Genomic DNA, 115,343 nt, shown 5'->3' with positions numbered 1-115,343 from the left:
TTCTTGCGAAAAGGCAGGTGTACTGTCTGAAGTACGTCGTCGTGAACACTACGAGAAGCCAACCTGGGTTCGTAAGCGTAAAGCTGCTGCAGCTGTTAAGCGCCACCTGAAAAAGGTACAGCGCGAACAGCGTAAGATGACTCGTCTGTACTAATCAGCGAATCAATCTTAGAGGTTTATATGAGCACACTGGTTACAACCGTTAAAGATGCTGTAAAAGACGCTATGCGCGCCAAAGACAAACCACGTCTGGGTGCGTTACGCCTGATTACTGCAGAATTCAAAAAGGTTGAAGTGGACGAGCGCATCGAAGTCGATGATGCTCGCGCTCTGACGATCCTCGACAAAATGACCAAGCAACGCCGCGACTCTATTGCTCAATATAAAGAAGCAGGTCGTGACGAGCTGGCAGAAGGCGAGCAGTACGAAATTGACGTAATCAGCGAGTTTCTGCCGGAAGCCTTGAGCGAAGAAGAGTTGGCCAAACTGGTGGCTGATGCCGTTGCACAGTCCGGTGCTGCAGGAATGCAGGATATGGGCAAAGTTATGGGCATCCTCAAACCACAAGTGCAAGGTCGCGCCGATATGGGCCAGATCAGTCAACTGGTGAAGTCTCAACTGGGCTGATTCCAGCGACAGGCATTCTTGCAATGTCATTTTGTACAAACGCCATCAATGAAAATTGATGGCGTTTTTGTTTGTCCGCTCCTTTAAAACTTCCTTAAACGTTTTCGAGGCAGCTTATGCAAGGCACAAAACAGGCGAAAAAGCGGAGTTTATGGGTTATAAATGAGCACTTTGAGGCTGTTTTTAACGCAGTAGAAGCAACGCAGATAGTTTTGATCAATGGCCGGACGTATCCCCCAAAGCTTTATTGACGACCTATTGTCCCGTGTCGATGTGATCGACGTGGTGGATAGTCGCGTCAAGCTAAAGAAGACCGGCAAAAACTACTCCGCCTGCTGCCCTTTCCATAACGAAAACACCCCTTCTTTTACCGTCAGCCCGGACAAGCAGTTCTATTATTGCTTCGGTTGCGGCGCCTCCGGCAGCGCGCTTAAGTTTGTAATGGAGTTTGATGGCCTGAGCTTCCCGGATGCAGTGGAAAAACTCGCCTCTGACGCCAATATGGAAGTGCCTCGCGAGCAGGTATCGTTTGAAGCTCGCCAGGAGCAACAGCATCAGCCGTTATTTGGCCAGATGAACAAAGCAGCCGAGTTCTTCGAGCAGATGCTGCGCAGCCATGAAGACAAAGGCAAAGCAGTGAGCTACCTGAAGAATCGCGGCCTGTCAGGAAAGGCAGCCAAATTCTTTCAGATTGGTTATGCCCCACCCGGCTGGGACAATCTGCAAAAACGTCTTGCGCCAAACAATGATAAAGACACCATCAAACAGCTGATCAGCTGTGGTATGTCGATTGAAAAAGACGAACCGGGTAAAGAGTACCGTACCTACGATCGCTTCCGTGATCGTATTATGTTCCCAATTCGCGATGCCCGCGGCCGGGTAATTGCCTTTGGTGGACGTGTTCTCGGCGATGAAAAACCGAAATACCTTAACTCACCGGAAACACCGATCTTCCAAAAGGGCCGTGAGTTATACGGCTTATACGAAGCTCGTAAGATCCGCCAGAAGCTGACCCGTTTTGTCATCGTTGAAGGTTATATGGATGTGGTGGCCCTGGCTGAGTTCGGCATCCATTACGCCGTCGCGACGTTAGGTACAGCAACCAGTGAACATCATCTGCGCCGCTTATTTAAAATCGTGCCGGAAGTAATTTTCTGCTTCGATGGTGACCAGGCTGGCCGAACGGCAGCTGCGCGCGCCATGGAAACCGTTCTGCCACTGTTACAGGATGGTTTACAAGCGCGCTTCTTATTCCTGCCCGACGGTGAAGACCCGGATACCCTGGTTCGGGTTGAAGGCAAAGACGCTTTCGAACAACGTTTGAACCAGTCGGATCATCTACCCGAATTTCTGTTCACTCATCTGAAAGAGCAGGTCGACTTCGACACACTCGACGGCAAAGCACGCCTTGATCAACTGGCCGCTCCTCTTATTAATCGCCTGCCAGACGGCATGTTGCGTCAATTGATGCGCCAGAAGCTGAAGGAAGAAACCGGAGTCGAGAGTCACGCTCTGACCAAACTGGAAGCCGAAGCTCCACCACCTGCTGCGGAGCAGGAAGCCGAGGACGACATTCCCCTGCCGTTTATCGATGCCCCTCCCATCGCACATTACGATGCTGAGCCCGCCAGTGATGCGTTAGCGCCGCAGGTTTATCAAGCGTTAACAGCCCTGGTACAAAACCCGGCCTTGGCACAGCAACTGGAAACTCCGGAATGTGACCCTGAGAGTGAAATTGAGCGCTTATTGTTCGAGGTGTTAAACAAACTGAAACAAGCGCCACAAAACAACAGTATCGGCCTGATTATTCAGTGGACTGGCTCACCGTTCCAGCTGCAGCTAAAAGAGATTGCAGAAAAAGCCGCTGAAGCCAGCGTAATACCATCTGCATCGACCATCGCCGATGTATTAAAGCGCCTTAATGCCCGCAAACTGGAAACCGAACTTGCGGGCCTTAAAGCCAAGCTGGCCAACAAAGAAAAACTCAGTGATGAAGAGCGCCAGCGCCTGCGGGAATTGCAGCGACATATGCATGAGCTGCAGAAAAAACGCACCGCAATTTACGCCCGTTAACACGTACTGACAATTTCACCGAACGCCTGCCTTGAATTCACCCAACTCGTCCCTATATTAAGCTCACCTCCCAAATAAAGGAGGCCGACTGCAGCAGCACAGCGCACAACGTGAACGCCCGCGGGCACATCGGACAGAGACGGCAACAAGCCACCGATTGACTACACACGTAACCTGGCTGAGATGTCGAAGTGAGCATCCAGAGTAATTAACCTCCCTACAGCCAAAAAAAGCGGGAACAAGCCCCGTGATTACTGGCCTAATGGCAGGTTAAAAGTTATACTTTGGCGTTTTTCTTCCGCCTTAAAAACACGGAACACAGGCTTCTATGTCAGCTAGCACGCAACAATCCCGATTAAAAGAACTGATCGCCAAGGGTAAAGAACAGGGTTACCTGACTTATGCCCAGGTTAACGACCACCTGCCGGACGATATCGCAAACCCGGATCAGGTCGAAGACATCATTCGTATGATTAACGATATCGGTATCCCGGTATCGGAAAACGCCCCGGATGGCGAATCCCTGTTTAACGACGCAGCCGATGATGCCGCTGCCGAAGAAGCTGCTGCCGCACTGGCACTGGTTGAATCCGATGTTGGTCGCACCACTGACCCGGTACGTATGTATATGCGTGAAATGGGTACCGTGGAGCTGCTGACCCGTGAAGGCGAAATTGTTATCGCCAAGCGCATCGAAGAAGGCATCCGTGAAGTGATGTCTGCCCTGGCCTATTACCCGGGCGCTGTTGGCGTCATTATGAACGCCTTTAAAGAAGCTGAAGAAGATCCGAATAAAGTCGGCGACATCTTCAGTGGTTTTATCGACCCATCTGATGAAGATCCGGAGCCAGGCCCACAGGCTGGCGCTGCAGCGGAAGCTGCGAAAGCAGAAGAATCTGACGATGAAGATTCTGATGGCGAAGATGGCGATGATGAAGACGACGAAGAAGAACAATCCGGCATTGATATGGCGGAAGTGGTTCGTCGCTTCACTGAAATTTCCGATGCTAACGATGCTGTAGAAGCAGCACTGGAAAATCACGGCCGTGCCAGCAAAGAAGCCGAAGCTGCGTTAGAGAAACTGGCTGAAGTATTTGCGCCAATTAAGCTGACGCCTAAATACTTCGATGCTTTAGTTGAAGAAGCACGCAGCTCGCTGAATGGCATTCGCACTCAGGAACGTCAGATTATGGTTCTGATGACCCGTAAGTGTGGTATGGACCGTAAAGACTTCATTAAAGGCTTCCAGGGCAATGAAGTGAACAACGAGTGGATTGAGACTCTGATTGAAGCGGATCGTCCTTACTCTCGCAAACTGGAAACCTATAAGCTGGAAATCTTCCGCTCCCAGAAGAAGATTAAAGCCGTTGCTGAGCGCGTATTGCTGAGCATTCCGGAAATTAAAGAAGTTAACCGTAAGGTTTCTATCGGTGAAGCTCGCGCTCGCCGTGCTAAGAAAGAAATGGTCGAAGCCAACCTGCGTCTGGTTATCTCGATCGCGAAAAAATACACCAACCGCGGCCTGCAATTCCTGGATCTGATTCAGGAAGGTAACATCGGTCTGATGAAAGCAGTGGATAAATTCGAATACCGTCGTGGTTATAAGTTCTCTACTTACGCCACCTGGTGGATTCGTCAGGCAATTACCCGTTCGATTGCGGACCAGGCACGTACTATTCGTATCCCGGTTCACATGATCGAAACCATCAACAAGCTGAACCGTATTTCGCGTCAGATGTTGCAGGAAATGGGGCGTGAAGCAACGCCGGAAGAACTGGCTGAGCGTATGGACATGCCGGAAGATAAAATCCGCAAAGTCCTGAAGATCGCCAAAGAGCCTATCTCCATGGAAACACCAATTGGTGACGATGAAGATTCGCACTTGGGTGATTTCATCGAAGATACTCAGTCTGAATCTCCGATGGATACCGCCACCAACGATGGCCTGACCGAAGCAACCCGCTCCGTATTGTCTGGCCTGACCGCACGTGAAGCGAAAGTTCTGCGTATGCGTTTTGGTATCGATATGAACACTGACCACACGCTGGAAGAAGTGGGCAAACAGTTCGACGTTACCCGCGAGCGTATTCGTCAGATCGAAGCCAAAGCTCTGCGTAAGTTACGTCACCCAAGCCGCTCAGATCACCTGCGCAGCTTTATCGACGAATAATCAGCCGCTTTTGCTGATTAATAAAAAACCGCCAGATGTTAAAACCTGGCGGTTTTTTTATGCTTGTTCGTTTTTCAACCAAGCGCTTTTTATTAGTTAAATCAAAGGGCTGGCGCTTATTACTAAGCGTGGTTATAATCTTGCCACTTCTCAGGGACGAATCATTCGCCCAACGAAGGGCCCGTAGCTCAGTTGGTTAGAGCATCCGACTCATAATCGGCAGGTCCCCAGTTCAAGTCTGGGCGGGCCCACCATTTTCACTTCTTATATTGCTATCCCAGTAATCCATCTCTGTAAAAGCAGCCTGCTGTTCCGGTGATTGTTATTTATTGTTAAGTAAACCACCCTCCATTTGATAACAATTCTCATTAACCTATAATTAAGCTTTTAGCCTGCACGGTCTATCCATGACATATCTGAAAGCACTGTTGCTATGGTCCGTATCATCCACGTTGCTGGCAGCAAACCTCCCTCCTCTCATGCTCTACAGCGCCAGAGAAGAAAGCCTCATCAAGCCACTACTTGAGCTGTACCAGCAACAGACAGGTCAGGAAATCAAGGCGGTTACAGCCAAGGCAGATGTTTTACTGCAACGGCTGAAAGCAGAAGGCAAACACTCTCAGGCAGATATTCTGATGACTGTGGATGCAGGTGATTTATGGTTTGCATCACGCCAGGGACTACTGGCAAAAACTCAATCTGCCATTCTGACACGGAATATTCCGGAGCATCTTCGTGATCCAAACAATCACTGGTTTGGGTTGTCAGTAAGAGCCCGTACGCTGGTATACAACACCGCCAACGTCTCAACAGATCAACTGGTTTCGTATCCGCAGCTGGCGGCCCCCCAATGGCATAAACGTCTTTGCCTGCGGACTTCCGGCAAAGTCTACAACCAATCTCTGGTGGCTATGCTGATCAACCAATACGGCGTTAAAACAACGGAGTCTTTTGTTAAAGGTTGGGTTAATAATCTGGCACAGCCGCCCCTTCCTAAAGACAGCGCTGTCATCAAAGCCATAGAATCAGGCATATGCGATGTCGGGATTATTAACTCCTACTACCTGGGGCGCCACCAGCTTAATAAACCGGATACCCTGCTTAAGTTATTCTGGCCAGCCAAAGAAGAAAATGGTGTACATATCAATATTTCCGGTGCTGGTATCACCCGTCATTCGCCTAATAAAGCAGCGGCCACTGAATTTCTTGAATGGTTAGCCGAGACACAAGCGCAGTACCTGTTTGCACGCCTGAATATGGAATACCCGGCAAACCCGAGAGTACCTGCGTCTGACATAGTCACAGCCTGGGGAGATTTCGATGCCGATCATCATAACCTTACGAATGCAGGCAGACTGCAAAAGTACGCGACACGATTAATGGAACGTGCGGGTTACAACTGATTTTATGTCATTTAATACGATTAAAAACCTTGGGTTTACTCTATTAACCCTGCTATTAGTTTTTGCCGTTACCGTGGGTATCTATTTCAGTCGCAGTACGATGCAGCAGCTCAATGCGCTGCTGGAAGAAAAAGCACCACTACAGGACATTGTGTATAAAACCAGTAGCGATCTGGATTCGGCGACTCAGCAGTTCTACAACTACATTCGTCGTCAGAAAGTTTTTCGTGAAGATGCCTTGTTAGCGATCAGCCAACTCGGAAATATGCTTTCGAATAGCAAAAAGGGCAACTATGCCGTAGCAATTTCGAGTTTAAAAAAGCAATTAAACCTGCTTTCGACCAGCTCATCGACACAATCTACTTTAGTCAGCCTTGAACAAGATTTTATTGAACAATTACTTAAAACAAACTTATCAATCAGAAGCGACCTGTCACTGGATGAGAAAACTAAAGCCGCGGCCGAAAATCAGGTAGTACTGATCGAAATCGCGTTTGTTCGTCTGCTTGAGAAAGAAGAGTCAAACCTCAACCCGGTTTTTTCTACCCTAGAGACAATTAAATCCAGACTGCAGAAATTACAAAAGATCGACATCCATTCCGCCATCGCGATTGATTATCTGTTAGCAGAACTCGACTATACGCATACTGCTTTACTGGAATATCGCGAAGTTACCCGTTATTCCAGTAACCAGCTGATGTCATTAACAGAAGCCGAAATCAATGTATTAGATTCGTGGTCAGGGATGCGCGATTCTGTTTCAGAGTTCAATAACAAATTGCGCCTCGGTATCAACAGTGCGCAGACAAACATGATTGCAACCAATCAGGATCAAAGTCAGTTTCTGCTATTAACGGGTTTGTTATCGGTTTTAGCCGGAACATTGATATCAATTATTATCGGGCGGATATTAGCCAAACGATTAAGATCGCTGGTTCTCGGAATTCGAAATATTACCGACGGCGACTTTAATTATCGCCTGAATATGAAAGGCAAAGATGAACTGGCGTTCTTAGCCAACAGTTTCGACACCATGTCAGAAAAGTTAAAAGTTAAGGAGCAAGCCCTGCTTGATCAGGCAAATATTGATAGTCTGACTGACCTTCCCAATCGCAGAAAGTTTCAGACCAGCATTAAGCAAGCTATCACAAATGCCGCTCGTAATCAGGACATGGTTGTCGTTATGTTTGTCGACCTCGATAACTTTAAACGGATTAACGATAGCTTAGGGCACGCAATGGGTGATGCACTGCTGACCGATGTTGGCCGTAAGCTATCTGAGAACCTGCGTGGCAGTGATATGCTAAGTCTGTATCGCAGTGCCGAGCATCATGCAGACTTGTACCGTCTTGGAGGCGATGAGTTCGTTATTCTGTTGCGTGATCTACATCAGGCCAGAGATGCCGCTTTAATTGCAAAACGTATGCTGACGGTGCTTTCCCAGCCAACCGTACTGAATGGTTACAATATTCAGGTCTCAGCAAGCATTGGTATCAGTGCATTTCCTCAGGATGCTAACGACGCCGATACATTGGTAAAACATGCAGATATTGCTATGTATTATGCCAAGGATGCTGGAAAGAATAACTACCATTTTTACTCAGAATCGATGAACCAGCTGGCCATACGCCAGCTGCAGTTGGAAAATAAGTTGCGGAAAGCCATTGAGAGCAACAGTTTTGAGCTGCATTACCAACCGCAGCTGGATGTTCATAGCAACAGCGTCAAATCGGTCGAGGCTTTAATGCGCTGGTACGACAATGAAGAAGGATGGATTTCCCCAAGCGAATTTATCCCGGTTGCCGAAAACTGCAATCTGATTGTCGAGCTGGGCAACTGGGTATTGGAACAAGCCTGCCAGCAGATCTGTAAATGGCAATCTTCGTTTCCAGATGTCAGAGTTGCAGTCAATATCAGCAGCCCACAGTTCAATAGCCCCGGCTTTATTAAAAAAATCACATCTCTTTTTCAAAAGTACCGGATCCTTCCCGAAATGTTCATTTTCGAATTGACCGAAAACATTGTAATGGAAGGCTCTGAGCGAAATATTCGCCAGCTTAATCAGCTGAAGGATCTGGGAGTGGAACTGTCCATTGATGACTTTGGTACCGGATATTCATCTCTGAGCTATCTGAAATTGTTTCCACTCGACGAAGTTAAAATTGATCGGAACTTCGTTGAGGATATTGTAAACGACAATGATAATCGCGCAATTTGTAACGCTATCATTGCCATGTCTAATGAGCTGGGGCTGCGTGTTGTTGCAGAGGGAGTGGAAACCATCGACCAACAGCGTTATTTGGAGGAGTGTGGTTGTGATGTGCTGCAGGGTTTCTTTTATTCTAAGCCACAGCCCGCTGAAAAACTGGACTATTCGTTATTTGATGTCAGCCATCAATATCCTGCTGAAGAAGGCGCCCGATAACACCCTTAACTCTGTTGCTGGTGACTACGAAACTGTTTCGGAACCTTCCCGGTCCAGCGCTTAAACGCCCGGATAAATCCTGCGGATTCGCTATAGCCTAATTTATCGGCGATTTGCTCGACGGTGAGCTGAGTTTTTTGCAGATAGTGAATGGCTTTTCGGCTGGACTCTTCGCTCACGATTTCCTGAAAGCTGATACCTTCCGCCTGCAATTTACGCGTGGCTGTGCGGCGCGTCATATTGAGTTGTGCAGCGATATCCTCCAGCTTTGGAATCACACCTTCGGTAGTACGAACAATCTTGCGAACTTTATCAGCAAACGATCCACTGATGACCAACTCAGCTTTCTGCACTTCACACTGCTCTTCGAGTAACTTTTGCGTCAGCGCATTAGCATGAGGTAAAGAACGGTTGAGATAACGACTGTCGAATAAAAGATCGTTATACGGCTGTGCGAATTTCACCTCACACTCGTAACATCTTAAATAATCATCTGCCGATTTCCCGGCTGAATCCTCTGGTGAAAAACCGAAACGAATGGATTTATACAAAGAGCCGGCACTGGAACGTGGAAATACATCCCGGATGGAGATCATAAAGAAAGCAAAATCACGCTCCAGATAGAAGCGCTTCAGGTGCTTCTCCAGCGGATAGAAATCGTTGAAACGCAGCACCGATATTTCTTCCTGTTTGATAAATTCGATATCAAACAGTGTGTAAGACAAGCGGATATATTTCAGAAAGAAGTTAATCGCTTCTTCAACCGTTCCGCACGCTGAAGCCGCCAAACCAATCGCACCAAAGGCATTAATACGGAATGCTTGCCCTGCTTTAAAAGCCAGTTGCGGATCATCGATTGCGTTCATCATCGCCTGAGTGAAATCGATGTCCTGCTGAACACTGATGGTCGCTTTTGGATCATCAAGCAGTGCCACTTCAATGCCAGCCTGGCTCAGAATCGATTCTGAAGATACGCCATAACTTTCGATCAGCTTCACCAATAAGGAAATGCCGATGATCGATTGTCGCTGATCTGTGGAAGCCAAAGTCACGTGTTGAATTAACCCTGATGTCTCAATCGGGCAATTATAGGTCCCCAACTGTCATTAACCAATTGCCCAACACTCCCTAGTATGCAGTCATCAAAGTTATAACTATAAGGGCAATACCATGAAGCGCTGGAATGGCTGGGGCGACGAAAAAAACAACCTCGATTTTCAACTGAGTAAAGCAGGTCAGGAATTTGTTGAAGGCCGCATCGGTAAGGCGGTCCCGCTGAAAGATGCCACCTTAGATCAGGTAATTGCTAAGGTCCCGGCTTCGCGTATGCCAGCCAGTGAGCTGATTAAATCCGGCCTGATCAGTATCGATGCGGAGACACGGGTACGTCATAGCCGTGGCCAGAGCATTCCCGATTGGCTGGCAATGCGCAGCGGTGAATTTGGTGTATTCCCGGATGCTGTGGCACAGCCAGAAACTACAGAACAAGTCGAGACCCTGATTAATTACGCCTACCAGAATGACATCGTTGTCATTCCATACGGTGGCGGTACTTCAGTGGTTGGCCATATCAACCCGGAAGAAGGTGACAAGCCAGTGCTGACCATCTCACTGGGCAAAATGAACAAGCTGATGCACTTCGATAAAACCAGCCAGATCGCAACCTTTGGTGCCGGCGCCTTAGGGCCGGATGTTGAGCGTCAGCTGAAAGAGCACGGTTATACCCTGGGTCATTACCCACAATCCTGGGAACTGTCTTCTATCGGTGGCTGGGTAGCTTCCCGATCCAGTGGTCAACAATCCCTGCGTTATGGTCGTATCGAAAAAATGTTTGCTGGCGGCACCATTGTTACCCCGCAAGGACTGATGGATATCCCAACCTTCCCGGCAACTTCTGCGGGCCCGGATGTACGTGAGTTGTTCCTCGGTAGTGAAGGCCGAATTGGTATCATCACCGAAGTGAAAGTGCGCGTCATGCCAGTGGCAGAAAAAGAAGCCTTCTACGTGGCTTTCTTCCCAAGTTGGGAGCAAGGCGTAGCGGCTACTCGTTCTATCGTGCAGAACAATATTCAACTGTCGATGATGCGTTTAAGTAACGGTATCGAAACCAAGACCCATATGACCTTAGGCTCTCCACCAGCGATTAAAAAAGTGCTGGATAAATACCTGGGTTTGCGCGGTATCGGTGACAACAAAGTGATGTTCACCTTTGGTACGACAGGCAGCAAAGAACAATGCCGCTCAGCATTAAAACTGGCTAACAAAGAAATTAAAAAATTCTCTGGAGTGAATACCGGCAGCCTGTTAGGTAAACGTTGGGAACACAGCCGTTTCCGCGCCCCTTATTTACGTCATGGCCTGTGGGAAATTGGTGCTGCCGCTGACTCGATGGAAACCTGTGTTGATTGGGCCGACGTCAGCAAAACCATGACCGACATGGAAAACGAAATCCGCGATGCCATTAAAGACGAAGGTGAAGTTCCGCATCCGTTCACGCACCTGTCGCACTTCTATGGTCAGGGTTGTAGTGTTTATACCACCTTTATGTTCCGTACTGCCGACAACTATGACGATACGCTGAAGCGCTGGCAGAAGTTAAAAGCCGCTGGCGCAAACGCCATTGTGGCTAACGGCGGCACCATCAGCCACCAGCATGGTGTGGGTAAAGATCACGCCCCCTATCTGGAAGCAGAAAAAGGGGAGCTGGGTATTAAGGCATTAAAAGGTCTGTACGATACCTTTGATCCGGAAAGCCTTATGAACCCGGGAAAACAGGTATAAACCACTCGCTCTGATACACACCGGTTTTACCTGCGATCGGCTGTGTCACCACAGCCAATCGCAATTATCAAGAGCATGATATGCTGGCCATCAATAATAACAACGACCAGCTCGCTGGCTTCCGGTAACTGCTCTATGCCACTTCATCTTCTGCGTTTCCAACATCAGCAAAACACTCACTGGGGTATCCAGCAGGGTGATTTCGTAAAGCCACTGAATATTCCTTGCACCACCACTTCAGAATTAATTCAGCTGGGTTATTCACAAATAGAAAAACTCAGCCATGAGACCGAGACATCGCTGAATATGTCTGACGTCGTATTACTCTCGCCCATTACCAGAGATGGCAAAGTCTTATGTCAGGGCGCTAATTATCGTCAGCATATGATTGACTCTGGCCTGGATCCGGATGCTCAGAATTACAATATGTTTTTCACTAAGTCGGCGGCATCGATTCACCATCCGGTTGGTGAAATCGTTCGTCCACGAGATGTTCAGCTATTGGATTACGAAGTTGAGTTAACTCTGGTACTTGGCCAGAGGACTGACCGCGCGGAGAACATAACCAACGAAAACCTGCATCAATATGTTGCAGGTATCTGCATTGGCAATGACGTGTCTGCCAGGGATATTCAGATTCCACAAATGCAGTTCCACAAAGGCAAAAGCTACCGCACATTTTGTCCGTTAGGCCCGGTTTTGTGTTTATTGGATAAAAAAGACATGCAGCAGTTAAATCAGCTGCAGCTCACTCTGAAAGTAAATAACGAAATACGTCAGCAAGACCACACAGCCAATCTGGTATTTAAGCCCGCAGAAACATTAAGTGAATATTCCCGGATTGCCGATTTTAATCCGGGCGATGTGTTGATGACGGGAACCCCAAGTGGTTGTGCGCTCGGGCTGCCATCGCCATTACTGATAAGGGTTGCGGCTTTATTACCAGAAAAGAAAAAATGGCAGCTATTTATTAAAAAACAACTGGCGCGCCCTTTTTATCTGCAGCTTGGCGATGTGGTTGAGTCCAGCATCCAGAGTGATGATGGCCAAATTAACCTGGGCGTTCAGCACCATCAGGTTATCAGCGAATAATTACGCCGCCAGCGTGTTTAATAATAAGCCTGCTGAAGTACGGCAGGCCTGACGCACATCTTTTAAATCTGAAACCGGAGAATAGGCTGCCACATTGGCATAAATTGAAGCGATACCACAGGCAACAGCATAAAGCTCATCGCGTCCAACTTCTGGTTTTTCCTGCTGAAGCTCATTCAGAATAAAAACCGAGAAACGCTCAATCCAGTTTTTAAGTTTGGCGGCTACTTCATCATTATCACCTGCAGCAACCACCAGCGCGTTTGCCAATATCGCTGTATGGGCATTACTGCTAACAAATAACTGGTCCAGTAAAGAAGGTAAACGTCCGGATTCCGGTAACTGCTGCTGCAACAACCGGATAAACTCATCGCACTTCTCGTCAAAGCGCAACAATAATCCCTTCATCAATTCATCGCGGTTACCCACATTGTGGCGAATTAACGGGCGCGCTAAACCTGCCTGGGTAGCAATGCGTTCGAGTGTTGCTCCTTCAACACCATAGCGGCCAACACAATATTCATAAGCATCCATGATTTGTTGGTAACGCTGAGTTTTTAGACTTGGTCGAGACACAACTCTCTCCCCTTTCTTGACTGGAAAATTACGACAACGGCAAGATAATAAAAGATACTTTGCTTATTACCAAATGTTTCTTTCAACTCATTAATGATAATTTTTTGCAGAGTTTTTAACCAAAAAAGAAAGAAAAGCTATCAATTTGCGACAACTTTGTTGGTGCCGGAGTAATAAAGGAAGGAATCAAAAACAAAAAAGCTCAGGCCTGCCGTGAGTGTCTGCAGAAACCTGAGCTGCTTCAGGAAAGAGAAAATTTCCCGGGATTAATCGAGCGATAAAAAGTGGCTGCGATAATGCGCCATCTCGTCAATGGACTCTTTAATATCGTCCAGCGCCAGGTGTGCGCCTTTCTTCTTAAACGAAGATACCACCTCTGGTTTCCAGCGCTTGGCCAGCTCTTTCAATGTGCTGACATCGATATTGCGGTAATGCATATACGCTTCCAGCTCAGGCATGTATTTCACCAGAAAACGACGATCCTGATGAATGCTGTTACCACACAGAGGAGAAGCGCCCTGCTTCACATGCTCGCGCAAAAATTCCAGTGTCTGCAATTCCGCATCGCGAGCGGAAACTTCGCTGTCACGTACCCGCTGGGTCAGGCCCGAGTTGCCGTGTGTTTTGGTATTCCAGTCATCCATGGCATCAAGCAGTACATCCGGCTGCTTAATAGCCAGTACCGGACCCTCTGCAATAATATTCAGATCCTTATCGGTGACCAGCGTAGCGATCTCAATAATCACGTCCTGCTCCGGCTCCAGACCGGTCATTTCCAGGTCCATCCACACCAGATTGTCTTTCTGACTCATATATTCCGCCTGTATTCAGTTGCGATAAGTCTAACAACTTGCATCACGCCCAGCCAGCTTGGACAATATCGCCCTGAATCTTTACCCCGGTATCCGAAGTTATATGGCCAAACGCAAACTGAACAAACGTCAGGCCTGGCGCATTGAAAAAATCCAGCAGGAAAAAGCCCAGCGAGCACAGCGTAAGGAACGCGATATATCGGAGCAACTGAATGCCGGGGAACTGGGAGAAGAAATCCACGGTCAGGTCATTGCTCATTTCGGCACCCAGGTAGAAGTGGAAGACCAGAACCGCGACAAATACCGCTGCTACTTAAGAGCAAACCTGGGATCTCTGGTTACCGGCGATAAAGTGGTATTCCGCCCCGGACCCGAGACTCTGGTTGTTACTACCGGCGAAACCGTTCGCACCGGTGTGGTCGAAACCGTATTAGAGCGCAGCTCCGAGCTATCACGACCAAACCCCTATAACGAGATTAAACCGGTTGCAGCCAACATCGATTTTATTGTGTTGGTGATTGCACCTGAACCAGAAGCTCATGCCAACCTGATTGACCGCTACTTGGTGGCCGCCGAAAACTGTTATATCGAGCCGATTATTCTGTTGAATAAAACCGACCTGCTGAATGATGTCAGCCGCCCGCGCTTCGATGACATGCTGTCGACCTATGAAGAGCTTGGTTACCGCACATTGAGGGTATGCAGCAAGGAAGAAAGCAGCCTGGGAGAGTTTAAAGAATTTCTTAACAACCGCGTCAGCGTATTTGTTGGCCAGTCGGGCGTGGGGAAATCATCGCTGATTGATACGCTGCTTCCGGAAGAAGAGTTAAAAGTTGGCGCTTTATCCCACGCCAGCAAGAAAGGCCGTCATACCACCACCACCGCACGTCTATATCACTTCCCCGCCGGTGGCGATCTGATCGACTCGCCAGGAATCCGCGAATTCGGCTTGTGGCACATGAATGAAGATGAGGTACTACACGGCTTTAAAGAAATCCGTCACCTCAGTGGCTACTGCCGTTTCCGCGACTGCAACCATGAAAAAGAGCCGGGTTGTGCGATTCTCGAAGCGGTCGAAAAAGGCGAAATCAGTGAATTACGCTTTAGCAGCTACAAACGTATTCTGGAAACACTGACCGAGCTGTAAGCTGTTAGTGATTCGGCAGCCAGTGTCAGAAAAACTGCACGGGCCTACCAGAATATCTCTTCTTTGTTGGGTGGGTTGTCGTAGCTGTTATTTTTGCTTTCGCGCTGCTTACGCAGTTCATCCAACAATGAACCCGCCTTGTTAATGGTCGGTTTACGCTCGTCCTCGGGTGGCGCTTCGCCATCATTCACAAACTCAACATCGGCACCACCGGCACGTCCACGTACATTGGCTTCCGATTGTTTATTTAACATCGTGATTGAGATACGACGGTTAACCGAATTGCCCGGATCATCAGCTTTTAACGGTGCGGTGTCTCCCATACCAATCACCTGAGCGATCTGCTGTTTCGGCACCCCGGCCTCCATCAGCGCCCGACGGGCTGAATCGGCACGCATGGAGGATAAACTCCAGTTCACATCGTCTTCCTCACGCAGACCCACTGCCCTTGAAGAGTCGGTGTGGCCACTGATCGATAAACGATGATCAAGGGTCGCCAGCATCGGCGCCAGTTCCCATAGAATGTCTTCGGAATAATATTTCAGCTGAGCACTGCCCGGATCAAACATCGGCCGCTTGGTCTGATCAACAATCTGTAATCTCAGGCCTTCGGTCGTGATATCCAGCAGTAACTGATTTTTGAACGGGCTCAGGGTTGGACTGGCGTCAATCCGCGCTTCGATCTTAGCCTGCATATCCTGCAAACGGCGTTGCTCAATCGCTTCTGCCAGATTTTCGATTTCACGTGCCTGGAGAATTTTCTCCGGATCAATGACTTCCGATTCCGCCATATTATCGGCTTCAGAAGGCGAACCACCCAGATCTATCACGTATTTCGATGGCACCTTGGTACCTTCTTCATAGGCCTGGGGATCCTGAAAATAGCCAGAGATGGCCGCTTTTTCCTGTTCATTCGACGAGTTAATCACCCACAACACCAGAAACAGCGCCATCATTGCCAACGCGAAGTCAGCCATGGCTACCTTCCAGGCGCCACCATGATCTTCGTGTTTTCCTTTTTTAATACGTCGAACAACAATGTTCTGATTCTGGCCAAGATTTTCCATCAGCGACCACGTATTTTACTTTCGACTTCAGTAAAGCTTGGGCGACCGTGGGTAAACAGCGCTTTACGGCCAAACTCAACCGCCAGCTGCGGCGGCACGCCATTTAACGACGCAACAATACAGGCTTTACTGGCCTCATACAGTTTGATTTCTTCTTCAGCCAGATGACGTAACGTCGAGCTCACCGGCCCCACCACACCATACGCCAGGAACACCCCGGAGAAGGTACCAACCAGAGCAGCGGCCACGTGCTTACCTATCTCCGCAACGTCGCCACCAATTGCTCCCATGGTAATGACAATACCCAATACCGCGGCAACAATACCGAAACCCGGAAGGGCATCTGCAACCTTCCCCACCGCAGTCCCTGGCTGCTCCAGCTCATGTAAGCGTGCATCAATTTCCTGATCCATCAGAGATTCGAGTTCAAATGACGTCAGATTGCCAGCCGCAATAATGCGGAAATAATCAGCAATAAAATTGGCCAGCTCTTCATTCGCCTGAATGGCTGGATAACGGGAAAAGATTGCACTGGATTGCGGGCTTTCGACGTCTCCTTCGATTGCCATAATGCCTTCACGCCGGGCTTTATTAAGAATGTCGTAGATGACACCCAGCACATCCATATACATGGCTTTATTAACCTTGCCGCCAAGAATAACCTGGGGCGTCAGCTTGAAGCACTGCAGGATCACATGCCACGGATTAGACAGTAGAAATGCACCAAACGCGGCGCCAACAATAATCAGAATTTCGAACGGCTGCCACAGCGCCAGCAACTGGCCATGCGACATCACATAGCCGTACAAAACGCTTCCAAATACAATAAACAGCCCAATTAGAAACAGCATTCATTCAGTCCTTAAGCTTCCTGATAACCCCTTATCGGCCGCAGCCACCAGATCGTGATCTCCGGTGAATCGTTATTATCGAATATGACCTTTATATAATTTATCCGGCGACGACAGGGAAAATGACTATAGTAAGTAAAGGTCACAATTCGCTGTTACACAAACTGAGACATGACACAATTATCACTGGTGCCACCTTCAGCAACCTCCTGGAAAGCGGTAAAAGAATTCCGCGACTTCCCGATTCTGGCCGAGAGCCGTGACCGGGTGCGCAAGCAAATGCGCAGCAATCAGGTTAACTTTGACGATCTGAGCAAAGTCGTAGAACAAGATCCTGCTCTATGCCTGCACTTGTTAATGTCGGCAGTCAGCCAGAACCCGGACTGCCGTGAGCAGATATCCGGTGCTGCCAGCTGCCTGTCATTGCTGGGCATGCAGGAGTTGGTTCGGCTAATCAAACAACTGCCGGTCGTCACTGCAAACAGCGAATCCCGCCAGCATCAGTTGTACCGCCGTGCGCTGCATTGTTCCGGTATGGCCGGTGAACTGGCAGCGCAGTGGGCCGCCAGCAAAGGTAGCAGCTCAGTGAGTTACGCTCGCTGGAGCACGATGTTAACCGCTGCGCCCATGTGGTTATGGTTGTTAAATGATGAATTATCCCAAAACTGGTTATACAGCCTGAGCCAGGGACAGGATCTGATTCCTGCCGCCAACAGTTGCTTTGGCACTCAGCACCTCAAAGACTGGCAACAACTCGCCAAACTGCTGTGCCTGCCACAGCTGGCCATTGACTGTTACCGCCCGCAAAACTGGTTGAAACAATCCCAGTGGCAATTGCTGCGCAAACACGATCCTCGTGACCTCGACGATCAGAGAAAATTACTGCATCAGATGCAAGAGCCACACATGATTGCCATCATGGCGAATAGCTTTGCCTGGCACTGGCATATCAGCCCACTCGGAAAGCGCTCAAAACGCTGGTTGTCTCTGGTGTGCCATTGGCTGGGGAAACCTGAAGCGATGCAACTGGCAGAGCTGCGCAAGATTCAACTGATGATCAGCCGAAGTCAGCAGGACGCGCTGTCCAGTGGTCTGGCTTTGCTACTCAGCCCGGAACTGACGGCCTTCGATTACCCGAAAATTGTGCCACAGAAGCCAGATCCTAAACCTGAGCGTGGCAGTGACGAAAACGCCGTTGCCAAAGCAGTTCCAACACCCGAGCCTGAACAACAAACACGTCAGCCTGACAGCGGCTATCTGAAGAAGCTGATGCAGCAATTGCAGCAACAACCAGACAGCTTTGGTGACTGGCATTATCTGATGCGTGGCGTATTAAAGGGTATTTGTCAGGGCGTTGGTTTATCCAGTGCCTGCATTGCCCTGCTGAATAAAGACAAAACGGTTCTGAAAGTGTTTTACGCTGAAGGCGTCGCAGAACAGGATCTGATCAGACGGCTGGCGATCGATCTGCGAAAAACCAACATCTTTGGCAAGCTGCTGGAAAAACCTGCCAGTTTATTAATTACATCAGAAAACCGCGCCCGGTTTATGCGTGGTTTACCGGAGCAAACGCAGCAACGACTGCCAGAGCAGTTAGTGACCATGTCGATTGATGCCGGTAACAAACCCATCGGGGTTGTGATTGCTTATAACGAAGACGGCAAAGAAAGTCTGACACCGGCAGAATATATGGCCTTCAAAAATCTGTGCCAGACAGCCAGCAGCAGTTTGGCCGAGTTGCGCAGCAATACTGAAAAGCAACGTAAATCCCGCACTGTTGGCGGCCGTTAGCACCGCCAATTCCTGACAAGTGTCTGCTGCTCAGATACACTACGGCTTTTCTGTGTGTGATAACACTAACTGGAAAGTTCTATGTCCACCCTGCCGTTATTGATCGAGCCAAAAGAGCTGGCAGCTCAGCTGCCACTGGCCAATACCCTGATTATTGATCAGAGTAAGCTGGATACCTATCTGCAACACCATATTCCGGGCGCCATTCATCTGGACTTCAAACGCCTGCAACTTGGCCAAAAGCCAACACCGGGTGCGTTACCGTCCCTCGACGATCTGAATGCATTATTCAGTGAATTAGGTCTGACACCGGATACCCACGTTATTGCTTACGATGACGAAGGCGGAGGCTGGGCCGGGCGCCTGATCTGGGCGCTGGACATGATTGGTCATTCACAATACTCCTATGTGAATGGCGGCATTCACGCCTGGCTGAAAGACGGCTTAACCACTGAAGCCGGAGAAAATCAGCCGGTTGCCAGCCAATTCAAGATTCAGTCGCTGCAACATGATTTTGCTTTAACTAAAGACGAAATCATCGAACGCATTGGCAAGCCGGATTTTGCTATCTGGGATGCCCGGTCCGCTCAGGAATACAGCGGTGAAAAAGTTATCTCTGCGCGTGGCGGTCATATCCCCGGTGCGGTGAATTACGAGTGGACCCGTGGTATGGATGCTGAGAATGGTTTGCGTATCCAGAATCTGGATGAGTTCCGTGAGCTATTAAAAGCAATGGGCATTGACGAAAACAAAGAGATTGCCACCCACTGCCAGACTCACCACAGATCCGGTTATACCTACCTGGTAGGAAAAATTTTAGGTTTAAATATCAAAGCGTACGCTGGCTCCTGGTCGGAATGGGGTAATGACGAAAGCACCCCAGTTAACACCGGCGAACAGCCCTGAGGAAAATACATTGAGTACTTCATTAAAAGATAAATTATTTATTGCCAGCCAATATCTGGTACCACAGCACTTATTATCTCGCGGTGTTGGTGCGTTGGCGGCTACCGAAATTGACTGGATTAAAAACCCGTTAATTCGTGCTTTTATCAAACAGTTTGATGTGAACATGAGCGAAGCTCAGCGTCAGAATGCTGAGGATTTCCGCTGCTTCAATGATTTCTTCACCCGTGAACTGCAGGACGGAGCACGTCCTTTAGCAAGCGGCGACAATATGATTCTGTCTCCGGCAGACGGCGCCGTATCGCAGCTGGGCCCTATTGAAAATGGCCGTATTTTCCAGGCGAAAGGCCAGGACTATTCCCTGATTGAATTATTAGGTGGCGACAGCGATCGTGCTGCGCCATTTATGGGCGGCCAATTCTCAACGATTTATCTGTCGCCTAAAGACTACCACCGTGTACATATGCCGGTTACCGGTACTTTGCGGGAAATGATTTATGTTCCGGGTGACCTGTTCTCTGTAAACCAGACAACCGCGGAAAATGTACCACGCCTGTTTTCGCGTAACGAACGTGTTGTGGCGATTTTTGATACCGAACTGGGTCAGATGGCCATGGTACTGGTGGGTGCGATGATTGTGGCTGCGGTAGAAACCGTATGGCATGGCCTGGTTACTCCACCGAAGCGTGAGTTACGCGTCACGTCATACCCTAGTCCGGAACCAATCACCATTGAAAAAGGTGAAGAAATGGGCCGCTTCCTGCTGGGCTCAACCGTTGTATTGTGTTTTGAAAAAGACAAAATGCACTGGCAGGAAACTCTGGAAGCCGGTTCACCACTACGCATGGGCGAAAGCGTTGGTATGACTCTGGAATAAACCGCCTTACCTTCAAAAAAAGCCGGACACCTCAGATGTGAAGTGTACCGGCTTTTTTATTTCTGACAGTAATCAGGCAGGTTCAACAGCGTTAGCGGCCTCAATCATGGTTGTCGCCAGAATGGTATAAACCTGAGTCCATGCCTCTTTAACTTCAGCCGTAAAAGCTTCACCAAGCCCTTGTTCCAGAGTCCATAACAGCGCTTCAGCAACAGTGGCGTAATGCTCGTCTTTGACCTGATAATCACGATGACGGCGCCCCATCGCCTGAATCGCAGGAACCACATCGTCCAGCTTGTTCAGCGCATTTACAGCAACATTGATCATATTCATCAGGCGTTCACCCTGAACTTTAATATCATCCTTAAATAACGGCCGTAGAGAAGGATCAAGTTCGAACAGGCGATTGTAAAACAGCTCGGCAGCCTGCTCAGAGATTGGCAACACCTGCTGCCATGAATCGGATACAAGCTTAATCTGGTTTTCGCTTAACATAGTTATTCCTTTTTATATTTTATAGTGATCTTCCGGCATATAGAGCGGATAGAGCGGATAGAGCGGATAGAGCGGATAGAGCGGATAGAGCGGATAGAGCGTTGATTCTTCCTGTTCGATACGATGCACCAGAACTTCACCAATGGTAATTAATTCACCAAGAAAGTTCTTTTCCATCTCCAGCGTCCAATCTTCTTTATCGTAGCGGGTTACAAACTGATTAACGGCCTTGCCAATCTGCATCATTTCACGGCGGAACGTCATAATGATTTCGCGATTTTCACTATCGCGAGCCAACTCTTTAGACAGGTAAACATAGAGTTTTACGTTCTCAGTCAATAAATGACCACGTAATATGGAGGTGAATTTTTTCAGATTTTTCCGGACGCTTTTGAAATCTTGTTTTTCCGCGCTGGTCTTAATTAATCCGAATAAATTTAATAAAGCCTGGTGCTCAGCATGAAACTGGTCGATTAAACCAGAGTCATAACTGATTCCCTGAGTTTGCATCGGCTGTGGTTGAGTATCCGCAACTACCTGCTTTTCACGGCGTTTAAAAAAACCAAACATGACATTCCCTTCAGTCGTATCCCTGGCGGATAATTAAATATCGAGATAAAAATCGAAAAATAATTTTAACTGATGGATGTCAATATTGTTTTCACTGCTTCACGCCAAAGCTACAACTTTTCAGGCCAGGCAGGAATTATTATCTGAAATTATGCTCTCTCCCAGGAAAAGCTGAGCACTTCGTCGATCAATCTTATATTTGATAAAACCATCAATATTCGATCCAGACCCATTGCAACCCCGGCACAGTCAGGCATACCAGAAGACATCGCTTGCAATAATCGCTGATCAATATCACGCCCTTGCGCTTCAACCATAAAACGTCTTTTCTGCTCTTGATGGTCCGTCAGTTCGTGATAGCCATTCGCTAGTTCAACGCCGTTTAAATACACTTCAAACCGTTCAGCAACGGCACCATTTTCGTCACTGCGAACTTTTGCCAATGCTGCCTGAGACTCCGGGTAATCATAAATAAAAACCAATGTGTCGCGAGGTAAACCCGGCTCAACCTGATGGCTCATAATAATGTCCAGCCAGCCATCGCGATCCAGCTCCAGGTCCACACCTGCAAGCTCAATACCTTTTGCTCTGATGGCAGCATCGTCACACGCTGGCCAGTTTAAGTGCGCAAACTGTTTCAAAGCGTCGGCATAACTGAGATCAATACGGGGAAACGGTTGCTTTAATATCAACCGCAATAATTCCGCCACTTCGTCCATCAGCTGCCAGTGGTTCCAGCCAACCCGATACCATTCCAGCATCGAGAATTCCGGATTATGGCGCTGACCCGCTTCGCCACAACGAAAGACTTTAGCGATCTGAAAAATATCACCGCTATCAGCGCACAACAGACGCTTCATCGCGTATTCCGGTGACGTATGCAGATAACGTCCCTGTGCCTGAATCGGCTCGATATTCGGATCCGTTACCGGTGCCTGACACAATAAGGGAGTTTCTACTTCCAGCACCTGTCGTTGATAAAAGAATTCACGAATCGCGCGGTTTAATTCCGCACGTAACTGCAGCAACTTATTGCTGGCTCCCGGACGCCAATCCTGCATGAAACAATTCCTGCGATGTAAAAAACAGCTCACTGGCTGCCAGAAAAAGAAAAGGGAGCCGATAGGCTCCCTTTCACTAAAATTAAGCCCAGGGCTTAAGCACGGCTGACATAGTCGCCGGTACGGGTATCGATACGCAGCACTTCACCAATGTTGATGAACAGCGGTACTTTAACAACAGCACCGGTAGTCAGAGTTGCTGGCTTTGAACCACCCTGAGCGGTATCGCCTTTCAGGCCCGGATCCGTTTCGGTCACTTCCAGTTCTACAAAGTTCGGTGCAGCAACGGTTAATACACCGCCGTTAAACAGGGTCACAACATAGGTTTCCTGCTCTTTCAGCCACTTAATGGTATCACCCAGCGCTTCCTCAGACGCACCGTGTTGCTCGAACGAGCCATCTTTTGCCATGAAGTGCCAGAATTCACCATCGGTGTACAGGTACTCCATGTCATATTCCATAACATCTGCACCTTCCAGAGATTCACCAGACTTAAAGGTGCGCTCCCATACGCGGCCGTTTTTCAGGTTACGCAGCTTTACACGGTTGAATGCCTGGCCTTTGCCCGGCTTCACGTATTCGTTTTCTACGATGGAGCAAGGATCTCCATCAAGCATCACTTTAAGACCTGATTTGAATTCGTTGGTAGAATAATTCGCCATTTTAAAACCTGATTACTTTTAGGAAGTCGTATCAAAGTGCATATCATAACCCGAACCAGCGACGCTGTAGAGCCACAAGATTGGCGTCAGATCCTGGCTGAGTCATATCGAGACCTTGATAAGCTGCTTGAATTCCTGCAAATCGACCCGGACGAACGCCTAAGCGCTAATATTGCCAGTCAGGATTTTTCCCTGCTAGTGCCCGGCCCTTATGCCGACCTGATTGAGCCGGGTAACCCGAAGGATCCATTGCTGCTTCAGGTTTTACCCCAGGCGGCTGAGCTGCATAGCCCGGATGGATACGTCACAGATCCACTGGCAGAAAAACATGCCAATATCCAACAAGGCATTATTCATAAGTATCGGGGGCGTGTCCTGCTACTGGCTGCGTCCGGCTGCGCGGTGAATTGCCGTTACTGTTTCCGCCGTCATTTTCCTTATCAGGAGAACCGCGTCAGCCGCCAGCAATGGCAGCAAACGCTGGAGTATGTCGCGCGCGATAGCAGCATTGAGGAAGTTATCCTCAGCGGTGGTGACCCGCTGATGCTGCAAGATCACCATTTGTCCGAGCTAATTGATCAGATAGAAGCCATTCCACATGTACAACGACTTCGGATCCACACCCGACTGCCAGTGGTGATCCCACAACGAATTACCCCAGAGCTGTGCCAACGGCTGAAAGACAGCCGCTTGCTCAGCAGCTGCGTGTTGCATATTAATCACCCTAACGAATTATCTGCGCTGCACCGGAACTACTACCAGGCACTTAGAGATGCCAACGTAACCTTGCTGAATCAGGCGGTATTACTGAGACAAGTCAACGATCAGCTCAGTGTTTTGTCTGAGTTAAGCAAACAACTGTTTGAATTTGGTATATTGCCTTATTACCTTCACCTGCTTGATCCGGTAAAGGGCGCCAGCCACTTTGATATACCCCAACAAGAAGCTGTGGCTCTGCATCAACAACTGATGAGTGAACTACCGGGTTATCTGGTTCCAAAGCTGGTCAGGGAAGAAGGCGGGAAAGCCCATAAAACGGCGATAATATAAAAAATGATTCTCACTACGGTAAAAGTCAGCGCCATAACGGAATGATGCGTTGGTTTTACACTGTTTTACCTTTAGCACCAGCAAATTTCCTGAGTGTTGGCATGCACTTACGGCAAATTGTCTATACTGTAGAACAGATACACTCGCTAAAAATTGGTTGATCGTTTGTTTTTTAATCAATAGTAGGAACGCATGGACAGCTCAAAAGCGCCAATCAAATTACATATCCCGGCAACGACACTGGCTCAACCCAGTATCTGTGCCGGCAATGTTGAAGGTATTACCCAGTGGGCCAAAGAGCTCCCGATGGCTAATACCGGGGAATCTGCGCGCCGTTTGTACCATGCCATCCGGGAGTTGAATCAGTGGGACACAGACCCTCTGCTGCGTTTCAAAGTACTGGAAGTGGTTCGTCCCTACATCTATTCCATTTGTACCCTGCTGAATAAACACTTTTTACAGTCATCGATCTCACTGAATGAGAAACAGCTGAAAATCGCTAACCTCAGCCAGGCTCTTCAGGCACATCTGGCTACCGGCTACAAGCTGGTTGTGGCGCACAGCATTGCCAATCTGGGGCCGACCGACAAACCCGCCAAGATAGTCACACTGGCGGTGCACCGTGCAATATCAGATACCAACCAAACCATCTTGCGAGCGTTCCAGCTCTACTGCCAGCCACCTGAACATGCCTGGCTGGAAATTAATCAGTTACTGCTGTTGGCAGAAATGCATGGCCTGACTCAATACAAAGTCAGCGATCGCCAGACACGCTTCCTGTCCAGCTCCACCATTAAAGACGTCTATATCCGTGCTCACTTACTGGGCACGGCAAAACCCAACAACCTTCGTCAGCAAGACCTGATGCAACTCTATGATGCCAGCGAACTCTGGGCTGAATTTGTTGGTTTGACGCAGGCTGAAGACGAATCCGCTTTATTTATTATCAATTTACATCGCGATCGTCCGGGCCAGTACCGCCAGCATTTGCGCGATGCACAAAAACCGTTGTTCCGCAGCCTGAATACCACAGAGCTGGTTAAGGCACTGAAGCTATGGGCTTCTAACCCGAATGGCAATAACACCATTACGGTACCGGGTAAGCTGTCGGATAACCTGCTGTCTCACGCCATTCAATCCTGGGGAATTCACTGGCAACGCTCGTTTCGTCGTGCTCCAACCGAAGGTTCACTGAGACTGTGCATCGGTCTGTCAGCAACGCATTATTACAGCGGCGGCATGCTCGATTTTGATTTAATGCTGGCGCGCTTTAAGCCCAAAACGATGCACGAAGACGTGCAGCAAGCTGCGGACACAGGCAAAGTCAGCTCGGACGATGTCTGGGCCGATGCGTTTGACGCCGGTGGTTCCAAGATTGCAGACAATCCTAGTCTGAACCTGGATACCATCGAGTTTATTAATAAGCACAAAAACGACGATGGCGAAGTTGAAACAAAAGCCAAATACCCCTCACACGCTATTGAGTTGATCAACACCAGTCCTGGCGGTTACTGTCTGCACTGGAAAGGCAATGTCCCACCCAGCATTCAGGCTGGAGAGTTGATTGGCATTCAGGAAAAAGGGGTGAAACACTGGTCTATTGGTGTAATCCGCTGGATTCGTCATCTGCGCGACCAGGGCACTCAGTTGGGTATTGAGTTACTGGCGCCCAAAGCACAAATTGGCGCAGCAAGAATTCTTCAGAAAACCGGTAACAACGGGCCTCTTATGCGCGCACTTTTGCTGCCAGCCATCAAGGCCATCGCTCAACCTGCAACACTGCTGTTACCCAGAATGCCGTTCCGAACCGGCAATAAGGTTGAGCTGATGTTTGAAACTGAGCAAGGTCGCTATCAGCTGACTAAACGGTTGACTTCAACCAGTAGCTTTGGCCAGTTCCAGTTCCGTATGGTGGGTGGTAATGCCAGTCAAAAGCAAAACACCATGCAACCTGCACCGGGTGTTACCGACGATGATTTCGACTCAATCTGGAATAAGTTGTAAAACCGGGTAAAAGCTGACCAGCTGCTTCGGATTATGACAATTATTGTCAGAACTGGACGTTTTTTTTTCTTCCCTAATACTTATAATCAGCAATCCCTTATCTTCAAGCTGGTAAATTTGTGAACCGAGATACAATCCACCTGCTGCTTCTGACCGAATCTCAGAATCACGCTGAAAATATCGTCAGTATGCTTCGCAACTCAGGCAGCGCAACCAGAGCTCATCAGGTCAGTTCTCTGGCGGATTTTGTGGATCAGTTACAGGATAAAAGCTGGGATCTGGTATTAGCACAGCCCCAGGCACAGAACATTCAGTGGGAAGAGTTACAGAGCCAGATCCAGCGCCTTAATAAAGATCTGCCGTTAATTCTGGTGACCAATGAAGAGCTCGATGCCATTACATTCGAGACCTGCTTCAAAAAAGGCGCCGCCACGATCATTCCTCTGGAAGAATCCAACGTGATGTTAATGGTGATTCAGCGTGAGCTGAAGCATCTGCAAGCACGCCGCGAAAAGCGCATGCTGGAAGTCAAACTGCGCGATGCAGAAAAGCGTGCACAAGCGCTGCTGGAAAGCTCAAAAGACGCCGTTGCCTACATTCATGACGGCATGCACGTTTACGCCAACCTCGCCTATCTCGAATTATTTGGTTACGACTCTGCCGAAGACCTGGAAGGCATGCCAATCATGGATATGGTGGATGCCTCTGGCCAGAAGCAATTTAAACAATTCCTCAAAAGTTACGACCAGGGTCAACAAGCCGGTGAACTGAAAACCTCAGGCATCAATGGTAATGGTGATGTGTTTGCTATGAGCATGCACTTTTCCCCGGCAACCTACGCCGACGAGGAATGTACTCAGGTAACTATTCGTGGTCAGGCGGACAGCCACGAACTGGAAGCACAGCTGGAGGCCATTCGCAGCCGTGACTTACTCACCAATTTATACAATAAAACCTTCTTTACCGAACGACTGGAAAATGCCGTCGACAGTGCCGTACTCAAAGGTGCCCGTGGTGCGGTTTTTTACATCAATATTGACCAGTTCAATAAAGTAAAAAGTGAAATTGGTATTAACCACTCCGACACAGTGATTACTGCCGTTGCAGAAAAGCTGCGCAAAAGCCTGCCGGACAGCACACACCTTGCTCGTATTGGTGAAGATATCTTCTCCTTTATCGGTATGGGCATTGATGCTGAGCAAGCGCTGGAACAAGCAGAGAAACTGCGCGATATCATCGAGCACCTGCTGATTGAAATCGACAAGCGCACGATTACGGTAACAACCAGCATCGGGATCGCACTGATTACTGAAAACAGCTCAAAACCGGAAGACATTCTGCAACAGGCTCACCATGCCTCGGATGATGTGCGTAAACAGGAAGGCCACAAACGCGGAAACGGCATTCACCTTTACCTGCCGAAGAAACCAGATGAGCCTGAAGATGGCGAAGTGAATATCGAAGCCCAGCTGGCAGACGCCCTAAAGAGCAACAGCTTCCAATTGTTATTCCAGCCTCTCATCAACTTACGTGGTGAAGAAACCGAACACTACGAAACCCTGCTACGTCTGCCACAAGCGGATGGCCAGGTCATTTCCGCCGGTGAATTCCTGAATAACCCGGACGTTAATGACGACCTGAAGCGCAAGATCGACCGCTGGGTTGTATTACATACCACCAAACTGCTCAGTGAACATCGCGCCAATGACCATAACACCCGCATGTTTATTAACCTGTCATCAGCATCGTTATCTGACGACAGCCTGGCGAGCTGGATCAGCGTTGCACTGAACGCTGCTAAGCTGCCAAAGGGAGCCGCCATCTTCCAGTTTAACGAGGAAGACGCCGGTAAGATGCTGAAGCAGTGCCAGGAGTTCAGCCACTCATTGCTGGAGCGTGGTATCCCAACGGCATTAAGCCGCTTTGGCTGCGCACTGAAGCCGTTCCAGATTCTCAAACATCTGGAAGTAACATACGTAAAAATTGATGGCTCCTTTACCCAGGAACTGGGCAACAATCCAGATGCTCAGAAACATCTGAAAGAGCTGCTCAGCCACCTGCACGAAGAAGAAAAGCAAACCATTGTGCCACTGGTAGAGAACGCTTCATCGGTTGCCAATTTATGGCAGATGGGCGCGCACTTTATTCAGGGCCATTATGTACAGGCTCCCCAGGCCGGTATGGCCTACGATTTTAACGACGAATAGCCATATCAGCCTTAACGGCAACAAAAAAGCCGCAATGAACATTCATTGCGGCTTTTTTGTTTTGGAGCGTCGATCGGATACTGATCAGCCAATATCGCGATCGCGATAACCCAGCAGGTACAGGATGCCATCCAGGCCCAGGGTAGAGATCGCATTTTTAGCATTCTCGCGCACCAGAGGCTTCGCCCGGAACGCAATCCCTAAACCGGCAATGCTTAACATCGGTAAATCGTTTGCGCCGTCGCCCACCGCAATGGTTTGCTCAAGCGTGATGTCTTCTTTTGCAGCCAGTTCGCGCAGCAGTTCAGCCTTGCGTTCACCATTGACAACTTTGCCAGTCACTCGTCCGGTGACAATGCCGTCTTCCATCTCGAGTTCATTAGCAAATACGTAATCGATGCCCAGTTTCTCCTGCAGGTAGCGACCAAAATAGTTAAAGCCGCCTGACAGGATTGCTGTTTTGTAGCCCAGAGAACGGAGGTTGCGGATCAGTCGCTCAGCCCCTTCGGTCACCGGCAGCTGTTCCGCAATTCCCTGCAGCACATCGCCATTCAGACCTTTAAGTAAGGCCACACGCTGTTCAAAGCTCTGATTAAAATCAAGCTCTCCCGACATCGCCCGCTCAGTAATATCAGCAACCTGCTCACCAACACCGGCAGCGGCTGCAAGCTCATCGATCACTTCCGCTTCAATCAGGGTTGAATCCATATCAAACGCAACCAAACGACGGCTACGGCGATATTTATCATCTTTCTGAAACGCGATATCGACTCCAAGGTCGTTAGCAACCTGCAGAAACTGAGCGCGCATCTGGCTTTGATCTGCCTCGCCACGTACGGAAAACTCAACACAGGCACGGGTATTTTCCTGTTCCTGATCCAGATCGACACGCCCGGACAGGCGGTTAATCTGATCAATATTGAGGTTGTGCTCTGCCACAATGACAGTGATCGCAGCAATCGCTTTTGCTTCGATGGCGCGCGCAAGCAGCGTAATAATATGACGAGGTTTGCCCTGTTGCGTTACCCAGCTCTGATAGCTCTCGGGAGTGACAGGTGTGAAGCGCACCGACAGGCCCAGTTCATGTGCCTTAAACAATACGTCTTTGAGAACCGGAGCAGACTCTGCCCGGGAAGGAATGGCGGCCAAAATACCCAACGTTAAAGTGTCGTGAATCTCAGCCTGACCGATATCTAAAATCGTTACATCGTACTGCGCCAGAATAGCGCTGATGTTAGCAGTTAACCCGGGCTTGTCGGCCCCAGTCACGCGGATTAGAACCAATTCAGTCACGGATAACCCCTGGTTTAAATTCGATTAAAGCTTATCTGTATCCGCTTTCGCAGCAGCAACTACGCCACGCAGCTCTTCAATCAGATCGACAGTTTCATGTACTGACAAAGCACGTACACGGTCCAGGCTCATCAGGTACAGACCTTTTTCCAACTGTTGCAGCTTATCTTGCAGAGACTGTTTCACATCACTCATGGTGGTTCCCCATCATCAACTATTTGGTCAAATAATACACACCACAGAACCTTGCTTCTGCTGGCGTTACTTCAGGCGGCGCATATAATACCATCATAAAGAAAAATTGTTTGAGTATCACAATGGCTAAACCCTCATCGATCTGGCAAAAATTGAATCTGAGTCAAGCCTTTGGCTTATTTACTGCCCTGATGATTCTGTTTACCGCAGTGGCCATCAGTGCTCTGACATTTCATACCCAGTCGAACAACAGCGAACAGGCATTGCAGCATCAATCGCAACTGCAGTTAAAACGCCTGGCGGTTGCATTAGCACCCAGCTTACTGAATGAAGATCGTGTCAGCCTTAACCTGACTCTGAACGAGTGGCAACGTGGCGAGTTTATTCAGGCGATCCGTATTCTTAATACCGATCAGCAGGTCATTGCCGAAACCGGACGCTTTGCCAGTGCGGCCATGACCACCAGCCAGAGCATCACTCAGGACAACCTGGCGATTGGTACCATTCAGGCTGCCATCGATAATGCGGTGGCAAGCCAGTCATTACGCCGCGATTTCGCTATGAACCTGCTGGCCAGCGCGCTATTCGCCTGTATTGGCGCCCTGCTGGCGTATCAGCTCAGCGAACGGAATCTGTCGTATCTGCGTCAGCTGCCACAAAAACTGAAAAACTGGCAGCACGGTGACAGCTTTACCCTGGAAGCGCCGCAGATTCAGGATCTGCAGCCGTTGCACGATTCATTAAAAGAAATAGCGGAAACAGAACAGCAACGACGTGCGGTAGAAAAAGCCCTTGGGCAATTTATTAATACGGAGCCCAACAATCAGGGACAACACTTCCGTTATCAGTCCTGTGCAATGTTGTATATCGAGATACAGGAGCTGGAAGTACTACAAAACCGGTTGAGCGCGGCGGAACTGTCGTCACTGCTGAATCAATACCACAAGCTTCTCAGCCAGGCAGCTAAGCTTTACAACGGTAAGCTCGACAGGTTCCAGGGGGATGGCATCGTTATGCTGTTCGGGCTGCCTGAATCCAGACCACAGGATGCACTGCACTGTTTATACGCGGCAGAATTATTTCTTGGATTAGTCAGTCATTTACGCGAACACGACAGTAAATTATTACCACTGGAATTTCGTATTGCGGCACACTTTGGCTCTGTTCTGCTCACTCCGATCGGAGAAGAACAGCATCTCCAGGGCAGTCTGGTTGGCGATACCATTCACTGGGCTTCTCATCTGGCTCAGCACGGCGAAGAGCGACGCTTACTGGCCAGCCAATCGATTCTCGATGAAATTGCGCAACACAGTGATATCGACTGGGATAGCGGCCCACAAATCTCTGATTTGCATGGCAAAGAAGTACCCAGCTACTGGCTGAACCAATTGCCGGAAAAAAATCAGTCGTTAATTCAGCGCCAGATCAAACACATTACCGCGATGACGGAACAAGCATAGCTCCGTAATATTACTTAGAAATAATGCAGTAATTATTTGCACTATTTTGGACCTTTACTAAGGTTTTATTAAACCAAAAAAGTGAGGGTTTATTCCATGATAAATCGCAAGGGACCGCTATTAGCAGCGGTTATGCTGGCGGGTAGCCAGACGGCTTTTGCAAATGATCTCAACATAAATGGATTTATGAGTGTTGGAGCAGGTGTGCTCACCAACAAAGATGTTACTTCATCCGGCTATGATGACGACCTCTCTTTCAATCAAGACACCATGGTTGCTCTGCAAGTCAGCAAGCAGGTAAATGATTCGACGTCGGCGACAACACAGTTTGTTGCTCGCGGTTCCGAAGATTATAAAACGGAAAACTCCTGGGCGTACGTCACTTATTCGGTTAATGAAAATACCGATTTACGCATCGGTCGCCTGCGCTCTCCTTTCTTCTATTACTCTGATTTTCTCGAAGTGGGTTACGCCTACAACTGGGTAAGACCGCCAAGTGAAGTGTATTCCCGACTGGATGTTTTCTCTTCAGTTAACGGTATCGACCTGACGCGCAGCTTTAGCGCAGGTTCGGTTGATGGCTCGGTCCAGGTTTATTATGGCCGTTTCAATGACACGTTTGCTCCGGTAAAAAAAGCTTTCCAGATTGAACTGAGAAACTTCGGTGGTGCAGTATTAAATCTGAGTCAGGGTAACTGGGGCGCACGTGTAAGTTATCACCAGGCCGACCTGTATATGCCTGACCTGGCTGCGAACCCTACCGGTGATCCACTCGAAGCACTGGTTGCAGGTGCTGTAGCCAGCGGCCTGTCAGATGAATTTTTACCTGACGGTGACACTGCCAAGTTCTACGAAGCAGCCATTACCTACGATAACGGTTCGACCTCTTTTATCACCGAATGGACCTCGCTTGATCATGAAACAGAGCTGTTCCTGAACGACACTGCGTATCTGGTCAGCCTGGCTCAACGCTTTGATGATACCACCGTACATCTGACTTATACCTCCGACAAAGACGAGAAACGTTCAGGTACGATCGGTACACTGCAAAACAATTTACGCGGTGAAGAAAACAGCATCATTTTAGGCGCACGCTTCGATTATGATGCAGGCACAGCCTTTAAGGTTGAGGCTCAGTACGTCGATGAAAAGCTGAGACTTGGGCAAGAAGGCGAGTCTGCAATGCTGTATAGTGTTGCTGTCGATCTGGTATTTTAAGGAGAATAAATATGAAATTAGTGAATAAATTCCTTAAAACCCTGGCCATTTCTTCAGTATTTGTTGCCAGTGTTGCCAGCGCCGAAGTCGCCGTTATTGTCAGTGCCAGTAATGGCAATGCTAATCTGGACCAGGATACGATTGCCCGGGTATTCCTTGGCAAAAGTAAAAACTTCCCGGATGGCAGTCAGGCCGTTCCGGTTGATCAGAATGCAGGCACCGCAAGCCGGGAAGCATTTAACAGCACAGTACTGGGCAAAAGCTCGAGTCAGTTAAAGGCTTATTGGTCACGCCTGATTTTCACCGGAAAAGGCACTCCACCTAAAGAGTCTGGTGATGATGCCACCGTGAAAGACCTGGTCGCCAATAATCCAAATCTGATTGGTTATGTTGACAGCTCCGTCGTAGACGGCTCAGTTAAAGTGGTTCATAAATTCTGAAACGAATAATATGAACTGAAATAAAACCCCCGCCATTTTCAATGCCGGGGGTTTTATTTTATAGCACCGTAATCACATCTTGCCGGGCCAAACGCGCTTTTGGCTTTCCATAATTATAATCTTCACCTTGTTTGTGATATCCCATCGCTAAGGCAACCTCACAAACATGTCCATCCAGTTCATCGTGAAATAATTCGCCAATCAGCTCAGAGTCAACACCTTCCATCGGAGTTGATGCAATGCCCAGACGCGCTAACGTGTGTAATACGTTACCCAATGCGAGATAAACCTGAGCTTTCGACCAGCCACCGTTGTATCCGTGCTCGTCGGTATTGTCTTCGGCAAACTCATAAGCTCCCATAAAGTTGTCATAATTCTCAGCAGCAAGGTGGCCAGAGCTCACTTCGGCATCAAGGCGTTTGCTGAATTTTTCTTTGGTGAATTCAGGATCATAGGCCAACAGTATGGTATGAGATGCTTCTTTCGCATGCTGTTGATTAAACTGATGCTTGTTTGCAAACGTATCATGTAGCCGTTGTTTGGCAGCGTCACTTTCAATAACGATAAATTTCCATGGTTGTGAATTAATCGAGGAAGCAGATAACCGTAATGCTTCAAGAATGATTTCCATATCATCGACTGATATACGCTGACTGGCATCGTATTTCTTGGCAGTGTAACGATTGTTAAGGTCAGTGATGATCTGATGGGACATGTTTGCTCCTGTCGGGTTAACAAAGGTGTATGACGTAACGTCGAACAGAGCCAGTATATTTATCCGCTTTATCTATAAAACCAGACTAAAATTAATTCAGAATTCGGGTTTTCTATATAATCACTGCTTAGCGGAACATCTCTTGGACATTGAAGGCATTCGTTTATTTGTTATGGCTGCGGATATGCTGAATATCAGTGCGGCTGGCCGCAAGCTGGACCTGGCGCCTGCCGTTGCCAGCGCAAGACTGGCCAAGCTGGAACAGCAGCTTGGTGCTGATTTGTTACATCGTTCAACCCGGAAAATTTCCCTGTCACTGGAAGGTGCTGAATTCCTGCCCTATGCCCGGGAAATTCTGGCACAACAGGCAGCAGCAAAAGCGGCATTGGGTCATGGTGTCGATGAAGTAAGTGGTACGTTGCGTTTTGCGTCCTCCAGTACCTTTGCTCAGGCCTACATCATGCCTCTGCTGGATGAATTTCTTGAGCGGTATCCCAAAATCAATCTGGAGTTAAAGCTGTCCGACATGCAGCTGGATTTAATCGAGGGTGGCTTTGATCTGGCATTGCGCAACTATGCAATCGAAGACAGTAGCCTGCGGGCACGGAAACTGGCGGATGATCAGAGAATATTATGCGCTTCGCCCCGCTACCTTAATCGTTTTGGCCAACCACAAAACCCTGAACAACTGTGCGACCACCGGTTATTAGTCTTCGGCAACGCTGAACCAAGAAAAATGGTGACACCTGATGGTGTCGCCAGTAGCTTTCCACCTCCAGGAGCCACAGCCAGAATTGTCTGTGATGATGGAGCCAGTATGAAGGTCGCTGCCTTGAGCGGCGTAGGCATTTCGATGCATACCTACTGGAATATTCATCAGGAATTAAAGGATGGCCGCCTGATTCGGGTATTACCGCAATACGAGATAGAAGATCAGTCGGCAATCTGGCTGGTATACCCAAAGTCGAATGTCTTAACGGCAAAAGTCCGGGTGTTTATCGACTTTTTATTGGAGAAAATTGGCGATCCCCCGATATGGAATCGCCAGAAAAATTAGCTTCGGGTTCGTTTGAGTTGCGCTGGCATGTTTTGTTGCTGCAATTCAACCATTCGCTCCAGAACATTAAGCACCGGCTGATAATCTCTGCCGTTATCGATAAGGCTCAATGCCGCAACCGTCGCTTCAATGGTCGATAAACCATCTGCGCGAGGTGATTTCCGAATCGCATAGCGGCTTAATGACTCTGGCGTTAACTGGATATACGGCAAATCTTTCAGCCAGGCATTCAAATGGAATAAACGTCGTACCTTTTTCCAGGTACCGTCCAACACCAGTAATTTTTTTATTCTGGTTTGTTGACCAGCCTGTAGTTGCTGTCCATTCTCTAACGGATACAACAAAGCACATTCAGACAAATCCGTAGAAGAAAAAACCTCTTCCGGGTTTAATTCATCAGCAATTAATAAACGACTATTAGTGATATTCAGGTGTAATAACGGGGCCGTCGACAATTTATGTTTTGCTTCGGTCGGGTCCTGCCAGATGATCAGCTCAAGCGGCGCCTCGATTTCAACCAAAGCATCACAAACACAGACTTTGACGGGCCTGTTGCATTTTGTGCACAGAGCCCGTTTTCCAGCGGATGCCATATTACTTTTTCGCAGCCAGCAAAGGCTTTAAGAATCGCCCGGTATGAGATGCTTTTTCTTTTACCACCTGCTCCGGTGTGCCTTCAGCAATAATGTAGCCGCCTTTCGAGCCACCTTCCGGGCCTAAATCCACAATCCAGTCAGCGGTTTTAATCACATCCAGATTATGCTCAATAACCACAATGGTATTACCGTGATCCCGTAAACGGTGCAATACCGCCAGCAACTGCTCAATATCATGGAAGTGAAGACCAGTGGTTGGCTCATCAAGAATATACAAAGTAGAGCCGGTATCACGCTTGGACAGTTCTTTCGCCAGCTTCACCCGCTGAGCTTCACCGCCGGATAATGTAGTCGCCGCCTGACCAAGCTTGATGTAACTCAAACCAACATCCATCAAGGTCTGTAATTTTCGTGCAACCGCAGGAATCGCATCAAAGAAAGTACGTGCGTCCTCTACCGTCATATCCAGAACTTCGTGGATATTTTTGCCCTTGTAACGAATATCCAGTGTTTCCCGGTTATAGCGTTTGCCTTTACACACATCACACGGCACATAAATATCCGCCAGGAAATGCATTTCAACTTTAATAACGCCGTCACCCTGACAAGCTTCGCAACGACCGCCTTTGACGTTAAACGAGAAGCGTCCGGCTTTATAACCGCGGGAGCGGGCTTCCTGAGTTCCGGCGAATAATTCACGTACCGGAGTAAAAATTCCGGTATAGGTTGCCGGGTTAGAACGAGGAGTACGACCAATCGGGCTCTGATCAATATCGACAACTTTATCTAACTGCTTCAGGCCATCGATTGCTTCATGATCCGACGCTTTTAACGTGGTCGCGCCATTTAACGCCGTTGCCGCCAGAGGGTATAAAGTACGGTTAATTAACGTTGATTTACCGGAACCGGAAACCCCGGTAACACAAGTCATTAAACCCAGCGGAATGGTTAAATCAACGTTGTTCAGGTTATTACCGGTTGCACCGGTTAACGTCAGAACTTTATTGCTGTCGTACGGAGTACGCTCAGCTGGCACTTCAATTTGTTTTTTACCGGACAGGTACTGACCGGTAACCGACGCGTTATTTTTAATAACCTGCTTCGGTGTGCCCTGAGCAATTACCTGACCACCATGAACACCAGCACCCGGGCCAATATCAATTAAATGATCAGCACTGCGGATCGCATCTTCATCATGCTCAACCACAATCACCGTATTTCCAAGATCACGCAGATGAAACAGGGTTTTTAACAAACGATCATTATCACGCTGGTGCAAGCCAATGGACGGCTCATCGAGGATATACATCACTCCAACCAAGCCAGCACCAATTTGTGATGCCAGACGGATACGCTGAGCTTCACCACCAGATAAGGTATCCGAGCTGCGGTTCAGGGTCAGATATTCCAGGCCAACGTTGACCAGGAATTGCAAACGTTCACGGATTTCTTTCAGAATTTTTTCTGCAATTTCACCCCGGTGGCCATCCATATGCAGGCCGGTGAAATATTCATGTGCTTCTTCTACCGGCATCGCGGTACAGGCGTGAATGGTTTTATCACCAACAAACACATGGCGCGCTTCAGTACGCAGACGTGATCCTTTACAAGTCGGGCACGGCTGAACGCTTAAATATTTCGACAGCTCTTCGCGTACCATTTGCGAATCGGTTTCACGATAACGACGCTCTAAGTTTGGCAACACACCTTCAAATGCGTGTTCTTTAAAGATCTGATCGCCACGGGAATTTACGTAATTAAAACGAACTTCTTCCTCACCCGAACCTTCCAGCAATATTTTCTGCTGTTTTTTCGTCAGCTTTTTAAACGGCTTATCGATATCAAAACCGAAGTGTTCTGCCACCGATGTAATCATCTGGAAGTAATACACACTGCGACGATCCCAACCACGAATAGCACCTTCAGCGACCGTCAGGCTGTGATCTAATACCACCAGATCCGGATCAAAGTATTGTTTAACACCTAAACCATCACAGCTTTGACAAGCACCCGCTGGATTGTTGAAGGAAAATAAACGGGGCTCCAGTTCCGACAAACTGTAACCACAATGTGGGCAAGAGAACTGCGACGAAAATAACAGCGGCTCAGCTTTTTCATCATCCATCGGCGCTGCCAGCGCCAGACCACCGCTGAGTTCAATGCAGGTTTCCAATGATTCGGATAAACGCTGCTCAATGCCTTCTTTGATTTTGAAGCGGTCAACCACCACTTCAATGCTGTGTTTCTTACGTTTATCCAGTTCCGGGACATCATCCAGGTCACACACCAGGCCATCGATACGGGCACGGATAAAACCTTGTGAACGTAAACTTTCGAACACATGCAAATGCTCCCCCTTACGATCACGAACAACCGGGGCAAGAATCATGTATTTGCTGCCTTCCGGCAGATCCATAATAGAGTCCACCATCTGGCTGATGGTTTGTGCTTCCAGTGCGACGTCATGATCCGGACAACGTGGCGATCCGACCCGGGCAAACAGCAGACGCAGATAATCGTAGATCTCGGTCACCGTACCAACGGTCGAGCGCGGATTATGGGAAGTGGACTTCTGTTCAATCGAAATCGCCGGAGACAGACCTTCAATCAGATCAACTTCCGGTTTCTCCATCATGGATAAGAACTGGCGGGCATAGGTCGACAAAGATTCAACGTAACGACGCTGACCTTCGGCGTATAAGGTATCAAATGCCAGGGAAGATTTACCGGAACCACTTAATCCGGTAATAACGATGAGCTTGTCGCGCGGAATGTCGAGATCAACATTCTTGAGGTTATGGGTACGAGCACCGCGAACCTGAATCTTATCCATAGAACGGCTTTCACATCTGTTTGAAAGAAAGTCCGCTATTGTAAGCTAACTAACAGGTTGGATCAGTAGCAAAAACCGGCTTTATTCCGCCATCTCATGCAACAGCTCGTCCATATTCTCCTGCGCCCAGTTCACAGCCTGAATACGGTTGCTGGCACCAATCTTTTTGAACAGATTGTAAATATGGGTTTTCACCGTGTGCATGCTGACATTGAGTTGCTCAGCAATTTCCGTGTTAGTTGCACCGGTCGCCGTCAGCTTGAGAATCTGCTTCTCGCGCTTGGTCAGTAATGCGGCATGGGCAGACATACGACGTGGCTTATGACGAGTGCGCTCCAGATACTGTGCCATTAACTGACGTGGCAACCAGTATTCACCGGAAAACATGCCCTGAATCCCCTTGCTCAGCTGCTGCTGCGAAGAATCGCGGTAGAACAGGCCATTCACCATCGGCCAGACAATCATACGCTCCATCGCATGACCCGGAGGGGTATTAAAGAAGGCAACCATCACATCCATTGGCTGTTCGTAAATTGCCTCAAGTAACTCCTGGATTTTCTCCGGACGAGCACTTTCAGCATCAATCAGCGCCAGGGTTTTGCACGGGTAGGTGTTCCATTCTTCACGCCACTGGGGTTGATTAACCAGTTGGCAATCAATATTAGTGCGTTGATGAATAAAACCGATCAGTATTGAGTTTTGCAGATTCTGCTGGCCAAACAGGATGATACGGCGGCCAGGGAGAGTGTTCGTCTTTTCCATAAGTGAACTCCTTGTAGTAGTGTATCCGTTAACTCTTATTGCTCCATGCTTCTGGTTATCCACAACCAGAATGGCTTGAGTGTACGCAATCTGACATAAATTGCTACACGGAAACGGCAATTTTTTGGTACTTTGTACTCAATTTGACGCATTAATGTCTTAATCCTTAAGTCTTTGCCCGACAGCAACTCTGAATGCCCTCCGATTCCCCAGTTAATGGCTAATCAAATCGGCCCTGAGCTGGTACACTAGCGCCCCTTTTTTAACTAGTCACAGAGCCGAACCGTTTTGACTCAAGCCGCAGTATTGTCAACCACAGAACGACGCGCCGTTATGTCGCTGGCATCGTTATATGCCCTGCGCATGCTTGGCCTGTTTATGGTGCTGCCTGTAATGATGCTCGACGGTCAGCAACTGGAAGGTGCAACCCCACAGCTACTGGGCTTAGCGATGGGGATTTATGGCCTGACACAGGCGCTGTTGCAGATTCCGGCGGGTAGCTTATCCGACCGCATCGGCCGTAAACCGGTGATTGTGGGTGGCTTGATCGTGTTCGCGGCTGGCAGTCTGATTGCGGCAAATGCCGACAGTGTTTATGGCGTTATTATTGGCCGCGCCCTGCAAGGTGGTGGCGCAATCGCCAGTGCCATTATGGCGCTGGTTACCGACCTGACTCGCGAAGAAAATCGCATGAAAGCGATGGCATCCATTGGTGCCAGTATTGGCTTATCGTTCTCCGTTGCTCTGGTGTTAGGCCCATGGCTGGCCAGTATGGGCGGCCTGAGTACCATCTTCTTTATTACTGCCATTCTGGCCATTGCTGGCGTGTTCGTTACCTTATTTGTTATCCCTAACCCGGCACAGCTGCCGCATCGCGACTCAAGCGCGGTGCTCAGCGAAGTCAAAAAGCAGCTGAGTAATCGCCAGCTCTGGCCGCTCAATATCGGTATTTTTATTCTTCACGCCTTGATGGTGGCTATTTTTGTTGCCATTCCGCTGCAGCTGAAGCAACAAGGTCTGGCAGCAGAGCAACACAGCTGGGTGTATCTGCCGGTTCTGGTTGTAGCGTTTATCCTGATGGTGCCTTTTATTATCATCGCCGAGAAGCGCCGTAAGATGAAAAGCGTGGTGCTGACAGGTGCCGGCATTATTGCCGTAACCCTGTTTCTGATGAGCATGGCGAACAGTCTGTGGCATTGGGTAGTACTGCTGCTGCTCTATTTCTGGGGCTTTAACCTGATGGAAGCCAGTTTACCGTCCTGGTTAAGTAAAATTGCTCCGGCGGGTGCCAAGGGTAGCGCCATGGGTATTTATTCCAGCATGCAGTTTCTCGGCGCATTTGTTGGTGGCAGCCTGGGCGGCTGGATACTGGCCGATTTCAACAGCGAAATCCTGTTTGTCGGCCTGGCCCTGTTAATGATATTTTGGGCGCTGATTATCTGGCGCTCCTCACCACCACAACATCTGACCAGCGTACGCTTGGCTGTGAATGGTGAAACCAGCGCACAACAGCTTAAACAACTTATGGCACTGACCGGTGTTTCGGAGGTCAGTCTGCTCGCCAGTGAAGGCGCCATTTATTTAAAAGTCAGTGCTGAAGCCTTTGATATGAAAGAGGCCTCAGCCATCATTAATTCTGAAAACGGAGAACAGCATGGGTCGCAGCGTTAATAAAGTGACACTTATCGGTACTCTGGGTCGTGACCCTGAAGTTCGTTTTATGCCAAACGGCAATGCCGTTGCCAATCTGTCATTGGCAACTGACGAAAGCTACAACGACAAACAAAGCGGCCAGAAGGTTGAACAAACTGAATGGCACCGTATCACGGTATACGGCAAGCTGGCTGAGATCGTACAGCAATACCTGAAAAAAGGTTCCAAAGCCTATTTCGAAGGTAAACTGCGTACCCGCGAGTGGGAAAAAGACGGTGTAAAACGTTACACCACTGAGATCATTGCCAACGACATGTTGATGCTCGACAGCCGTGGCGACAATATGGGTGGTGGTATGGGCGCACCTGCCGGTGGTTTCCAGTCTGCAGGCCAGATGATGAACCAGGGCTCAGCACCAATGGCTGGTATGGCTGCGGCGCCACAACAGGCACCTCAGCAAGCACCGCAACAAGGTGGTTATCAGCAACCGGCTCCACAGCAAGCGCCACAACAGCCAATGAACCCGGCCGGAGGTTATCAGCAGCCTGCTATGGCGCCACAGCAAGCACCTCAGGCCGCACCGCAGCAACGCCCGGCACCGCAACAGGCTCCACAGCAAGGTGGTTATCAGCAACCACAACAGGCGCCACAAGCGGCACCTCAGCCAAATAACAGCTTCGATGATTTCGACGACGACATCCCGTTCTGAGAATCATCTGAATAAGCCGTTATAACAAAAGCCCTTAATATTAAGGGCTTTTTTGTGCCTGTTATTCAGCCACAACGGCTGTCATTTCACTGCATTTACTCCCTGTATCTTCTTGGTAGAACGCTTAATGTCTGCGCGCTTCTTTTCTCAACACTGAAGGCGACTTCTCAAACCAGCGTTTAGCACTGCGGGTAAAGGCCGACGGATTTTTAAAACCGAGAATGTCACTCAGACGGGTTAACGGAATATCCGTTTCGGTAAGAAATCGCAGCGCCGCCTGCTTGTAGATATCTTCCTGGATCTGTTCGAACCTGGCATTTTCAGCACTCAAACGACGCTGTAATGTTCTCGGATGCATACCCAGCATGTCAGCAATGATTTGTTTAGTCGCGCGCTGTTCTCCCAGAGTGCGTGGAATTGCGCGACGAACCTGATCCGCCACCGACAACTTTCCTTTGTGTGCTGCAGCGGAGATCTGCTCCAGCGCCAATTGATGAAAACGGGTATCAAAGGTTTTAAGCGGCAAAGATAAGGCTTCTTTCGGAAAATGCAGCCCGGCATAGGCCTGTTCAAAATGAATAGGCACACCAAAAAAGCGCCGGTAGGCATGTTCATTTCCATCTGCTGCATGGTGCAAAGATACCCCTTTTAACGGTACCGGTTCGTCCGTCAGAAGCTGCAAAAAACGCCACATATATCCCAGAGCTGCATCAACCGCCTGACGCTGTGTCGCAAACTCCGTCTGATGCATGGTTAAGCTTGGTGTGACACAACCTGCGTAAAGATCACTCTCAGGCTTCATCGAAAATTCCATCGCCGGGCTGTGCAGAAACAAATAGCGCACGGCACTTTTTATGGTCTGTTGGAGAGTCGGAGCACTGCGAATAATCATAGCCACCGCGCCTAACAGACCAGCATCCTGACGCGCGGCCAGCTGTAACCCCAGCGTTGGACATTGGCAAAGCAGCGCACTTTCCTCCAGCAACTCAGTTGCGTCGGTCATGGAGATAAGTTCATCGACATTAGCTAACGAGGCGGCAGCAATGCCATGCCTTTCCAGCAGTGCATAAGGATCTTGCCCCAGCTCTTTTATCAAAGCTTCAAAACCCTGTAATCCACCAGCACGAATCAATGACTCCATAATCTGGGCCGTTTCAATTTGTCTCGAAATGGTAATTCTAAGCCAACTCCACTCCGTAAACTAGGCTCCGGTATTTCCATCAATAACGGCACTGGAGAACAATCACCATGCATCTAATCAAAAATACCAACGCCGCTTCGTTTGCCCTGCGCTACATTGGCCGGCGTCTTTTTAAACCGTCCGAGCCTGCTTCACTGAATGAAGCAGGGTTATTTAGCGGCCAACCGCAGCATCAGAATTTCTGCAGAATCGATCAGCTGGCCCCGGTAAGCCGAATGCCTGCCTCTTCCAAGCCGTATTTTTTTCCACAAAAAAACAGCATTAATTTGCCAGAACATTTCTCCTTTGAAGGAGAACAACGTTCCACCGAACAATTCCTGATCGATACCGATACCGCCGCGTTACTGGTACTGGTGGATGGTGAAATCCGCTATGAACGTTATCTGTTAACCGGTGGCCGTGAAGTTAATTGGTTAGCGATGTCGGTCTCAAAAAGCTTTATCTCAACCCTGGTAGGCATTGCATTAGAAGAAGGCTTTATCAGTAGCCTGGATAAAGCCATCAGTGATTATGTACCAGTCAAAAAAGGCTCCGCCTACGACGGCGTAACCATCAGGCAAGTATTACAAATGTCGTCCGGAGCACGCTGGAACGAAGACTACAATGATGAAGATTCTGAAGTTTTCCAGATGGGACAAGCGGCACTGAACCCTGTCATGGGGCTGAACAAATTTGTTGCTCAAATGGCGAAAGAACACGAACCCGATTCATTGTGTCGCTACAACTCGGGTGACACACAAATTCTTGGTGCTTTGCTAGAACGCGCTACCGGCCGCACCGTTTCATCTTATATGAGCGAGAAACTGGCTGAACCACTGGGCTTCGAGTCACCCGGCTACTGGATCACCGATATTTATGGCACCGAGCTGGCCTTCAGTGGTCTGAACCTGACCGCGCGCGATTACGCTAAATTTGGCGAATTATTCCGTAATAAAGGGCGCTGGCAGGGTAAACAAATTATCAGTGAAAACTGGGTAAACGCTGCAACCAGCATCGACTCTGCCGTTCGTGACGTTGGCCAGCCCGTTGTTGCCGGGCACCCGATAGAGTTGGGTTATGGCTATCAATGGTGGATACCGAAGGGCAACAAAGGCGACTACAGTGCCGTCGGGGTTTTAAATCAGCTGGTCTATGTTAATCCTGAGAAAAACACCACAATTGTGAAACTCTCGGCCAATCGCAAATACGGTACCGCAAAAGATGAACGCACCGATCAGAATATCGAAAACATCGAATTCCTGCGTGCGATTGCAAACAACATTTAGGCTCTGGTCAGATTCGTAATTGCCAACAATAAAAGCCCCGGGTGGAGTTTATCTACCAGGGCTTTTTCTTAACCATCAGCCACGACATAATAGCCCAAGCGTAACGGAACCCACGAGGTCATCATGTCATCCTGGCAGCTGATTATTCAGCAACAGATTGTTAAACCATTACAAACCCGGGAAGGAACCTTCAGTTTATTAGCCAGCCTGGGGGTCTGGGTTTTATTCCTGTATTACCCAATCCGAAAAAGTGCCGAAGCATTAGCTGATCCACACAGTCCGGTGGAAGGTATTTTAACGACCTTAGGTCTGGAAAACCTGGCGAACTGGGTATTACCGGAGCTGGGGGCTTATTGGGCTCTGGCGTTGTATGTGTTACCACCCTTTGCCATTTTGGTAGCCGCCGATCAAATGATCAGTGAGCGCCTGCGTGGCGGTCTGCGTTTTTTATTATTACGCGCCAAACGGGAAGAAATATTTTTTGGTCGTTTTACCGGGCAACTGATCATCCAGTTGCTGTTAATTATCGCGACAATTTTTTCTGCCACTCTGATGGGCGTATTACGCAGTGGCGACTCCGGATTTTTTCTGCACCATATTCACACTCTGCTGATTGCCGGTGTTCAACTGTTTATTGTTGTGATGCCATTTATTGCACTGATGTCGCTGCTATCAGTACTACTGAATAAAGTCCGTACCGCCACCATTGTTGCCATGTTGTTATTTGCGTTTGGCGAAAGTTTATTTCGCTGGTTAGGTACAAAAGTTCCGGGCCTGGATTATCTGGCGTTGTTAGTTCCCGGTAATCAGTTATCCCAGATGCTGAATAATTTACCGATGGATAGCTGGGCGTTACTCGCCTATCCAATTGCACAAACCCTGGTATTTATGATTGCCGGTTATCTGCTGTTCCGGAGACAAAGTGTATGACGGTATTAATTCGTTGCCAGAACCTGAGCAAATCGTATGGTGCAACCAAAGCGCTGGATGATGTCTCGTTCGAAATATCTGCCGGCAGCCCGGTAGCCTTGGTTGGCCCTAATGGCGCGGGCAAAAGCACGTTATTCAGTATTTTATGCGGCTACCAAAACGCTTCTGCAGGGGACGTGGAAATCTTTGGTGAGACACCAACAGCCGCCACATTATCCGGCAAGCTGGGAGCCTTACCTCAGGATGCATTGTTCGACCCGGATTTAACCTTACTGGAGCAATTGGTGTTTTTTGCCCGGTTACAGGGTTTTGATCACAAAGCAGCTAACAATGAGTGTCTGCGGGTGCTGGAATTAATGGGCTTGCAGGACAAACAAAATACTCTGCCACCGGCGCTGAGCCACGGCATGCGTAAACGTCTGAGTATCGCCCAGGCCTTAATTGGCAGCCCTCAACTGGTATTACTGGACGAGCCAACCGCCGGACTGGATCCGGAAAATGCACGCAATATTCGCGAAGTGATCCGCGAGCTGTCGGATAAGACCACATTTGTCATCAGCTCTCACAACCTGAATGAGCTGGAACGGTTGTGTAATCAGGTGCTGTTTCTGGAACAAGGTCGCTTGCGGCTGGATCAGAATATTGAGCAACAGGCTCAGGGCAATATCACATTACGCTTGTGGCAGGAAAACCATCAGATCATCACCGCAATACGTCAGTTATCCGGTGTGCAGCAGGTCAACGCCGAGCGCGAAGAAATATTTATTGATTACGACGCCGTGATAAATCCAATTGTCGACCAGCAACTATTGCAGTTACTGGCCGAGCACCAGCTGGGTTATCGCCAGCTCAGCCATGGCCGCTCGTTAGAACAGCAGTTGTTCAGCTGAACAGGACTGCTCAGCTGACAGAGGTAGTGACTTCAATCACATCAGCGAGACGAGCGGTCAACTGATCGCCGCTTTCCAGCGGCCCTACTCCGGCAGGTGTACCCGTTAATACGATGTCACCGGGATTCAGAGTAAAACTCTGACTGATATGAGCTAACAAGGGCAGGATCGGAAATAACATGTCACGACTGTTACCGTCCTGCTGCAGCTTGCCATTGCGGATTAACTGCAATGGAATGTTTTTCCAGTCACTGATTTGATCGGCACTGACAAATTCGGAAACCGGGCAGGCACCATCAAATGCTTTGGCCCGCTCCCACGGATGACCTTTATCTTTTAACTGCGCCTGTACATCACGAAGCGTTAGATCCAGCGCCAGACCGACCGCCTGAATCGACTTTTCCGCCTGCTGTTCATCCGCCTTACTCAGCGTTTCGCCAATTAATAATGCAATTTCCAGTTCGTGGTGCACACTGCCCTGATCCGCAGGAATATTCAGTGCCTGGGCCATATCAACAACCGAGCTGGCGGGCTTCATAAACAGAATGGGTTGAGAAGGAATGGGATTGTTCAGCTCTTTGGCATGTTCGGCATAATTTCGCCCGACACACACAACTTTGCCAATGGATGGTCCGGACTGAGCGTCACGGATTACAGGAGAAAATACAGCAGTCATAACAGCCCCCGGAAAATTGAGGCTGCAGTATAACGTATCAGGTGGTTTTTGGTGGCAGTTGACGAGTTAGTGGTTGCGAATCAACTCACCCAGTTCGCGATTCATCTCGGCCGGATCTTCCAGGTTGTATTCCAGCAGCCGGCGTAAGGTTGTCATGCTATCAAGATCCATTGAATCGGAAGCAAAACCCACAACATCGTCATCAATATGCACCAGTGAACATTCCATCTGAATGGTTTCATCTTCTGACAATACCAGGCTGACACGCACGTGTTGCTCCAGATGCCAGTTAACCCCTTCAGGACGTACCAGCAAAATGCCGCGTAAACTGATATCAAGACAATGGGTTTCCAAACGCTGTTCATGGGTTGTTACCTGAACGCGCTGAAAGAAGTGGACACGCTTAAACTGGCGCTGCTCCATGGAAATAAACTCTCAACTGATACTTATGACTTAGGTTTAGCTGATTTAAGGGAATTAGCAAACGAGTGTTATGTATTGGAGGGAAAAGAATGAGAGGATTCAGAGGTTATTTAGGCAGTGAGTGTCGGTTGCTTTTTTAAAGCAGCAACAGGATGTTGCGGAAGGATCGCCAGCACAGGGACGTGCTGTACGATCCGGTGGTAAAAAAGTAACCGATTCTCTCTGCCGAAGGATATTAACTTACGCCAGACGCTTGTACTTCATACGCTTCGGCTGAGCTTCGTTACCGAGACGTTTCTTACGATCCGCCTCGTATTCGGTGTAGTTGCCTTCAAAGAAAGTAACTTTCGAATCACCTTCGTAGGCCATGATATGTGTCGCAATACGATCCAGGAACCAACGGTCGTGGGATACCACCATCACAGAGCCCGGGAAGGCTAATACCGCTTCTTCCAGAGCACGTAAGGTTTCAACATCAAGGTCGTTGGACGGTTCGTCCAACAGCAATACGTTGGCGCCCTGCTTCAGCGTGTAGGCCAGCTGCAGACGACCACGTTCACCACCAGACAGATCACCCACACGTTTCTGTTGATCGCCACCCTTAAAGTTAAAGCGACCGATGTAAGAACGGCTCGGGTATTCTTTACCGTTGATATTCAGCATATCGTGACCATCGGAAATGGCTTCCCAAACGGTCTTTTTGTCGTCCAGCTCATCACGCAACTGCTCAACAAATGCCAGGTTCACGGTTTCACCCATCACCACTTCACCGGAATCCGGTTGTTCAGTGCCGGCAATCATACGGAACAGCGTCGATTTACCTGCACCGTTACCGCCCACGATACCGACGATAGCACCGGCCGGAACGGCGAAGCTCAGATCATCGATCAGCACGCGATCACCAAACGACTTGGTCACGTTATGGAATTCGATCACCTTGTCACCCAGGCGTGGGCCTGGTGGGATATAAATTTCGTTGGTTTCGTTACGGGTCTGGAATTCACGCGAGTTCATTTCTTCGAACGCCGCTAAACGTGCTTTGCTCTTCGACTGACGACCTTTAGCGCCCTGACGAACCCACTCCAGTTCGTGTTTTACTGCGCGAGCATGAGCTTCTTCCTGCTTCTTCTCCTGCTCTAAACGTTTTTCTTTCTGTTCCAGCCAGGAGGTGTAGTTGCCCTGGTACGGAATACCATGACCACGGTCGAGTTCCAGAATCCACTCAGCACAGTTATCTAGGAAGTAACGGTCGTGGGTAATCGCCACCACTGTGCCCGGGTATTCTTCCAGGAATTTCTCCAGCCAGCCCACCGACTCAGCATCCAGGTGGTTGGTTGGTTCGTCTAACAGCAGCATATCCGGCTTCGACATCAGCAGACGGCATAACGCCACACGACGGCGCTCACCACCAGACAACTTGGTCACGTCCGCATCCCACGGCGGCAGACGTAACGCATCAGCTGCAATTTCCATATGGCGCTCAACATCGTGACCACCCGCGGTTTCGATAATGGCTTCTAAACGACCCTGCTTCTTTGCCAACTCGTCGAAATCAGCATCCGGCTCGGCGTAAGCAGCATAAACAGCGTCCAGCTCAGCCTTGGCGTTCATCAGCTCCGATAAACCGTCTTCAACGTTACCTTTAACGTCTTTATTCGGGTCCAGCTCCGGCTCCTGCGGCAAGTAGCCAACATTCAGATCTGGCTGCGGACGCGCTTCGCCAATAAAATCAGTATCAACACCCGCCATAATGCGCAGCAGTGTCGATTTACCCGCACCATTCAGGCCTAACACACCAATCTTGGCGCCCGGAAAAAAGGAAAGAGAGATATCACGCAGAATCTGACGCTTAGGCGGCACGATCTTGCCTAAACGGTTCATGGTAAATACGTATTGAGCCATCTGGTTTACCTGACAAATAATCTGAAGGAATAACGGCGCAACGCTACTGAAAAGCGCCGCTTTTGGCAACGTAATCCTGCCATCAATCTCATAATATCCGGGCTTTTCGATCATTCAATCGGCGCAATTCGCGGTTACGCGTTCCCGAGATAGAGGTCTATACTGAAAGCAGACTTTTATCGGTAAGAATCTGACGTTAATGGACTTTTCTGCACCAGACGCCTCCCATAACAAAACCATCAAGCACTCGTCCGGCCGCTTGAACTTCCTGTTGTTTTTGCTGAGCTCCGGTTTTCTTGTTGTTGTGCTGTTACACAATGCCTACAGCCAGTGGCAGGAAGAGCAACAACGCTTTGCTGATAGCCTGACACAAACGGTTAATAACTACGCCGACCAGGCTGGGTTATTGGCACAGGCTGGTTTACATGCCAATAAAGTTTTCACGAACAGTCACACGCAGCAGCTGTCTGCGTTTATTAACAAATCAGATCCGGAAAATGACGAATTGCTGTGGCAGGACATGCTCAGCGCTTTCTTCAATATCACTGGTTTTTTTGTATACAGTGACGATGGTCAGTATCAACGTCATTATGGTCAATTACTGGATCGCCAGGAAATCTCTGAAATCAGCAAACGCACACAACCCGAGACAGGGCCTTCCGGTGTTTTTTCACTGCGTTACGGCAGTCGTGGCGGCTATTACATTTTTACCAGCTTTGAAATGGACGGCCAAAACTACAAACTGGTGATACGTCGCTCCTACAGCAAGCTGTCCAATATTGTTTTTCAGGGCAACTTTCCGGGCTTTGAACTGGCGATTATCGAACGTATCAGCGAACAGATTTCTATCCGGGAATTTTATTACGCCGATTCCGATGCCCAACCGGATTTACGTGCCGACGAAAAACAACGTATTCTGGCCCGCGCAGAACTGGCTTATACCCCCTGGGATATTATCGCCCTGCCCGAGCAACAACAACGCCAGGCGATTCTCTGGCAGTACCTGAGCCAGCCACTGCTGACTCTGGCTATTTTTGCGACATTGGCATTTCTGCTCTGGAGTTACCTGCGTCGAACCGAAGAAAAATCGCTGCAGCTGGAATCCATTCGTCGTGAAACCGAGCGCCGTGCCGACAAAGCCTTAATGTCGATTGATGAAGCATTAATTTCCACCGATGAATACGGCCGGATTAATTATGCCAATCCCAAAGCTGCCGCATTGTTTCGTGAAAATGGCAGCCAGGAATATCTCGGTCTGTCATTACGCGATGTCTGGCCGGACAGCAAAGCGTTGTGGAATCAGGATTACAACAGCCTCGCCGCCAACCCCAGCCAACCACGTGATAGCCAACATCATCTGGTTGCCGACTTTGGCAGCGAACAACGTATTTTTGAGCAAAGCTATAACCCGCTGTATAACGGCAACACCATTGAGGGTGTCGTCTGGTTACTGCGGGATATCACAGAATCCGTTACCGCGACTCAGGCACTGACAGAAAGCCGCAGCCGTTACAAAGCGTTATTCGAAGAAGCAGGAGTCGCCCACTGCCTGCTGGATATGTCACGTTATCAGGGCAACCTGGATGACCTGTATTTAATTAACGCCAACGAAGCTGCCGTTACCCTGTTCCAATCGCGCGACCGCAATCAATTACTGGGCGAATACCGCAGATTAATTGCACCCAACACTCATGAATTCCATAAAGGAATTGAGCGCGCACGCCTGTTGAAATTAACCACAACGGAATTTGAATTACGGCTGAAAACTTTTCAGGGCAACAGCCTGCATGTATGGGCGCATTTGAGCCTGCGTTCCGGCAGTGACGGTTTAGCGTTAATGACATTGCTGGATGTGACTGAGCGTAATCGCATTGTGGAAGAAACCTACGAGCGCGAAGCCTTCTGGAGCAAGGTGATGAATGCCATGCCGGATCTGGTTTATGTGGTCGAACCGGATGCGGGCAACAAACCACGACTGGTGTTTAAAAACCGTTCGCTGGCGGAAATGCTGGGTTATCCGGCCAATCACAGCACCAGCAACAACTGGGTTTCATTAGTCGACAGCAGTGAGACCGAAAACCTGACGCAAAAGCTGTTAACTCTGGCGGATTTAAAAGACGGTGAAACAGCCGAGTTCAGTGGCCGCTTCAGACATGCTGATGGCAGCGTACGAATGGTGAACTTTATTTACACCAGTTTCTCGCGTAGCCGCGATGGCCAGGTGGAAAGTATTGTTGGTACCGCACGTGACGTCACAGAAGATATCGAACGCCAGGAGCGGATTATCGACAGTGAACGCCGATATCGTCTGCTCGCAGAAAACATGACCGATATTATCTGGGCCACCGACGCCAAGCTGAATTTTAATTTTGTCAGCTCGTCGGTGGAAAAAACCCTGGGTTATAAACCTGATGAATTATTACGCAGTGGCGTACAGGCAGTATTCCATCGCAGCGACATACGCAAGCTGATTAAAACGTTGCGTCAGCACATTAAGATTGCGTTGCGCAGCCCAACCGAAGCCGCCGAAAAGAACGTTGTTATTCGCCAGGATATGACAGCCAGCTGCAAATCTGGTGAAGAAATTGTGATCGAAATTCGTGCCGGTTTACTCTGGAACGAACAAGGTGCGCTACAAGGGATCAGTGGTATTGCCCGCGACGTCACCGAGGCGCGACAACTGGAGCGTGAATTACAACTGGCGGCGGAAGTATTCGAAAACTCCAACGAAGCCATATTAATTACCGACCGCTCGCTGAATATTGCCAGCACCAATAAGGCGTTTGCAAACATCACTGGCTACGATCCGCAGAAAATTATTGGCCAGACGCCAGACTTCCTGATTTCTCAGGAGCGACATGATGTCGACTTCTTCGAAGAAATCGGTGAAGCATTGGTCATTAACGGTTATTGGCAGGGTGAAATTTTTTATCAGCGTGACGATGGTGAAGTCCGCACCGGCTGGGCTGGTGTCAGTGCCATTCGTGACGGCAGTCGCGAAGTACAAAGTCTGATTATCATCATGTCAGACATCAGCGATCGCAAAGCCATTGAAGAACGGATTCATAAACTGGCGTATTTTGATCCGCTGACAGGCTTGCCGAACCGCAGCCAGTTACACGAACAGCTCAACATTATGGTGGAACAGGCGAAACAAAAGCAGCAATCAGCAGCGCTGTTATTTATCGATCTCGACCGCTTTAAACCCATTAATGACTCGATGGGTCACCCGGCGGGTGACCAGGTATTAAAAGAAGTTGCCGGTCGCTTAAGTCACTGCGTGAAAAAGCACGATTTGGTGTGTCGCATGGGTGGCGATGAATTTACCGTGGCCATCGGCTCACAACTCGACAGTGAAGCCGCTGCCGATACGGCGGTTAAAGTGGGTGAGCGAATTCTGCATGCCTTACATCAGCCATTCAAACTGGGACAACGTGAAGTCTTTATCAGTGCCAGTATTGGTATTTCGGTATTCCCTAACGACGGCGACAGTGTCATAGAACTGCTGAAAAATGCGGATATGGCGATGTATCACGCCAAAGAACTTGGGCGTGACAATGTGCAGTTCTTCGATGAGAAAATGAATCAGAAAGCGGTCGAATTACTCGAGCTGGAAAATGATTTACGCCACGCTCTGGCACGGGAAGAACTGGAATTATTCTTCCAGCCACAATACCTCAGCCATAACGCTACTGTGGTTGGAGCGGAAGCTTTGCTGCGCTGGAATCACCGCAATAAAGGCCTGGTATCTCCGGGAGTATTTATTCCCATTATTGAAGATACCGGCCTGATTATTCCGATTGGCCAGTGGGTGCTGGAACAGGCCTGTCTGAAATTCTCAGCCTGGAAACAACAAGGCATTCAGATTGAACGCATTGCCGTGAATGTCTCGGCGCGTCAGTTTAAACAATTGGACTTTATTCAGGTTGTCGAAACTGCAATTAATAAAGCCGGTATTCGTCCGGAGCAGCTGGAACTGGAATTAACCGAAAGCATCCTGATCGATGATCTGGAACACACGCTGGAAGTATTAACGGCATTACGTAATATCGGGGTTCATACCGCCATTGATGATTTTGGTACCGGTTATTCCTCGCTGAATTACCTCAAACAGTTCACCGTCGACACACTGAAAATTGACCAGAGTTTTATTCGTAACTTGCCCGATAACTCTGACGACGTGCAGATTACCCGAACCATCATTGCCATGGCTCATAACCTGGGCCTGGGCGTTATCGCTGAAGGTGTGGAAACCAAAGAACAGCTGCAATTCCTGCAACAGGAGCAGTGTGAAGAAGTTCAGGGTTTTTACTTCAGCAAACCTTTGCCGGAAGCGGAATTCCTGCAGAAACTGACAACGACGGAGGATTATTCCGGAAACATGATCGATGGCTAACCCCAGAAAAACTATCACCAGCCTGATTGCATTAACGGCCGCCTGCCAAAGTCAGGCATTAGATGCTCCCAGCGACAACAGCTTGTCTTATCGTTACAGCCAATATCAGCAAACCCGCTTTCCGGAGTCACAAATCAGCAGTGGCTCAGCGGATGCGATCATTGGTGATTTTCATCAGTTGCAATGGAAGAAAAAGCTTGCCGATGACTGGCTACTCAACCTTGGTGGCAGTCAGAAAAAAACATCCGGTGCTCATGCCAGTCAGACCAGCGAAAACGATCAGGGTGTGGTCCAAACCACCATGTCAGGCGCCAGTGTTGATAAACAGCATTTATCGTTTAACGTTGCTTCAGAACACTACTTTCGTTACGGCAAACTGGCGGCAGGTATTCGCCATAAAGATGAAAAGGACCTCTCTGGCCAGCAAGTTCACTTAGAATCATTGCTGGAATTAAACAGCGCTCAAACAGTGATTGGAGCAAGTTTCGCTTATGGTGAAGACAAACTCGACCCGACCGATCCACAACAGAGTGAAAAGCGACGTCAGGCTAAAGGAAAAAAGCGACAGTTCCAGCAATGGCAAGTCAACCTGAGTCAGGTGCTGAATAAATATGAAATTGTGCGCTTGTCTTATGGCCAGCAACAACACAACGGCTTACTTGATGACCCTTACCGTGACATCGACAGTCGCCCGGATTTGCGCAAAGCCGATATCGTAACGCTGGAATATCGTTTTTATGTAAAACCCTGGAAAGGTGCGATTCACAGTGACTACCGTTATTACAGCGATAATTGGGAAATAACGTCTCATACCTTAAAAGCAGCCTGGTTGCAGGATTTAACTCACTGGTTCCGCTGGCGTTTGGAAGGCCGGGTTTATCAACAGCAACAGGCATTATTTTATTCTCTGGATAACAGCCAGAAAAACCTGTTCCAGAGTAACGACCCACAACTGTCTGGCTTTGGTTCGCTGTCTTATGCAGTGGGGGTGGATTTAACACTGCGCAATATCACCCTGAGTGCCGATTGGCGCAGTTATTTCAGTCGGGAAAAATGGGGGCCTGATGGCGATAAAACTCCGGATGCGCCGGAGCTGGTGAATTATAACCTGGCGTCGTTTGCTATCCGTTACCGCTATTGATCAGTTAATAGCAGCCGAGGAGTATGGCAGCAGGCTGAATTAAATCAGTCCGGCTGCCTGCTCTTTAAGCCAATTATCAGATCTGGTAGCGATCGAGTAAATCTGTCGTCGACTGAACCAACTCATTCAGCGCCATACGATTGCCAGACACTAACTCACTGCCCGATTTTGTTTCACGAGATATGTCACGAATACTGGACACATTCTGGCTTACTTCTTCGATAACAGCGCTTTGTTGCTGCACCATATCGGCAATCTGAGCAATGCGATCGGTAACCGCATTCACGTTACCAGTCGCCTGCTGTAAGCCTTCGCCGGTAGTCACGGCAAAACCGGCACCTTCACGTGCCTGGTCGACACTACTTTGCATCACAGACACGGCTTTTAATGCTTCGGATTGTAATGCTTCAATCATGGCCTGAATTTCTTCAGTGGATTCGTGGGTACGCTGAGCCAGCGAGCGGACTTCGTCGGCAACAACCGCAAATCCTCGTCCGGATTCACCGGCACGTGCGGCTTCAATTGCGGCATTTAATGCTAATAAATTGGTTTGCTCAGAAATATTACGAATCACATCAAGAATGCCATCAATTTGTTTCAGATCCTGCTCCAGCTTACCCACCACAACACCGGCATGCTCAACCGACTCTGATACCCGGGTAACCGCAGTAACAGTGCGATTCATACTGTCATTGGAATTATCAATCTGCTGACGAGCATCCGCCGTTAATTCATTGGTGTGGGAAGTATTCTGCGACACTTCCTGTAAAGTGGTGGCTAATTCTTCAACCGCCGACGCCAGAGAATCCGTTTCATTATATTGGCGATTCATACCGGATTCGGTTTGCCCAGCAACCACTGCTGACTGCTCCACCGAGTCTGCAATACGCTTATTGCCATCACGTGAGTGCTGAATCAGTTCCCGGAAGGTCGCCAGCAGTGACGCAAAGGAACGATTTAAACGTCCTAATTCATCTCTTCGTCGCTGATCCGGAATCTGAACCGTCAGATCACCAGTCGCAACCGTGGTCATATTGGCCACCATCGACTCCAACGGCTGAATAATACTGCGTGCCAACATACCGGCAAACATCATCACCACAGCAATCACCAACAGGAAGATAACGCCCGACTGTTGGGCCAATTGGTAAAATTGCTGCTGTACGTCATTCACATATACCCCGGTGCCGATAATTAATCCCCAGGGCGCAAACTCTTTGACGTAAGAAACCTTGGCAACCGGTTCATCAAATTGAGGACCCTTGTAGCTGTAATCGACAAAACCCGCGCCGGTACCGGCTACAGCCTGACGCATCGCCTGCCAGTGCAACTTACCGTCACCGTCTTTAACCGACGTCATGTCTTTGCCTTCTTTGGCCGGTTTCATCGGATGCATCAGCAGGATCAGGTTTTTATCGTTAATCCAGAAATACCCTTTGCCGTTGTCGTAACGCAGAGCACGAACCGCAGCAAAAGCAGCCTGGCGTGCTGCCTCATCGCCGAGAAGATCGCGTTGGGAATAAAAGTGATCAATCAGAGTAACGGTGTTATCCACCAGGTGCTGAATCTGCAGTTTGCGGCCTTCCATCAGCATATGCCGCGATTGAGAAGCCGACAGAATCTGTACAATCAACGCCCCAACTAATGCACTGGCGACTAACAGCCAAAGTTTATTGCGTACTCCCAGATGACTAAGAAAGCTCATATCACAGCCCTGAATTTTTATTTTTTTTCAGTATAGAAGTGATAATAGAATTTACTACAGATTAATTTATCAGTTTCTCGGGTATCTCAGCCACGACTGACTAATATCAAAAAAATCCGCTCTGCAACCGTGAAGACCCGGATTGATGACCCGAATTGCGACTGTAAACGTGAAATCTGACCCGTTTCGCAATCCGTAAAAACTGCCCGTTTCCCTACCATCAGATTCCTGACCATAAAAATAAGTACAGGAAACGAGATGAACAACAAATCACTTTTTATCGCCAGCCTGGCACTGTCGACGGCATTATTGTCGGCATGTGGCAGTGATGATAATAATTCCGCCAGCAACACCGATAACAAACAAGGTAACGGTGACAGTCCGGTTTTTGCGACCAGCAGCTGCTTCTGGCAAGGACCTTATTCAATCGAAAACCCGAAGAGCAACTTTGCTTATCCGGATACCGGCGCAACTTACTGGAGCTCGCGTTATAAACTGCCACAAGGCGCAACGCTGAAACTGAAAGGTGACTTTCCGTTTGCACGTTATATGTCGCTGAACAGTTACAACACCGCCGCAGCTCCGATGGACGCCATCAGCGACAGCAGTATTATTCCGAATCAGGGCGCCATTAATCCTTTTGTTAATGGTAACCAGCGTAATGCTGAACAGCGTGATTACCAGCTGACCGTCGCCGCCGGTACACCGCCACAACAGCGGGCGGCAAACACCTTGTATGACCATGCCACAGACAGTCAGTCGGTCTTACTATACCGGGTGTATGTTCCGGACAATGGTAAATCCATTACCGATGGTGTGAAACTGCCTGAGCCCGAAGTCACACTGGCAACCAGTGGTAAAACTCTGACCGGCCAGGCGCTGTGTGACGAGCTGGAAAATGATCAGAATCTGCTGAAAATTCCGCTGGTACCCGCCGAACAATACGCCGCACGTAAACTAAACCCGGCCAAAGAAACGCCGGTTTGGCAAGCGGCCTATAATTTCGCTTACAGCGTCGCCTGTAACTTCTTTGGTGCCTGCTATGGCGTACCTGGCATCGAAAAGCCGCAGCGTCAGGTGGGCTGGTTTGCTAATTTAGATAACCAGTATATGTCGTCTTTCCTGGATCGCAGCATTAAACCCGTTGCAGTTATTCGCGGTAAAATTCCGGTTGTTCCTGCCACATTAAAGGGAACAGATACTTTTAATACAGAAAACGCTCAGCTGCGTTACTGGTCAATCTGCCAGAACGAATATTACTCTCAGAAAGTGACCCAATGTTTATACGATGAACAAATCACCATTAATCCGGACGGTAAATTCACCATTGTCACCAGCTGGGAACAGGATCGTCCTGAAAATGCTACCGAGAAATGTGGTATCGAATATCTGAAATGGTCAGAAAGCGGAGATGGCTTCTCGTTAATTCCGGGTAAACAGAACAGCGTTAACGATGGATTGTTAATTATCCGTAATATGCTGCCAATAAATGGCTTTAATAAAACCGTGCAACAAACATCGACGCCCGGTGACGAAGCACAAGTGCTGGCAGAATTTTTACCTGAAATCAGCTATTACACCAAGCAGGAATTTGAAGCGTTAGGCTGTGACGCTTACAACGCGCTATAAAGAAAAACCTCGCTGTGATTAAACCCATAAAAGGCAATTACAGCGAGGTTAACCGTTGTTGATTATTTCAGTCGAACTGCGACTACATACTACCCGCAGCGAAACTGCTGCGGTGTTTTCCCAAACCATTGACGGAATGCTTTCAGAAACTGGCTTTTGGCCTTATAGCCAAGTAAAAACGCCAGCTTTTCCGATGTCATTCCCGGTTGATGAATATATTCTTTTACCCGCTGCTGACGCACCTCCAGTAACAACTGATTGTAACTGGTCTGATCCTGCTTCAGTCGTCGCTGCAAACTGCTCACACTTAAATTCATAATACGGGCGATATTATCCCGGGTTGGCTCAATCACACCCAATACGGTATTTAATAACAGCCGTATGCGTTCAGAATAATTCAGATGCGGAAATTGTTTTTCGTGCAGATGAATCACCGGCGACAATAACAAAGGCAGCGACACAGCTTCCTGTTCGGGTTGAAGCTGATAAATCAGCTGCGTCTGATCTGCAGCAAAGTCCGGTACACATTGGAAGCAGTGCTGATACATATCGTAATTTAACGCATCCGGCACGTGGGCAAAACGCACCACATCCGGCATACGCTGATTAAAGTGCGCCACCAGCCTGACCAGACCATACACCGCACCTTCAATCTGATGATAACTGACGCTGTCGGGAATTCGTGGAATAAAGGTAATACAAATACCTTCACGCTGATGACTGACGTCCAGCGCCACCACTTCCGATAACACCTGGAAATATCGTCCGGTTAAATACAACAGAACTTCCACCGGTAACGTCAGCTGCTGTTGCTGCAGCGGCATTAATACCTGCTGTATGGCCTGCCCCAACGACGTCATACGGATATCAATCAGATCGATAACGGCCAGACCCAGATTGGCTTCCTGGGCCAGTTCTGCCGCCAACCGGACTTCACAGGTAACAATTTCCAGCGGCACACGATCACTGGTGTATTCATCAAGGTTGGTGTATTGCGATTCCAGCGATGGAACCAGCTCATTTTTATTATTTTTACCTGCCCATATCCGAAACCCGACACAATTGGCCATGACGGTTTGTTTATGCACAGTCAGCGCTGTTTTTTTCATAACGCCATGCTAACAACCCCACAGCATACAGACTGTTTCGAAACGTAACCCGCTTACACCATTTCTGCCATGGACAAAAAAACGCCCGGTTTTCCTGACTATTCCGACAGGATATTCGCGGTTTTGTATGAATCCCGATTGCTTTCATTATGATGGTATTTCAAGTGCCAGAAGCCGGACTTTCAGGTAAAATGCCGCCCTCAAAAATTATTCACCCCAGTCTTGTTGACATAATAGTCACACTCACATGAGGAATAGCCGAATGTTTACCCGTGATATGAACATTGCCGATTTCGACCCAGCATTATGGGAAGCGATGCAAGCGGAAGACGCGCGTCAGGAGCACCACATCGAACTGATCGCTTCTGAAAACTACACCAGCCCTCGCGTGATGGAAGCTCAAGGCTCTCAGCTGACTAACAAATACGCCGAAGGCTACCCGGGCAAGCGCTACTACGGTGGTTGTGAGCACGTTGATGTGATCGAACAACTGGCGATCGACCGTGCGAAAGACCTGTTCGGCGCACCGTACGCTAACGTTCAGCCACACTCTGGCTCCCAGGCAAATGCCGCTGTTTATATGGCTCTGTGTAAGCCGGGCGACACCATCCTGGGCATGAGCCTGGCACACGGCGGTCACCTGACTCACGGTGCTGCGGTATCTTTCTCTGGCCGTATCTACAACGCAGTTCAGTACGGTCTGAACCCAGAGACGGGCGAAATCGATTACGCTGAAGTTGAGCGTCTGGCACAAGAACACAAGCCTAAGATGATCGTTGCGGGCTTCTCTGCTTACTCCCGTGTTGTTGACTGGAACAAGTTCCGCGAAATTGCTGACGCTGTGGGCGCTTACCTGTTCGTTGATATGGCCCACATCGCGGGTCTGGTTGCGGCAGGTGTTTACCCGACTCCGGTTGGTATCGCTGATGTTGTAACAACTACAACTCACAAAACTCTGCGTGGTCCTCGTGGTGGTCTGATCCTGGCGAAGGAAGACGAAGAGCTGAACAAGAAGCTGAACTTCGCTGTATTCCCTGAATCCCAGGGCGGCCCACTGATGCACGTGATCGCAGCTAAAGCAGTGTGCTTCAAAGAAGCCATGTCTGAAGACTACAAAGCCTACCAGGCTCAGGTGGTTAAAAACGCTCAGGCGATGGCAGAGACCTTTATCAGCCGTGGCATTAACGTCGTTTCTGGCGGTACCGACGATCACCTGTTCCTGGTTGACCTGATTGGTAAAGAGTACACAGGTAAAGACGCTGACGCGGCTCTGGGTCGCGCTAACATCACTGTGAACAAAAACTCCGTTCCGAACGATCCTCGTTCTCCTTTTGTTACTTCTGGCCTGCGTATCGGTTCTCCGGCAGTTACCAGCCGTGGCTTCAAAGAAGACGAGTGTAAAGCTCTGACTAACTGGATCTGTGATGTTCTGGACGCGCTGGAAAACGGCAACTCTGAAGCCGTTGAAGCTGAAGTTCAGGCTAAAGTGGTTGAGCTGTGCGCTAAGCTGCCGGTTTACAAGTAAGCCGCTGAAAATCTGATCAACTGAGTTGATCACACAAACGCCCCGCTGATGTTGTCAGCGGGGCGTTTTTTGTTTCTGCCATTATGATTTAGCGGATTGCGTAATTTCCCGAATGGAAAAAATCCGCATTAGCCCTTAGGGTTAAACCATCTGAATTTTGGAACCTGCTATGTGGACCATTGGTGCCAGCCGGGTACAGTCACTTGAATCACAACCACACCGTCATCACCACCATCACCATCAGGTGGTGTTGGGTTTAACCGGTGAGGTGTGGTTTGACCTGCCACCGGATCAGCAGCTGCATTTTGGCCCGGGTTTTGGCTGTTTGGTGCCGAGTAATTGCGACCATGCCTTTTATGGCGAAGGCAACAATACCGTAGTCGTTATCGACGTCAGCGGCCATGACGGTTCCAACCATCTGATCGACGCCGGTTTGTTCGATCAGCTGTTTGCTCAGCCACGTTTTATCGAGCTGGATGACAACCTCAGATCGCTGGTGCAATGCCTGGCGACCGAACTCAGCCAGCGGCCACTCGATGTGCAGCTGCAGCAACACGTCAGTGGTTTATTGCTACACAGCTTATTTCACCGGGTGGCGGCTTATCGTCAGTCCGCTCCCGGCACCTCCAGCCGTATCGATCTGGCAATGCTCGATCAGCTGATTGCCGAACGTCTGACGGAAAAACTCAGCGTTGAGGAACTGGCGAACGCCTGCCATATGAGTGCCAGCCAGTTTCATCTGCGCTTTCGCCAGCTCACCGGTATGACGCCTTATCAATACATTCTGCAGCAGCGGGTGCAACAGGCAGCCTGGTTGCTGGAAAATTCCTCGATGGCGATCAGTGCCGTGGCCGCAGAAACCGGTTTCGCCAATCAGAGTGCGTTAAATCACGCGATTAAAGCGCGCTTTGAACTCTCCCCTGGCCAGCTGCGCAGTCAGCGTAAAAACCAGAATTCGCTTTAGACCAAAGTCGAAAGTTTCGACTAAATTCTCACCAAAACCGTAGTTTTTGACAAAACCGCCAGATTTTTAAACAAGTTTTTGCACGCCCTCATCCCGTAACCTTGACCGACTGGTAAATAAATTTCCTGTCCGTACAACGACAGAACAACAAAAACAGGTGCGCACGATGAGCGATTTTGATGCAGCGGTGCTGTTTGCAGACCACTCCCAGATGACCGCCGATGACTGGTTTAACGTTATCGAAAAGCAATACGCGGTTGATGAAGACAGCTACATGTCGCAACTGGTGGCGCTGGCCGAAGGCAGTGATGAGCCTGCAGCACAAAGCGAATTCCGTCATAAAAGCGAAATGCGCGCCCGTAAGATGGTGGAAGTGATCCGTGCCGATGGCGATGTTGCCCATGCGGTGGATAAGTTATTACAGGAATACAGCCTGGATAACGAAGAAGGCGTGATCCTGATGTGCCTGGCGGAAGCGCTGATGCGTATTCCGGATTCAGAAACCGCCGACGCCCTGATTCGCGACAAACTGTCGGCCGCTGATTGGGACGAACATATGGGTCGTTCCGATTCTCTGCTGGTGAATGCCTCCACCTGGGGCCTGATGCTCACCGGTAAAATCACCGGTATTTCCAACCGCGAAACGTCAGCAGGTAACCTGTTAAGTGGTTTGGTTCAGCGTGCCGGCGAACCTGTGATTCGCGCCGCGATGAACCAGGCGATGAAAATCATGGGCAAGCAGTTTGTGCTGGGGCGCAGCATCGACGAAGCCATCAAAAACAGCAAAGGCTACCGCGCCAAAGGTTACACCTACTCGTTTGATATGCTCGGTGAAGCGGCATTTACCGACGCCGATGCGGAACGCTATTTTATTTCCTACCGCGATGCGCTGCGCACTCTGGCCAAGAGTAAAGGCAACAAAGATTGGCGTGACGACCGTCCGGCACCCAGCATCTCAATCAAATTATCCGCCCTGCACCCGCGTTATGAAGAATCCCACCAGCACTTGGTGATTGAAGAGTTAGGCGCCAAAGTGGCAAGCCTGGCCGAAGAAGCACGTCAGCACGATATTGCGCTGACCATTGATGCCGAAGAAGCCGATCGTCTGGAATTATCCCTGCGTCTGTTCCGTCAGGTGTATCAGAGCCCGGCTGTGAAAGGTTGGGACAAATTTGGTTTAGTGTTACAGGCCTATTCCAAGCGCGCCACCGCCGTGCTCGGTTTCCTCAATGCACTGGCAGCAGAACAAGGTGATGAGATTCCGATTCGTCTGGTAAAAGGCGCTTATTGGGACAGCGAAATTAAACACGCGCAGCAATTAGGCCTGGCCGATTACCCAGTGTTCACCCGTAAAGAAAACTCCGATGTTTCCTATCTGGTGTGTGCCCGCTACCTGCTGAGTGAAGCCACCAACGGCAATATTTATCCACAGTTCGCCACCCACAACGCCCACACAGTTGCCAGCGTTGCCGAACTGGCGCAGCTGAATCCGGGTCGTGCGTTTGAATTCCAGCGCTTACACGGCATGGGTGATGCACTCTATGATCGTCTGTTAAACGACGACAAAATTGATGTGCGTATTTATGCTCCGGTTGGCGCACACAAAGATCTGCTGCCGTATCTGGTACGTCGCCTGCTGGAAAATGGCGCCAACTCCTCGTTTGTTCACCGCCTGGTGGATGCCGAAACACCGGTATCGGAACTGGTGCAGTCGCCGGTGGCACAGGCCAGCCGTCATGCCTCTTTCCGCAACCCACACATTCCGCGTTCCGCTGAACTGTTCTCTGATCGTCGCAATTCTCAGGGTTACAACCTGTCTGTGGCGTTTGAGCGTGAGCCATTGCTGGCCAGCATCCGTGCCTTCGACGACAAACAGTGGCATCAGGCGCCGCTGATTGGTGGTAAAGCCGCCCACGGTGACGACATCCACACCGTTTTCAGCCCATACGATCACAGCCAGAAAGTCGGTGATGTGATCTGGGCAAGTGCAGAACAAGCTCAGCAGGCACTGGCAATTGCCGACAATGCCTGGTTCGACTGGAACCGCACTCCGGTCGTTGACCGCGCAGCCTGTCTGGAACGTATGGCGGATCTGATGGAGCAACACACCGACGAGCTGATGGCTCTGTGTGCCCGCGAAGCCGGTAAAACTCTGCAAGACAGCATTGATGAAGTGCGTGAAGCCGTCGACTTCTGTCGTTATTACGCGCAACAGGCACGTGATGGCATGCAACTGCCAACCCGCCTGCCGGGGCCAACGGGTGAAAGCAACGAACATTATTACGAAGGTCGTGGCGTATTCCTGTGTATCAGCCCATGGAACTTCCCGCTGGCGATCTTTATTGGCCAGGTCGTGGCTGCTCTGGTTGCCGGTAACACAGTACTGGCAAAACCGGCGGAATCGACCTCATTAATCGCCGGTCGTGCGGTACAGCTGCTGCATGAAGCCGGTGTTCCGGGTGACGTGGTGCAGCTGCTGTGTGGCGCTGGTGCCACCATTGGTAATGCTCTGGTTCCAGACTCACGCATCACCGGTATCGCCTTCACCGGTTCTACCGAAACCGCACAACACATTAACCGCACGCTGGCAGCACGCGATGGCGCACTGGCCACCTTTATCGCCGAAACCGGCGGTCAGAACGCCATGATTGTCGACTCAACCGCACTGCCGGAGCAGGTTGTTGCCGATGTGATGGATTCTGCGTTTGCGTCGGCTGGTCAGCGTTGCTCTGCATTGCGGGTGTTGTGTGTGCAGGATGATATTGCGCCACGCATCATCGAATTAATCGACGGCGCACTACAACGCATCGAAATGGGTAATCCACAGGATTACAGCTGCGACTGCGGCCCGGTGATCGACGAGCGTGCGCGTAATGGTCTGCTGAATCATATCGAACGCTGGCGTGCAGCCGATCGTGTACTGGCGGAAGCTCAGTTACCGCAACAGGCAGCAAAAGGTCATTACGTTGCCCCCGTTGCAATTGAAATCAGCGATATCGCCGATCTCGGCCGCGAACAATTTGGGCCGGTGTTACACGTACTGAAATACAAAGCCAACGAGCTGGGTCAGTTAATTAACAGCATCAACGCCACCGGTTATGGCTTAACGCTGGGCATCCACAGCCGTAATGAAGCGACTGCCAGCTATATCGAAAGCCGTGTGCGGGTGGGCAACTGTTATATCAACCGCAACCAGATTGGTGCCGTGGTGGGCGTTCAGCCGTTTGGTGGCCGCGGTTTATCCGGTACAGGCCCTAAAGCCGGTGGTCCGAATTACCTGAAGCGTTTTGCCACAGAAAGAGTACGCACCATCAACACCACCGCGGTGGGTGGTAACGCAACTCTGCTATCACTGAATTCTGATGATTAATTTTTCCGTTAGGAATTAAAAAACGACGCTTCGCGTCACCCAAAACTGAGCCGCTGCGGCGGCTCATTAACTATAAAAACGACATAGAAAACTTAAATACTCAGGAGCGCAGCATGGACATTAATGTATCAACGCTGATTACCTTTATTGCCTACCTCGGAGCAATGCTCTGGATTGGTGTATGGGCTTATCGTAAAACCAACGATTTATCCGACTATATTCTTGGTGGCCGTTCCCTCGGCGCCTGGCCTTCGGCGTTATCCGCCGGTGCTTCCGATATGTCCGGCTGGTTGTTATTAGGTATGCCGGGTTATGCCTATGCCGCAGGTTGGGAAGCATCCTGGCTGGCCGGTGGCTTATTGTTAGGTACTTATCTGAACTGGCTGATTGTGGCGCCACGTCTGCGTGACTACTCAGAAGCAGCTGGCAACAGCCTGACACTGCCACAATACTTCAGCAACCGCTTTGGCGATAAGGTATTAATCCGCTCGATTGCCGCCTTCTTTATCCTGCTGTTTTTCCTGTTCTACACCAGCTCCGGTCTGGTTGCCGGTGGTAAATTATTCGAAACCGTCTTTGGTCTGGATTACACCATCGCCGTTACCGTGGGCACCATTGCGGTTGTGTCGTACACCTTCTTTGGAGGCTTCCTGGCGGTATCCTGGACCGATCTGGTACAAGGCCTGTTAATGGCTGCGGCTCTGGTGATTGTGCCTATCGCGGCGTTCACCGCTGTGGGTGATGGCCCAAGCGCCCTGATGGCGGCAAAAAATCCGGAAATGTTAGATGCCTTCACCAAAACTGACGGCACGGCTCTGGGCCTGATGGGTATCGTTTCTCTGGCCGCCTGGGGTCTGGGTTACTTCGGTCAGCCACATATTCTGGCGCGTTTTAAAGCAATCAAAAGCCGTGACGATATTCCACAGGCACGTCGTATTGCTGTGACCTGGACCTTTATTGGTCTGGTTGGCGCTTCTCTGGTAGGTGTTGCCGGTATTGGTTACTTCGATACACCACTGGCGGATTCAGAAACTGTATTTATGGATCTGGTACAGGCGCTGTTCCACCCACTGGTAGCCGGTATTTTATTAGCGGCGATTCTGGCAGCCATTATGTCCACCGCGGATTCTCAGCTGCTGGTATCGTCTTCTGCACTGACGGAAGACTTCTACAAAGAATTAATTAACAAAGACGCCGACGATGCACTGCTGGTGAAAATCGGCCGCTTCGCCGTAGCCGGTATCGCCATCATCGCCTGGGCACTGGCCCTGAATCCTGACAGCTCGGTATTAGGCCTGGTGTCTTATGCCTGGGCAGGTTTCGGTGCCGCATTTGGTCCGGCTGTGATTCTGTCTTTGTTCTGGTCGCGTATGAACCGTCAGGGCTGTCTCGCCGGTATCCTGGTTGGTGGTATCACCGTAGTGATCTGGAAACAGCTGAGCGGTGGCATGTTCGACGTTTACGAAATTGTGCCTGGCTTTATTTTCGCCACCATTGCCATCATTGGTGTGAGCCTGGCTACTCCCGCTCCTGAGCAGGAATTGCTGGATACTTTTGACGAAGTAAACGGTTAATTTCCCCTTTGCGGCCCCGTCTTCTCCGGTTTGGGCCGCTTTTTTTATTCTCTCAGCCAGGGCCTGACCTCGCCCTGGTTTATCCCTGACAGTCCTGACATCGGCACATTGTTGCCATAAATATCAGTGTCACCTTGCTGTCATAGTTCTGTCATAGAGTATTCCCACCTGAAACAGCTGAGGAGTGAATTATGGTTACCGCAGAATGGACGCCTATCAGCGAAATTAATCTACTGTCGTTACTCGATCAGGCCGAGCAGCAAATGCAGCCTCAGATACGTCAGGTGTGGGAAAATGTACGCTTGCCACAACCTGAATTATGGCAACAACACCCCTGGGGTGATGAAGGTTGCGGCTTTTGGGTGGTGGCTGTGTTTGGTCGTACCTGTGTTTATTTTAACGACATTACTTCCGGCTTTTGTCAGAGTGCCTTTCAGGATTGGGGATATATTGATAATTACTCTCAGGAAACCCCGAAACTTGAACAGATTCTGATTAATCAGTTTCAGAAAATCCGCGCCTGAAGTGAATATCCGCCATCGATAAAACCTGTGTAACTTTCACGGATACTCAGGTTTTTTTACGGCCATTAATTAAAGCGCAACGATTAACTTCATCCCTGCAACAAAGCGTCTCCCAACACTGAACTGCAACAATCTGTTGCGCTGTTCCCGGCTTTAAAACTGACCCAGATCACCTTATCTATACGCCGTATCACGAATTATAAATCCGTACTTTACGGGGGTTATTATGAAACCGGCAATCACATTAATTTTGTTAGCCTTACCAATGTTTGGCTACGCAGAACAATCATCCGTCTGGCGAGTGGGAGGAGGCGTTAGCTTTTTATACAACGACCCGGATTCCTCTTATTCCCGCTCTGACGAAGACTGGCAAAAAGCATTACACGCCAGTCTGGACTACAGCCATAACCAATATCTGATGGCACGCTCCACTCTGTATCGCTTCGACTCAGCGGTGAATGACGACATCCGCGGCTGGGGTGGCGAATTGCAATTTCTGGCAGGGCTTAACCTGAATGGCGAAGGTGCACGGATTTACACCGGGCCGGTGTTATTCCGCGAAAGCCGTAAAGATAAAACCGCTATTCATGATCAGCATCACGTGTTCTCCGGCACCGGCTGGAACATTGGTGGTGGCTACCAATGGCAACGCTGGTCCTTCGACTTGTCGGCCACCATTCGCGACAACTCCGACTACGTCGATTATTACGAAGAGAAAAATGTCGACCTCGAAGACGATGACGTCTGGGCCACCATCACCACTGCCACCATTTCTTACCAGCTGTAATTCAGGAGCCCTGTTATGAAAAAAATATTAGCAATATCGATTGTGGCTCTGGGATTAGCAGCCTGTCAGGAAAGTCCGAAAGAACGCAATGTTGAACGTGATTTTGATGAGTCGACTTTTGTCAGCTCAAATCTGCCAATTGCGATTATCCAGACCAATCACCTGACGATTCCGGATGAGCCGAAGATATTAACGAAATTTACCCTGATCAATTCGCCGGACGGTGTTAATAAACTCGATGACACCACCAATCTGGATTATGGCCAGGATGAAGAGCATCGTTATGCCGGTATTGAAGTACGTGGCTTTGGCTCCCAGAGTTTTGCCAAGCAGCAATACAGCCTGGAATTATGGGAAGCAGAAGAAGGCACCAGCCTGGCTGGTTATGCCATTGGTACCACCGAAGATGCTCTCGATGCCGATGAGGTGTTAGAAGATCAGAAAGCTGAATTACTGGGCATGGCGAAAGAAGAAGACTGGGTACTTTACGCTCCCTACGCCGACAAAAGCCTGATGCGTAATGTGCTGGCCTACGATCTGGCCGCCGACATTTCCGGCTTATGGCAACCAAAAACCGAATTTATCGAAGTATTTTTCAGCGACGAGAACAACAAGCTGGACTATCGCGGCGTTTATATCCTGACGGAAAAAATTAAACGCGACAGTGGCCGTATCGATATCAACAAGCTGAAAGATGATGAGATCGACGGCGAAGATTTAACTGGTGGTTATATCCTTGAGCTGACACCACCACACCGGGTAAAAAGTGATGAAGTCGCCTTCTCGACCCGAGATAGCAAAATGGTCATCGCTTATCCGAAACCAAAAGACATTCAGCCAGAGCAAATCGCTTACATCAGCAATTACACCAATCAGTTTGTTGATGCTCTGTACGGCGCCAACGCTGAAGATGACACCACGGGTTACACAAATTTTGTCGAGCTCGATTCTCTGGTGGATTATTTTCTGGTGCATGAATTGTTTAAAAACCGCGATGGTTTTTACGCCAGTGCCTATTTCCACAAAGACAAAAACGGCAAGTTAGTCGCCGGTCCGGTTTGGGACTTCAATCTGTCGTCGGGTAACGATACCCGTGCGATCAACGTTAACCTGTCGCCATCCGGCTGGTTCTATCGCGATAAGTGGGTCGCTGAGCGCCTTTACCACAGCGCAAAATTTGTCAGTGCTTTCAAAGCCCGCTGGAGTGAACTGCGCAAAGGCGTGCTGAGCAACGACGCACTGAATCAGAGAATTGATGGTGAGTTCGCCAAACTGAACCAGGGCGCCGCCACACGTAATTTCCAAAAATGGGACATTCTCGGGAAATTTATCCAGGGTAACCAGATTCCGGACTCCCAGAGTCACCGTGAAGAAGTCGAATACCTGCGCGATTGGTTACTCAATCGTTTAAGCTGGATTGATCGTAATATCGATAAGCTCTGACCCTGCCTGGCAGACGCCAGCCGACGGCGACCAGCGCTGTTCTCACGGCCGCTGTTGGTACTGGCGTCACTGCCCCAAATCAAGTAAAATCGCGCAACTTTTGGCCAGCCCATGTCGGGTTGGCGGTTATTGAAGTCAGCTCTTTACCAGTTATGCGTTGCCCGTTTTGTTCACATCCGGATACTAAAGTTATCGATTCACGTCTGATTGCAGACGGTGAACAAACGCGCCGTCGTCGCGAATGTATCAGTTGCGGCGAACGTTTCACCACCTTTGAAAGCGCCGAACTGCTCATGCCCCGCATCGTCAAACAAGACGGCACCCGCGAACCTTTCAACGAAGACAAACTCCGCAGTGGTATTCAGCGCGCACTGGAAAAACGTCCGGTGGGTGTTGAAGCCGTTGAAGCTGCTGTTTCCCGCATCAAACACGATCTTCGCACCACCGGTGAGCGTGAAATCGACAGCCGTGTGCTGGGTGAATGTGTGATGAATGAGCTACGCCAGCTGGACCAGGTTGCCTACGTGCGTTTTGCGTCGGTGTATCGCTCGTTCCAGGACGTCTCCGAGTTCCAGGCAGAAATTGAACGTATGGCTGATAAATCAGGCCAGTCCAGCGAGAAAGATGCATGAGCAACGACCATGCCTATATGGCCCGGGCGTTAAAGCTGGCGCGCCTGGGAATGTACTCCACCAGCCCTAATCCCAGAGTCGGCTGTGTACTGGTAAAAGACGGCGAAATTATTGGCGAAGGCTGGCACCAGAAAGCCGGCGAAGGCCACGCTGAAGTAAATGCGTTAAAAGCCGCGGGCGATAACGCAAAAGGCGCTACTGCTTACGTCACGCTGGAGCCCTGCTCCCACTTTGGCCGCACACCACCCTGCGCCCAGGGCCTGATCAACGCCGGAGTTGCCCGTGTTGTTGGTGCCACCACCGATCCGAACCCTCAGGTTGCCGGTCGCGGTTATAACATGTTGCGCGAAGCGGGCATCGAGGTGGTGGAGTCCTGCTTACAAGCGGAAGCTGAAGAAATTAACATCGGTTTTATGCAGCGTATGCGCAGCGGGCTACCTTATGTTCGCGCTAAGCTGGCACAAAGCCTGGATGGTCGTACCGCCATGGCCAGTGGTGAAAGTCAGTGGATTACCGGGCCACAAGCGCGTCGTGATGTTCAGCGTCTGCGTGCGCGTTCCTGCGTGATTATTACCGGCGTCGATTCGGTGCTAATCGATGACCCATCGATGACGGTTCGCCCCGCCGAAAGCGGTATCGAACAAGAAGCGCGTTTATGGCGTCAACCTCTGCGCGTGGTTATTGATGGCCAGAACCGCTTGCCGACGAATGCTAAGTTGTTACAGCAAAACGGCGATATTCTGGTTGCCACTCTATCGGAGCCATCCGATAAGCCAGCCCGCCCGGCAGGCTCCGGTGAACTGAACTACTGGACGTCACCTGCAACTGACGGCGACAAAGTCGACCTCGACGCTCTGATTCGCTATTTAGGCGAGCAGGGACATAACGAAATTCTGCTCGAAAGCGGCGCCCAGCTGGCCGGTGCTTTCGCAGCCCAAAACCTGATTAATGAGCTGGTGTTGTATTGCGCTCCAACCCTGATGGGGAGCAACGCCAGACCACTGCTATCATTAGATTTCAGTGAAATGAAACAACAGATTCGCTGGCACTGGCAGGACGTGCGTATGGTTGGCAATGACCTGCGTCTGACGCTTACTCCTTTAACGCCAGCACCTGAAGAGAACTAGATGTTTACCGGAATTATTGAAGCGGTTGGCTCAGTTGCCAGCGTTGAAAACAAACAAGGTGATTTACGCCTGCGTATCCATACCGGATCACTCGATCTGGCGGATGTGAAACTGGGTGACAGCATCGCCACCAATGGTGTGTGTTTAACCGTGGTAGAACTGCCGGGTGATGGTTTTGTTGCCGATGTATCACGCGAGTCTCTGGCACACACTCAGATTGGCAGCTGGGGCAAAGGCACTGCGGTTAATCTGGAAAAAGCCATGATGCCAACCACTCGTATGGGCGGTCATATCGTCACCGGTCATGTCGATGGTTTAGGCACCATTAAAAAACGTAACGCCGATGCCCGCTCGATTCAGTTTGTAATCGAACCACCGGCGAATCTGAAAAAATACATCGCTGCGAAAGGTTCAATTACCGTTGATGGTGTCAGTCTGACGGCCAACGCACTGAACCCAAATGGCTTTGAGCTGAACGTTGTTCCGCACACCGCAGAAGAAACAACCCTGTACGCCGCCAAAGAAGGCCAGCAGGTTCATCTCGAAGTTGATATTATCGCGCGTTACTTAGAACAGCTGCTGGCCGGTGGTAACAACCAGCCCGCTAAAAGCGGTGCGGCCCAAACGGCAAAAAGCAGTATCGACCAGGCGTTCCTGGCGAAAAACGGTTTCTGGAAATAGGTGAGCAACATGCCCCTGAATAAGATTGAAGACATTATTGAAGATATCCGCAACGGTAAAATGGTTATCCTGATGGATGACGAAGACCGTGAAAATGAAGGCGACATCATTGTTGCAGCGGAAAAAGTAACCCCTGAAATCATCAACTTTATGGCCACTGAAGCCCGTGGTCTGATCTGCTTAACCTTAAGTGGTGAGCGTTGTGATTTCTTAGGTCTGCCAGCGATGGTAACCGGCAATGGCGCAAAATTCTCGACCCCTTTCACCGTATCCATTGAAGCGGCTGAAGGTGTCACCACAGGTATTTCTGCTGCTGACCGTGCACGCACCATTCAGGTCGCGGTTGATGCCAACAGCAAGCCGGAAGATATTGTTCAGCCGGGTCATATTTTCCCGCTGCGTGCTCGTCCTGGTGGTGTATTAAGCCGTGCGGGTCACACCGAAGCTGGCTGTGATCTTGCGCGTTTGGCTGGTCTGACGCCATCTTCTGCTATCGTTGAAATTATGAACGCCGACGGCACCATGGCGCGCCGTCCGGATCTGGAAGTATTTGCGGAAAAACACGGCATTAAAATCGGCACCATCGCTGATTTAATTCACTACCGTATCGCCAACGAAAAAACCGTTGAGCTGACCACCAAAGAAGCCGTTCACACTGAATTTGGTGAATTCCAGCTGCATACGTTCCGCGACAATATTCAGAACGAAACCCATATCGCTTTAACCATGGGTGATATTTCTGAAGAAGATCCAACTGTGGTTCGTGTTCAGACCACCAATACTCTGCGTGATGTATTAGGTATTCGTAAAACCGAATCTGAAAGCTGGTCTTCCACCAAAGCCATGGCAAAAATTGCCGAAGAAGGCAAAGGTGTACTGGTACTGCTGTCTGCAGGCCAACAGGAAAATATTTGTGACAGTATGGACCAGCATTTTGGTCGTGTACGTCCACAACGCAGCCCGAATACCGATAGCTCAGGTGCATTCCTGACCATTGGTACCGGCTCACAAATTCTGCGTGATTTAGGTGTGAAAAAAATGCGCCTGTTAAGCAGTGAAACCAAGTACGCAGGTCTGTCTGGTTTCGATTTGGAAATTGAAGAATATTTGCCGTACTCAGAATAAATCTCTGAGAAAACCGAGCGGTAAATAAACGTTATTAATTCAGATATTGAATATGTTAGAGAGTAAAACCATGAGTTTAGAAATTATCGAAGGTGATTTAACTCCAAACGACGGTAAATACGCCATTGTTGTAGGTCGTTGGAATGCATTTGTTGTAGAAAGCCTGTTAGAAGGTGCGGTTGACTCTTTAACCCGCCACGGTGTGGATATCGAAAACATCACGGTTATCCGTGTTCCGGGCGCTATGGAAATTCCTCTGGCCACTAAAAAAGTTGCTGACAGCGGTAAATACGACGCCATCATCACTCTGGGTGCGGTAATTCGTGGTGGTACTCCTCACTTCGAATACGTATCAGCTGAGTGCACCAAAGGCCTGGGTCAGGTTTCTCTGCAGTCTGGTATTCCGGTTTCCTTCGGTGTTCTGACCGTTGATTCTATCGAGCAGGCCATCGAACGTTCCGGCACTAAAGCCGGTAACAAAGGTGAAGAAGCTGCGATGTCTGCCTTTGAAATGGTTAACCTGATCAAAGCTCTGGAGGCGTAAGCCAGATGTCCAGCACTCCCGGTAACCCATCCGCCCAGGGCAACCACTCTGGCGGTAAAAAAACCAGCCCGGCCGCTCGTCGTAAAGCACGACGTTTTGCCGTACAAGCTATTTACCAATGGCAGCTGGCTGGTGCAAATTTGGCTGCGATTGAAGCCGAATTTCGTACCGACAACGATATGAGTAAAGTGGATCTGGAATATTTCCACGATATTATGCATGGAGTGCCGCGCGAAAAGTCCGAGCTGGACAAAAAAATCGAACCTCTGCTGGATCGTCGTTTAGACGAATTAACCCCGGTAGAATTAGCGATTTTACGTCTGGGTGCTTATGAGATGGTTCATCGTATCGACGTACCTTATAAGGTCGTGATTAATGAATCCGTTGAATTAGCAAAAACCTTCGGCGCCACCGACGGCCACAAATACGTTAACGGCATTTTGGATAAACTTGCCCAGCGTGACCGTATGGTAGAAATTCGCGGCCCGAAAGCGAAAAAGTCCTGAGTCCTCGCGACTGATTCTGAATAACAGGACTGACTATGAGCAAAAAAACTGAAGATGTTTTACCAACAAACATCGGTGAATTTGAATTAATTCGCCAGTTTTTTTGCTCAGACTTCCCCTCCTCCCCCGATACTGTTATTGCCATTGGTGATGATGCATCCGTAGTAAAACCACCGGCCAATAGTGAACTGGTTCAGAGTATTGATACTCAGGTGGCTGATGTGCATTTTCCGGCAACGGCCCCGGCAAATTTAATCGCTCAACGGGCGCTGCGTTGCGCTGTCAGCGATTTAGCCGCGATGGGCGCTTGCCCCCAGGGTTTTCATCTTGCACTGACTCTGCCGCAATCTGACGCCTACTGGTTGAAAGATTTTTCTGACGGATTAAAAAAAGCAGCCCACGAATTAAATATCGCCTTAATGGGTGGCGATACCACTCGTGGCAAACAGCTGGTGATTTCCGTTGCAGTACAGGGCTGGATTCCACTGAATCACGACAGCAACAGTCAGGCATTAACACGCAGCGGCGCTCAACCCGGCGATATTATTTGTTTGTCCGGTAAAGTGGGAGCAGCAGCGGTTGCTCTGCCACAGGTGTTAAACAACCCGGCCGACACCTCTGGTTATGCCCGGCAATATTATTTTCCCGAAGTACACCTGAGTCTTGGTCAGTCATTGCTCGGCCAAGCAACGTCCTGTATGGATATCTCCGACGGTTTGATTCAGGACGCAGGTCATATCGCTAAAGCCTCGGATGTGCAGCTACAGCTTAACGCAGACGCCATCCTATTAGCTGATCCAGACAGTCCGGCACTGTGTATGACAGGTGGTGACGACTATCAACTGCTGTTTACCCTGCCGGATACGGTCGAATCGGCTGAGCTGATCAGACAACACGCCAGTGCTTCTGACGGTGTACATAAAATAGGCAAAGTTGTTTCTGGCAGTGGCGTTAACCTCAGTGGTGATCGGGAATTGTTAGCAGATCTGAATAAAGCCGGTGGCTTTAACCACTTTTAATCATTTGCGGATACATGCCTTTGTTGAGCTGATCTGGTAATTCTGCGACGTCGAACTGCACCATTCACGCCAGCACCCTGAGCTATAAATTTAACAGTCGTTATTAATTCAGCTCAAATTTTAAATAAAGCTCAGATATGTGACTTACTGCCGAAGACAACCTCCTGACTGGCTTGATATAACCCTTCATAGTTTAGTACCAGATCCGGAAGCCAGACTATGAAACTCTTGTCTTTGCCACTATCGCTTGCGTTGCTATCTCCGTTAGCAAACGCTCAAAACCAGCTTGATCTCAGCGCGAATAACCTGCGCACCATTGCATCCGCTAAGTACTACGGTTCAAGTCCGAGCGGCATGTTAATTCGGGTTAAATCCATTGATATGGACAAGGACGGTGATCTGGATATTGTTTATGCCGCGCACCATTATTCAGGGCGTGGCGTCGAACTGGCCTGGCTTGAAAATGCCAGGCCCAAAAACACAGCCGTATATCAGACCAAATTTATAAAACATATTATTAATGATGCGGCTAACTTCTATCACTTCGAAGTAGAAGATATTGATAAAGACGGTGACCTTGATGTACTTGGCGCCACCAAAGCAACCACCCGCAGCGGCGTTCTTAACCCCTACCAGGGTAAACATATCTGGCTGTTTAAAAATGATGGCCAACAAAAGTTTACCCGCCAGGTAATTGCAGATACCGATGCTGATCAACTGGCCATTGCGGATTTTAATCTGGACGGTCGACTCGATTTTATTTCAGCCTATGGCGAAAGCGCGACTCTGTGGAGTCAGAATAAAGACGGTGAATTTACCTCAGCTGATATTGATGTGGTTAAAAATTCTACGCCTGCACCAGGAAGAAATACCAAAGAACTCAGCCTGGCGGTTGCTCTGGAAGCCAACGGTGATAACCGCCCGGACGTATTGATCGCGGGAGCCAGTTATTACCGTTTATTCCTGAATAATGCGGATGGCAGCTGGACTGAAAAGAACATCGCCCGTCAGGAATTTTGCCAGCGCCAAACCAACTACGCCCCGTTTGACCGCTGTATCTCCTACCAATTAGCGTACCTGCAAGTCGCCGATATCGATGGCGACGGTGATGATGATATCGGTATTGGCGGTTCCGATTCGTTTGGTTCTGAACTGGCCTGGCTGGAGCAGAAAGACAACAGCCTGTTTGATATACATCGTTTCCCTACCGATAAAAAATCGAACTACCAACCTGTCTGGCAAGACGTTGATGGCGATGGTGATATCGATGTGGTATTCGCCAATGAACGTGTACGTCGTTCCTGGGAATATGAACCTCCAACCTGGGGCTGGTACGAAAACACCGCAGGTAAAAGCCAAACGCCAGCTTACGTTCGCCATGGTATGGGATCTTTTACTTTAGGAGATTATTCATCGGCGGCCGGTGATTTTAACGGCGATGGTGTCAGCGAATTTATTATTGCTAACAGCGCCAGCGTTCGTCTTCATAATCCAGTTGCATCAGTACAGCTGGCAAAAGGATTTCATAATTTTGGTGTCGACGACAGCCGAATCCTGAGCGTCAATGACAATAATAAAGATGCTGATATTGAACAGACTATGAGTATCAGTGCTTCCCATGGCAAGTTGTCGTTTGCAGCATCCAGTGACCTGACTTATGTATCCGGTGACGGTGAACTGGACCGCAGTATCACGGTACGAGGCAAAGACAGTGACCTGAACAATGCGTTGAACGGCCTGTTGTACCAGCCTGATAACAATTACTTCGGCCTGGATACAATTATGGTAACCAGCAACGATAGCAATGGCAGCAGCACCATTAAATTCCCGTTTTGGGTACTGGGGGTTGGCACTGTCCTTGAAGCCGATAAACATTTCACCAAGCTGGAGCCACTGACGGTTTCGGTTAAAGTGACAGAAGCCGTTAACGGACTGGACACAGACGATTTTATTATCAGCGGTGGAGCAACTCAGGCAGACGAAATAAAAAGGGATGAAACCAATCCTTATCTGTATCACCTGAAAATAACACCGGTAATCTTTACTGATATTCTGATCCAGCTTCCGGCGAATAAAGCGACCGGCAACTTCGCCGCCCAGAATACTGCGGCCCAGCTTCTGATTTGTTCACCAACATCAAGCGTCTGTGGAACGCCACCCACCACTACACCGGGAGACACTAACAATGGCGGTAACCCGGACAATGTCGGCGAACTGGCTGACAGCAGTGAACAATCACCAACAATTACTATTGGCACATCCAACGAAAAACGTACTCAATCATTGCCCTATTTTAATGGCCAGCTTGGTTCTTCCCGTTACCAGACGGAAGTAATGGATCTGGATAAAGATGGCGATGTCGATTTTGTCATGGGTATTTTTAACAGCGTTGGCAATGGTGGTCTGATCTGGTTCGAAAATACGGGTCAAAACTCAGTTGAGCACCCGTCTTTCACTCGCCATATCCTCGAAAATGGCACCAATACTTATCACTATCAGATCGTTGACCTTGATGGCGACAGCGACCTCGATATTGTTGCTGCTACTCAACGAGCAACTAACGTCTGGGCAAAAACCCGCCAGGATCGTCTGGCATGGTTCGAACGAACTGAAAATGGTTTCACCAAACATACAATAGAAAGCAGCGAAGGTGGATCTTCTGTCAATGTCGTCGACTTTAATGGCGACAATAAAAAGGATTTACTGGTATCAAACCGTAATGGAACCCGTGTCTATTACCATTCCGTTGCTGACGGAGAAATTCGCTTTAGCGCTAGCAATGATACGGTTATCGAAGGCAGCAATAGTTTCTTTAAACACGAAGAATCCGTGCAAACCCTTAGCGCAGACTTCGATCAGAACGGTTCTCTGGAAATTTTTGTTGCTGAAGCCAACGGTCGCTATCGCCTGATTCAAAAAACCGGAGTGGCAGACAATAAAGCTGAGTTTTCAGTAGGTGAGCCACAAAGCGGTGATTTCAACACACCATTTGGTGTCCGTTCTCCGTCAAATCTGCGCAGTGGTGATATCAACGGTGACGGTTGGGACGACATTATCAGTGCCGGAGCCGGCAGCGGCGGAAGAGCTGATCTGGTGATCTATCTGAATGACAAAAGTGGTGGCTTCAGCAGCGATATTCTGGTCAGCGGCAGTGGTATGGACAGCGCCAAACTGGCAGATATTGATCGCGACGGTGACCTCGATATTATTTATTCCACCAGCCTGCAAGTGAAGCAAACCGCCTGGCTGGAAAATACCGGCAACAATTCTGATGGCAAAGTTAACTGGAAAAAACACACCCTCAACAGCAGTTTTTACAGTGCAGTCGACAGTGCCGATTTTAATGGCGATGACCAGAATGACTGGTTGTTTAATTCGTCCTGGTTAACCGGTTCCGCAGCAACCCAACGCTCAGCACAGTTAACCCATTTCGGACATAATCAGGGATATGCCCTGACCGTTTCTCACCCGAATGAAGATCAGATATTACAACTCAGGATTCAGCTTGATAAAGGCTCTGTAACACTGGCGAACTTCAGCAATATTGCCTTTGAGCAGGGTGATGGCAAAGACGATAAAAGCCTGACAATCCGAGGTAAAGCGAGTGATATCAATACTGCATTAAATGGCCTGATATACGCCATGGACCCGGCTTTTAAAGGTAAAACCGCTATAACCTTAACCGTGTCCGATGGAACTCATAGCCATACACAAACACTGTCACTGCAGATTCTCGCCGTGGACCTGACGATTAGTGGCCCGGTTGGTTTTACCGTCAATCAACCAATAACACTGGACTTTAGCTTTACTCAAGGTGTCACTGGCTTTACTGCAGACGATATTCAACTGAGCGGTTCTGCGACTCAAGCAGTCGGCAACAGCTTTAATAAAATCAACGATGGTAAATATCAGATTCAGGTTAAACCGGTTACCAATGAAAACCTGTTGGTTAAAGTAAATCCAAATGTTGCCAGCAGTGCCGACCAGGCTAAAAACTCCGGAGCATTGGCCCTGTTCTGTGCAACAGGTGCTTGTGTGATGGCCTCAGGAAGCTCTGACACCGACGGACGTTTTCCTCAGGCCGGTAAGGTTCCCGGAACCGATAACCCGGATAATGGTGATAACAGCGGCGGCGACGGTAGCAGCGGTGGTGATAAGCCCAATGGTGGTGACAACACTAGCGGTGGCGACAAACCCAATGGCGGCGACAACACTAACGGCGGTGGAAACAACGGCAATAGCGGCGGCGATGGCAGTTCCGGTGGTAGCGGTTCTGGAGGTGGCGGTTCAGCCTGGTATTTATTGCTTGCTCTGCCTGCTTTAACTCTTAGACGGAAACAAGTTTCAAAAACCTGATGGTTAAATCGACAAGGATCAAATCCCCGCTCATGCGGGGATTTTTATATCAGGAATTAATCCAATAATTCCCGGCGTCGCCATAAATAATAAATCACCGGTAATACCACCAGAGTTAATAACAAAGCACTGGCGGTGCCTCCCACCATAGGCGCGGCAATCCGACTCATCACTTCTGCTCCGGTGCCGCCAGCATACAATACCGGCAATAAACCAATGGCAATGGTCGCCACCGTCATCGCCACCGGACGCAAACGTAAACCTGCGCCCTGAATAACCGCTTGTTTTAATTCTTCAGCCGATAAAACACGTTGCTGTTTCTCAGCCAGTTGCTGTGCCTGTTTCAGAGACTGATTTAAATACACCAACATAATCACACCAATTTCCACCGCCACACCAGCCAGCGCAATAAAGCCAACGCCCACCGCCACAGAGAAATTAAACTGCATCCACCACATAAGCCATAAACTGCCCACCAGCGCTAATGGTAAAGTCAGTAAAATCATCGAGACTTCCGCCAGGCGGCCAAAACTCAGAAACAATAAAATCGCAATAATGGCGATAGTCAGTGGCACCACATAACTGAGTTTCTGTTGTGCCCGTAACAAATATTCGTACTGGCCAGACCAGTTAATCGAATAACCCGCAGGTACCTGAATCTGACCATCGGTAATCGCTTGCTCAACGGCCAGTTGTGCTTGTTGCACGTAGTGTCCCAGATCAACATTGGCGATATCAATAAACAACCAACCATTAATGCGGGCATTTTCACTTTTAATCATCGCCGGACCGGGTTCAATCATGACCTCGGCTACATCCGCCAAACGGATAACTTCGCCGTTTTTATTTACCAGGGGTAAATCGTTTAACGCCTGAACCGAGTTACGGTAGGCCTGGGGGAAACGAACGCTGATGGCATAACGCTCTAATCCCTGTACCGACTGATCGATAGCCTTACCGCCTACTACATTGGCGATTAACTGCTGCAATTCCGCCAGCGTCAGACCGTATTGTGCAGCACGGAAGCGATCGATACGGATATTCAGATAACGGCCGGATGCAACCCGCTCTGCATAGACCGAGGTGGTACCAGGCACCTGCTGAACTATCTGTTCGATTTGTTCCCCCAGGCGTTGAATCAGCGACAGATCATCGCCGGCGATTTTGATACCAACCGGCGTTTTAATGCCGGTGGCTAACATATCGATCCGTGTTTTAATTGGCATCACCCAGGCGTTGGTTAATCCGGGGAACTGGACTAACTGATCCAGCTCAGCGCGGATTTTTTCCGGCGTCATCCCCTCTCGCCATTGGCCCTGCGGTTTAAACTGAATAAACGTTTCCACCATGGTCAGTGGCGCCGGATCGGTAGCCGTCTCTGCCCGGCCAATTTTTCCGAATACGTTTTTTACTTCCGGCAAGGTACGAATTAATTTATCGGTTTGCTGCAGAATCTGGCGCGCTTCACCAATGCTTAAACCCGGGTACGTGGTTGGCATATACATTAAGTCGCCTTCGTCCAAGGGCGGCATAAATTCCGAGCCAATTTTTTGCAGTGGATACCAGGCACTGGCCGCAATACCCAACACCAATAACAGCGTCAGTTTTGGCCAGTTTAATACCTGTTTTAACAGGGGAAGATACACAGCAACCAGCGCCCGATTCAGCGGGTTTTTCTGCTCGCTGCGGATATGTCCTTTAACTAAATACCCCAATAACACCGGAACCAGAGTGATAGCCAGAATCGCCGCGGCAGCCATGGCATAAGTTTTGGTAAAGGCAAGTGGTGCAAATAAGCGTCCTTCCTGTGCTTCTAATACAAACACTGGCAGGAAACTCAGAGTAATAATCAACAAGCTGAAAAACAGTGCGGGTCCCACTTCCTGGCAGGATTGAATCACCAGTTGCCAGCGTTTTTCGCCGCTGATTTCCGGCTCCTTCTCCAGATGTTTGTGCAGGTTTTCAATCATCACAATGGCACCGTCAACCATGGCACCAATGGCAATGGCAATGCCGCCCAGAGACATAATATTGGCATTCAGTCCCTGCCACTTCATCAGGATAAAAGCGGCTAATATACCCAGCGGTAAACTCAGCAGAATCACCAGCGACGAACGCAAATGGAATAAAAACGCGGCACAGACCAGCGCCACCACCAGAAACTCTTCACCCAGTTTCTGCCATAAGTTATCTACCGCCGAATTAATTAACTGAGTACGGTCGTATACAGGAATAATTTCAACGCCATCAGGTAAAGCTGACTTCAGACTGTCGAGTTTGGTTTTTACCCGCTCAATCACTGCCTGGGCATTTTCGCCATAACGCATCACAATAATGCCGCCGACCACTTCACCTTCGCCATTCAGTTCGGCAATACCCCGACGCATTTGTGCAACTTCACGTACCTGAGCGATATCTTTGATGAGCAGTGGTGAACTTTGTTGATTGATCAGCACTGGTATATTTTCCAGTTCAGTTACTGAGCGAATAAAACCCGTGGCATTGAGCATATATTCGGCTTCAGCCATTTCCACCACCGAAGCACCCATTTGTTGGTTAGCCTGCTGTACCGCTTTGACCACCATGTCGACCGGAATTTTATGGGCAATTAATGCCTGAGGATCCAGCTGCAACTGGTATTGCTTGACCATACCGCCCAGCGTGGCTACCTCCGACACACCCGCTACCGATTGTAATTCGAATTTTAAAAACCAGTCCTGCAGACGCCGCAGTTCTGCTAGATCAGTTTTTCCACTTTTATCGGCTAAAGCATAAATAAACACCCAGCCCACACCGGTTGCGTCAGGCCCTAATTGTGGTTGCGCCGCTGGCGGTAATTGTGGAGCAATCTGACTCAGATATTCCAATACCCGGCTGCGCGCCCAATACATATCGGTATCGTCATCAAAAATAATATAAACGTAGGAATCGCCAAAAAAGGAAAATCCGCGCACGGTTTGTGCACCGGGTACTGACATCAAGGCCGATGTCAGTGGATAAGTTACCTGCTCCTGTACCACTTGCGGCGCCTGCCCCGGGTAAGAGGTTTTTACAATCACCTGCACATCGGATAAATCCGGAATGGCATCCACCGGAGTTTGTTTAACCGCATACACACCAGCTAATGCCAGCATCACGCTCAGCAATAAAATCAGAATCCTGTTATTTACCGACCATAAAATAATCTGCTGAATCATGGCGTCACCTCGCCACTGTTGTGATTCACAACCAGAGGTCGAATGTCGACTACACAAAAGTCACCATCATCCAGAGCCGCCAGTTTAATCCGGAGCGACTGACTCCAGTTATTCAGATCCGGATTGAAATGTTTAACCGTTTCAGAATCCAGTGCCAGATGAAAATCCTGCTGCATCGCAGGCCAGTGCCATTGTTTAATCCCCTGGTGCTTAACCTCGATTCGATTGCCAATGGAGCTTTGTTTAACTTTTCCCTGCATCCAGATGATATCGGGTTGTTGCTCCTGGTTTTGTGATGGGACCATCAGTGACTCATCCTGTGGATAAAAACGCAACAAGTCAGAATTAATGGAAGATTCAGAGTCCAATAAAAACTGACCGCTGGTCACAACGTTATCGCCCGGCATTAAACCGGCCAGAATCTCGGTTTTTTGCGGATAAGCGCCAGCGCTCAGCTGGGTCTCGCGACCAAGCGTTACCGCAACCGATTTAAACTTCCCATCTCCTAACGCCAGCACAACTCGTGGCTGAATACCGTCGTTGATAACGGCTTGTGACGGCAGCTGTAATACTTCGGCAAACTGCTGGCGGATCGCCAGGTTGAGGTAATCACCCACCCGCCATGCACCCTGATCATTATCCAGTGGAATGCGTAACGTCTGGGTACGATCACTATTAAGCACTGGCAACAGCAAGGCTTTATCGAAATTAACAGCCAGCGGTTTATCAGCCGGTTTGATCAGCTGAATATCCGCCAGCTGTGGATTAAAACGTTGCAGGGGTTTTGTCAGCCTGGCTTCCAGCCATAGGTGTGACAGATCACTCAGAGTTAATAAGTGCTCACCGGCTTTAATGCGTCGCCCCTGCTCCAGGTTCCATCGGATAATGGTGGCATCTTGTTCGGCAGTAAAACGAATTTTTTCCTGAATCTTTTTGCTTTTTTGTAAGCGATTAATCCAGTGCTGCGGCAGGTTTAATGCCTGTAAGCGTTCGCGTGCAGACGCAATCAGATTTGCTTCACCATCGGCCAGCGCTACCAGGAATTCTTCCTGGGCCACTACCAGATCCGGGCTGTAAAAATCGAATAATTTCTGCCCGGCTGTTACCCGTTCACCTTCGCCTGACACATAAGCACGCTCGATCCAGCCGTCGGCACGAATCTGAAAATGCCACAGATAGCGATTATCCAGTTTAATTTCAGCAAATGCCTGTTGTTGCTCGATCCAGGGTAAACGCTGCACAACTGCTGCAGTAACACCCATCTGGCTCTCTACCGCAGCAGAAATGCTGACCTCGCCGGGAGAACTGGTATCTGCCTCTTCGTAGACCGGCACCAGATCCATACCCATCGGCGACAGCCCCGGGCCGTCACGGCGGAAGTTCGGATCCATCGGTGCCACCCAATACAATGGCTGCTTTGCCTTTTCATTATCGGCCTGGCCAGCCATATCAGCCGGGGTTTTCACCAGCCAAGAAACAGCGGCGCCAAAGGCCACAGCCAGCACAATTAACATCTGATTTTTCATAGGTAACTCAACACAAAAAAATAATCACTCTGTTGCCAACAAAACGAGCAACAAATTAGAGGCGGATTGGTAGTGTGTTAAGCAAAAATGGGAGGGCGCTGAAGAGATTCCAGACGGCTTTGTGGAGAAAATCGGGAGAAGCGTTGTGCTTCGAAGTGCTGTAGAGCAGATAACGCCAGCGGTAAATCAAGCGTCATGGCAAAGCTGGAACAGCTGCCGCCACAACAATTGCAATCACGTTCACATTCGAGCTGTATTTCTGACAATTCAACCTGAGGTTGGCTCTTATCCGTGATTTGATGGCATGGAGGCAGATCATCTGCAACCAGCTCTATACCAGTGCCAGGCTCTGTCAAAAACGACTGCGCAGCCATCAGCGCCTGACTGTTGGAAGTCAGGAGCACGGCAAACATCAATAGATAACGCAGTACAGTTTGAAACATAAAACAGCTGAATAACCCGGTATCGTCTTATTCTAGTCTGACCTTAAGCTGGCTGGGAAGTTCAGAATTGTAAGATTCTGCACCCAGCCTCTGCTTAATTAAATCCTTATCAGGACGGCAAGATGTTATAGATACGCCAGCCAGGACAAAACGCTGTGGGCCTTGGCCGCACCAAAGATATAAGCGAAGCAGATCAGTGAACCGGCAAACGCTGGCAGGCTACCACGCTTAATCGCCACTACGCCAAAGCCGATGTATGCCACTAAGCCAACAATTTTGGCAACAATCCACCAGCCAACAACCGGGCTGCCCCAGATGTTATGCAACAGCATAAAGGCAAAAATCAGCAGGAAGGTATCGATCACATGAGGAAGGATTTTCAGGATCTTATTGTTGCGGAAATCCGGCTTGGCTGAGAACAGCACAAAACGGGCAACGAACAGCATAATGCTCAGATACGCTAAACCCATGTGGGAATGTTTTAAAGCAGAATAATCCATGGTTTTTCTCTTATCAGCTAAATTCAGTGTTTTTATTTATCAGTGTTTTTTATTCAGTCGTGCCTGAAGGAAGTCAGACTTCCAGCCAGAAAGTCACCGGCCCATCATTGGTCAGTGATACCTGCATATCCGCAGCAAACCGGCCAGTCTCAGTCGCAACCTGTTTGCCCGCCTGGGCAACAAAGTATTCGTATAACGCATTTGCCTGATCGGGTGAACCCGCAGAAGAGAACCCAGGACGCATTCCTTTTTTGGTATCTGCTGCCAGCGTAAATTGCGAGACCACCAGTAGCTGGCCATTAATATCCAGCAGGCTTCTATTCATTTTGCCATTTTCATCAGAAAATATGCGGTAGTTCAGCACTTTATGTAATAGCTTATCGGCCAGCTCTTCATCGTCGTGTTTCTGAACACCCAATAACAGCAGAATCCCCTGTTTAATCTCGCCGGTGGTTTCATTCGCCACTTCGACTTTGGCGTTACTGACGCGCTGAATCAAACCAATCACTGCATTCTCCAAAGATGTGTTGGTGACATAAAAAAGCCTGCTTAAAGCAGGCTAGGCAGGATACGGTTTTAGCGCTAAGAATCAATGCTTACTGATATTGTGCAGCTCAAGTGCCAGCTCGGTGGACTCCTGACTCATCCGGTTCAGCTGGCTGGCATCCTGGGCATTCTGTTCTGAGATCAGGCGAATACGTTCAGCCAGCTGATGAATTTCTTCAGTCACCCGCGCCTGTTGTTCTGCTGCGGTGGCGATATTAGCTGTGCGGTCTTTGATGTTGGTAAAGGCGCCAACAATATCATCGAACCGCTCCCGGGCACTTTGCGCCCGGTCGATGGAATCCTGCGATAAGCCCCGGCTTTTCTCAATCACCGTCACGCCTTCGTTAGCGGCGTTCTGCAACTGGGTAATCATGGCTTCAATCTCGCTGGCGGACTCCTGGGTTTTACCGGCCAGCGTTCTTACCTCATCCGCCACCACGGCAAAACCTCTGCCCTGTTCACCGGCACGTGCGGCTTCAATCGCTGCATTTAACGCCAGCAGGTTGGTCTGCTCGGAAATGGCTTTAATCACATCCAGCACGGCTCCAACCTGCTGCGAATCGTTCGCCAGGCGATCAATCACTTCCGAGGTATTGGATAAAGCATCGGCAAGCTGCGCAATTGCTTCGGCGTTCTGACTGACCACATCCTGCCCCTGAGCCACCAGCTGACTGGCATCTTCGGCGGTTTGTGCCGCGGTCGAGGTGTTCTGAGATACTTCATCGGCACTGGCCGACATCTGGTTAATCGCTGCTGCCAGCGTGGTATTTTCATCCATATGAGCCTGTGCCCGTTGCGTCAGCGTATCACTCAGACCGCTGAGCGATTCTGCTTCCGACTTAACCCGGCTGGCCCCCTGACTGATCACAACCAAAAGCTGACTGAGGTGATCACCATAGTCATTTACTGCAGTACGCAAACGACCAACCTCATCGTCGCGCTCGACGTGCAGCCGGGTGCCGATTTTGCCCTGAATCAGGCTGTGTACCTGTTGTGTCGTTTCTTCCAGATAGCCGAGGATTCGCTGGCCAAACATCACCATTACAATGACAAAAATAACGATCAGAGGTAACAACGCACCATACAGGGTATTGGTAATACTGCTGCTGGCTGCCAATGCCACCGAGTGTGGTAAAACCATCCCAATCACCCAGTCCTGATCTTTCATCTTATCGACAATCAACAACGCACTTTCGCCGTCGATCACCCCGGGTTGCAGATCCGAAACCGTTTCACCACGACGAATGCCGTCGGCTAATGGCGCTAGGCTACTGTCAGCGCGAATAATTTCGTCCATGGTTTTGGTGCCGTAGTCAGTCGAGCGGATTCCCGGCATCGCAATCACACGATTGGTCTGATCAATCACAAACGCAAAACCACCGGACTCTTTATTTTGCTCCAGCAACAGGTTCTGCATACCACTGAGCATCAGATCGATGGTTGCTACCCCCCAGAACAGCCCCTGTCGCTGAATCGCAACGGTACAGGTGGTCATCGCCACACCCGATACACTGTCGAAATAGGCTTCCGACCAGGCACACTCACCGGCCGCTAACTGTCGGCCAACCTGATACCAGCCTTCGTTGTGATAACCGCTCTGATTAAAGTCATCCAGCAAATCGAGCTTACCTGCGCTGTTGCGGGCCCAGAATAACGAAGCCCGCTCAACACCATTTTCTAACGCATTGGGTTCCGGCCAGATACCTCCGCCCGCCACGTCAGCGTTATCGAACTGGTTAACCACCTGTTCGATCTGGCTGATAAATGTTGAGGTATTAAGCGGCAGGGTTTCTGCCAAAGAGGCCATCGCCTGGGTTTGCGCGGCAGCAGCGGACAATACAGAATCAACCTTGGCAGCGCTGTTCTGCACTCTGAGCAAGGCACTGGTTGCAGACTGCTGATACAGCTGCGGCTGCGCCAGCCCTTTCATCACAGCGGCAATGCCGATCATCGCTGCAACTAACAAACTCACACCAGCCAGCCAGATTTTATTCTTAACAAGCATAAAAAACCCCAACTACAAACGACTAATGCTTTCAGTCTAGTCTGGCTTTCTGGCATGCTTAGGGAATCACAGCCCAACAACCTCTTTTAGCGATGCCTAATATGACAAATAAGACAAAAAGCTTTCTGGCCCTGGGTCTTCTGAGCGTCTGTTGTTATTCGCTGGCAACCGAGGTTTACATTACCCGTGATGCCCAGGGCAACATTGTGTTCAGCGACCAACCTCAGTCCGGCGCTGAAACCCACAAACTGAAAGAGCTGCCAACGGTGCCGGCTTTCAAACCGCCGGTGAGCAAAACGCCTGAGGCGCAAGCACCACAAGCCAATGCGGTGAGTTATACCAGCCTCGGAATTCTGACCCCCAACGATCAGTACCAGTTACCGTCTGGCCTGGGCGGAGAACTTCAGGTCAGTGGCATACTGACACCAAAGCTGGAGGAAGGTCATGTCATCGAACTGCTGGATAATGGCAAGGTCGTTGATGAAGGAAAACAAACCCTGTTTACCTTGCGCCACCTGAACCGTGGTGAACACAAACTGCAGCTGCGGGTGGTCGACCAACAACAGAAAACCGTCATCTCTTCTAACAAGGTGACCATCTATGTTCAGCGTTATTCCCGCCTGAATCGCTCTGGGAAATAACCCGCCGCACCAAAAAAACACATAAGAAATCATATCTGCACCATTTCAGTGCTAGCATAAGGCTAGTTTCAGCACATCCGCGCTACCTCACAGCATGCTTTTACCACCACAGCGCTATTTTTGTGCACTTTAACAATATGGCTCGGTTCTTGCTGATTATAAGGACAAATCGGGCCAGCCAGGCTGTCCCGAAGAATGGAGATAAAAATGCTGGCCAGTGCAATTGTGAACCAACGCTTGTTAGAACACCTGAATACCGGGGTGTTGTTGCTGAATGCCGACCTGATTGTGATTTATATGAATCCGGCGGCGGAAGCACTGCTGGAGATGAGCGGCCAGCGTGGCTTAGGAGTACCGTTCTGGGAGCTGGCAGAAGAGTCTGAAGAAGCACGTCAGGCACTGGAGCAGTCGGTCGTATCCGGGCATTCCTACACCAAGCGTGAGACGTCTATTCTGTTGCACAATCAGCATCAGATTACCCTTGATTATAGCGTCAGCCCGGTTGCCCATCCGGAAACCAAATTACCCACTCTGCTGATTGAGCTGCAGGGCCGTGATCGCCTGATGCGCATCAGCCGTGAAGAACAGTTAATTGCCAAGCAGGAAACCACCCGCAATCTGGTACGTGGCCTGGCCCATGAAATTAAAAACCCACTGGGTGGTATTCGTGGTGCAGCACAACTATTGGAACGTGAGCTGCCATCCGAAGGCTTAAAAGAATATACCGAAATTATTATCGAAGAAGCCGATCGTCTGCGTGATCTGGTTGACCGGTTATTAGGCCCGCGTCAGATACCACAAACTGAAGACGTTAATATTCACGAAATTCTTGAACGTGTGTGTCAGCTGATCAGCGTTGAATCCAACAACGCCATCACCATTAATCGCGATTACGATCCCTCGATTCCGGAGCTGCAGGCCGACAAAGGCCAGATGATTCAGGCACTGTTGAATATTTGCCGTAACGCGATGCAAGCGCTACTGGAGGCACAACCGGCGATTGCGACACCAACCCTGTCGCTGAAAACCCGTACGGTAAGACAATTCACCATTGGCCATAAACGTCATCGCCTGGTTGCCCAGATTGAAATCTGCGACAACGGCCCGGGAATCCCAAGCGAATTACAGGAAAACCTGTTCTACCCCATGGTCAGCGGCCGGGCAGAAGGCACAGGTTTAGGTCTGTCGATTTCCCAATCAATTATTAACCAGATTAATGGCATCATCGAATTTGAGAGCCATGCTGGAAAAACCATTTTCTCAATTTATTTACCTTTGGAAGCCCTATGAGCACGGTCTGGATTATTGACGACGACAAGTCCATTCGCTGGGTATTAGAAAAAGCCCTGGCGCAAGCCAACATCACCACCCGCGTGTTTGAACAGGCTGAACCTGCACTGGCACAGCTACGCCGCGAACATCCGGATGCCATTATTTCTGATATCCGTATGCCTGGAATGGATGGCCTGACGCTGCTGAAAGAAGCAAAAGAAGCTCATCCGCAATTGCCGGTTATTATTATGACGGCTCACTCGGACCTCGACAGTGCGGTGTCATCGTATCAGCAAGGCGCGTTTGAATATTTACCAAAACCTTTTGATGTGGATGAAGCCGTTGCGTTAATCCAGCGTGCAATCGATCACTTTGCTGAATTAAATGCCCAGGCTCCGGAAGCGGAAGAAGATCAGGAAAATACCGAAATTATTGGTGAAGCACCGGCGATGCAGGAAGTTTTCCGCGCCATTGGTCGTTTATCACAATCCAATATTACCGTATTAATTAATGGTGAATCCGGTACCGGTAAAGAGCTGGTTGCGCATGCATTACACAAACACAGTCCGCGTGCAGCAGCGCCATTTATTGCCCTGAATATGGCCGCCATCCCTAAAGACTTAATTGAGTCGGAATTATTTGGTCACGAAAAAGGTTCGTTTACCGGAGCCGGTGGCCAGCGCCGTGGTCGTTTTGAACAAGCGAATGAAGGCACCCTGTTTCTAGATGAAATTGGTGATATGCCAGCGGATACCCAAACGCGGTTATTACGGGTACTGGCTGATGGCGAATTCTATCGCGTGGGTGGTACAACGCCGGTCAAAGTTAATGTGCGTATTATTGCCGCAACCCACCAGGATCTGGAAAACCTGGTAAAAGAAGGCCGCTTCCGTGAAGATTTATTCCATCGCTTAAATGTGATTCGTGTACATCTGCCACGCCTGGCGGATCGCCGCGAAGATATTCCGAAGTTACTGGCGCATTTCCTCAAGCGTGCGGCAGAAGAACTGGAAGTGGAAGTTAAAACACTGAAGCCGGAAACCGAAGAATATTTATCGTCACTCGATTGGCCAGGTAATGTTCGCCAGCTGGAAAACATCTGTCGCTGGATAACGGTTATGGCGTCTGGCCGTGAAGTGTTAGTCAGTGATTTACCACCGGAATTACTGGAACAGGAAAGTGCCTCTCAAGTGGGTGGTAACTGGGAGCAGGCATTGCGCTACTGGGCTGACCAGCAACTGGCATCCGGCGTGGTGGGCTTATTAGATACTGCAGTTCCGGCGTTTGAACGCATCATGATCGAAACGGCATTAAAACATACTGCCGGCCGCCGTCGTGATGCCGCCAACCTGCTGGGTTGGGGCCGTAATACTCTGACACGTAAGATTAAAGAGCTGAACATGGACTTTGGTAATAATGCTGAAGCGGACCATGAGGAAGAAGGTGAAGAACATTAAGTTCTGATCGCTACCGGGCTGAAAATAAAACAATAAAAGGGCTTTGAGATATCTCACAGCCCTTTTATTGTTTTATGGCTGGTCAGTTTGTAACTTCACGCCAATAAATCACACGATCATGACCACGGTATACCCCAAAGGTTGCGGTAGCCGATGGATTTTCAAAACTGCCATTGCCGTCGTAATCGCCTTCCAACCAGGCAGGTGCATCATAGGTCACAGTGCCAGTACCGGTATTCGGGGTTGGTGCGGCCAGGCCAATATTTGATTCTCCGGAAACCAGATTGCCAGTGCCGGCAATTATAGAAGATATTCCGCTGATACTGGCATTCGCCGAGTTATAACTAGTGCAGCTGTCATCGCGGTTGAGGATATAACCAATGCCGGAAAAATATTCCGTTTGTAATGGCATATTTAAATTCACTACTTCCGGGCCATACGTATCTTTTAAGAAAATACGACCAAAGCGGATCTGTTGATTACCACCTGGCTCGATGGTTGGCACAACGCCAGACTGAGTTACATTATCCGCATCCCGGACTTCATCCAGAATAATGTCCAGGTCCGGAGTAAACGGTGCAACCTGTGCCAGTAACTCTTTTGTATAGATGAATACATCACTGCTACTGAGCTGGTATTTCACCTGACCAGAAGTAGCATCATCAATCGTGATGACGCCGTTATTAAACGTCGACGCTAACGCAATATCAGTACCGTCGGTACGGTTGGCGGTGGCATCGGCCGTCAGATTCTGAAAAGACACATCGTTGTTGGCTAACTTCATAAAATCAGCCGTTCGGGTGTAATTCGTGGTCGCAGTTCCACCAGTACTGCGTGCTTCAAACACCAGCGTTGGAGCAATCAACCAGTTAATATCCTGACCACTGTAACTGAACGACGTCGCGCTGTTGCAAAACGGCGCTAATGAACCGTTATCGCCAATCGTTACCGCAAATGATGCCGGAATAAAACGACCAACATTGGATAATGTATCGCTGGCTACAGCTACCCCATAATAATTAAGCGGTGTGCTGACTAAATTAAACACCCCAACTTCTGATACCGATTGGGTGAATGTCACTGTACCATTGCCGCTATCGTTGATCGCCTGGTCGGCTACTCCAAGATTCCCTAAAGCACCGCCTGCCGGCGCAACCAGCGCATGGGTAAGATTCGTTGTTCCAATATAATCCGTTGCTGTTGCACCATTACTGCATTGAGCCGTAGCGGTGACAGAGAACCCGGAGCCCGCTGCGACAAACGCACTACAGCTGCCATCTGCCGAAGAGCAGCTGCTATTCGCAGTACTGATGGCTAAATCGACACGTGCAGGCGACACCACAAAAGGCCCCACACTACCAGTCAGATCTGCAGGTAACGGCGCGGTACCATAAGGCGGTTCATCGTGTTTAAAGTTAACAGAGTTAATCTGCGCGGTATTCGGATATTGCAGCGATACATTAGAAACGCCATTAGCAAAGTTCAGAGTCAGGTTATTACTGCCAGGTTCAGTTTGATTACCGACACTCGTGCTGTTGACGATAATGGCTGATGTGGTTGATTCCGTTCCAGGACTGGTAGGGTTATATTCTGCTGCAAACCAGGCTTTAAAATCTTTATTACCACTAAAACCTTCCAGTACCTGACAAGGAGTTCCGGATGTATCCTCCCCGACCGCGGTAATACTAAAAGATGTCGAGTCACCACAAACAAAATTACCGGCATTAGTAACCGTAAAGCCATTGGTGCGGAAATCAGTTTCATTTATTGAGGTTGAAGAAACAGACGCCGCAGTATCACTGGCAATAACCGCCAGGTTATTATTTTCATTCTGATGAAACAGGTAAACCGTAGCCACACCGGACTCACTACCATCGAGTGTTACGCTGTTGATAGCGCTGCCGCCTGTTGAAGCTGCGTAAAATTGTGACTGCGACGCTTCTGAACTGGACAGGTTAATTGTGCCAGCGTAATCATCTTTAGTGGTTGAACCATCATCACACATCGCCTGGATCTGAATCGTGGCTCTGGAGAACGGACAGGCCAGAGAATAATTTGGCTGTGAGATATTAAAAGAACCTAACGTGCAGGAAGCAGGTTGGCATAAACCACCAAAATCGGTATTGCCAACTGAAGATGGTAAATAATACACATTGGTGTCACGACCCAGTACAACACTGGCACCAGCCATGGCTCCGTATAAGAAAGAGTCTCGATTCAGTTCAAGGCTACCTGCCGAATAAACCGTACCACTGATAGTTGCATCCCGCTGGAACTCAAGATTCCCGTACGCATAAATCAACAGTTGAGAAGCATCACGGGCCTGACCTGCTGCTGCCGAGTTAGCCAGCAGATCACGATTTATATTGGTATTTGTTTGCACATAGAGTCGCACCGTACCCGAACCAATAACATTGATGGTGTTTGCATTACCTAAATCCAGATCGCGTATCCAGTAGTTACCCGCGACCAGATTAAGAACACTGTTACTTCCCGTGACCAAACGATCTATATAAAAGTCCGTTTGGCCAGTGAATGTTCCCATTACCGCGGAATTTCCAACACTGATGGTGCGATATTGGTTTGTGACACCACCAATTGCATCGGTGCCGGAATTGGGAATAGTGACATTCGTTGTAAAACTGCTGGTATTCGGAAATGATGGAGCGTCCGTCGTTGGTACAGGAGTCGCATTCGCCTGACATTCAACAGCAACACAGCTGCGATCCGACGAGGCTCCGTCGATATTCACAGCCAGAGTATTCAGCCGGTCATCCGGACTGAAGAATAACTGACTGTCACGACCAAAGGTTATTTCACCGGTGGCCGAATGAGTACTGATGCCATCGGGAAAGCTGCTGACACACAAGTTAGCCGATGCACAGGGGCGTGTCTGATCAATAAGTTCCGCCACCTGATTTTGTGTAAGGAACTGATTAAAAATATTAACTTCGTCGATATCACCATTAAAGTAACGGCCGCCAAAATTCTGGTCGCTACCAATTTGTAAAGGATCTGAATTCTGACGTAAGTCTTCATTAAACGCCGATGTACCAGATGGAGTGCCGTTAATATAAATCACCTGATTTCCACGTTCGTAACTGACTGCAACATGGGTCCAGACATCCGCAGTCACGGTTGTGCTGGAATTAATCTGACGCGTGGAGCCCGAAGAATTATTCCACCACCAATTGATCTGGCCACTGGGGTTTACATGAAACTCATAGTTTTCATCTTTAGATAAAATGGTTTTGAGACCAGAAGATGGAATTGAATCAATTTTTATCCATGCCGCTGCGGTAAAACTCGACTGAAAATCCAGCAAGTTATTGTCAGGCACTTCAACATACTGGCTGGCACCGCTGAATTCACCATATCGACAGCTACCAACCACACCGGGAACAGCTGGCAGAGCATCCTGCGTATTCAAAGCATTAAAGGTATTACCGTTAAGATTATTTCCCGAACTGTCCGTTACTTCTCCGGAAGTTCCGTCAAACGAGGACTCATCAAAACGATAGCTGGCTACTGGGTCAGGCAGAACCAATAAACTATTACGGAACAGCAAGTCGAAACTGGTTTCAACGCTGATCTGATTAAAAGAATACTGAATCGAATCAGAGTCATCGATCTCAAGTCCAATGGTTGCACTCTGACCATTCGCCATATTGTTGTTATAGCGGTAACGAATATCTCCGTTTTCATATAAAACAACCTGAAAATCGTATCTCAGATTGTTTGAATACGCCCGCACATTAGTCCAGTTGACGATAAACCGGCGATTCGGTGCCGTGCCAGCATTACCATAAGTTACGCTACTGCTACCATCGTCAACCAGATCATCCCAATAAACCGCAATAATACGATCACCTTCATCCGTTGGTAGCTGCTCATTACGGAAATCCCGATGCAAGCGCTGATCCGGACCAAACTGCAAGATACCGTTAGTCAGAATACGTACCTGACTATATTGGGTATTATCAAAAGTGAAATTAAAACCAATATTAACGACGACTTTATCGTCATCGTCGGGAAAGCCGGTATCGGTGTTATCCCAGGAAACAACGGTGCTTGTATCCGGCACATCAAGCGCAGTTGCCTCAAGTTCTGTTAGTTCATAACTTGCAAATACATTAATTGAAAACAACGCAATGACGAGCAATAAATAATGTATCATTTTGCCCTCACTTCAATCTGCCGCTGTGCCTGATCAAGACCAGTTCCACACTCTCCGGTGCTGACTAATGTGTAATAAAATTCACTATTAACAGTGACAGAGCTGCACTCGACACTGGCGCTGCAACCGACCAATCCTGCTACGGTATAGGTACGCTGATAAAAAGGAGAAGTTGCACAACTTCTGCCCGCACTGCCGTTCGGTGGTAATAATAAATTCAATGCGATCTGAACACCGGATTCTGCACTGTAAAATGCCCGACTGGACTGAACCTGCAAGGTAATTCCTTCAGCAGAGTTACGCTGAATATTACTCATTGCCGCGATAATTAATGCCAGAATCGTTATGACAAAAATTGCTGCCGGTAACCCAAATCCTCGCTGTTTTGACTGCTTAAATTCAGGGAACATTACGAATGTGAACCTCCTGAACGGAATCCAATACATCATCATTACGGGTGTTCTGTAACTGATATTGAAATGTAACAACACCATTACGTACCAGAGTGGCCGCACTGATCTGGAAATTTAAAGAATTGGCGACAAGAGGAAATGCCAGTACTTCCCGTCCGTTAGCAAAGTTGCCTGGTAAAGAAGCGACCAGGTTTGCCACATTGGATATAAAGCCATATCCCGAGAACCGATATAAATAATTACCCTGCTGACAGATAGCCACCGGAGTTGTCGATAAATAGAAACGATCAACCGGTGAAGCATTGGCAAAATTATGAGCTGGAGAAAGTGCCACGGATACCGGATTACCCGTAGCAACTGAGTTTCCAGCTGGCAGCGTCTCTGACACGGTAGTAATGGCGCCGGGATTGGATAAATCGTATAGATTATTATCCGCTAATGGATAAACAGACACATAGCCATTAATTGCCTGCGTGGTCGAATACGGTACGGCCTGAAAAGCTGTTGTCGAACTGCCGGTGGTCAGGCTGGTATAAGTTGATGCCGCAACAACCGGCATATATTCCACGCAACGATTATCGGCGGTTGTACGAATACTGCCTGGCAGGGCATCACGTAACGCCCGGGTTATTTGTTCATTAATAATGGCAGCACTCGCCGCCAGCTGCTGGCGTCCGGCGGTATCAATCACTGATTGCGATGAGTAACGAATAAACTGAACCGACACAGCTCCAACAATCGAAGCAATAACGATCACCATAACCAGTTCAACCAGAGTAAACCCACGCTGCCTGATCATCAGAAATTACCCTTGTAGGCACTGACAACACTGTTGTTGCCTATAGGGTCGGTGATGGTTATCTGCACCAGCTTACTGCCATTCGCGTTAGCCCCCACAGACGCATCACAGCTGACATCGACATCAACTGTGTAATTGGCATACAGAGCCGCCAGATTATTATTGACGGTTGCCGGGCTTTCATTAAGACCATTAAAGTCGTCTACATCATCATAGTTGTCACGACTTTCACCGTCGTCAGTAATTCTGCAACTGCCGGTGTAAGTTGGCGTACCACCACTTCCGGTCGCTTCATCAAAATTCTTAGAAAGGATTTCATCCATATACAATTGCGCCAGATCCAGCGCCCGGCTTTGTACCAGAACATTACTGCTGCGGCCGGTTATGACAGAGAAGCTGGACAGGCTTGCAACCAAAGCCAGGGAAATAATCACAATGGTGATAACCAGCTCGATCAGAGTAATACCGCGACTGTTGTTACGAGAGCGTTGAAGGATCATTGGCTATCTCCCGTAATCAATAAACCTTTGAAAAATCAGCGACTAAGGCTGACATGTACCAGTATAGGCAAAACCGGTGGAAGCGAGACAAAAGCCATAGCTATTATCTGCTGTGAATAAAAACTGACGATTAACGCTGGTTTCAGCGTCAGAGTTATAGCTGATGACCTGACTTGCGCCATTACCCAATGCGCTGCCGTCAATGGAAAGTGAAGCACCTGCTCGGTCAACAGTGCGCTCTTCGTAAACAACCTGCCCTGCACCAGTTCCCTGCACAAGATTTAATTGCCAGGCGTCGGCATTTTGGGAAATCGTTAACTCAACCGCATTATTGCTCACATTAGCGAGTGCACGCTTTTGTGCCAATAATGCCATCGCCATAAACTGGTCACGTGCTGTAAAAGCACTGAATGCGCCCTGACGGGTGAACAAACTACTGCCGATGGCACTTAAAATGCCAATCAGCAGTATAACCATAACCAGTTCGACCAGCGTGAATCCCTTCGAGTGTTCCATTTGATGTTGCCGATTAACAGCCGTTAGCACCAACACCACCAAGGGCGCTAACCACACCGTTAACCTGAGTATAAGTGAAGCTGCAGGTACCAAGAGTCACGGTTAAAACACCACTTGCATGGGCCAGACCATAATCATTGGCAGATACTTGAGCTGCCTCAACAATACCATTCACGGTTGCTGTTGAGCCCGTTACTCCCTGGCTATCAGCAGCTGGATAACCATTACTACCGGCTGGAGTAGAAATCACCGTGTTTTCAAGTGTTACCGTAGTTCCGGCACCACCATCAGCCAACCACTGGGCGTGTGCAATATTGGATGCTGAACGTACAGCACCTAATGCACCCTGAATGGAAGCCTGACGAGCCTCACCACCCAAGTCAGCAAATCGCGGTAATGCGAAAGCCGAAAGTACACCAAGAATAACGATTACCATGATCAGTTCGATCAGTGTAAAACCCGCTTGTTTTTTCATATTCCGACTCCTGCTAATTGTATCGGACTTGCCATTTAATCCGGCCATTGGCCGGGTTATATTGAATAAATCTCTCGATCTCACTATCGACGTAGCGATAGCGGCAAACACCGGAATCCATTTCGGCAATAAATTCTGTTGTTGATCTTTTAAGCCCAGGTACTTCAACTTCCGGTGCCCGATCAACCAGCAAGGCGCGCCACAAATTACGACAGGCAAGTTCACCGTTAGCCAAGTTAGTTTCAATATTATTGTCTCCAATAATATTTTTTGGCCAACCTGAAGATGACATTATTACGTCACCTTTACCAAAAGTAGCTAGTGCACCTTTGGGCTTACCTGCTGCGTACCAGGCCTCTCTGGTTAAATACACGGCGGCTTTAAAACTACTTCCCACCGCACGCACTTTTGCATCCTTTGCGTCTTCAACAACATCAAGCATTTTCGGTATTAAAAAGGTAATTAAACCTCCCATTACTGACAGGGCGAGCCCTGTTTGTAACAAGCTGTAACCTTTATTTTTACCACACAGATTACTGTTCATATGCTTAGATAAATAATAGTTCAGTCGGTTTCAATTTTGGGGTGGAACTTACGAAATAAAACAATTCTTACATTACATTTTGTGAGGCAGATCAAATTATCGTGCGGCAGAACTAAGCTCCCATATCGGCAGAAACACGCCCAGGGCCAGTACCAGCACCAATGCGCCTAAAAAAGCCAATAAAATAGGTTCGACGGCATCGGCTAATTGTTTCAGTTCGTAATCGACTTCTTGTTCATAAAAGTCAGCAACGTCTCCGAGTAATTTATCGATAGCACCGGTTTCTTCACCAACAGCCATCATCTGAAGAACAAGCGGGGTAAATAATCCGGTTGCCGAAGCCGTATTTGTTAAACGATCACCACGTTCCACACCCGATAACATGCCGTTGATGGCATCACCAATAAATTTATTACCAACACTTTCTGCTACAATAGACAGGCTTTGCAGGATTGGCACACCAGCAGCCATCATCATTGAAAAAGACCGCGAAAATCTCGACAAAGCGATACGTTCAAAAATACTGCCAATCAGTGGGAATTTCAGTTTCTTACGATCCCACCATAAATTTCCGCTTTCCGTTTTAATGTAGCGGCTGAACATCAGCCAACCAGCGATACTACCAATTCCGATAGCCAGCCAATAATCCTGCATAAACTGCGAGCTATACATCAGTATCTTAGTGGCGAACGGTAAATCAGCGCCCAACTTGGCGAAAACGCTGGTGAAGTTCGGGATAACAAACATGGTGATAACCACCATAGCAACAACCATCGCAGCAATAACCATGGTTGGATAACGCAATGCGGATTTAACGCGTTTTTTGGTTTCCCGCTCAAGCTCCAGGTGAGCAACCAATTTAATCAATGCGTCATCCAGATTACCGGTTGTTTCACCGATGTGGATCATGCTGATATAAATGGGTGAAAAAACCCTATGGTACTGGCGGAATGCCGTTGATAGATCAGAGCCACTGATCAGAGAATCGGATATACCACGTAATAAATCTTTTAACGCTTCGTTGTTACTGGACTCGGCCAAACCGTTTAAGGCACGAATAATCGGAATACCGGCTTTTGTCAGAGCATAAAGCTGGCGGGTAAAGAGGATTAACTCGTCGCTGGATACTTTATCCTTAAACAGTTTTATTGCTTTTTTATCTTTATCGGTTGCAACACTGGCCTTTTTTTCATCCAGGCCAATAACAACGATGCCCCTCTCTTGCAGTGTAGTAACCGCAGCATTTGCACTCACCGCATTGAGACTGCCGTCAACTTTATTACCCTGCGTATCGCGCCCTTTATAAACAAACTCCATGATTAATCATCCAGAGTTGCAGAAACACGGAACACTTCATCCAGCGAAGTAATACCATCGCGGGCGTAATCAAGCGCACTCAGTGATAATGACCGGAACCCTGGGCTGTTAGCGGCCGCATCAGCAAAACCCTGGTTATCCTGACGCCGCAGACTCGATAACATTTCCGGTGTCACTTCCAACAATTCGTAAATACCAATCCGCCCCTGATAGCCGGTATTGTGGCATTGGTGACAACCACGCCCTTCGGTAAATCGGGCAGCAGAAGAACCCACTTCCAGATTCTCCAGCCAGACCTTTTCCTGACTTTTCACTTCATGGGGCTGCTGGCAGTGCTGGCACAGACGTTTAATAAGTCGCTGAGCAACCACGGCTCGTAAAGACGACGCCACCAGATAATTGTCCACCCCCATATCCATCAAACGCGCAGCAGCCGATGCGGCATCATTGGTGTGTAATGTCGACAGCACCATATGACCCGTCATTGCGGCTCGCAGTCCAATCTCTGCCGTTTCATGGTCACGCATCTCACCCACCAGTACGATATCCGGATCCTGGCGCAGCGCAGCCCGCAACACAGTGGAAAACTCAAGTCCAACCTTAGGGTTAACCTGAACCTGATTAATACGTGGCAAACGATATTCGATGGGATCTTCTGCCGTAATAATTTTCTTTTCTGGCTTATTTAAAGATGTCAGCGCCGCGTACAATGTGGTCGTTTTACCGCTACCGGTTGGCCCGGTAACCAGAATCAAGCCATGAGGGCGATGAATCAGGTAGTCAAAGCGCTTTTGCAGCGCAGCAGGCATTCCCAGAGATTCCATCGATAACATGCCAGCACTCTGATCCAGCAAACGCATGACGACCGATTCACCAAATTGCACCGGCATGGTCGATAAACGCACATCGATATTTTTATTTAATACGCGAATATTAAAACGACCATCCTGCGGCAAACGTTTCTCGGATATATCCAGTCCTGACATAATTTTCAGTCGGGATACCAGCGCCGACGCAACACGTCTTTCTTTTACCACCTGCTCCTGTAACTCGCCATCGACCCGTAAACGAATTCGCAGTTGGCTTTCTTCAGGTTCAATATGAATATCCGACGCTTTTATCTGTACGGCATCTTCAAATAAACTCTGTAATAAACGCACAACCGGTGCTTCGTTACTGTCGCTGGAAAGCGCCAGTTCAGAAATATCGAAGTCGCTGCTCTGTAGCTCGCCTTCCAGTTCGCCGGCAATACTGGCCATTTGCTCCTGACGACGATAGGACGAATCTAAAACAGACAGCAATTCCTGTTCACGCACAAACGCCGGTAATACCGGTTTTTTCAGAATGCGCTGCAGGTCATCAATGGTCATCAGGTCGGTAGGATCTGCCATTCCGACCAGTAACCCGGAATTCTCTTCCCCTAAAATTACACAGCGAAAGCGCCGTGCCTGAGTTTCCGGCAACCGCTGAATCAGGTCAGGAATTAATTTGAATCGCGCCAGGTCAATAAACGGATAATTAAAATAATCGGCTAATGCCTGAAGTAGCTGATCTTCCGCAACAAAGCCTAAATCGGTAATTGCGCGACCGATTTTTTTTCCGGTTTTCTTTTGTTCTGCCAGCGCCTGCATCAGCTGATCTTCATCGATCAGCCCTTTTTCCATTAACAGGTCGCCAACCCGGACTTTTTTACGTGACTGTAGTGCCATAAATTACCTCAGGCCTTCCAGTTTGTTTTCCACCCAGCGACGCTGACCAGGTTGAAGTGAATAGCCGGTTAATATCTGGTTGAAAAGGGTTTCTGCCTGCTGTTGCTGACCTTGCTGCTCCAATACCAGAGCTAATGCAATTGACCAGTTGACCACGGACGGCTGTTTGTCGATCAGCCTTTGATAACTGGCCGCAGCCTGGGGATAAGCCGCCATCATATGCAAGCCTGGCGCTGCAGTGCTGAGCCAGGCAATGGAATCGGTTCCCTGATGCTGGTTATAAAAGCTGAGGAACTGATCAAATTGCTTTTCCTCAAGCAATATCCGTAATTTGTTGTGCAGTAATTTCTGTTTCAGTGACGGATCAAGGCCATCAGATTGCAGCAACTTCTCTGCAATATCACCCGCTTGTGCCCACTGCTTCTGGCGCATCAGAGTCAACATATAGGAATATTGTTGATGTGATTGCTGATCGCGCTGACTGATCAACAAATGGCTACCCTCTTCCGCAGCAGGACGCTGTATCTGTTTAGCCTGATCACTCTCTGAAACGTTCGATTCCGTTACGGGCTCTTCTACAACTTTAACGGCTGCTGGAGTCACCTGAGATTCTTCAAACGCCACACTGTCTGCTGGTGATAACTCCAGGGTTTCGACCGATTCAGTTTTTACAGCTGATTGAATATCAGGCGTTGCAGGCTCGATCAACTCTGACTGAACCTCAGCCATAAGCGCCTTATTTTCTGTTTTAGCAGCAGCGTCAGAATATAAATTTTCTTCATTCGAACTACTGAATCCCGGCTGGCTTTGCCATAACCAAACCGTCATCAGAGCTATCAGAACTAAAACTCCGGCGATTGAAATAAGCGTCCAGTTGAGCGGCGATTTTTCTTCCAGTTTCAGCGCTTCCGGAACAATAACAATATCCTGGTCACCACGATCATCAATATTACGTAATACCTGATGCACCAGACTCATAAAGCCACCACTGCAGTTGCTGCCAACAGAACAAGATAGAACCAGGGAATTTTTTTACTCTCTTCCGTATATGAAAATTCAGTATCTTTAATTGCCAGATCAACATGACGGGCCTCAAGCTGCACGCTGCCAGCGCCGTAACCAACCAGCAACGCTTTATTGGCAATGATATTCACCAGCCTTGGAACACCTTGCGTAGCACTCCATAATCGCTGAATCGCCTTTTTGGAAAATACAGGTAAGCCCTTATAACCCGCCAGACACATACGCTGCTGCAGATACAAGGCCAGGCTCTCGTGGTTGTTCAGAGGGTTAAGTTTTGAAGATGAAGTAATGCGCTGATATAGCTGACGCATATTTTCCTGGCCGAGAGTTCTATCCAGCTCTGGCTGACCAAATAACACGATCTGCACCAGCTTTTGCTTCTCCGTCTCCAGGTTAGAAATCAGACGTAACGCCTCAAGAGTTTTCTCAGGCATCGATTGCGCTTCATCAATAATCAACACCACTTGCTTCTTATTCAGTGCACATCGGATCAGGTATTTTTCCAACTCTGCTCTGAGCGCTGCACTGTCAGGAAACAGGGAATAATCGATCGCGAATTCTCGCGCGATGGCCTGCCATAAACCGTCGGCATCAACGGCGGGGTTCGGAACATACGCACTGATAAATTCCTGTTGCTCCAGCGTATTCAACAGGCGTCGGCATAACATGGTTTTACCAGTCCCGACTTCACCGGTAACCTTGATAAAACCTTCACCGGATGCCAGTGCGTATATCAGCATATCGAATGCCTGCTTCTGGCTGGGAAGATCAACATAAAAGTCGGTATTTGGTGTCAGCCCAAACGGAGCTTCAGTCAGGCCATAAAACCGACTGCAGTCGCTGGCCAATCGCATCGCTTCCACAATCAACCCTCCTGAATCAGCACCTGAGAATAACGCTTATTCATATAGTCGATTTGATCCTGGCTCAGACCGGAACCAATCACTTTTGGCTGTAGCAAAATAACCAGCTCGCTTTGTAACACCTGGCGACGCTCCTGGCGGAATAACCAGCCCAAAATCGGAATATCACCCAACAGCGGTACACTAGCTTCAGTGATCTGCTGACGGTTTTGCATCAAACCACCGATAACCACAATCTGGCCGGAGCGTGCTTTTACAATAGAATCCGTTTCGCGCACCCGGCTAAAAGCCAGCGGCAGATTATAATCACTGTCGCCCAGAGCAATGGTTTTAACCCGCTCTTCGACTTCGGTGACAGTTGGATGTACGTGCAGAATCACTTCATCTTTGTCACCCACCTGAGGAGTTACATCCAGAGCAATTCCTGAAAAGAAAGGCGTGAGTTCAATTTCCGGTGCTTCGGTAGTACCGGTATTAGACGTCGTCGTATTATTGGTTACTTCCGTTACGAAAAACTCATCAGTGCCCACTTTAATAACCGCTTTTTGATTATTTACTGTGGCAATTCTCGGGCTCGACAGAACTTTTACATCGCCTTGTGTTTCCAGCAGTTGCAGCGCACCGGCAAAATCACCAACACGGAAATTTAATGAGAAAATACCCTGTATACGATCAGGATTGGTTAGCTGTTCTGAAGTGAGCCCTGTGTCCCAGGAGTTTTTGCTGCTGCGCGCTGATAATGTGTTCCAGTTGATTCCCGACTGGAAACCATCATTCAGTGTCACTTCGATAATTTTAGCTTCGATTAACACCTGCTTTTGCACGCTTAATTCGGCCTTATCCAGATAGTGCTCAATGGTTGCGATGGTATTGGGCATACCTTTAACAATGACAATGCCTGCATGAGCATCAACCACAACCTTCGCGTCCTCTTCACTACTGATCATTAACTGCAGGGTTTTATGCAGGTTACTCCAAAAATCCGTACCCGACTCGGTTTCTACCCGTGAGGTATTAATGGTCTGTGTCTGAGTCTGGCTGGTTTTATTATTACCATTGGAATTGTTGCCAGAATTGGTGGTTTTACTGCTCACCTGGCCACTGCTGACACGCATACCAGATTTTCCTTCACGTTTCACGTTAAGGTAATTAATCGGAAAAATTTCAGTACGCTGCTGGCGCGGTAAAATCTGAATGCCATACAGTGATTGATTAAAATCAAAACCATAAATATCACGCACTGCCGATAACGCTTCCAATAAGGTTACGTTTTTAACATTCAGCGAAATTTCACCTTTTACATCCGGATGAACGACCAGGTTCTGATCGGTACCATCCACCAGGCTATTAAAAAAAGTTTTAGCGGGTACTTTGCGCGCAACCACGTCAAACCGGCTCTCACTCTCTGAGGCTGGTGTATCAATGGCGGGCAGCAGTTGTTCCGGATCAAAAATCCGTGCTCTGCGTGGCAATGGCTCTGCTTGTAACAGCACCTCAGCAGGCTGAGCTGCAACATCCGTTTCAGGTTTCTCAGCCGTGGTTGTACAGCCGAGCAATGACAGAGTCAGGGCTACGGCTGTGATCTTGCTTCCTTGCCGACGAACTTGAGTTAAGAATCTCATTGGTATCACTAATTCCTATTATCTGATCGGCTAACAGACACTTTTGTTCTATTCAGTAAAGACAGGGTTAATCGTTTTTGCGAGATATTCAGAACAACCGAGTCCGCTTTAATAGCAACTACCTTTGCTCCGGCAACCTTGTCTCCGGTTTTAACCAGTTGATTATTAATCACCGCCAGACGCTTACCGCTGCGATTGAGTACTTGCTGCAAATTGAATTGGCTCCGGTCAATCGTCTGTTTTTTTACCGGTGCATTGCCACTCAACCAGCCGGGAGGTTGAGTAGGATCTGCCGCCTGAGCGACAAACGCAGAGCAAGCAGTAAACAGCAGAAAACCAATAATTAAGCTACGCACCTAACACCTCCTCACGAGTGCTCAGGGTATACACTTCAAGTGTTAATTCCCCTTTGGGATAGCGGCTGACCTTATATTCCAGCGACTGCCAGTAAACACGCCATTTCAACGCATCCAATCGTTTTAAGTACGCAACCAAACTCGGGTAAGTAGCTGTAACCGTTATTTTTAACCCGTGGCGAAAAAGACGGCTTTGATCGTCACCTTCTTCCAGTTCAATCTGCTCTTTAGGAACACTCACCAGACTGGTGACTTTTAAACGTTTATCCTGCGTCAGCATCTGCTCAAGGATTTCAACCATGTTTTCCGTTGAAACCAAAGCGTCTGTAAGGTTGCCAATACGTAGCTGCACATTGCGCGATTCTGCTTCCAGTGCTTCGATTTGATCGCGTATTGCCTGATTGGGGTCGATAACCGGTGTGTTTTGCAGCTCATTCAATTGCTGTTCAAAACGGCTGTTTTCTGCACTCAGCAATGACGCTTCATCCCGCTGAGAAAGAGCCGACGAAAAAAACGGTTCGACTAAAAATACAAAAAAGACAAAAACCAGCAACGCATTTAACGTGATTTGAGTAAGCAGTTTTTCACGCTCATTCAAATCCAGGTACGCGGCAATTGCGCGGGCGATATGGGGTTGTTGCCACCAATTCATTGTTGCTCTCCCACGGCCAGCTGCTCGATCAGATCATTTTTTTCCTGCTCATCACGGGCACGGGTATCCAACTCAAATTTCAGCCAGCTGTTACCTTCATTTTTTTGCAGATCAATAAAACGAAATGCCCGGTTTTTGTAAGCACTGCGATTCACCAGAGAGGAGATATACGGAGACAGTTTCGCCGGATCATCAACATAACCGTTCAGGCCAATACGCTGGCCTTGCTCATCAATGACAAAGCTTTGTAACCAGACACCTTTGATATCCTGCTCTCCCAATTGCTCGACCATCGGCGTAAAGGAATGACTCTGCTCCAACTGTCCCTGAGTCAGGTAGCGCAGGATTTTTTGGTTTGCCATCAAACGCTGCTCTTGCAGCTGTTTTTGCTGCTCAAGACCACTATCAGCGGTTAGCGGTGGACGCTCAGCTTTTATGGTTTCCAGCTGTTGTTGCAGAAACGCCTGCTGCTGACGGGCATTATCTAAAGCACGACCCTGCCAACCGGAATAACTCCAGACACACACAAACACCACCAGCATTAACGACATCAATGCCGCGGAAATAAGCAACAACCGCGCAATCTCATCCGGCAGTTGCGGTGGCTTAAACTCGTCGGTATAAAAATTAACGCGCTGCTTAATCTGCCAGCTCATAAGACAAGCTCCCTCCTAACGCAGTCGCCAGGGAGGCGGTTAGCGGCATACCAGCCGGCATACGATTAAAGCTACTATCGAGTGACAGGGTGCGAATTGGCGTATTGACCGCTTCTTCCAACTCAGGCAATACCTGGTCCAGTTCGATGGTGTCGGGAATTAATGCCCAGATCTGACCGACACTGCCCATACCCAGCTGGCTTTCGAAATAATCCATCGAGCGCTGTAGCTCAAGCGCCAGTTTTTCCATGCGGCTATCGGTTTCCAGGCTGAGCTCATCAGTCATGCCATCCTGCAAGCCAAGATCATTAGTTCCCACCGCCAATGGCCGTGTCAGATACAAACCACCGTTGTGATAGAGGTACAAAATGCCCTCGGCCGGATCCAGGCGTAAAACACCAACACTGGTTTCCGGCTCAATTTCTGCCACCAGCTGCAACATGCTTAATTCAGGAATGGTAATTTCAGCAAGAATCAGCTGGTTCTGTTCACACCAATCAACCAACTGACGAATACGGCTTTTTTCAATGGCCGCAGCAAAAGCCATATCCATACGACCACGATAAGCGTCTGCTGGTAACCGGAACGCCTGCACGGCAATATCCTCCAGCGGCTTATTAACCAGATCTTTTAAGCGGAAGCGCAGCGCGTCACTGAGCTCTTCATCCGGTACCTGTGGCGCCTCGACCAGGTGTAACTCGTAATCGCGTTGATCCAGAGAAATCGTCACTGCAAGCTGTTGATAACCCTGTTTTCCGAGCCAATTAGCGATACCATCCAGCCCCTGCTCATCGCTATCCGGCAAATAGCGATCGACCACACCACTGGCATCGCGTAATACAGCAAACGCCTGACTATTGTGCAGCTCAATGCCTAAGCACCGCTGATTGTCGATCTTCTGTTTCTGCCAGGGCCAGCGCATGGCGTTCCTCTATAAAACACGGGAGTGTGTAATAGAGTGTAGACCAGCTTTTGGCCTGCATAGTCTTACCGTTCAGACGTGACTATAATGTCGCCACCCGATAGCGCTGAAATTGACCTGAATCCATGTTTAATATCGTTTTATTCGAGCCAGAAATCCCACCCAACACCGGCAACATCATCCGCTTGTGCGCCAACACCGGTTGCCAGCTGCACCTTATTGAGCCTCTTGGCTTTAATATGGAAGAGAAGGCATTGCGCCGTGCTGGGTTGGATTATCACGAGTGGGCAAATGTCAGAATCCATAAAAATTTCGATGCTTTTATAGCTAATGAGAATCCGGAAACACTTTATTGCCTGACTACCAAAGGCAAAACGACCCATTCGTCAGTGGCGTTTAACAAAGGTGACTATCTGATGTTTGGCCCTGAGACCCGCGGCCTGCCCGAAGAGGTCCGCATGATGTTTCCACAGGAGCAGTGGTTGCGTTTACCGATGATGGCTGACAGCCGCAGCATGAATCTGTCTAATTGTGTATCAGTGATGGTATATGAAGCCTGGCGCCAGATTGGCTATGAAGGTGCGATAGGGTAAAACCGTCACCAAACAAACCTGCTGTGAATAACAGCAGGTTTGAAAACTGGGTTATTCCTGAGAAGCTACCGCTTTTGTTTCTTCTTCAGCAGCTTCAACAACGTTTGCATCGCCAATTTCAGCGTTTGCTGACGCTTGTTTTTCTTGCGCTGCTACTTCTTTAGTGACTTCAGCCTGAACAGCTTCTGCTTCCTGCTCTGTCGCAACGGCTTCTTCGCTGACAACTTCTGCTTCCTCAACAGCCACTTCAGCTTCAGTAGCCAACTCCACTTCGGCGTCACTAACTGCCGCTGCTTGATTAGGTGCTACAGCCTGTCCGGCAGCTTTTTCGTCCTGGCAGGCAGTGATTAACAGCATGCTACTGGCAACCGCAATCATTACCTGAAAAGTTTTAACTAGTTTCAACATTGTTCTCCATATGTGCTTTGTCTGGCTTTTGCAGCCTTTTTGTAATGAGTTACGACACTTTTCTCCCTGAAACAATCTGGCTTTCCATGACTCTGACGTAACCATGAGATTCACCCAGACGGGGGTCTCAGCGCCCGCATGTTAATAACAAATAAGTTAATTAATTACTGAAAAAAGCTCAGACTGAGAACCACAGCACACTGCCAACAACAGCGGAGCGGACAAAACCAGAAACTGACGGAAGCAGACCAATCCGGCGTTTTGGCCATAAAAAAACGCCGCATGTTTTCACATACGGCGTTTTTGCAAGACTGAAAGAGCGTAAAACTTACTGAATCGTTTCCGTGCTTTCAGATTTCTCTGCCTGAGCCTGTTGCTCCTGCATCAGACGCTGCTGGTACAGCGCATCAAAGTTGATTGGTGCCAGCATCAGAGCCGGGAATCCACCTTTTACAACCAGCGCATCAACGCTTTCACGCAGGTATGGGAACAGGATGTTCGGACACATCGCACCCAGCATTGGCTGCAGCTGTTCTTCAGGAATGTTGGCAATAGTGAACAGACCCGCCTGCTCCAGCTCTACCAGAAATGCAGTTTCTTCTGCATTCGTTGCCGTAATTGTTACCTTGATGGTTACTTCAAAGTGCTGCTCGTCCAGCTTACGGGCACCGGAGTTCAGATCCAGTTTGATTTCTGGCTTCCACTCTTTTGTGAAAGCAGCGGGTGCATTCGGCGCTTCAAAAGAAACGTCTTTGGTGTATATGCGCTGCAGTGCAAATTGCGCTTGGTTCTCTTCTGCCATTGTCTTAGATCCTTAAACTCTTATTGTCGCCTGAGGTTACTTTTTAACCACAGGCAGGTTTTGTGCGTTCCACTCCATCATGCCACCGCTCAGGCGTACAGCGTTGTAGCCTTGCTCACGCAGCATTTTGCCCGCCATGCTCACCGTCTGACCGGTTTTACATACCAGAATGATGGGTTTTTCTTTATGAATGGTTAACTCATTCATGCGGTTTGCCAGATTGGCATAGGGAATGTTCAGAGCATTGGCCAGGTGACCCTTACCAAATTCGCCCTTGTCACGAATATCCAGTACCACAGCGTTTTCTTTGTTAATCAGCTGGGTAGCCTGAGCGGTTGATACCGTCTGACCGGCACGCTGGTTGTTGTCCCACAGCAGCGCTGCCAGAAATGCACCCCAGATACCTACTAACCACCAGTGATTGCCAATGAATTCGAAAAGCTGATCCATACAAGACCTATATTGTTAATCTGATTGATGACCGCTGGATGACATTGCTGCGTACAACAAAGCACCATTACGGCGAAAATTTTGAGCGCGCAGTATAGCGCTCAGCCGACCCGGTCACCACCGCCGTCCTTTCTATTTGGGCGCTTTTTATGCTTTTACAACCCCAATTATCCGCACTGGCGCAGCAAAGATGCCGCAGCCCGGCAATTTAGGTACAATGCCGGCCTTTTCTTTATTTCTGAGTTGAGTGTTTTTACATGACGTCACGTCCTACTCCAACCGCACTGATCATCCTGGATGGCTGGGGCCATCGTGAAGAAACCGAACACAATGCCATCGCCAATGCGCCAACCCCAACCTGGGATCGTCTGCTGCAACAATATCCAAACGCACTGGTACAAACTTCTGGTGCCGCAGTGGGTTTGCCGGACGGTCAGATGGGTAACTCAGAAGTCGGACATATGAACCTCGGTGCTGGCCGCATCGTTTACCAGAACTACACCCGTATCAACAAAGCCATTAGCGATAATGAGCTGCAAAACAATGAAGCCCTGGTAGCGGCGATGGATAAAGCCATTGCAGCTGATGGCGCCGTGCATTTTGTTGGCCTGCTTTCACCGGGTGGTGTGCACAGCCACGAAGATCACCTGGTTGCGCTGCTGGAAATGGCCAAAGCCAAAGGCGTTAAACGCTCCAACGTACATGGCATTCTGGACGGCCGAGATATGCCACCGCGTTCCGCCGAACCATCCATCAAACTGATTGAAGAAAAGCTGGCCGAGTTAGGCAATGGCAAGCTGGCGACTGTGATCGGCCGCTTCTATTCCATGGACCGTGACAACCGCTGGGATCGCGTAGAAGCTGGTTATGCCGCCATGACCGAAGGCAAAGCGCCGTTTACTGCTGCCAACGGTATCGAAGCTTTGAATGCGGCTTACCAACGCGACGAAAACGACGAATTCGTTCAGGCCACCGTGATTGGTGACGCCGATGCTCAGGTGAAAGATGGCGACAGTATCATCTTCTTTAACTTCCGTCCGGACCGTGCCCGTGAGCTGACCCGTGCGTTTGTTGAGGGTGCAGACTTTGATGGCTTTGAACGTGCCGTGACGCCAGAACTGTCTGACTTTGTGATGATGACAGAATACGCCGCTACCATTCCGGCCAGCTGTGCGTTTCCTCCGGCTAAACTGGTGAATGGTATTGGCGAATACGTTTCCAGCCTGGGTCTGAAGCAGCTGCGTATTGCCGAAACTGAAAAATACGCCCACGTTACTTTCTTCTTCTCCGGTGGTCGCGAAGAACTGTACGACGGCGAAACCCGTGAATTGGTCCAGTCTCCGGACGTTGCGACTTACGACTTACAGCCAGAAATGAGCGCGCCTGAAGTGACTGACAAACTGGTTGCTGCAATTAAGTCGCAGGAATACGACCTGATCGTCTGTAATTACGCCAACGGCGATATGGTGGGTCACACCGGTTCTTACGAAGCAACACTGAAAGCAGCGGAAGCCATTGATGCCAGCCTGAAGCGTGTTACCGAAGCATTACTGGAAGTCGGTGGCGAATGTCTGATCACCGCCGACCACGGCAATGCCGAAATGATGATGGATGAACAGGGTCGACCAATGACTCAGCACACCACCGGCCCGGTTGATATGATTTACGTTCATGGTCGCGAGCAGCAGCTGGAACTGAAACCTGGTCGCTTATGTGATGTATCCCCAACATTACTGGCCATGATGGGTCTGGAGCAGCCGGCAGAAATGGCCGGTGACGCTTTAATCGACTTTTCCTGATACGTTGCTGCAGGGATTCGCATCATGTTCAAACACCTGACTCTGCTACTCACCGCCGCGCTGCTCTGCAGCACGGTGGCTGCCAATGACGAGCAACAACTGAGTAACCTGAAACAGGAAATCAAAAAACTCGAGCAGTGGCTGAACACCGCACGGGACGAGCACAGTCAGCTGGATCAGGCATTGCGCAAATCCGATCTGGAAATTTCCGAGCTGCTGAAAAAAATCGAAACCACCCGAACTGAGCTGAAGGAGGAGCAATCCCGCCTAAAAAAGCTCCGTCTGGAGCAAAGCCAGCTCCGTGAATTAAAGCAGCAGCACCGACAGCATTTGGCTGAGCAACTGCGCTCGGCACAAAAGCTGGGGGATCAGGGCCCGCTGAAACTGCTGCTGAATCAGGACGACCCGCAACAAGTGCAGCGCATGATGCGCTACTTTGACTACTTCAACGCGGCCCGTATCAAAAATATCCAACGTTTACTCGCCGAGCTGCAACGTCTCGACACCATCGCCGAACAAATTCAGCAACAAGAGCTGAAGCTGCAACAAAGTGAAAACCGCCTGCTAAAACAGAACCGGGCATTAACAGCGCGCAAACAGCAACAGAAAAAGCTGCTCGCCAGTTTGTCAAAGCAGCTGTCCAACAGAGAGCAGCGGTTACAGCGCAAGCAGGCCGACCGTAAGCGCCTGGAAAAATTACTCGGCGAAGTGCAAACGCTGATCAGCAACAGCCCACGTAAAAACGACGAACGCCCTTTCCGCGCCATGAAAGGTAAATTACCTCGCCCAGCCAGCGGCCGTGTCGCCAAAGCGTTCGGCAACCGCCGTGATCAACATGCGCGCTGGGATGGTTGGTTGATTAATACCCGCGAAGGGCAAAAAGTACGCGCTGTTCACCACGGCCGTGTGGTGTTTTCCGACTGGTTACGGGGTTTTGGTCTGATCACTATTATTGATCATGGCCATGGTTACCTCAGCCTGTACGCTCACAACCAGACACTGTTCCACGAAGTGGGCACCTGGGTGAATCAGGGCGACACGCTGGCATTGTCGGGAATCAATCAGGACAGTGGCAAAGCGAATCTGTATTTTGAGATCCGCCATCAGGGTCGGCCACAAGATCCGGCCGCCTGGCTGAAACGACGCTAAACACTTTATGACTGGCGAAAGTTTTTAAAGATATGACTTTTGTGCCATTCTTCAGGATATTCGTTCTATTTTGAGTTACTTCATGCCCATGTTTGCAGCGCCTTCCTTAAACCTGATTCGCTCCGTTATTGTTGCCCTGGCTCTGGCTCCGGCCGCTTTCGCAGAACCACCTGCGCAACAGGAAATCGGTCAGGAAGTCGCCGTCCCCGGCAAACTACCATTACGCGAATTGCGTAATTTCACTGAGATTTTTGAACGCATCCGCACCTCTTATGTTGAAGAAGTGGATGATAAAACGCTGCTGGAATACGCCATTCAGGGCATGCTGACATCCCTTGATCCTCACTCCGCCTACCTGCAGCCGGAAGCGTTCAGCGATCTGCAGGAAAATACTTCCGGTAAGTTTGGTGGCCTTGGCATCGAAGTCGGCATGGAAGATGGTTTGATCCGTGTTGTGACTCCAATTGATGACACTCCGGCGCAACGCGCGGGTATCAAAAGCGGCGACCTGATTGTCACCCTCGATGGCGAAGCGGTCATGGGTATGACCCTGAGCGATGCGGTTGATCGCATGCGTGGAGAACCCGGCTCTGAAATCACTCTGGAAGTGCGCCGCAAAAACGAAAAAGAATTGCTGACCTTCACTCTCGAACGTGCCGAGATTAAGGTCGCCAGTGTCCGCACTGAAACCCTCAGTGGTGGCATTGGTTATGTTCGTATCACTCAGTTCCAGGAGAAAACCGGTCCCGAGCTGAATAAAGCCATCGAAAAATGGACCTCCGCCGACCAACCTCTGAACGGCATTATCCTCGATATGCGGAACAACCCGGGTGGCGTGTTAGACGCTGCCGTTGAAGTCGTCGACGCCTTTATCAGTGAAGGCCTGATTGTCTACACCAAAGGCCGTGCAGTGAATTCTGAATTGCGCTTCTCCGCCACTGAACACACGGTCGCGGCAGACATTCCGGTTGTGGTGCTGATTAATGGTGGTTCAGCGTCGGCCTCCGAAATTGTTGCCGGCGCCCTGCAGGATCATAAGCGTGCAGTGATTGTCGGGACCCGCTCGTTTGGTAAAGGCTCCGTACAAAGCGTACTGCCGATTACCAATGACGAAGCCATCAAGCTGACTACCGCCCGCTACTTTACCCCTGATGGCCGTTCGATTCAGGCCCATGGTATTGAGCCGGATATCCGCGTGGAACAAAGCGAAGTCACCCCGTATGAGAACCGCTTCTACAAAGAATCGGATCTGCCGGGTCACCTGAAGAATCCGGAAGATGACAGTGAAGAGTCACAGGCTCAGGCAGACAACAACGAAGACACCATTGGCCCGAATGAGCTGCTGAAGAAAGACTTCCAGTTGTACGAGGCCCACACCTTGTTGCGGGGTGTGACTATTTTGTCACCGACCTCCGGTAAGACTTCCGCACAGAACTCTGCAGCTGACAACGACGAAAACGACACTCTGGCTAAGGCGAAGTCTCAACAAAAATGATCACGCTTTGCCAAAAGCCGGGCTGGCTGCCCGGCTTTTTTTTCGCCTTTTTTACCCTGTTGATGTCAGCACCACTGGTTTCTGCCACGGATGCTGATAACAATGACGTGAACCTGATCATTATTATTGATGATATTGGTAACAATCGAAAACTGGGACAACGCACTCTGGCCTTACCCGGGCCGTTAAACCTGGCTTTTCTGCCTCACACACCCTTTGCCCGATCGTTAGCCGAACAGGCCCATAATCGCGGCCATAGCATTATGCTTCACTCCCCAATGGCGAACAAAAACAACGCCAAGCTGGGGCCTGGCGCCATGACTCTGGATATGGATGAACAACAATGGCGCCAGACACTGCTTGATAACATTCATGCGGTGCCGTTTGTCCAGGGAGTAAATAACCACATGGGCAGCCTGCTAACAGAAAGCCCTGAGGCAATGTCGGTAGTAATGAACACGCTGCAACAACAAGGACTGTTCTTTGTGGATAGTCTGACCACCGCTCGCAGCGTTGCTTCTCAACAAGCCGCAGCGGCTGGATTACCCCACCTGACACGCGATATTTTTCTCGATCATGTGGTCACCCAAGAGGCAATATCACGCCAGTTCGACAAAGCCGTCAAACTCGCTAAAAACCGCGGTATTGCTGTGGTTATCGGCCACCCTTACCCGGAAACACTACAGTTTCTCGACGAAAAACTGAACCATTCGGGCCAACATCAGATTAAGCTCCACAGTGCGCATCAATACCTGTACGATCGTCTCTGGAACGCGGTACCCAGCCCTTCTTCACGCTATCAGCTCCAGCCTTTTAAGCTGCCGGCTCTGCAATCCGCTAACGACAGAAGCCACTGATTTCTGAGGCCAGAAGCAATCAGTACAATGTTGATCGGCTTTTTATTTGTACCATCGTTCCATTTTAGGTAATCTTTAGCAGGTCACCAATAACAACATCCTGCAGATAATAACGATGACGAGTATCACCATGCGCAATTCTTTATTCTGGCTGCTGTGTCTGATCAGCCCGATGACCCTGGCAACCGACGATTACACCATTGAACTTTACGACCTGTACTGCACGGCCTGTCATGCCGTGGATGCATCCGGCGCTCCCCAGGCGTTTACTGACGAGTGGGAAGATGTACTGGATAAAGGCATGACTGAAACGGTCAACAACGCAATTGCTGGTGTTGGCAACATGCCAGCGATGGGTACCTGTAATGAATGTACGCCAGAAGATATTGAAGCGCTGGTGCGTTATATGGCGACGGAGAAATAACCATGAATTTTGATCGTATTCCAATGAGTCGTCGTAACCTGCTGAAAACTGCAGGTATTGGCTTATTGGCCGGTGGAGCAACCACCGCCTGTTCAAACCAGGAAAAGAAAACAGCGCCTGCTGGCATCATTGGTAAGGACGGCAAGCGAGTACTGCCATGGAGCAACTGGTCTGGTAACCAGAACTGTCAACCCAACGAGCGCTGGGTACCTA

98 protein-coding genes and 1 tRNA gene (2 of these 99 running past the window's edge) are annotated in these 115,343 nt (G+C 49.1%); 53 read left to right on the top strand and 46 right to left on the bottom strand.

The genetic code is table 11. The features are described from left to right. The 7 genes from rpsU to ACOQOZ_RS18870 form a co-directional block, all read left to right on the top strand. Positions 1–154, top strand: partial view of a 30S ribosomal protein S21 gene (rpsU, locus tag ACOQOZ_RS18900; RefSeq protein ID WP_068441605.1) — the 3' portion only. It extends 62 nt beyond the left edge of the window; the window shows 154 of its 216 coding nt (coding positions 63–216); its start codon lies off the left edge, out of view; its stop codon occupies positions 152–154. 26 nt (positions 155–180) lie between these two features. After that, positions 181–627, top strand: coding sequence for a GatB/YqeY domain-containing protein (locus tag ACOQOZ_RS18895; RefSeq protein ID WP_255859082.1), 447 nt, complete (start codon positions 181–183; stop codon positions 625–627). A gap of 219 nt (positions 628–846) precedes the next feature. Continuing rightward, complete coding sequence (gene dnaG / locus ACOQOZ_RS18890) at positions 847–2,700, top strand: DNA primase (protein ID WP_420589704.1); 1,854 nt, start codon at positions 847–849, stop codon at positions 2,698–2,700. A 328-nt stretch (positions 2,701–3,028) separates the two neighbouring features. Further along, positions 3,029–4,870 carry an RNA polymerase sigma factor RpoD gene (rpoD, locus tag ACOQOZ_RS18885; protein ID WP_420589703.1) on the top strand — a complete coding sequence of 614 codons (1,842 nt, stop codon included), beginning with the start codon at positions 3,029–3,031 and terminating at the stop codon, positions 4,868–4,870. Between the two features lie 177 nt (positions 4,871–5,047). After that, positions 5,048–5,124 (top strand) — tRNA-Ile (locus tag ACOQOZ_RS18880). A 153-nt stretch (positions 5,125–5,277) separates the two neighbouring features. Further along, positions 5,278–6,273: an extracellular solute-binding protein gene (locus ACOQOZ_RS18875; RefSeq protein ID WP_420589702.1), complete on the top strand. Its 996-nt coding sequence runs from the start codon at positions 5,278–5,280 to the stop codon at positions 6,271–6,273. Positions 6,274–6,277: 4 nt separating this feature from the next. Then, positions 6,278–8,698: a putative bifunctional diguanylate cyclase/phosphodiesterase gene (locus ACOQOZ_RS18870; protein WP_420589701.1), complete on the top strand. Its 2,421-nt coding sequence runs from the start codon at positions 6,278–6,280 to the stop codon at positions 8,696–8,698. A 5-nt stretch (positions 8,699–8,703) separates the two neighbouring features. Here ACOQOZ_RS18870 and ACOQOZ_RS18865 read toward each other — a convergent pair whose 3' ends face one another. After that, complete coding sequence (locus ACOQOZ_RS18865) at positions 8,704–9,750, bottom strand: AraC family transcriptional regulator (protein ID WP_420589700.1); 1,047 nt, start codon at positions 9,748–9,750, stop codon at positions 8,704–8,706. Between the two features lie 118 nt (positions 9,751–9,868). Here ACOQOZ_RS18865 and ACOQOZ_RS18860 point away from each other — a divergent pair, with 118 nt between their 5' ends. Together ACOQOZ_RS18860 and ACOQOZ_RS18855 are read left to right on the top strand one after the other, a co-directional pair. Next, positions 9,869–11,479 carry an FAD-binding oxidoreductase gene (locus ACOQOZ_RS18860; RefSeq protein WP_420589699.1) on the top strand — a complete coding sequence of 537 codons (1,611 nt, stop codon included), beginning with the start codon at positions 9,869–9,871 and terminating at the stop codon, positions 11,477–11,479. Between the two features lie 135 nt (positions 11,480–11,614). Then, positions 11,615–12,571, top strand: coding sequence for a fumarylacetoacetate hydrolase family protein (locus ACOQOZ_RS18855; RefSeq protein WP_420589698.1), 957 nt, complete (start codon positions 11,615–11,617; stop codon positions 12,569–12,571). Here the strand turns inward: ACOQOZ_RS18855 and ACOQOZ_RS18850 are convergent, their stop codons facing one another. Both ACOQOZ_RS18850 and orn read right to left on the bottom strand, forming a co-directional pair. Continuing rightward, on the bottom strand, positions 12,572–13,147 hold the full coding sequence (locus ACOQOZ_RS18850) for a TetR/AcrR family transcriptional regulator (protein WP_420589697.1): 576 nt from the start codon (positions 13,145–13,147) through the stop codon (positions 12,572–12,574). A 266-nt stretch (positions 13,148–13,413) separates the two neighbouring features. After that, entirely contained in the window at positions 13,414–13,959 is a 546-nt protein-coding gene (gene orn / locus ACOQOZ_RS18845) for an oligoribonuclease (protein ID WP_420589696.1), read from the bottom strand. A gap of 103 nt (positions 13,960–14,062) precedes the next feature. Here orn and rsgA point away from each other — a divergent pair, with 103 nt between their 5' ends. Then, positions 14,063–15,106: a small ribosomal subunit biogenesis GTPase RsgA gene (rsgA, locus tag ACOQOZ_RS18840; protein WP_420589695.1), complete on the top strand. Its 1,044-nt coding sequence runs from the start codon at positions 14,063–14,065 to the stop codon at positions 15,104–15,106. 44 nt (positions 15,107–15,150) lie between these two features. Here the strand turns inward: rsgA and motB are convergent, their stop codons facing one another. Next, entirely contained in the window at positions 15,151–16,173 is a 1,023-nt protein-coding gene (gene motB / locus ACOQOZ_RS18835; protein ID WP_420589694.1) for a flagellar motor protein MotB, read from the bottom strand. Next, entirely contained in the window at positions 16,173–17,024 is an 852-nt protein-coding gene (gene motA / locus ACOQOZ_RS18830; RefSeq protein WP_420589693.1) for a flagellar motor stator protein MotA, read from the bottom strand. The genes motB and motA overlap by 1 nt, the downstream gene beginning before the upstream one ends. A 171-nt stretch (positions 17,025–17,195) precedes the next feature. Here motA and ACOQOZ_RS18825 point away from each other — a divergent pair, with 171 nt between their 5' ends. From ACOQOZ_RS18825 to asd, 3 genes are all read left to right on the top strand, one after another. Then, entirely contained in the window at positions 17,196–18,815 is a 1,620-nt protein-coding gene (locus ACOQOZ_RS18825; RefSeq protein ID WP_420589692.1) for an HDOD domain-containing protein, read from the top strand. A gap of 81 nt (positions 18,816–18,896) precedes the next feature. Next, positions 18,897–19,721 (top strand): sulfurtransferase, encoded by an 825-nt coding sequence (locus tag ACOQOZ_RS18820; protein ID WP_420589691.1) that lies wholly within the window; start codon positions 18,897–18,899, stop codon positions 19,719–19,721. Beyond that, a complete protein-coding gene (asd, locus tag ACOQOZ_RS18815) occupies positions 19,681–20,598 on the top strand; it encodes an archaetidylserine decarboxylase (protein WP_420589690.1) in 918 nt (305 codons plus the stop codon). The genes ACOQOZ_RS18820 and asd overlap by 41 nt, the downstream gene beginning before the upstream one ends. A 72-nt stretch (positions 20,599–20,670) precedes the next feature. On the opposite strand, the gene ACOQOZ_RS18810 is transcribed toward asd, so the two are convergent. The 4 genes from ACOQOZ_RS18810 to efp form a co-directional block, all read right to left on the bottom strand. Next, positions 20,671–21,093 carry a globin family protein gene (locus ACOQOZ_RS18810; RefSeq protein WP_420589689.1) on the bottom strand — a complete coding sequence of 141 codons (423 nt, stop codon included), beginning with the start codon at positions 21,091–21,093 and terminating at the stop codon, positions 20,671–20,673. A 12-nt stretch (positions 21,094–21,105) separates the two neighbouring features. After that, entirely contained in the window at positions 21,106–21,663 is a 558-nt protein-coding gene (locus ACOQOZ_RS18805; RefSeq protein WP_420589688.1) for a hemerythrin domain-containing protein, read from the bottom strand. 149 nt (positions 21,664–21,812) lie between these two features. Beyond that, positions 21,813–22,724, bottom strand: a complete 912-nt coding sequence (epmA, locus tag ACOQOZ_RS18800) for an EF-P lysine aminoacylase EpmA (protein WP_420589687.1) — start codon at positions 22,722–22,724, stop codon at positions 21,813–21,815. Between the two features lie 95 nt (positions 22,725–22,819). Further along, positions 22,820–23,386 (bottom strand): elongation factor P, encoded by a 567-nt coding sequence (gene efp, locus ACOQOZ_RS18795; protein ID WP_420589686.1) that lies wholly within the window; start codon positions 23,384–23,386, stop codon positions 22,820–22,822. Between the two features lie 36 nt (positions 23,387–23,422). Here efp and epmB point away from each other — a divergent pair, with 36 nt between their 5' ends. The 3 genes from epmB (at position 23,423) to ACOQOZ_RS18780 (ending at position 28,647) form a co-directional block, all read left to right on the top strand. Then, the gene (gene epmB, locus ACOQOZ_RS18790; protein ID WP_420589685.1) at positions 23,423–24,436 is read left to right on the top strand and encodes an EF-P beta-lysylation protein EpmB; all 1,014 of its coding nucleotides are present in this window, start codon (positions 23,423–23,425) and stop codon (positions 24,434–24,436) included. A gap of 192 nt (positions 24,437–24,628) precedes the next feature. After that, positions 24,629–26,440: a GTPase gene (locus tag ACOQOZ_RS18785; RefSeq protein WP_420589684.1), complete on the top strand. Its 1,812-nt coding sequence runs from the start codon at positions 24,629–24,631 to the stop codon at positions 26,438–26,440. Positions 26,441–26,559: 119 nt separating this feature from the next. Next, positions 26,560–28,647: an EAL domain-containing protein gene (locus tag ACOQOZ_RS18780; RefSeq protein ID WP_420589683.1), complete on the top strand. Its 2,088-nt coding sequence runs from the start codon at positions 26,560–26,562 to the stop codon at positions 28,645–28,647. A gap of 84 nt (positions 28,648–28,731) precedes the next feature. Here the strand turns inward: ACOQOZ_RS18780 and serB are convergent, their stop codons facing one another. Further along, complete coding sequence (gene serB / locus ACOQOZ_RS18775; RefSeq protein ID WP_420589682.1) at positions 28,732–29,940, bottom strand: phosphoserine phosphatase SerB; 1,209 nt, start codon at positions 29,938–29,940, stop codon at positions 28,732–28,734. Between the two features lie 24 nt (positions 29,941–29,964). Next, positions 29,965–30,135 (bottom strand): hypothetical protein, encoded by a 171-nt coding sequence (locus tag ACOQOZ_RS18770; protein WP_420589681.1) that lies wholly within the window; start codon positions 30,133–30,135, stop codon positions 29,965–29,967. 110 nt (positions 30,136–30,245) lie between these two features. On the opposite strand from ACOQOZ_RS18770, the gene ACOQOZ_RS18765 reads away from it, so the two are divergent. The 3 genes from ACOQOZ_RS18765 to ACOQOZ_RS18755 all read left to right on the top strand — a co-directional run bounded on the left by ACOQOZ_RS18765 (position 30,246) and on the right by ACOQOZ_RS18755 (position 33,253). Beyond that, positions 30,246–31,595: an adenylate/guanylate cyclase domain-containing protein gene (locus ACOQOZ_RS18765; RefSeq protein ID WP_420589680.1), complete on the top strand. Its 1,350-nt coding sequence runs from the start codon at positions 30,246–30,248 to the stop codon at positions 31,593–31,595. A 96-nt stretch (positions 31,596–31,691) separates the two neighbouring features. After that, a complete protein-coding gene (locus ACOQOZ_RS18760; RefSeq protein ID WP_420589679.1) occupies positions 31,692–32,813 on the top strand; it encodes a hypothetical protein in 1,122 nt (373 codons plus the stop codon). 11 nt (positions 32,814–32,824) lie between these two features. Beyond that, on the top strand, positions 32,825–33,253 hold the full coding sequence (locus ACOQOZ_RS18755) for a phosphate ABC transporter substrate-binding protein (RefSeq protein WP_420589678.1): 429 nt from the start codon (positions 32,825–32,827) through the stop codon (positions 33,251–33,253). 58 nt (positions 33,254–33,311) lie between these two features. Here ACOQOZ_RS18755 and ACOQOZ_RS18750 read toward each other — a convergent pair whose 3' ends face one another. Continuing rightward, entirely contained in the window at positions 33,312–33,968 is a 657-nt protein-coding gene (locus tag ACOQOZ_RS18750; RefSeq protein WP_420589677.1) for an NAD(P)H-dependent oxidoreductase, read from the bottom strand. A 142-nt stretch (positions 33,969–34,110) separates the two neighbouring features. Between ACOQOZ_RS18750 and ACOQOZ_RS18745 the strand changes: the two genes are divergently transcribed. Further along, positions 34,111–35,025, top strand: a complete 915-nt coding sequence (locus tag ACOQOZ_RS18745) for a LysR family transcriptional regulator (RefSeq protein WP_420589676.1) — start codon at positions 34,111–34,113, stop codon at positions 35,023–35,025. On the opposite strand, the gene ACOQOZ_RS18740 is transcribed toward ACOQOZ_RS18745, so the two are convergent. From ACOQOZ_RS18740 to ACOQOZ_RS18730, 3 genes are all read right to left on the bottom strand, one after another. After that, positions 35,022–35,618, bottom strand: coding sequence for a tRNA-uridine aminocarboxypropyltransferase (locus ACOQOZ_RS18740; RefSeq protein WP_420589675.1), 597 nt, complete (start codon positions 35,616–35,618; stop codon positions 35,022–35,024). The two genes, ACOQOZ_RS18745 and ACOQOZ_RS18740, sit on opposite strands and share 4 nt — an antisense overlap. Before the next feature lies 1 nt (position 35,619). Continuing rightward, positions 35,620–38,454 (bottom strand): excinuclease ABC subunit UvrA, encoded by a 2,835-nt coding sequence (uvrA, locus tag ACOQOZ_RS18735; protein WP_420589674.1) that lies wholly within the window; start codon positions 38,452–38,454, stop codon positions 35,620–35,622. An 81-nt stretch (positions 38,455–38,535) separates the two neighbouring features. After that, positions 38,536–39,216, bottom strand: coding sequence for a LuxR C-terminal-related transcriptional regulator (locus ACOQOZ_RS18730; protein WP_420589673.1), 681 nt, complete (start codon positions 39,214–39,216; stop codon positions 38,536–38,538). Positions 39,217–39,504: 288 nt separating this feature from the next. Here ACOQOZ_RS18730 and ACOQOZ_RS18725 point away from each other — a divergent pair, with 288 nt between their 5' ends. Next, positions 39,505–40,887, top strand: a complete 1,383-nt coding sequence (locus tag ACOQOZ_RS18725) for an MFS transporter (RefSeq protein ID WP_420589672.1) — start codon at positions 39,505–39,507, stop codon at positions 40,885–40,887. Further along, positions 40,871–41,578, top strand: coding sequence for a single-stranded DNA-binding protein (ssb, locus tag ACOQOZ_RS18720; RefSeq protein WP_420589671.1), 708 nt, complete (start codon positions 40,871–40,873; stop codon positions 41,576–41,578). Before ACOQOZ_RS18725 ends, ssb begins: the two co-directional genes overlap by 17 nt. 124 nt (positions 41,579–41,702) lie before the next feature. Here the strand turns inward: ssb and ACOQOZ_RS18715 are convergent, their stop codons facing one another. Further along, positions 41,703–42,719, bottom strand: a complete 1,017-nt coding sequence (locus tag ACOQOZ_RS18715) for an AraC family transcriptional regulator ligand-binding domain-containing protein (RefSeq protein ID WP_420589670.1) — start codon at positions 42,717–42,719, stop codon at positions 41,703–41,705. Between the two features lie 107 nt (positions 42,720–42,826). Here ACOQOZ_RS18715 and ACOQOZ_RS18710 point away from each other — a divergent pair, with 107 nt between their 5' ends. From ACOQOZ_RS18710 to ACOQOZ_RS18700, 3 genes are all read left to right on the top strand, one after another. Beyond that, positions 42,827–44,044, top strand: a complete 1,218-nt coding sequence (locus tag ACOQOZ_RS18710) for a serine hydrolase domain-containing protein (protein ID WP_420589669.1) — start codon at positions 42,827–42,829, stop codon at positions 44,042–44,044. A gap of 123 nt (positions 44,045–44,167) precedes the next feature. Further along, on the top strand, positions 44,168–44,974 hold the full coding sequence (locus ACOQOZ_RS18705; protein ID WP_420589668.1) for an ABC transporter permease subunit: 807 nt from the start codon (positions 44,168–44,170) through the stop codon (positions 44,972–44,974). Continuing rightward, positions 44,971–45,864 carry an ABC transporter ATP-binding protein gene (locus tag ACOQOZ_RS18700; RefSeq protein ID WP_420589667.1) on the top strand — a complete coding sequence of 298 codons (894 nt, stop codon included), beginning with the start codon at positions 44,971–44,973 and terminating at the stop codon, positions 45,862–45,864. Before ACOQOZ_RS18705 ends, ACOQOZ_RS18700 begins: the two co-directional genes overlap by 4 nt. A gap of 10 nt (positions 45,865–45,874) precedes the next feature. Here ACOQOZ_RS18700 and ACOQOZ_RS18695 read toward each other — a convergent pair whose 3' ends face one another. From ACOQOZ_RS18695 to ettA, 3 genes are all read right to left on the bottom strand, one after another. Continuing rightward, the gene (locus tag ACOQOZ_RS18695) at positions 45,875–46,540 is read right to left on the bottom strand and encodes a fumarylacetoacetate hydrolase family protein (RefSeq protein ID WP_420589666.1); all 666 of its coding nucleotides are present in this window, start codon (positions 46,538–46,540) and stop codon (positions 45,875–45,877) included. A gap of 66 nt (positions 46,541–46,606) precedes the next feature. Further along, positions 46,607–46,963 (bottom strand): PilZ domain-containing protein, encoded by a 357-nt coding sequence (locus ACOQOZ_RS18690; RefSeq protein ID WP_420589665.1) that lies wholly within the window; start codon positions 46,961–46,963, stop codon positions 46,607–46,609. A 240-nt stretch (positions 46,964–47,203) separates the two neighbouring features. After that, on the bottom strand, positions 47,204–48,865 hold the full coding sequence (ettA, locus tag ACOQOZ_RS18685; RefSeq protein ID WP_420589664.1) for an energy-dependent translational throttle protein EttA: 1,662 nt from the start codon (positions 48,863–48,865) through the stop codon (positions 47,204–47,206). Between the two features lie 199 nt (positions 48,866–49,064). Between ettA and ACOQOZ_RS18680 the strand changes: the two genes are divergently transcribed. Together ACOQOZ_RS18680 and ACOQOZ_RS18675 are read left to right on the top strand one after the other, a co-directional pair. Beyond that, positions 49,065–53,261 carry an EAL and GGDEF domain-containing protein gene (locus ACOQOZ_RS18680; RefSeq protein WP_420589663.1) on the top strand — a complete coding sequence of 1,399 codons (4,197 nt, stop codon included), beginning with the start codon at positions 49,065–49,067 and terminating at the stop codon, positions 53,259–53,261. Continuing rightward, positions 53,254–54,402: a DUF3570 domain-containing protein gene (locus ACOQOZ_RS18675; protein WP_420589662.1), complete on the top strand. Its 1,149-nt coding sequence runs from the start codon at positions 53,254–53,256 to the stop codon at positions 54,400–54,402. Before ACOQOZ_RS18680 ends, ACOQOZ_RS18675 begins: the two co-directional genes overlap by 8 nt. A gap of 76 nt (positions 54,403–54,478) precedes the next feature. Here ACOQOZ_RS18675 and ACOQOZ_RS18670 read toward each other — a convergent pair whose 3' ends face one another. Next, a complete protein-coding gene (locus ACOQOZ_RS18670) occupies positions 54,479–56,107 on the bottom strand; it encodes a methyl-accepting chemotaxis protein (RefSeq protein ID WP_420589661.1) in 1,629 nt (542 codons plus the stop codon). A 258-nt stretch (positions 56,108–56,365) separates the two neighbouring features. Between ACOQOZ_RS18670 and ACOQOZ_RS18665 the strand changes: the two genes are divergently transcribed. Beyond that, complete coding sequence (locus ACOQOZ_RS18665) at positions 56,366–57,736, top strand: hypothetical protein (protein WP_420589660.1); 1,371 nt, start codon at positions 56,366–56,368, stop codon at positions 57,734–57,736. 89 nt (positions 57,737–57,825) lie between these two features. On the opposite strand, the gene ACOQOZ_RS18660 is transcribed toward ACOQOZ_RS18665, so the two are convergent. Then, positions 57,826–58,845 (bottom strand): helix-turn-helix domain-containing protein, encoded by a 1,020-nt coding sequence (locus ACOQOZ_RS18660; RefSeq protein WP_420589659.1) that lies wholly within the window; start codon positions 58,843–58,845, stop codon positions 57,826–57,828. Between the two features lie 262 nt (positions 58,846–59,107). Here ACOQOZ_RS18660 and glyA point away from each other — a divergent pair, with 262 nt between their 5' ends. The 15 genes from glyA to ACOQOZ_RS18585 all read left to right on the top strand — a co-directional run bounded on the left by glyA (position 59,108) and on the right by ACOQOZ_RS18585 (position 79,022). Further along, complete coding sequence (gene glyA, locus ACOQOZ_RS18655) at positions 59,108–60,370, top strand: serine hydroxymethyltransferase (RefSeq protein ID WP_420589658.1); 1,263 nt, start codon at positions 59,108–59,110, stop codon at positions 60,368–60,370. A 169-nt stretch (positions 60,371–60,539) separates the two neighbouring features. Beyond that, positions 60,540–61,334 carry a helix-turn-helix domain-containing protein gene (locus ACOQOZ_RS18650; RefSeq protein ID WP_420589657.1) on the top strand — a complete coding sequence of 265 codons (795 nt, stop codon included), beginning with the start codon at positions 60,540–60,542 and terminating at the stop codon, positions 61,332–61,334. Between the two features lie 166 nt (positions 61,335–61,500). Continuing rightward, complete coding sequence (putA, locus tag ACOQOZ_RS18645; protein WP_420589656.1) at positions 61,501–64,704, top strand: bifunctional proline dehydrogenase/L-glutamate gamma-semialdehyde dehydrogenase PutA; 3,204 nt, start codon at positions 61,501–61,503, stop codon at positions 64,702–64,704. A 113-nt stretch (positions 64,705–64,817) separates the two neighbouring features. Beyond that, entirely contained in the window at positions 64,818–66,278 is a 1,461-nt protein-coding gene (gene putP / locus ACOQOZ_RS18640) for a sodium/proline symporter PutP (RefSeq protein ID WP_420589655.1), read from the top strand. A gap of 191 nt (positions 66,279–66,469) precedes the next feature. Continuing rightward, a complete protein-coding gene (locus ACOQOZ_RS18635; RefSeq protein WP_420589654.1) occupies positions 66,470–66,802 on the top strand; it encodes a hypothetical protein in 333 nt (110 codons plus the stop codon). A 226-nt stretch (positions 66,803–67,028) separates the two neighbouring features. Then, the gene (locus ACOQOZ_RS18630; protein ID WP_420589653.1) at positions 67,029–67,589 is read left to right on the top strand and encodes a hypothetical protein; all 561 of its coding nucleotides are present in this window, start codon (positions 67,029–67,031) and stop codon (positions 67,587–67,589) included. A gap of 15 nt (positions 67,590–67,604) precedes the next feature. Next, the gene (locus tag ACOQOZ_RS18625; protein ID WP_420589652.1) at positions 67,605–69,032 is read left to right on the top strand and encodes a CotH kinase family protein; all 1,428 of its coding nucleotides are present in this window, start codon (positions 67,605–67,607) and stop codon (positions 69,030–69,032) included. Positions 69,033–69,184: 152 nt separating this feature from the next. Next, positions 69,185–69,664: a transcriptional regulator NrdR gene (gene nrdR / locus ACOQOZ_RS18620; protein WP_420589651.1), complete on the top strand. Its 480-nt coding sequence runs from the start codon at positions 69,185–69,187 to the stop codon at positions 69,662–69,664. Beyond that, on the top strand, positions 69,661–70,791 hold the full coding sequence (gene ribD, locus ACOQOZ_RS18615; RefSeq protein WP_420589650.1) for a bifunctional diaminohydroxyphosphoribosylaminopyrimidine deaminase/5-amino-6-(5-phosphoribosylamino)uracil reductase RibD: 1,131 nt from the start codon (positions 69,661–69,663) through the stop codon (positions 70,789–70,791). The genes nrdR and ribD overlap by 4 nt, the downstream gene beginning before the upstream one ends. Continuing rightward, a complete protein-coding gene (locus ACOQOZ_RS18610; RefSeq protein WP_420589649.1) occupies positions 70,792–71,472 on the top strand; it encodes a riboflavin synthase in 681 nt (226 codons plus the stop codon). Between the two features lie 9 nt (positions 71,473–71,481). After that, positions 71,482–72,597 (top strand): bifunctional 3,4-dihydroxy-2-butanone-4-phosphate synthase/GTP cyclohydrolase II, encoded by a 1,116-nt coding sequence (gene ribBA, locus ACOQOZ_RS18605; RefSeq protein ID WP_420589648.1) that lies wholly within the window; start codon positions 71,482–71,484, stop codon positions 72,595–72,597. Positions 72,598–72,667: 70 nt separating this feature from the next. After that, positions 72,668–73,141 carry a 6,7-dimethyl-8-ribityllumazine synthase gene (gene ribE / locus ACOQOZ_RS18600; RefSeq protein ID WP_068656938.1) on the top strand — a complete coding sequence of 158 codons (474 nt, stop codon included), beginning with the start codon at positions 72,668–72,670 and terminating at the stop codon, positions 73,139–73,141. Between the two features lie 5 nt (positions 73,142–73,146). After that, positions 73,147–73,647 carry a transcription antitermination factor NusB gene (gene nusB, locus ACOQOZ_RS18595; protein WP_420589647.1) on the top strand — a complete coding sequence of 167 codons (501 nt, stop codon included), beginning with the start codon at positions 73,147–73,149 and terminating at the stop codon, positions 73,645–73,647. A 35-nt stretch (positions 73,648–73,682) separates the two neighbouring features. Further along, complete coding sequence (thiL, locus tag ACOQOZ_RS18590) at positions 73,683–74,666, top strand: thiamine-phosphate kinase (protein WP_420589646.1); 984 nt, start codon at positions 73,683–73,685, stop codon at positions 74,664–74,666. 219 nt (positions 74,667–74,885) lie between these two features. After that, positions 74,886–79,022 (top strand): FG-GAP repeat domain-containing protein, encoded by a 4,137-nt coding sequence (locus ACOQOZ_RS18585; protein WP_420589645.1) that lies wholly within the window; start codon positions 74,886–74,888, stop codon positions 79,020–79,022. A 56-nt stretch (positions 79,023–79,078) separates the two neighbouring features. Here ACOQOZ_RS18585 and ACOQOZ_RS18580 read toward each other — a convergent pair whose 3' ends face one another. The 6 genes from ACOQOZ_RS18580 to ACOQOZ_RS18555 form a co-directional block, all read right to left on the bottom strand. Beyond that, positions 79,079–82,219, bottom strand: coding sequence for an efflux RND transporter permease subunit (locus tag ACOQOZ_RS18580; RefSeq protein ID WP_420589644.1), 3,141 nt, complete (start codon positions 82,217–82,219; stop codon positions 79,079–79,081). Continuing rightward, positions 82,216–83,745, bottom strand: a complete 1,530-nt coding sequence (locus tag ACOQOZ_RS18575; RefSeq protein ID WP_420589643.1) for an efflux RND transporter periplasmic adaptor subunit — start codon at positions 83,743–83,745, stop codon at positions 82,216–82,218. Before ACOQOZ_RS18575 ends, ACOQOZ_RS18580 begins: the two co-directional genes overlap by 4 nt. Before the next feature lie 77 nt (positions 83,746–83,822). Then, on the bottom strand, positions 83,823–84,188 hold the full coding sequence (locus ACOQOZ_RS18570) for a hypothetical protein (protein ID WP_420589642.1): 366 nt from the start codon (positions 84,186–84,188) through the stop codon (positions 83,823–83,825). 125 nt (positions 84,189–84,313) lie between these two features. Further along, positions 84,314–84,688 (bottom strand): SirB2 family protein, encoded by a 375-nt coding sequence (locus ACOQOZ_RS18565; RefSeq protein WP_420589641.1) that lies wholly within the window; start codon positions 84,686–84,688, stop codon positions 84,314–84,316. 73 nt (positions 84,689–84,761) lie between these two features. Beyond that, positions 84,762–85,196 carry a D-aminoacyl-tRNA deacylase gene (gene dtd / locus ACOQOZ_RS18560; RefSeq protein WP_420589640.1) on the bottom strand — a complete coding sequence of 145 codons (435 nt, stop codon included), beginning with the start codon at positions 85,194–85,196 and terminating at the stop codon, positions 84,762–84,764. Positions 85,197–85,277: 81 nt separating this feature from the next. Beyond that, a complete protein-coding gene (locus tag ACOQOZ_RS18555; RefSeq protein ID WP_420589639.1) occupies positions 85,278–87,239 on the bottom strand; it encodes a methyl-accepting chemotaxis protein in 1,962 nt (653 codons plus the stop codon). 101 nt (positions 87,240–87,340) lie between these two features. Between ACOQOZ_RS18555 and ACOQOZ_RS18550 the strand changes: the two genes are divergently transcribed. From ACOQOZ_RS18550 to glnG, 3 genes are all read left to right on the top strand, one after another. Further along, a complete protein-coding gene (locus ACOQOZ_RS18550) occupies positions 87,341–87,880 on the top strand; it encodes a DUF4124 domain-containing protein (protein WP_420589638.1) in 540 nt (179 codons plus the stop codon). Positions 87,881–88,087: 207 nt separating this feature from the next. Then, complete coding sequence (gene glnL / locus ACOQOZ_RS18545; protein ID WP_420589637.1) at positions 88,088–89,170, top strand: nitrogen regulation protein NR(II); 1,083 nt, start codon at positions 88,088–88,090, stop codon at positions 89,168–89,170. After that, complete coding sequence (gene glnG, locus ACOQOZ_RS18540) at positions 89,167–90,609, top strand: nitrogen regulation protein NR(I) (protein ID WP_420589636.1); 1,443 nt, start codon at positions 89,167–89,169, stop codon at positions 90,607–90,609. Before glnL ends, glnG begins: the two co-directional genes overlap by 4 nt. Positions 90,610–90,691: 82 nt before the next feature. On the opposite strand, the gene ACOQOZ_RS18535 is transcribed toward glnG, so the two are convergent. The 16 genes from ACOQOZ_RS18535 to ACOQOZ_RS18460 form a co-directional block, all read right to left on the bottom strand. Next, a complete protein-coding gene (locus ACOQOZ_RS18535) occupies positions 90,692–94,786 on the bottom strand; it encodes a DUF6701 domain-containing protein (protein WP_420589635.1) in 4,095 nt (1,364 codons plus the stop codon). Further along, entirely contained in the window at positions 94,783–95,196 is a 414-nt protein-coding gene (locus ACOQOZ_RS18530) for a hypothetical protein (RefSeq protein WP_420589634.1), read from the bottom strand. The genes ACOQOZ_RS18535 and ACOQOZ_RS18530 overlap by 4 nt, the downstream gene beginning before the upstream one ends. Next, positions 95,186–95,998: a type II secretion system protein gene (locus tag ACOQOZ_RS18525; RefSeq protein WP_420589633.1), complete on the bottom strand. Its 813-nt coding sequence runs from the start codon at positions 95,996–95,998 to the stop codon at positions 95,186–95,188. Before ACOQOZ_RS18525 ends, ACOQOZ_RS18530 begins: the two co-directional genes overlap by 11 nt. After that, a complete protein-coding gene (locus tag ACOQOZ_RS18520; protein WP_420589632.1) occupies positions 95,998–96,498 on the bottom strand; it encodes a type IV pilus modification PilV family protein in 501 nt (166 codons plus the stop codon). Before ACOQOZ_RS18520 ends, ACOQOZ_RS18525 begins: the two co-directional genes overlap by 1 nt. A 42-nt stretch (positions 96,499–96,540) precedes the next feature. After that, positions 96,541–97,014 (bottom strand): pilus assembly FimT family protein, encoded by a 474-nt coding sequence (locus ACOQOZ_RS18515; protein WP_420589631.1) that lies wholly within the window; start codon positions 97,012–97,014, stop codon positions 96,541–96,543. Positions 97,015–97,027: 13 nt separating this feature from the next. Further along, positions 97,028–97,489, bottom strand: a complete 462-nt coding sequence (locus tag ACOQOZ_RS18510) for a type II secretion system protein (protein ID WP_420589630.1) — start codon at positions 97,487–97,489, stop codon at positions 97,028–97,030. Between the two features lie 13 nt (positions 97,490–97,502). Beyond that, positions 97,503–98,033, bottom strand: coding sequence for a pilus assembly FimT family protein (locus tag ACOQOZ_RS18505; RefSeq protein ID WP_420589629.1), 531 nt, complete (start codon positions 98,031–98,033; stop codon positions 97,503–97,505). Between the two features lie 96 nt (positions 98,034–98,129). Continuing rightward, positions 98,130–99,350 (bottom strand): type II secretion system F family protein, encoded by a 1,221-nt coding sequence (locus ACOQOZ_RS18500; RefSeq protein ID WP_420589628.1) that lies wholly within the window; start codon positions 99,348–99,350, stop codon positions 98,130–98,132. Positions 99,351–99,352: 2 nt separating this feature from the next. Then, positions 99,353–101,059, bottom strand: a complete 1,707-nt coding sequence (locus ACOQOZ_RS18495; protein ID WP_420589627.1) for a GspE/PulE family protein — start codon at positions 101,057–101,059, stop codon at positions 99,353–99,355. Between the two features lie 3 nt (positions 101,060–101,062). Next, positions 101,063–102,037 carry a tetratricopeptide repeat protein gene (locus tag ACOQOZ_RS18490; RefSeq protein WP_420589626.1) on the bottom strand — a complete coding sequence of 325 codons (975 nt, stop codon included), beginning with the start codon at positions 102,035–102,037 and terminating at the stop codon, positions 101,063–101,065. Then, positions 102,034–102,936 carry an ExeA family protein gene (locus ACOQOZ_RS18485; protein WP_420592433.1) on the bottom strand — a complete coding sequence of 301 codons (903 nt, stop codon included), beginning with the start codon at positions 102,934–102,936 and terminating at the stop codon, positions 102,034–102,036. Before ACOQOZ_RS18485 ends, ACOQOZ_RS18490 begins: the two co-directional genes overlap by 4 nt. 11 nt (positions 102,937–102,947) lie before the next feature. After that, the gene (mshL, locus tag ACOQOZ_RS18480) at positions 102,948–104,567 is read right to left on the bottom strand and encodes a pilus (MSHA type) biogenesis protein MshL (RefSeq protein WP_420589625.1); all 1,620 of its coding nucleotides are present in this window, start codon (positions 104,565–104,567) and stop codon (positions 102,948–102,950) included. Between the two features lie 8 nt (positions 104,568–104,575). Next, entirely contained in the window at positions 104,576–104,923 is a 348-nt protein-coding gene (locus ACOQOZ_RS18475; RefSeq protein WP_420589624.1) for a hypothetical protein, read from the bottom strand. Beyond that, positions 104,916–105,575 (bottom strand): hypothetical protein, encoded by a 660-nt coding sequence (locus tag ACOQOZ_RS18470; protein WP_420589623.1) that lies wholly within the window; start codon positions 105,573–105,575, stop codon positions 104,916–104,918. The genes ACOQOZ_RS18475 and ACOQOZ_RS18470 overlap by 8 nt, the downstream gene beginning before the upstream one ends. After that, positions 105,572–106,231, bottom strand: coding sequence for a hypothetical protein (locus tag ACOQOZ_RS18465; RefSeq protein ID WP_420589622.1), 660 nt, complete (start codon positions 106,229–106,231; stop codon positions 105,572–105,574). The genes ACOQOZ_RS18470 and ACOQOZ_RS18465 overlap by 4 nt, the downstream gene beginning before the upstream one ends. After that, a complete protein-coding gene (locus ACOQOZ_RS18460) occupies positions 106,215–107,153 on the bottom strand; it encodes a hypothetical protein (protein WP_420589621.1) in 939 nt (312 codons plus the stop codon). The genes ACOQOZ_RS18465 and ACOQOZ_RS18460 overlap by 17 nt, the downstream gene beginning before the upstream one ends. Before the next feature lie 125 nt (positions 107,154–107,278). Between ACOQOZ_RS18460 and trmL the strand changes: the two genes are divergently transcribed. Then, complete coding sequence (trmL, locus tag ACOQOZ_RS18455) at positions 107,279–107,746, top strand: tRNA (uridine(34)/cytosine(34)/5-carboxymethylaminomethyluridine(34)-2'-O)-methyltransferase TrmL (protein ID WP_420589620.1); 468 nt, start codon at positions 107,279–107,281, stop codon at positions 107,744–107,746. 51 nt (positions 107,747–107,797) lie between these two features. Here trmL and ACOQOZ_RS18450 read toward each other — a convergent pair whose 3' ends face one another. The 3 genes from ACOQOZ_RS18450 to ACOQOZ_RS18440 all read right to left on the bottom strand — a co-directional run bounded on the left by ACOQOZ_RS18450 (position 107,798) and on the right by ACOQOZ_RS18440 (position 109,406). Further along, entirely contained in the window at positions 107,798–108,154 is a 357-nt protein-coding gene (locus ACOQOZ_RS18450) for a hypothetical protein (protein ID WP_420589619.1), read from the bottom strand. Positions 108,155–108,482: 328 nt separating this feature from the next. After that, positions 108,483–108,956 carry a protein-export chaperone SecB gene (gene secB / locus ACOQOZ_RS18445; RefSeq protein WP_420589618.1) on the bottom strand — a complete coding sequence of 158 codons (474 nt, stop codon included), beginning with the start codon at positions 108,954–108,956 and terminating at the stop codon, positions 108,483–108,485. Between the two features lie 36 nt (positions 108,957–108,992). Beyond that, entirely contained in the window at positions 108,993–109,406 is a 414-nt protein-coding gene (locus ACOQOZ_RS18440) for a rhodanese-like domain-containing protein (RefSeq protein ID WP_420589617.1), read from the bottom strand. A 257-nt stretch (positions 109,407–109,663) separates the two neighbouring features. On the opposite strand from ACOQOZ_RS18440, the gene gpmI reads away from it, so the two are divergent. The 6 genes from gpmI to ACOQOZ_RS18410 all read left to right on the top strand — a co-directional run. Beyond that, entirely contained in the window at positions 109,664–111,205 is a 1,542-nt protein-coding gene (gpmI, locus tag ACOQOZ_RS18435) for a 2,3-bisphosphoglycerate-independent phosphoglycerate mutase (protein WP_420589616.1), read from the top strand. A 24-nt stretch (positions 111,206–111,229) separates the two neighbouring features. Next, positions 111,230–112,354 (top strand): murein hydrolase activator EnvC family protein, encoded by a 1,125-nt coding sequence (locus ACOQOZ_RS18430; RefSeq protein ID WP_420589615.1) that lies wholly within the window; start codon positions 111,230–111,232, stop codon positions 112,352–112,354. Between the two features lie 88 nt (positions 112,355–112,442). Continuing rightward, complete coding sequence (locus tag ACOQOZ_RS18425; RefSeq protein WP_420592432.1) at positions 112,443–113,849, top strand: S41 family peptidase; 1,407 nt, start codon at positions 112,443–112,445, stop codon at positions 113,847–113,849. Next, positions 113,846–114,706: a divergent polysaccharide deacetylase family protein gene (locus tag ACOQOZ_RS18420; protein ID WP_420589614.1), complete on the top strand. Its 861-nt coding sequence runs from the start codon at positions 113,846–113,848 to the stop codon at positions 114,704–114,706. The genes ACOQOZ_RS18425 and ACOQOZ_RS18420 overlap by 4 nt, the downstream gene beginning before the upstream one ends. A gap of 115 nt (positions 114,707–114,821) precedes the next feature. Then, positions 114,822–115,130 carry a c-type cytochrome gene (locus ACOQOZ_RS18415; RefSeq protein WP_420589613.1) on the top strand — a complete coding sequence of 103 codons (309 nt, stop codon included), beginning with the start codon at positions 114,822–114,824 and terminating at the stop codon, positions 115,128–115,130. 2 nt (positions 115,131–115,132) lie between these two features. Beyond that, a protein-coding gene (locus ACOQOZ_RS18410; RefSeq protein ID WP_420589612.1) for a D-arabinono-1,4-lactone oxidase crosses the window boundary here: on the top strand, positions 115,133–115,343 show its 5' end (the start). The gene runs 1,211 nt beyond the window's last position; the window shows 211 of its 1,422 coding nt (coding positions 1–211); its start codon is at positions 115,133–115,135; its stop codon lies off the right edge, out of view.

Origin of the sequence: Bacterioplanoides sp. (assembly GCF_965219715.1) — a bacterium.
Classification (GTDB): domain Bacteria; phylum Pseudomonadota; class Gammaproteobacteria; order Pseudomonadales; family Oceanobacteraceae; genus Bacterioplanoides.
Note: the sequence above shows the minus strand (reverse complement) of the source record. Positions and strands in the feature narration are given on the sequence as shown.

What these genes read in the sequence shown, in the direction of transcription:
- ACOQOZ_RS18895 (WP_255859082.1), top strand. Translation starts at nt 181, where the DNA reads ATGAGCACACTGGTTACAACCGTTAAAGATGCTGTAAAAGACGCTATG.
- dnaG (WP_420589704.1), top strand. Translation starts at nt 847, where the DNA reads ATGGCCGGACGTATCCCCCAAAGCTTTATTGACGACCTATTGTCCCGT.
- rpoD (WP_420589703.1), top strand. Translation starts at nt 3,029, where the DNA reads ATGTCAGCTAGCACGCAACAATCCCGATTAAAAGAACTGATCGCCAAG.
- ACOQOZ_RS18875 (WP_420589702.1), top strand. Translation starts at nt 5,278, where the DNA reads ATGACATATCTGAAAGCACTGTTGCTATGGTCCGTATCATCCACGTTG.
- ACOQOZ_RS18870 (WP_420589701.1), top strand. Translation starts at nt 6,278, where the DNA reads ATGTCATTTAATACGATTAAAAACCTTGGGTTTACTCTATTAACCCTG.
- ACOQOZ_RS18860 (WP_420589699.1), top strand. Translation starts at nt 9,869, where the DNA reads ATGAAGCGCTGGAATGGCTGGGGCGACGAAAAAAACAACCTCGATTTT.
- ACOQOZ_RS18855 (WP_420589698.1), top strand. Translation starts at nt 11,615, where the DNA reads ATGCCACTTCATCTTCTGCGTTTCCAACATCAGCAAAACACTCACTGG.
- orn (WP_420589696.1), bottom strand. Translation starts at nt 13,959, where the DNA reads ATGAGTCAGAAAGACAATCTGGTGTGGATGGACCTGGAAATGACCGGT.
- rsgA (WP_420589695.1), top strand. Translation starts at nt 14,063, where the DNA reads ATGGCCAAACGCAAACTGAACAAACGTCAGGCCTGGCGCATTGAAAAA.
- motB (WP_420589694.1), bottom strand. Translation starts at nt 16,173, where the DNA reads ATGGAAAATCTTGGCCAGAATCAGAACATTGTTGTTCGACGTATTAAA.
- motA (WP_420589693.1), bottom strand. Translation starts at nt 17,024, where the DNA reads ATGCTGTTTCTAATTGGGCTGTTTATTGTATTTGGAAGCGTTTTGTAC.
- ACOQOZ_RS18825 (WP_420589692.1), top strand. Translation starts at nt 17,196, where the DNA reads ATGACACAATTATCACTGGTGCCACCTTCAGCAACCTCCTGGAAAGCG.
- ACOQOZ_RS18820 (WP_420589691.1), top strand. Translation starts at nt 18,897, where the DNA reads ATGTCCACCCTGCCGTTATTGATCGAGCCAAAAGAGCTGGCAGCTCAG.
- asd (WP_420589690.1), top strand. Translation starts at nt 19,681, where the DNA reads ATGACGAAAGCACCCCAGTTAACACCGGCGAACAGCCCTGAGGAAAAT.
- ACOQOZ_RS18810 (WP_420589689.1), bottom strand. Translation starts at nt 21,093, where the DNA reads ATGTTAAGCGAAAACCAGATTAAGCTTGTATCCGATTCATGGCAGCAG.
- ACOQOZ_RS18805 (WP_420589688.1), bottom strand. Translation starts at nt 21,663, where the DNA reads ATGTTTGGTTTTTTTAAACGCCGTGAAAAGCAGGTAGTTGCGGATACT.
- epmA (WP_420589687.1), bottom strand. Translation starts at nt 22,724, where the DNA reads ATGCAGGATTGGCGTCCGGGAGCCAGCAATAAGTTGCTGCAGTTACGT.
- efp (WP_420589686.1), bottom strand. Translation starts at nt 23,386, where the DNA reads ATGGCGAATTATTCTACCAACGAATTCAAATCAGGTCTTAAAGTGATG.
- ACOQOZ_RS18785 (WP_420589684.1), top strand. Translation starts at nt 24,629, where the DNA reads ATGGACAGCTCAAAAGCGCCAATCAAATTACATATCCCGGCAACGACA.
- ACOQOZ_RS18770 (WP_420589681.1), bottom strand. Translation starts at nt 30,135, where the DNA reads ATGAGTGATGTGAAACAGTCTCTGCAAGATAAGCTGCAACAGTTGGAA.
- ACOQOZ_RS18760 (WP_420589679.1), top strand. Translation starts at nt 31,692, where the DNA reads ATGATAAATCGCAAGGGACCGCTATTAGCAGCGGTTATGCTGGCGGGT.
- ACOQOZ_RS18755 (WP_420589678.1), top strand. Translation starts at nt 32,825, where the DNA reads ATGAAATTAGTGAATAAATTCCTTAAAACCCTGGCCATTTCTTCAGTA.
- ACOQOZ_RS18750 (WP_420589677.1), bottom strand. Translation starts at nt 33,968, where the DNA reads ATGTCCCATCAGATCATCACTGACCTTAACAATCGTTACACTGCCAAG.
- ACOQOZ_RS18740 (WP_420589675.1), bottom strand. Translation starts at nt 35,618, where the DNA reads ATGGCATCCGCTGGAAAACGGGCTCTGTGCACAAAATGCAACAGGCCC.
- uvrA (WP_420589674.1), bottom strand. Translation starts at nt 38,454, where the DNA reads ATGGATAAGATTCAGGTTCGCGGTGCTCGTACCCATAACCTCAAGAAT.
- ACOQOZ_RS18730 (WP_420589673.1), bottom strand. Translation starts at nt 39,216, where the DNA reads ATGGAAAAGACGAACACTCTCCCTGGCCGCCGTATCATCCTGTTTGGC.
- ssb (WP_420589671.1), top strand. Translation starts at nt 40,871, where the DNA reads ATGGGTCGCAGCGTTAATAAAGTGACACTTATCGGTACTCTGGGTCGT.
- ACOQOZ_RS18715 (WP_420589670.1), bottom strand. Translation starts at nt 42,719, where the DNA reads ATGGAGTCATTGATTCGTGCTGGTGGATTACAGGGTTTTGAAGCTTTG.
- ACOQOZ_RS18710 (WP_420589669.1), top strand. Translation starts at nt 42,827, where the DNA reads ATGCATCTAATCAAAAATACCAACGCCGCTTCGTTTGCCCTGCGCTAC.
- ACOQOZ_RS18705 (WP_420589668.1), top strand. Translation starts at nt 44,168, where the DNA reads ATGTCATCCTGGCAGCTGATTATTCAGCAACAGATTGTTAAACCATTA.
- ACOQOZ_RS18700 (WP_420589667.1), top strand. Translation starts at nt 44,971, where the DNA reads ATGACGGTATTAATTCGTTGCCAGAACCTGAGCAAATCGTATGGTGCA.
- ACOQOZ_RS18695 (WP_420589666.1), bottom strand. Translation starts at nt 46,540, where the DNA reads ATGACTGCTGTATTTTCTCCTGTAATCCGTGACGCTCAGTCCGGACCA.
- ACOQOZ_RS18690 (WP_420589665.1), bottom strand. Translation starts at nt 46,963, where the DNA reads ATGGAGCAGCGCCAGTTTAAGCGTGTCCACTTCTTTCAGCGCGTTCAG.
- ettA (WP_420589664.1), bottom strand. Translation starts at nt 48,865, where the DNA reads ATGGCTCAATACGTATTTACCATGAACCGTTTAGGCAAGATCGTGCCG.
- ACOQOZ_RS18680 (WP_420589663.1), top strand. Translation starts at nt 49,065, where the DNA reads ATGGACTTTTCTGCACCAGACGCCTCCCATAACAAAACCATCAAGCAC.
- ACOQOZ_RS18675 (WP_420589662.1), top strand. Translation starts at nt 53,254, where the DNA reads ATGGCTAACCCCAGAAAAACTATCACCAGCCTGATTGCATTAACGGCC.
- ACOQOZ_RS18670 (WP_420589661.1), bottom strand. Translation starts at nt 56,107, where the DNA reads ATGAGCTTTCTTAGTCATCTGGGAGTACGCAATAAACTTTGGCTGTTA.
- ACOQOZ_RS18665 (WP_420589660.1), top strand. Translation starts at nt 56,366, where the DNA reads ATGAACAACAAATCACTTTTTATCGCCAGCCTGGCACTGTCGACGGCA.
- ACOQOZ_RS18660 (WP_420589659.1), bottom strand. Translation starts at nt 58,845, where the DNA reads ATGAAAAAAACAGCGCTGACTGTGCATAAACAAACCGTCATGGCCAAT.
- glyA (WP_420589658.1), top strand. Translation starts at nt 59,108, where the DNA reads ATGTTTACCCGTGATATGAACATTGCCGATTTCGACCCAGCATTATGG.
- ACOQOZ_RS18650 (WP_420589657.1), top strand. Translation starts at nt 60,540, where the DNA reads ATGTGGACCATTGGTGCCAGCCGGGTACAGTCACTTGAATCACAACCA.
- putA (WP_420589656.1), top strand. Translation starts at nt 61,501, where the DNA reads ATGAGCGATTTTGATGCAGCGGTGCTGTTTGCAGACCACTCCCAGATG.
- putP (WP_420589655.1), top strand. Translation starts at nt 64,818, where the DNA reads ATGGACATTAATGTATCAACGCTGATTACCTTTATTGCCTACCTCGGA.
- ACOQOZ_RS18635 (WP_420589654.1), top strand. Translation starts at nt 66,470, where the DNA reads ATGGTTACCGCAGAATGGACGCCTATCAGCGAAATTAATCTACTGTCG.
- ACOQOZ_RS18630 (WP_420589653.1), top strand. Translation starts at nt 67,029, where the DNA reads ATGAAACCGGCAATCACATTAATTTTGTTAGCCTTACCAATGTTTGGC.
- ACOQOZ_RS18625 (WP_420589652.1), top strand. Translation starts at nt 67,605, where the DNA reads ATGAAAAAAATATTAGCAATATCGATTGTGGCTCTGGGATTAGCAGCC.
- nrdR (WP_420589651.1), top strand. Translation starts at nt 69,185, where the DNA reads ATGCGTTGCCCGTTTTGTTCACATCCGGATACTAAAGTTATCGATTCA.
- ribD (WP_420589650.1), top strand. Translation starts at nt 69,661, where the DNA reads ATGAGCAACGACCATGCCTATATGGCCCGGGCGTTAAAGCTGGCGCGC.
- ACOQOZ_RS18610 (WP_420589649.1), top strand. Translation starts at nt 70,792, where the DNA reads ATGTTTACCGGAATTATTGAAGCGGTTGGCTCAGTTGCCAGCGTTGAA.
- ribBA (WP_420589648.1), top strand. Translation starts at nt 71,482, where the DNA reads ATGCCCCTGAATAAGATTGAAGACATTATTGAAGATATCCGCAACGGT.
- ribE (WP_068656938.1), top strand. Translation starts at nt 72,668, where the DNA reads ATGAGTTTAGAAATTATCGAAGGTGATTTAACTCCAAACGACGGTAAA.
- nusB (WP_420589647.1), top strand. Translation starts at nt 73,147, where the DNA reads ATGTCCAGCACTCCCGGTAACCCATCCGCCCAGGGCAACCACTCTGGC.
- thiL (WP_420589646.1), top strand. Translation starts at nt 73,683, where the DNA reads ATGAGCAAAAAAACTGAAGATGTTTTACCAACAAACATCGGTGAATTT.
- ACOQOZ_RS18585 (WP_420589645.1), top strand. Translation starts at nt 74,886, where the DNA reads ATGAAACTCTTGTCTTTGCCACTATCGCTTGCGTTGCTATCTCCGTTA.
- ACOQOZ_RS18580 (WP_420589644.1), bottom strand. Translation starts at nt 82,219, where the DNA reads ATGATTCAGCAGATTATTTTATGGTCGGTAAATAACAGGATTCTGATT.
- ACOQOZ_RS18575 (WP_420589643.1), bottom strand. Translation starts at nt 83,745, where the DNA reads ATGAAAAATCAGATGTTAATTGTGCTGGCTGTGGCCTTTGGCGCCGCT.
- ACOQOZ_RS18570 (WP_420589642.1), bottom strand. Translation starts at nt 84,188, where the DNA reads ATGTTTCAAACTGTACTGCGTTATCTATTGATGTTTGCCGTGCTCCTG.
- ACOQOZ_RS18565 (WP_420589641.1), bottom strand. Translation starts at nt 84,688, where the DNA reads ATGGATTATTCTGCTTTAAAACATTCCCACATGGGTTTAGCGTATCTG.
- ACOQOZ_RS18555 (WP_420589639.1), bottom strand. Translation starts at nt 87,239, where the DNA reads ATGCTTGTTAAGAATAAAATCTGGCTGGCTGGTGTGAGTTTGTTAGTT.
- ACOQOZ_RS18550 (WP_420589638.1), top strand. Translation starts at nt 87,341, where the DNA reads ATGACAAATAAGACAAAAAGCTTTCTGGCCCTGGGTCTTCTGAGCGTC.
- glnL (WP_420589637.1), top strand. Translation starts at nt 88,088, where the DNA reads ATGCTGGCCAGTGCAATTGTGAACCAACGCTTGTTAGAACACCTGAAT.
- glnG (WP_420589636.1), top strand. Translation starts at nt 89,167, where the DNA reads ATGAGCACGGTCTGGATTATTGACGACGACAAGTCCATTCGCTGGGTA.
- ACOQOZ_RS18535 (WP_420589635.1), bottom strand. Translation starts at nt 94,786, where the DNA reads ATGATACATTATTTATTGCTCGTCATTGCGTTGTTTTCAATTAATGTA.
- ACOQOZ_RS18530 (WP_420589634.1), bottom strand. Translation starts at nt 95,196, where the DNA reads ATGTTCCCTGAATTTAAGCAGTCAAAACAGCGAGGATTTGGGTTACCG.
- ACOQOZ_RS18525 (WP_420589633.1), bottom strand. Translation starts at nt 95,998, where the DNA reads ATGATCAGGCAGCGTGGGTTTACTCTGGTTGAACTGGTTATGGTGATC.
- ACOQOZ_RS18520 (WP_420589632.1), bottom strand. Translation starts at nt 96,498, where the DNA reads ATGATCCTTCAACGCTCTCGTAACAACAGTCGCGGTATTACTCTGATC.
- ACOQOZ_RS18515 (WP_420589631.1), bottom strand. Translation starts at nt 97,014, where the DNA reads ATGGAACACTCGAAGGGATTCACGCTGGTCGAACTGGTTATGGTTATA.
- ACOQOZ_RS18510 (WP_420589630.1), bottom strand. Translation starts at nt 97,489, where the DNA reads ATGAAAAAACAAGCGGGTTTTACACTGATCGAACTGATCATGGTAATC.
- ACOQOZ_RS18505 (WP_420589629.1), bottom strand. Translation starts at nt 98,033, where the DNA reads ATGAACAGTAATCTGTGTGGTAAAAATAAAGGTTACAGCTTGTTACAA.
- ACOQOZ_RS18500 (WP_420589628.1), bottom strand. Translation starts at nt 99,350, where the DNA reads ATGGAGTTTGTTTATAAAGGGCGCGATACGCAGGGTAATAAAGTTGAC.
- ACOQOZ_RS18495 (WP_420589627.1), bottom strand. Translation starts at nt 101,059, where the DNA reads ATGGCACTACAGTCACGTAAAAAAGTCCGGGTTGGCGACCTGTTAATG.
- ACOQOZ_RS18490 (WP_420589626.1), bottom strand. Translation starts at nt 102,037, where the DNA reads ATGAGTCTGGTGCATCAGGTATTACGTAATATTGATGATCGTGGTGAC.
- ACOQOZ_RS18485 (WP_420592433.1), bottom strand. Translation starts at nt 102,936, where the DNA reads ATGCGATTGGCCAGCGACTGCAGTCGGTTTTATGGCCTGACTGAAGCT.
- mshL (WP_420589625.1), bottom strand. Translation starts at nt 104,567, where the DNA reads ATGAGATTCTTAACTCAAGTTCGTCGGCAAGGAAGCAAGATCACAGCC.
- ACOQOZ_RS18470 (WP_420589623.1), bottom strand. Translation starts at nt 105,575, where the DNA reads ATGAATTGGTGGCAACAACCCCATATCGCCCGCGCAATTGCCGCGTAC.
- ACOQOZ_RS18465 (WP_420589622.1), bottom strand. Translation starts at nt 106,231, where the DNA reads ATGAGCTGGCAGATTAAGCAGCGCGTTAATTTTTATACCGACGAGTTT.
- ACOQOZ_RS18460 (WP_420589621.1), bottom strand. Translation starts at nt 107,153, where the DNA reads ATGCGCTGGCCCTGGCAGAAACAGAAGATCGACAATCAGCGGTGCTTA.
- trmL (WP_420589620.1), top strand. Translation starts at nt 107,279, where the DNA reads ATGTTTAATATCGTTTTATTCGAGCCAGAAATCCCACCCAACACCGGC.
- ACOQOZ_RS18450 (WP_420589619.1), bottom strand. Translation starts at nt 108,154, where the DNA reads ATGTTGAAACTAGTTAAAACTTTTCAGGTAATGATTGCGGTTGCCAGT.
- secB (WP_420589618.1), bottom strand. Translation starts at nt 108,956, where the DNA reads ATGGCAGAAGAGAACCAAGCGCAATTTGCACTGCAGCGCATATACACC.
- ACOQOZ_RS18440 (WP_420589617.1), bottom strand. Translation starts at nt 109,406, where the DNA reads ATGGATCAGCTTTTCGAATTCATTGGCAATCACTGGTGGTTAGTAGGT.
- gpmI (WP_420589616.1), top strand. Translation starts at nt 109,664, where the DNA reads ATGACGTCACGTCCTACTCCAACCGCACTGATCATCCTGGATGGCTGG.
- ACOQOZ_RS18430 (WP_420589615.1), top strand. Translation starts at nt 111,230, where the DNA reads ATGTTCAAACACCTGACTCTGCTACTCACCGCCGCGCTGCTCTGCAGC.
- ACOQOZ_RS18425 (WP_420592432.1), top strand. Translation starts at nt 112,443, where the DNA reads ATGTTTGCAGCGCCTTCCTTAAACCTGATTCGCTCCGTTATTGTTGCC.
- ACOQOZ_RS18420 (WP_420589614.1), top strand. Translation starts at nt 113,846, where the DNA reads ATGATCACGCTTTGCCAAAAGCCGGGCTGGCTGCCCGGCTTTTTTTTC.
- ACOQOZ_RS18415 (WP_420589613.1), top strand. Translation starts at nt 114,822, where the DNA reads ATGACGAGTATCACCATGCGCAATTCTTTATTCTGGCTGCTGTGTCTG.